Origin of the sequence: Pseudomonas sp. HPB0071 (assembly GCF_000478505.2) — a bacterium.
Lineage (GTDB): Bacteria > Pseudomonadota > Gammaproteobacteria > Pseudomonadales > Pseudomonadaceae > Chryseomonas > Chryseomonas luteola.
The window spans coordinates 760039-845689 of sequence record NZ_KI517367.1; the positions used below are offsets into that span (position 1 = coordinate 760039).

General features: G+C 54.2%; 83 protein-coding genes, 1 tRNA gene, 1 other RNA gene and 1 pseudogene (1 of these 86 cut by a window edge). 33 read left to right on the top strand and 53 right to left on the bottom strand.

All coding sequences use genetic code 11. The annotated features are described in order from the left end of the window. From HMPREF1487_RS03855 to HMPREF1487_RS03870, 4 genes are all read left to right on the top strand, one after another. Positions 1–179, top strand: partial view of an imelysin family protein gene (locus tag HMPREF1487_RS03855; protein WP_010795282.1) — the end only. It extends 1162 nt beyond the left edge of the window; the window shows 179 of its 1341 coding nt (coding positions 1163–1341); its start codon lies beyond the left edge, outside the window; the stop codon is at positions 177–179. Positions 180–281: 102 nt separating this feature from the next. Continuing rightward, positions 282–1700: a di-heme oxidoreductase family protein gene (locus HMPREF1487_RS03860; protein ID WP_010795283.1), complete on the top strand. Its 1419-nt coding sequence runs from the start codon at positions 282–284 to the stop codon at positions 1698–1700. A 10-nt stretch (positions 1701–1710) separates the two neighbouring features. Next, positions 1711–2775: an imelysin family protein gene (locus HMPREF1487_RS03865; protein WP_010795284.1), complete on the top strand. Its 1065-nt coding sequence runs from the start codon at positions 1711–1713 to the stop codon at positions 2773–2775. Positions 2776–2797: 22 nt separating this feature from the next. Further along, positions 2798–3880: a DUF1513 domain-containing protein gene (locus HMPREF1487_RS03870; protein ID WP_010795285.1), complete on the top strand. Its 1083-nt coding sequence runs from the start codon at positions 2798–2800 to the stop codon at positions 3878–3880. Between the two features lie 30 nt (positions 3881–3910). Here HMPREF1487_RS03870 and pncB read toward each other — a convergent pair whose 3' ends face one another. The 6 genes from pncB to HMPREF1487_RS03900 form a co-directional block, all read right to left on the bottom strand. After that, a complete protein-coding gene (gene pncB / locus HMPREF1487_RS03875) occupies positions 3911–5110 on the bottom strand; it encodes a nicotinate phosphoribosyltransferase (protein WP_010795286.1) in 1200 nt (399 codons plus the stop codon). A 94-nt stretch (positions 5111–5204) separates the two neighbouring features. Next, positions 5205–5432, bottom strand: a complete 228-nt coding sequence (locus HMPREF1487_RS03880; RefSeq protein WP_010795287.1) for a hypothetical protein — start codon at positions 5430–5432, stop codon at positions 5205–5207. Further along, entirely contained in the window at positions 5429–6154 is a 726-nt protein-coding gene (locus tag HMPREF1487_RS03885; protein WP_010795288.1) for a lipopolysaccharide kinase InaA family protein, read from the bottom strand. The genes HMPREF1487_RS03880 and HMPREF1487_RS03885 overlap by 4 nt, the downstream gene beginning before the upstream one ends. A 2-nt stretch (positions 6155–6156) precedes the next feature. After that, on the bottom strand, positions 6157–6837 hold the full coding sequence (locus HMPREF1487_RS03890) for a class I SAM-dependent methyltransferase (protein ID WP_010795289.1): 681 nt from the start codon (positions 6835–6837) through the stop codon (positions 6157–6159). A gap of 79 nt (positions 6838–6916) precedes the next feature. Next, on the bottom strand, positions 6917–8212 hold the full coding sequence (locus HMPREF1487_RS03895) for a sensor histidine kinase (RefSeq protein ID WP_010795290.1): 1296 nt from the start codon (positions 8210–8212) through the stop codon (positions 6917–6919). Beyond that, positions 8202–8885, bottom strand: a complete 684-nt coding sequence (locus tag HMPREF1487_RS03900) for a response regulator transcription factor (protein WP_010795291.1) — start codon at positions 8883–8885, stop codon at positions 8202–8204. Before HMPREF1487_RS03900 ends, HMPREF1487_RS03895 begins: the two co-directional genes overlap by 11 nt. Positions 8886–9059: 174 nt before the next feature. On the opposite strand from HMPREF1487_RS03900, the gene HMPREF1487_RS03905 reads away from it, so the two are divergent. Further along, positions 9060–9788 (top strand): phosphatase PAP2 family protein, encoded by a 729-nt coding sequence (locus HMPREF1487_RS03905; RefSeq protein ID WP_010795292.1) that lies wholly within the window; start codon positions 9060–9062, stop codon positions 9786–9788. A 62-nt stretch (positions 9789–9850) separates the two neighbouring features. Here the strand turns inward: HMPREF1487_RS03905 and groL are convergent, their stop codons facing one another. The 4 genes from groL to HMPREF1487_RS03925 form a co-directional block, all read right to left on the bottom strand. Then, complete coding sequence (gene groL / locus HMPREF1487_RS03910) at positions 9851–11491, bottom strand: chaperonin GroEL (protein ID WP_010795293.1); 1641 nt, start codon at positions 11489–11491, stop codon at positions 9851–9853. A gap of 45 nt (positions 11492–11536) precedes the next feature. Beyond that, positions 11537–11830, bottom strand: a complete 294-nt coding sequence (locus HMPREF1487_RS03915) for a co-chaperone GroES (protein WP_010795294.1) — start codon at positions 11828–11830, stop codon at positions 11537–11539. 196 nt (positions 11831–12026) lie between these two features. Further along, positions 12027–12506 (bottom strand): FxsA family protein, encoded by a 480-nt coding sequence (locus tag HMPREF1487_RS03920; RefSeq protein WP_010795295.1) that lies wholly within the window; start codon positions 12504–12506, stop codon positions 12027–12029. 229 nt (positions 12507–12735) lie between these two features. Further along, a complete protein-coding gene (locus tag HMPREF1487_RS03925) occupies positions 12736–13749 on the bottom strand; it encodes a DUF481 domain-containing protein (protein ID WP_010795296.1) in 1014 nt (337 codons plus the stop codon). A 186-nt stretch (positions 13750–13935) separates the two neighbouring features. Between HMPREF1487_RS03925 and HMPREF1487_RS03930 the strand changes: the two genes are divergently transcribed. Together HMPREF1487_RS03930 and HMPREF1487_RS03935 are read left to right on the top strand one after the other, a co-directional pair. Next, the gene (locus HMPREF1487_RS03930) at positions 13936–14289 is read left to right on the top strand and encodes an MGMT family protein (protein WP_010795297.1); all 354 of its coding nucleotides are present in this window, start codon (positions 13936–13938) and stop codon (positions 14287–14289) included. A gap of 29 nt (positions 14290–14318) precedes the next feature. After that, positions 14319–16055, top strand: coding sequence for an AmpG family muropeptide MFS transporter (locus HMPREF1487_RS03935; protein WP_010795298.1), 1737 nt, complete (start codon positions 14319–14321; stop codon positions 16053–16055). Positions 16056–16084: 29 nt separating this feature from the next. Here HMPREF1487_RS03935 and HMPREF1487_RS03940 read toward each other — a convergent pair whose 3' ends face one another. Beyond that, the gene (locus tag HMPREF1487_RS03940; RefSeq protein ID WP_010795299.1) at positions 16085–16930 is read right to left on the bottom strand and encodes a mechanosensitive ion channel family protein; all 846 of its coding nucleotides are present in this window, start codon (positions 16928–16930) and stop codon (positions 16085–16087) included. Between the two features lie 120 nt (positions 16931–17050). After that, complete coding sequence (locus tag HMPREF1487_RS03945; RefSeq protein ID WP_010795300.1) at positions 17051–17530, bottom strand: YajQ family cyclic di-GMP-binding protein; 480 nt, start codon at positions 17528–17530, stop codon at positions 17051–17053. 160 nt (positions 17531–17690) lie between these two features. On the opposite strand from HMPREF1487_RS03945, the gene HMPREF1487_RS03950 reads away from it, so the two are divergent. From HMPREF1487_RS03950 to HMPREF1487_RS03965, 4 genes are read left to right on the top strand one after another with little or no spacing between them, the layout of a single operon-like run. Further along, the gene (locus HMPREF1487_RS03950; RefSeq protein WP_010795301.1) at positions 17691–18605 is read left to right on the top strand and encodes a putative 2-dehydropantoate 2-reductase; all 915 of its coding nucleotides are present in this window, start codon (positions 17691–17693) and stop codon (positions 18603–18605) included. A 42-nt stretch (positions 18606–18647) separates the two neighbouring features. Further along, entirely contained in the window at positions 18648–20669 is a 2022-nt protein-coding gene (locus HMPREF1487_RS03955) for a sensor histidine kinase (RefSeq protein ID WP_010795302.1), read from the top strand. Positions 20670–20686: 17 nt separating this feature from the next. Beyond that, on the top strand, positions 20687–21277 hold the full coding sequence (locus HMPREF1487_RS03960; protein ID WP_010795303.1) for a cob(I)yrinic acid a,c-diamide adenosyltransferase: 591 nt from the start codon (positions 20687–20689) through the stop codon (positions 21275–21277). Further along, the gene (locus HMPREF1487_RS03965) at positions 21267–22322 is read left to right on the top strand and encodes an ion transporter (RefSeq protein ID WP_037029678.1); all 1056 of its coding nucleotides are present in this window, start codon (positions 21267–21269) and stop codon (positions 22320–22322) included. Before HMPREF1487_RS03960 ends, HMPREF1487_RS03965 begins: the two co-directional genes overlap by 11 nt. Before the next feature lie 39 nt (positions 22323–22361). Here HMPREF1487_RS03965 and HMPREF1487_RS03970 read toward each other — a convergent pair whose 3' ends face one another. The 4 genes from HMPREF1487_RS03970 to secA form a co-directional block, all read right to left on the bottom strand. Then, positions 22362–23306, bottom strand: coding sequence for a Nudix family hydrolase (locus HMPREF1487_RS03970; RefSeq protein ID WP_010795305.1), 945 nt, complete (start codon positions 23304–23306; stop codon positions 22362–22364). Further along, the gene (locus tag HMPREF1487_RS03975; RefSeq protein WP_010795306.1) at positions 23303–23941 is read right to left on the bottom strand and encodes a glutathione S-transferase family protein; all 639 of its coding nucleotides are present in this window, start codon (positions 23939–23941) and stop codon (positions 23303–23305) included. The genes HMPREF1487_RS03970 and HMPREF1487_RS03975 overlap by 4 nt, the downstream gene beginning before the upstream one ends. Before the next feature lie 91 nt (positions 23942–24032). After that, a complete protein-coding gene (gene argJ / locus HMPREF1487_RS03980) occupies positions 24033–25250 on the bottom strand; it encodes a bifunctional glutamate N-acetyltransferase/amino-acid acetyltransferase ArgJ (protein WP_010795307.1) in 1218 nt (405 codons plus the stop codon). Between the two features lie 90 nt (positions 25251–25340). Continuing rightward, a complete protein-coding gene (gene secA / locus HMPREF1487_RS03985) occupies positions 25341–28082 on the bottom strand; it encodes a preprotein translocase subunit SecA (protein WP_010795308.1) in 2742 nt (913 codons plus the stop codon). Positions 28083–28287: 205 nt separating this feature from the next. Here secA and HMPREF1487_RS03990 point away from each other — a divergent pair, with 205 nt between their 5' ends. After that, positions 28288–28752: a DciA family protein gene (locus HMPREF1487_RS03990; protein WP_010795309.1), complete on the top strand. Its 465-nt coding sequence runs from the start codon at positions 28288–28290 to the stop codon at positions 28750–28752. A 39-nt stretch (positions 28753–28791) separates the two neighbouring features. On the opposite strand, the gene lpxC is transcribed toward HMPREF1487_RS03990, so the two are convergent. The 18 genes from lpxC to rsmI form a co-directional block, all read right to left on the bottom strand. Further along, on the bottom strand, positions 28792–29703 hold the full coding sequence (gene lpxC, locus HMPREF1487_RS03995) for a UDP-3-O-acyl-N-acetylglucosamine deacetylase (RefSeq protein WP_010795310.1): 912 nt from the start codon (positions 29701–29703) through the stop codon (positions 28792–28794). Between the two features lie 109 nt (positions 29704–29812). Continuing rightward, the gene (gene ftsZ / locus HMPREF1487_RS04000; RefSeq protein ID WP_010795311.1) at positions 29813–30985 is read right to left on the bottom strand and encodes a cell division protein FtsZ; all 1173 of its coding nucleotides are present in this window, start codon (positions 30983–30985) and stop codon (positions 29813–29815) included. A gap of 53 nt (positions 30986–31038) precedes the next feature. After that, positions 31039–32286, bottom strand: coding sequence for a cell division protein FtsA (gene ftsA, locus HMPREF1487_RS04005; protein ID WP_010795312.1), 1248 nt, complete (start codon positions 32284–32286; stop codon positions 31039–31041). A 24-nt stretch (positions 32287–32310) separates the two neighbouring features. Beyond that, a complete protein-coding gene (locus HMPREF1487_RS04010) occupies positions 32311–33171 on the bottom strand; it encodes a cell division protein FtsQ/DivIB (protein WP_010795313.1) in 861 nt (286 codons plus the stop codon). A gap of 1 nt (position 33172) precedes the next feature. Next, positions 33173–34123 carry a D-alanine--D-alanine ligase gene (locus HMPREF1487_RS04015; RefSeq protein WP_010795314.1) on the bottom strand — a complete coding sequence of 317 codons (951 nt, stop codon included), beginning with the start codon at positions 34121–34123 and terminating at the stop codon, positions 33173–33175. Next, complete coding sequence (gene murC / locus HMPREF1487_RS04020; RefSeq protein ID WP_010795315.1) at positions 34120–35574, bottom strand: UDP-N-acetylmuramate--L-alanine ligase; 1455 nt, start codon at positions 35572–35574, stop codon at positions 34120–34122. Before murC ends, HMPREF1487_RS04015 begins: the two co-directional genes overlap by 4 nt. Then, entirely contained in the window at positions 35567–36637 is a 1071-nt protein-coding gene (gene murG / locus HMPREF1487_RS04025) for an undecaprenyldiphospho-muramoylpentapeptide beta-N-acetylglucosaminyltransferase (protein WP_010795316.1), read from the bottom strand. The genes murC and murG overlap by 8 nt, the downstream gene beginning before the upstream one ends. Next, positions 36627–37826 (bottom strand): putative lipid II flippase FtsW, encoded by a 1200-nt coding sequence (ftsW, locus tag HMPREF1487_RS04030; protein WP_010795317.1) that lies wholly within the window; start codon positions 37824–37826, stop codon positions 36627–36629. Before ftsW ends, murG begins: the two co-directional genes overlap by 11 nt. Beyond that, positions 37826–39172 carry a UDP-N-acetylmuramoyl-L-alanine--D-glutamate ligase gene (gene murD, locus HMPREF1487_RS04035; RefSeq protein WP_010795318.1) on the bottom strand — a complete coding sequence of 449 codons (1347 nt, stop codon included), beginning with the start codon at positions 39170–39172 and terminating at the stop codon, positions 37826–37828. The genes ftsW and murD overlap by 1 nt, the downstream gene beginning before the upstream one ends. Positions 39173–39179: 7 nt before the next feature. Next, positions 39180–40262, bottom strand: coding sequence for a phospho-N-acetylmuramoyl-pentapeptide-transferase (gene mraY, locus HMPREF1487_RS04040; protein ID WP_010795319.1), 1083 nt, complete (start codon positions 40260–40262; stop codon positions 39180–39182). Continuing rightward, a complete protein-coding gene (gene murF / locus HMPREF1487_RS04045) occupies positions 40262–41629 on the bottom strand; it encodes a UDP-N-acetylmuramoyl-tripeptide--D-alanyl-D-alanine ligase (protein WP_010795320.1) in 1368 nt (455 codons plus the stop codon). The genes mraY and murF overlap by 1 nt, the downstream gene beginning before the upstream one ends. Next, positions 41622–43085 (bottom strand): UDP-N-acetylmuramoyl-L-alanyl-D-glutamate--2,6-diaminopimelate ligase, encoded by a 1464-nt coding sequence (locus HMPREF1487_RS04050; RefSeq protein WP_037029698.1) that lies wholly within the window; start codon positions 43083–43085, stop codon positions 41622–41624. The genes murF and HMPREF1487_RS04050 overlap by 8 nt, the downstream gene beginning before the upstream one ends. Continuing rightward, the gene (locus HMPREF1487_RS04055) at positions 43082–44830 is read right to left on the bottom strand and encodes a peptidoglycan D,D-transpeptidase FtsI family protein (RefSeq protein ID WP_010795322.1); all 1749 of its coding nucleotides are present in this window, start codon (positions 44828–44830) and stop codon (positions 43082–43084) included. Before HMPREF1487_RS04055 ends, HMPREF1487_RS04050 begins: the two co-directional genes overlap by 4 nt. Then, positions 44827–45120 (bottom strand): cell division protein FtsL, encoded by a 294-nt coding sequence (gene ftsL / locus HMPREF1487_RS04060; protein WP_010795323.1) that lies wholly within the window; start codon positions 45118–45120, stop codon positions 44827–44829. Before ftsL ends, HMPREF1487_RS04055 begins: the two co-directional genes overlap by 4 nt. Then, positions 45117–46055: a 16S rRNA (cytosine(1402)-N(4))-methyltransferase RsmH gene (gene rsmH / locus HMPREF1487_RS04065; protein ID WP_010795324.1), complete on the bottom strand. Its 939-nt coding sequence runs from the start codon at positions 46053–46055 to the stop codon at positions 45117–45119. Before rsmH ends, ftsL begins: the two co-directional genes overlap by 4 nt. Positions 46056–46057: 2 nt before the next feature. Further along, a complete protein-coding gene (gene mraZ / locus HMPREF1487_RS04070; RefSeq protein ID WP_010795325.1) occupies positions 46058–46513 on the bottom strand; it encodes a division/cell wall cluster transcriptional repressor MraZ in 456 nt (151 codons plus the stop codon). 289 nt (positions 46514–46802) lie between these two features. Continuing rightward, positions 46803–47160, bottom strand: an RNA gene (gene rnpB / locus HMPREF1487_RS26380) — RNase P RNA component class A. Positions 47161–47211: 51 nt separating this feature from the next. Continuing rightward, positions 47212–48060: a 16S rRNA (cytidine(1402)-2'-O)-methyltransferase gene (gene rsmI / locus HMPREF1487_RS04075; protein ID WP_010795326.1), complete on the bottom strand. Its 849-nt coding sequence runs from the start codon at positions 48058–48060 to the stop codon at positions 47212–47214. Between the two features lie 122 nt (positions 48061–48182). On the opposite strand from rsmI, the gene HMPREF1487_RS04080 reads away from it, so the two are divergent. From HMPREF1487_RS04080 to HMPREF1487_RS04095, 4 genes are read left to right on the top strand one after another with little or no spacing between them, the layout of a single operon-like run. Next, positions 48183–49937, top strand: coding sequence for a penicillin-binding protein activator (locus tag HMPREF1487_RS04080; protein WP_010795327.1), 1755 nt, complete (start codon positions 48183–48185; stop codon positions 49935–49937). Continuing rightward, positions 49934–50305 carry a YraN family protein gene (locus tag HMPREF1487_RS04085; RefSeq protein WP_010795328.1) on the top strand — a complete coding sequence of 124 codons (372 nt, stop codon included), beginning with the start codon at positions 49934–49936 and terminating at the stop codon, positions 50303–50305. The genes HMPREF1487_RS04080 and HMPREF1487_RS04085 overlap by 4 nt, the downstream gene beginning before the upstream one ends. A 27-nt stretch (positions 50306–50332) precedes the next feature. Continuing rightward, positions 50333–50926: a phosphoheptose isomerase gene (locus HMPREF1487_RS04090; RefSeq protein WP_010795329.1), complete on the top strand. Its 594-nt coding sequence runs from the start codon at positions 50333–50335 to the stop codon at positions 50924–50926. Next, positions 50923–51495 carry a BON domain-containing protein gene (locus tag HMPREF1487_RS04095; RefSeq protein ID WP_010795330.1) on the top strand — a complete coding sequence of 191 codons (573 nt, stop codon included), beginning with the start codon at positions 50923–50925 and terminating at the stop codon, positions 51493–51495. The genes HMPREF1487_RS04090 and HMPREF1487_RS04095 overlap by 4 nt, the downstream gene beginning before the upstream one ends. Positions 51496–51546: 51 nt before the next feature. Here HMPREF1487_RS04095 and HMPREF1487_RS04100 read toward each other — a convergent pair whose 3' ends face one another. The 6 genes from HMPREF1487_RS04100 to queA form a co-directional block, all read right to left on the bottom strand. Next, on the bottom strand, positions 51547–52092 hold the full coding sequence (locus HMPREF1487_RS04100) for a glycine zipper 2TM domain-containing protein (protein ID WP_010795331.1): 546 nt from the start codon (positions 52090–52092) through the stop codon (positions 51547–51549). A 55-nt stretch (positions 52093–52147) separates the two neighbouring features. Next, positions 52148–53056 carry a protein translocase subunit SecF gene (secF, locus tag HMPREF1487_RS04105; RefSeq protein WP_010795332.1) on the bottom strand — a complete coding sequence of 303 codons (909 nt, stop codon included), beginning with the start codon at positions 53054–53056 and terminating at the stop codon, positions 52148–52150. A 9-nt stretch (positions 53057–53065) separates the two neighbouring features. Beyond that, positions 53066–54934: a protein translocase subunit SecD gene (secD, locus tag HMPREF1487_RS04110; RefSeq protein WP_010795333.1), complete on the bottom strand. Its 1869-nt coding sequence runs from the start codon at positions 54932–54934 to the stop codon at positions 53066–53068. 63 nt (positions 54935–54997) lie between these two features. Next, positions 54998–55336, bottom strand: coding sequence for a preprotein translocase subunit YajC (gene yajC, locus HMPREF1487_RS04115; protein WP_010795334.1), 339 nt, complete (start codon positions 55334–55336; stop codon positions 54998–55000). 30 nt (positions 55337–55366) lie between these two features. Continuing rightward, positions 55367–56485 carry a tRNA guanosine(34) transglycosylase Tgt gene (gene tgt, locus HMPREF1487_RS04120; RefSeq protein ID WP_037030442.1) on the bottom strand — a complete coding sequence of 373 codons (1119 nt, stop codon included), beginning with the start codon at positions 56483–56485 and terminating at the stop codon, positions 55367–55369. A 10-nt stretch (positions 56486–56495) separates the two neighbouring features. After that, entirely contained in the window at positions 56496–57539 is a 1044-nt protein-coding gene (queA, locus tag HMPREF1487_RS04125; RefSeq protein ID WP_010795336.1) for a tRNA preQ1(34) S-adenosylmethionine ribosyltransferase-isomerase QueA, read from the bottom strand. 103 nt (positions 57540–57642) lie between these two features. On the opposite strand from queA, the gene HMPREF1487_RS04130 reads away from it, so the two are divergent. The 4 genes from HMPREF1487_RS04130 (at position 57643) to HMPREF1487_RS04150 (ending at position 60275) form a co-directional block, all read left to right on the top strand. Further along, positions 57643–57729 (top strand) — tRNA-Leu (locus HMPREF1487_RS04130). A 767-nt stretch (positions 57730–58496) separates the two neighbouring features. Then, complete coding sequence (locus HMPREF1487_RS04140) at positions 58497–58739, top strand: hypothetical protein (protein WP_010795338.1); 243 nt, start codon at positions 58497–58499, stop codon at positions 58737–58739. 56 nt (positions 58740–58795) lie between these two features. Beyond that, positions 58796–59716 (top strand): bestrophin family protein, encoded by a 921-nt coding sequence (locus HMPREF1487_RS04145; RefSeq protein WP_010795339.1) that lies wholly within the window; start codon positions 58796–58798, stop codon positions 59714–59716. A gap of 79 nt (positions 59717–59795) precedes the next feature. Beyond that, entirely contained in the window at positions 59796–60275 is a 480-nt protein-coding gene (locus HMPREF1487_RS04150; protein ID WP_010795340.1) for an RDD family protein, read from the top strand. A 50-nt stretch (positions 60276–60325) separates the two neighbouring features. Here the strand turns inward: HMPREF1487_RS04150 and lptG are convergent, their stop codons facing one another. Next, entirely contained in the window at positions 60326–61387 is a 1062-nt protein-coding gene (lptG, locus tag HMPREF1487_RS04155; RefSeq protein WP_010795341.1) for an LPS export ABC transporter permease LptG, read from the bottom strand. Then, entirely contained in the window at positions 61380–62492 is a 1113-nt protein-coding gene (gene lptF, locus HMPREF1487_RS04160; protein WP_010795342.1) for an LPS export ABC transporter permease LptF, read from the bottom strand. The genes lptG and lptF overlap by 8 nt, the downstream gene beginning before the upstream one ends. Before the next feature lie 156 nt (positions 62493–62648). Between lptF and HMPREF1487_RS04165 the strand changes: the two genes are divergently transcribed. The 7 genes from HMPREF1487_RS04165 to yejK all read left to right on the top strand — a co-directional run bounded on the left by HMPREF1487_RS04165 (position 62649) and on the right by yejK (position 70415). Next, on the top strand, positions 62649–64148 hold the full coding sequence (locus tag HMPREF1487_RS04165) for a leucyl aminopeptidase (RefSeq protein WP_010795343.1): 1500 nt from the start codon (positions 62649–62651) through the stop codon (positions 64146–64148). Positions 64149–64217: 69 nt separating this feature from the next. Beyond that, positions 64218–64646, top strand: coding sequence for a DNA polymerase III subunit chi (locus HMPREF1487_RS04170; RefSeq protein ID WP_010795344.1), 429 nt, complete (start codon positions 64218–64220; stop codon positions 64644–64646). A 5-nt stretch (positions 64647–64651) separates the two neighbouring features. After that, a complete protein-coding gene (locus tag HMPREF1487_RS04175) occupies positions 64652–65020 on the top strand; it encodes a hypothetical protein (RefSeq protein WP_010795345.1) in 369 nt (122 codons plus the stop codon). A gap of 94 nt (positions 65021–65114) precedes the next feature. Beyond that, positions 65115–67946 (top strand): valine--tRNA ligase, encoded by a 2832-nt coding sequence (locus HMPREF1487_RS04180; protein ID WP_010795346.1) that lies wholly within the window; start codon positions 65115–65117, stop codon positions 67944–67946. A 74-nt stretch (positions 67947–68020) separates the two neighbouring features. Further along, positions 68021–68317 (top strand): winged helix-turn-helix domain-containing protein, encoded by a 297-nt coding sequence (locus HMPREF1487_RS04185; protein WP_010795347.1) that lies wholly within the window; start codon positions 68021–68023, stop codon positions 68315–68317. Positions 68318–68333: 16 nt separating this feature from the next. Next, positions 68334–69323, top strand: a complete 990-nt coding sequence (rlmF, locus tag HMPREF1487_RS04190) for a 23S rRNA (adenine(1618)-N(6))-methyltransferase RlmF (RefSeq protein ID WP_010795348.1) — start codon at positions 68334–68336, stop codon at positions 69321–69323. Positions 69324–69407: 84 nt separating this feature from the next. Beyond that, positions 69408–70415 carry a nucleoid-associated protein YejK gene (yejK, locus tag HMPREF1487_RS04195; RefSeq protein ID WP_010795349.1) on the top strand — a complete coding sequence of 336 codons (1008 nt, stop codon included), beginning with the start codon at positions 69408–69410 and terminating at the stop codon, positions 70413–70415. A gap of 43 nt (positions 70416–70458) precedes the next feature. Here yejK and HMPREF1487_RS04200 read toward each other — a convergent pair whose 3' ends face one another. The 6 genes from HMPREF1487_RS04200 to HMPREF1487_RS04225 form a co-directional block, all read right to left on the bottom strand. Continuing rightward, positions 70459–71394, bottom strand: a complete 936-nt coding sequence (locus HMPREF1487_RS04200) for a glutathione S-transferase family protein (protein ID WP_010795350.1) — start codon at positions 71392–71394, stop codon at positions 70459–70461. A 53-nt stretch (positions 71395–71447) separates the two neighbouring features. After that, a complete protein-coding gene (locus HMPREF1487_RS04205) occupies positions 71448–71714 on the bottom strand; it encodes a GIY-YIG nuclease family protein (RefSeq protein ID WP_010795351.1) in 267 nt (88 codons plus the stop codon). A gap of 132 nt (positions 71715–71846) precedes the next feature. After that, entirely contained in the window at positions 71847–72614 is a 768-nt protein-coding gene (locus HMPREF1487_RS04210) for an amino acid ABC transporter ATP-binding protein (protein ID WP_010795352.1), read from the bottom strand. Between the two features lie 13 nt (positions 72615–72627). Next, positions 72628–73725, bottom strand: coding sequence for an amino acid ABC transporter permease (locus HMPREF1487_RS04215; RefSeq protein ID WP_010795353.1), 1098 nt, complete (start codon positions 73723–73725; stop codon positions 72628–72630). A gap of 9 nt (positions 73726–73734) precedes the next feature. Continuing rightward, entirely contained in the window at positions 73735–74910 is a 1176-nt protein-coding gene (locus HMPREF1487_RS04220) for an amino acid ABC transporter permease (protein ID WP_010795354.1), read from the bottom strand. Between the two features lie 71 nt (positions 74911–74981). Further along, positions 74982–76010 (bottom strand): amino acid ABC transporter substrate-binding protein, encoded by a 1029-nt coding sequence (locus tag HMPREF1487_RS04225; RefSeq protein ID WP_010795355.1) that lies wholly within the window; start codon positions 76008–76010, stop codon positions 74982–74984. Positions 76011–76412: 402 nt separating this feature from the next. Between HMPREF1487_RS04225 and HMPREF1487_RS04230 the strand changes: the two genes are divergently transcribed. From HMPREF1487_RS04230 to rhlB, 3 genes are all read left to right on the top strand, one after another. After that, positions 76413–77072 carry an alpha/beta hydrolase gene (locus tag HMPREF1487_RS04230; protein ID WP_010795356.1) on the top strand — a complete coding sequence of 220 codons (660 nt, stop codon included), beginning with the start codon at positions 76413–76415 and terminating at the stop codon, positions 77070–77072. A gap of 205 nt (positions 77073–77277) precedes the next feature. Beyond that, complete coding sequence (locus HMPREF1487_RS04235) at positions 77278–78216, top strand: GGDEF domain-containing protein (RefSeq protein WP_037030444.1); 939 nt, start codon at positions 77278–77280, stop codon at positions 78214–78216. A 105-nt stretch (positions 78217–78321) separates the two neighbouring features. Beyond that, a complete protein-coding gene (rhlB, locus tag HMPREF1487_RS04240; RefSeq protein ID WP_010795358.1) occupies positions 78322–79773 on the top strand; it encodes an ATP-dependent RNA helicase RhlB in 1452 nt (483 codons plus the stop codon). A 44-nt stretch (positions 79774–79817) separates the two neighbouring features. Here rhlB and HMPREF1487_RS04245 read toward each other — a convergent pair whose 3' ends face one another. The 5 genes from HMPREF1487_RS04245 to HMPREF1487_RS04265 form a co-directional block, all read right to left on the bottom strand. Further along, a complete protein-coding gene (locus tag HMPREF1487_RS04245; protein WP_010795359.1) occupies positions 79818–80207 on the bottom strand; it encodes a DUF3592 domain-containing protein in 390 nt (129 codons plus the stop codon). A 36-nt stretch (positions 80208–80243) separates the two neighbouring features. Next, on the bottom strand, positions 80244–80693 hold the full coding sequence (gene moaE / locus HMPREF1487_RS04250; protein WP_010795360.1) for a molybdopterin synthase catalytic subunit MoaE: 450 nt from the start codon (positions 80691–80693) through the stop codon (positions 80244–80246). Between the two features lie 2 nt (positions 80694–80695). Further along, positions 80696–80947: a MoaD/ThiS family protein gene (locus HMPREF1487_RS04255; RefSeq protein WP_010795361.1), complete on the bottom strand. Its 252-nt coding sequence runs from the start codon at positions 80945–80947 to the stop codon at positions 80696–80698. Further along, complete coding sequence (moaC, locus tag HMPREF1487_RS04260) at positions 80944–81420, bottom strand: cyclic pyranopterin monophosphate synthase MoaC (RefSeq protein ID WP_010795362.1); 477 nt, start codon at positions 81418–81420, stop codon at positions 80944–80946. The genes HMPREF1487_RS04255 and moaC overlap by 4 nt, the downstream gene beginning before the upstream one ends. A gap of 101 nt (positions 81421–81521) precedes the next feature. Next, a complete protein-coding gene (locus tag HMPREF1487_RS04265) occupies positions 81522–82913 on the bottom strand; it encodes a PhoH family protein (protein ID WP_010795363.1) in 1392 nt (463 codons plus the stop codon). A gap of 378 nt (positions 82914–83291) precedes the next feature. On the opposite strand from HMPREF1487_RS04265, the gene yaaA reads away from it, so the two are divergent. From yaaA to HMPREF1487_RS04280, 3 genes and pseudogenes are all read left to right on the top strand, one after another. Continuing rightward, entirely contained in the window at positions 83292–84068 is a 777-nt protein-coding gene (yaaA, locus tag HMPREF1487_RS04270; RefSeq protein ID WP_010795364.1) for a peroxide stress protein YaaA, read from the top strand. 106 nt (positions 84069–84174) lie between these two features. Continuing rightward, on the top strand, positions 84175–84849 hold the full coding sequence (locus HMPREF1487_RS26240; protein ID WP_010795365.1) for a PilZ domain-containing protein: 675 nt from the start codon (positions 84175–84177) through the stop codon (positions 84847–84849). Between the two features lie 497 nt (positions 84850–85346). Further along, positions 85347–85556 (top strand): annotated as a pseudogene (locus tag HMPREF1487_RS04280) (sugar phosphate nucleotidyltransferase); the annotation flags it as partial. Between the last annotated feature and the right edge of the window lie 95 nt (positions 85557–85651).

Below are 85651 nucleotides of genomic sequence, written 5' to 3' on the forward strand. Positions count from 1 at the left end.
GTGCCGAGAAGGACGGTGTTCATTACGACCAGATGATCGCTCCGGACAACACCGCCGACCAGCAAAAGATCCGTGACGCCATTCAGGCCCTGGTCAAGCAGACCGGCGCCATCGAACAGGCCGCGGCCAAGCTGGGCATCCAAGATCTGAAGCCCGATAACGCCGATCACGAATTCTGATCCGCCCCAAGGGCACGGCGTTTTTACGAAGCCACGGCAGGCCCTACCTGCCGTGGCTTCGATACGTTCAGGTCGATCATTTAACGGTACCGTTTGGCTCTGATGACACTAGCTCCCCTTCGTTTGGCCCCCCTGGCGCTTCTCGTCTCGCTTCTCAGTGCCTGTGATGACTCACCGCACTTTACCCACGCAGAACCGGGCGAGGCCTTGTCGGCGGGTACAACCAGCGTCAATGACCAGAGCGCCAATGCCTTTTCGTTTCCCTCCAACAACCTGACGCCCGCTCAGCGTCTGGATTTCAGCGTAGGTAACAGTTTTTTTCGCAATCCCTGGGTCATCGCGCCCTCCTCCACAACAGCGCGAGATGGTCTGGGGCCGTTGTTCAATATCAACGCCTGTCAGAGCTGCCACCTGAGCGACGGACGTGGTCATCCGCCGGGGCCACACGCAACCAATGCCTTCACCATGTTGGTCAGACTATCCATACCCGGCGGACCGCAGGATCAGGAGACTCTGAAAAGACTGGGCGTTGTACCCGAGCCCACCTATGGCGGACAGCTACAGGACAATGCCGTTCCTGGCGTACCGCCAGAGGGCAAGGTCAGGTTCGATTACGCGGACGTAACGGTCACATTCAAGGATGGTACCGTCATCACCCTGCGAAAGCCTACGCTGCGCATAGAAAGTCTCGGGTACGGTCCGTTTCATCCACAAGCCCAGTTCTCCGCGCGTGTAGCGCCACCTATGGTTGGTCTGGGCCTTCTGGAAGCCATATCGGAAAGTGACATCCTCAAGAATGCCGATCCCAACGATGACAACAGGGATGGTATTTCTGGACGAGCCAACTGGGTCTGGAGCTTTGCTGAGCAGAAGACCATGCTGGGCCGCTTCGGCTGGAAGGCAGGCCAGCCCACACTTGACCAACAGAACGCCACGGCGTTTTCCGGCGACATGGGTCTGACGACCAGCCTGATCCCCAATGACGATTGCACAGAGGCTCAGACAACCTGCAAGCAGGCACCCAATGGGGGAGATCCGGAAGTCAGCGACAATATTCGCCGCATGGTGCTCTTTTATACGCGCAACCTTGCGGTCCCCGTCAGACGCGGAGTCGACAAGCCTTCCGTGCTGCAAGGCAAGACTCTGTTTTACGCATCGGGATGTCCTGCCTGTCACATACCCACCTTCAAGACGGCTGCCAACGCTGCGGTCCCTGAACTGGCCAATCAGACCATTCACCCCTACAGCGATCTTTTATTGCATGACATGGGCGAAGGACTCGCCGACAATCGCTCCGAATTTCTGGCCAGTGGTCGTGAGTGGCGTACTCCTCCCTTGTGGGGAATAGGCCTGACACAAAAGGTCAGTGGTCATACACAATTTTTACATGATGGTCGTGCTCGCAACCTGCTTGAAGCCATTCTCTGGCATGGCGGAGAAGCTGAGGCGGCCAAGCAAAACGTATTAGGGCTCAACGCCGAAGAGCGTACTGCCCTGCTTGAATTCCTGAATTCGCTATAAGGAGCGTTGCATGTTCCGCCCTCGGCTTTTGCTAACCGGGCTTGCCCTGGCACTCGGTGCCTGCTCGCCACAGAATCAACAGGCCCAGACCAGCGCCGCCCTGGCCGAGCAGGTCCTGCTACCGGCGTACGCTCGCTGGGTGGAAACCGATCGGGCATTGGCGAGCAGCGCCGTAGCCTTCTGCTCCGGCAAGGAAGAGCTTGGCAAGGCTCGTGAAGCCTTTTTCAACGCACAAAAGGCCTGGGCCGAACTGCAACCGCTGTTGATCGGCCCGCTGGCCGAAAATAATACAGCTTGGCAAGTGCAGTTCTACCCCGACAAGAAAAACCTGGTCGCCCGCCAGGTGGAACAGCTGCTCAAGAGTAATCCTCAGGTTGATAAGGCCACCTTGGACAAAGCCAGCGTTGTCGTCCAGGGACTGACGGCGTATGAATACATTCTGTTCGACAGCAATATCGAACTGGCTAATGCAGAACAGAGGGCACGCTACTGTCCGCTTCTGACAGCCATTGCCGAGCACCAGCAGGAGCTGGCACAGCGTATCCTTACCCGCTGGAAGGAAACGGATGGCATGCTGGCACAGCTCTCCAAGTTTCCGAATCAACGCTATGCCGATGCTCAGGAAGCTATTGCCGACCTTTTGCGGGTACAGGTCACAGCGCTAGACAGCCTGAAGAAAAAGCTGGGCGTTCCGCTGGGTAGACAAAGCAAAGGTATTCCACAGCCGTACCAGGCTGAAGCCTGGCGTAGCGAGTCGTCGCTTCTCAGTATTGCCGCGAGCCTTGCTGGCGCCCAGGCGCTGTGGAATGGCGTAGACGGTAAAGGGCTACGTGCCTTGTTGCCCAAGGAACAAAAACCCTTGGCTGATAAAATCGATACCGCTTATGCCGAGAGCAGCAAACAGCTGGCAGAGCTGCAACAACAGCCGCTGAAGTCCTGGCTCAGTAACGAGGCGGGCGTCGCCAAACTGAACGCCTTTTATGACAGCCTCAATACCGTACATCGTCTGCATGAAGGCGAGCTGGCTAAAGCCCTTGGCATCCAGTTAGGGTTCAACGCCAACGATGGTGATTGAGTAACGACATTGGGTATCCGTCATGTCCACTCTGTTGAGTAGTCTGTTCCATAACCTGCAACGCCTGGGTCGCTGGACGTTTACGTCAGGGTCCCAGGAACCCTTGCTGCTTTCTGCCCGCGACGATGTAGATGGCCGCCACTTTGCCGTGGGCTATCGCCTCAACGGCAAGCCTGTTTTCGTTACCGAGGTTACGCAACGATGCCATGCCATCGTCACGCACCCCAGCGAGCCCTTTGCTGTCTTCGTGGCTCGCCGCCCAGGTACGCAGAGCTATGTAATCGACCTGCGCGATGGAAAACTTGTCCAGACGCTCGACTCGCCTGCAAATCGTCATTTCTATGGGCACGGGGTTTTCCACGCAGAAGGCACGTGGTTCTACGCTACCGAGAACGACACGACGGACCCTGGCCGTGGCCTGCTAAGTGCCTATCGCTTCAGTGATGGAGCTCTGATTCGCTCCCATGAGCTAAGCACCCATGGTCTGGGCCCCCATGAAGTAGCCTGGATGCCGGATGGAGAGACGTTTGTTGTTGCCAACGGGGGAATTCGCACCGAGGCTGAAAGCCGGGTAGAAATGAACCTGGATGCCATGGAACCCAGCCTGGTCTTGATGAGCCGCTCAGGTGAGCTCCTTTCCAAGGAGACGTTGGACCTGCAGATGAACAGCGTTCGCCACTTGGCCATTGCAAAGGACGGCACCATTCTGGCCTGTCAGCAATATATGGGCGCAGCCACCGACGCAGCCGCCATGCTCGGAATCAAGCGTCCCGGAGAAGCCTTCAAAGCCTTTCCGGTGGCAGAGACGCAGCGTCAATCCATGGTCCAATACACGGCAAGCGTAGCAGTACATGACGAATTGAGACTGGTTGCCCTGACAGCCCCTCGAGGCAATCGTTTTTTTATCTGGGACCTGGACAGTGGCATGCTGCGGCTGGACGCACCTCTACCAGATTGTGCAGGCGTAGGCGCAGCGGCAAGCGGGTTTGTCGTGACTTCAGGTCAGGGCCGCTGCCGCCATTATGACTGCAGACAAACACAGATCGTGATGAAGCCACTCGAACTGCCTTCCGGCCTGTGGGATAACCATTTGCTGTTGCATTGATGAGTACTGCGTACCCATCAAGCCTTTAACTCAGGAAGCAACCCGAAAAACGTGCTTCAGGTAATAAACAAAATCCTGATCTTCACTTTGGGTTTTGCCAGGCACATCAGAGATCTTGGCGACGGGCTGACCATTGCAGGATGTCATTTTGAGCACAATATTCATTGGCGCAACGCCCGGCAAATCACACGTGAAGTTGGTGCCTATACCAAAGCTCACCTTGATTCGGCCCTTCAAGGCACGGTAAAGATTCAGCGCCTTTTCTAAGTTTAACGAGTCGGAGAACACTAAGGTCTTGTTCATCGGGTCGATGCCCAGGCTTTCGTAATGCCTGATCGCTTTTTCGGCCCATGTCAGTGGATCACCAGAGTCGTGGCGCAGGCCGTCGAACAGCTTCGCAAAATACAGATCGAAATCGCGAAGGAAGGCATCCATGGTCACAGTGTCGGTCAGGGCAATACCCAAAAGCCCACGATATTCACGCACCCAGCAGTCCAGTGCAGCGATCTGACTGTCGATCAGTCTTGGCCCTAGTTGCTGGTGTGCCATGAACCACTCATGCGCCATGGTACCCAGGGGGGTTACGCCCAGGCTAAGGGCCAGATGCACGTTGCTGGTCCCTACGAAACGCCCGGGAAAATCATCTCGCAGCGCCTTGACCACCATCTCCTGAACCGGAAACGAGAAGCGTCTGCGCGTCCCGAAGTCCGCCATTTTGAAATCGGCCAACTCGGCCGGACTGGCTTCCTGCTTCAGCCACTCAAATTTACGATAGAGCTGCTCACGGGCTTGCTCCAAGGTCTGCTCAGGGTAGCGATTGCGGTTGCGCACCTCGCTTATCAACGCAAGGATCGGCACTTCAAAAAGGATCAGATGCAGCCACGGGCCTCGCAGGCGCAGGCTGAACGCACCGTTCTCAACACCAATATGCACATAGCGCGGATTGAAGCGGAACAGGCGAAGAAAGCGGATAAAGTCGGGCTTGATGAAAGGGATACGCTCGAGGAACGCCAACTGCTCATCACTGATACTGATATCGGCAAGCCGTTCGATCTCGGCGCGAATCTCGGCCTCGTAGGGTCGAAGATCTTCATTGTTTCGGCATTTAAATGCCCACTCGACTTCCGCATTGGGATAGTTATGCAGGACAGCCTGCATCATAGTGAGCTTATAAAAGTCCGTATCCAGAAGGCTTTGAACGCTGCACCGGGAAAAAATACCATCAGCCATAGGTTTCGCTCGAGGTAATCAAATCAAACATCCACAGCATGCCCGAGCTCTGAATGAATAAAAACCCTTTTCCCGTACTTCGCAGCGTTAAATATCAATGAGCGCCTGCCGCGCGCTGGGTCATCCCATACAAGAACAGCATGAGGTTTTCATCGGACGGAACCGCTTTAACCATTCGTGCGTTGGCCGGAGTCTGGCAATAGGAGATTCCTTCATGCCCTTGGACTACCGTTGCACCCGGCTCGTGCCAAGCCGAAAACGCCACTGTTGTAACGCCGAGGGCACCCACTAAAAGCAAAGTTCTTGTGATTGTTAAGTTCATGGCTGCAACCCTTTGATGACCCTGCCAAATACTGCTTGGTAACCGTAGACCAAGGCCTGCCAGTCCGCATGACTGAGCGACGAATGGCGCTTAAGTTGCAGAAGATCCCGCCGAGCGGCACGACGCGCTGAGAAACGACGGCGGCATTTTTCGAGATCCAGTAATGCAACATCGAACTCAACCTCGCCTAGTGTTTCACGGACGCGCAAGAACACATGCTTGTCATACAGGCAACCATGCTGCCAGCGCGCCTTATGCAGCCGAGCCAGCATAGCGCCGAGTTGTTTCAGGAATATATCGCGGGTCGCCTGGTCATACCGCGTCTGGGCACCGCTGGCGTACCAGTCTTCCAGCGAGATATACCCATCGAGTTCGGCACTTACCAGCAGCGCACGCCAGCCTTGCTCATCCCGTCGAGCCTCGCAAAACAAGAGCTCCGGTACGCCCACGCCCAGCGCGGCGATAGAGGTCAAGGCATCTCGCTCACGCAGGGCTGTTGGCCGCCCAAACGGATGACGCAGACTCCGATAGATATGCCCTACCTGACGTTTGGCATAGGCAATGGTACCGTCATTGATCTGGATACGTTGGACGCCGCTTTCTCCACCCCGCCGCTCGTTAGGCGCCTCGACCCACTCTCCCGACATGCCCCACCAGTTTTCAAAGGAACGCTCTGTACCCTTGGACGACGTTGTACCCAATGGGAAAGACATATCGGACATAATCAAACCTTTCTTAAAACATAAACACGCCACATTGAGTAATGCGGCAAGAAATCAAGATGCTTTTCGACTTTGAAACCAGCCTGTACGAATTCGTGCTCGACCTGCTCGGCATTTAGAACAATGCGATTTTGATAACCCGTACTTTTGTTGCGGAGCTGCCGCTTGGCTTCTAGCTGCTTGCGGCGCCATGCCTTGAAGTTACCGTCCACCCATAATGACAGAATGACTGTATCGCGTGTTACACGATTGAATTCCTTAAACATTTCCAAGCGGTCTGCGCTATCAGCAATGTGATGCACCAGGCGCATGCAGAAAATGCTGTCCACTGCGTTATCAGGAAGATCGATAGCAAAAGCGGATGTTTGCAAGGTACGCACACGCTGAACTACTTCTTTGGGCTGGGAGGCACATGCGACGGCCAACATATCCGCTGAGTTATCAGCACCAATAATGACCCGATTCTGTTTTTCCGCGAGTAGCGGCCAGAAACGACCGGCGCCGCATGGTAGATCCAGGACTAAATTGGGCTGTCCCGCCAACCTCAGGGCGCGGCGGGCAAGTTGCTCATCTCGCCAATGAGACAAGCGGCGAGCCATGCCATCCTGGTGTTTCTTGAAGTACTGCTCGGCATGCGCGCGGTCATATTTCTCGGAGAAGGGAAGCTCAATCGTGGATTTCATGGCGGCACTCCATAAGTCAGATGAAGCCACCTTATGGAGCGCACCGTTAAATCAGGGTCAAGGTCATGTGAAAATTACGTCAATCGTTTTTGCCGCTTTCTGGCAATGCCAACTCAACCCGGAAACAGCAGCCGTTTGGCTGACGATTAGTCAATGCAACCTTCCATCCCTGCAACTGGCAGATACGATGGACCAGTGAGAGGCCAAGCCCTAACCCCTCGCCACGTCTTGCACTACCTCGTACAAAGGGCTTGAAGACCTCATCATGTTGAGCTTCAGGAATGCCGCTGCCCGTGTCTTCCACCGTAAAAGCAGCCTCCTCCAACGTCAGGCGAATTTCACCCGCATCCGTGTAATGAAGTGCGTTACGCAGCAGATTACTCATGACAGACCGCAGGAATGGGGCGTTGTAGGTCTGCTGATGTTCATAACCCCCAGGTTCATACCTCAAGGTTAGCCCCTTGGCCTCGATTGCTCCCTGCCACTGCAGCACCAGCTCATCGGCAATCGTTCTGAGCGAACTGCGAGGCGCAATGACCGCCCCGTCGCGCTGTGCCCTGGCCAACTGGAGAAAGGTTTGCACCAGATCCCGCATTTCCTCAGTAGCGCTCACCATTCGCTGTAGCTGCGCCTTACCTCTAGGACCAAGACCTGGATCCTCGGCCAGCAACTCACATGATGTGGCAATTACCATCAGTGGTGTTCGCAACTCATGGCTCACATCACTGGTGAACAACTGCTCTCGGGTAAGCGCATCACGCAACTGACCTAATGCATCGTCAAACGCCGCTGCCAATTCCCCTACTTCATCATTGGCATAATCCGGAGCCAACGGGGGAGCCATCAGCAGCATCTGGTCACGATGCCGAACCTGACGAGCCAGACGACTGACCGGAGCAATGACTCGGCGTGCCAGCAACCAGCCGAGAAGGCCTGACAACGCCACACTGAGCAAAAACCCCTTGAGCACGACCCGGTAAAGAGCCTTTTCCCGTCGCTCAAAATCACTTTGATCCTGCAAAAGGATGTAGTGCCGCCCATCCTGGAACCGAACCCAGGCATAGTAGTACCGACCGCCCTCCTTGACCTCACTGAAGCCCTGCTTGAGCCCCACCAAATCCGGCGGCAATGACTGTGGCTCATTTTCCGGCGCGTAGTAGAGCTTCATGCCTGGATCCAGTACCGGCTGACCACCGTTTCGCATGTCTCGTCGCAACATGCGATTCAGCTCGTTGCTCATGTCTTCGGAGATCAGCTGTTCTTCAACCAGGTGTACGACCTCGACAATACCAAAGGAGAACAGGCCACCCACCACTACGGTCATCAGCACAAATGCAATGATGATCCGGCGTAAAAGGCTCTGCTTATACTCCATTGCTATCATTCGTCAGGCGGTAGCCCACACCATGTACCGTATGGAGCAAGGACGTTTCAAAGGGTTTGTCTATAACTTGGCGGAGCTGGTGAATATGACTGCGCAGACTATCGCTGTCAGGGCAGTCATCTCCCCAAAGCGTCTCTTCCAGGACTTCTCGCCGAATCACATGCGGACTTTTTTGCATGAGCGCCGCAAGCAGCTTGAGACCGATGGGATTTAGCTTGAGCGATTTACCCCCACGGCTAACTTCCAGCGTGTCGAGATCATAAACAAGATCAGCCACCTGGAGCTGCCGCCTGCCTCCTCCACGCGTCCTGCGCATCACCGCTTCGATCCGAGCAGCCAACTCCGACAAGGCGAAAGGCTTGATCAGGTAATCGTCTGCGCCAGAGCGAAACCCCTTGAGGCGGTCATCCAGCTGATCTCGCGCCGTTAGCATGATAACCGGAGTATCGCGCCGGGCATCCTCACGCAAGCGCTGGCATAACGTGTACCCATCGATTCCCGGCAACATGATATCGAGAATCAACAGATCATAATGCTCGGTTGCCGCCAAGTGCAGGCCTGAGAGCCCATCCTGGGCACAGTCGACTGTATATCCCTTGAGACTCAAGTAATCCATCAGATTACTCAAGATATCGCGGTTATCTTCAACCACCAGAATACGCATGAACTCACCTCATAGCCTCGCGCGGTCGCAGCAGGCCTGTTTAACATTTTTTTCACTACCCATTCACTTGGGCATGACAAGGCACAGCGCACTGTACAGGAGCGCCCTGTTTCATCTGCTCAGATAGAAACTGCCTTCCCTGTAAACAATTGCCTCTCTCCTTCTAGGATACCCATGAACGCTTCTGCTTACTCTCGCCCGCTCAACTTTTTCTGGGCTCTGGGTCTGCCTTTGGCAGTAATGATTCTTTTATTGAGTGTTGAGCCCACACGCCTCGACTTTGCACTGGCCGATGCATTCTATGATCCAGGCACAGGGTTTATTGGGCGACACAGTGCCTTTCTTGAGGATGTTCTGCATGATCGGGCCAAACAGCTGGTTATCCTGATCGGTATTATTGCCATTGCAGGCTCGATCCTGAGCTTTTTCTGGACACCTCTGAAACCTTGGCGCAAGTCGTTGGGATACTTGGTGCTTGCAATGGGTACGTGTACAGCGCTTGTCATGCCACTGAAAAAGCTGACCGACGTCCCCTGCCCTTGGAGTCTGGTTCAATATGGCGGTGACCAGGTTTACTCCCCGTTATTGTCAGAGCGCCCTGCGACCAACAAGAACAATCTGTGCTGGCCCGGCGGCCATGCTTCCAGTGGTTTTACCTTGTTTGCATTCTATTTCTTTTTGCGCGATCGCCGTGCACGGCTGGCACGCGGCGCATTAGCTGCGGCCTTCGCGCTGGGCTGCATCTTTTCCATCGGAAGGATGATGCAAGGGGCTCACTTTCTTTCCCATAACATATGGACGGCACTTTTTGATTGGTTGGTGTGTCTGGCTTTTTACCGATTAATGCTTTACCGCCCGACCACTTCACCAGAAAAGACTGCTCCCGCCCCGTCTGCGCTTTAAGTATTGCCCATAAAAAAGCCCGACCATTAGGCCGGGCTTTTTCAGCTAGGTAGCTGGGTGGCTTACATCATGCCGCCCATACCGCCCATGCCGCCCATGTCAGGCATTGCCGGAGCAGCCTTGTCTTCTGGGATATCAGCAACCATGGCTTCGGTAGTTACCATCAGGCCGCCAATAGAGGCAGCAGCCTGCAGGGCGCTACGAGTCACTTTAGCGGGGTCAAGAATACCCATCTCGATCATGTCGCCGTATTCGCCGGTCGCAGCGTTGAAGCCGTAGTTGCCTTCACCGGCCTTGACCTTGTCAACCACGACGCTTGGCTCGCCACCCGCGTTGGCAACGATCTGACGCAGAGGTGCTTCAACAGCACGACGCAGCAGAGCGATACCTACGTTCTGATCTTCGTTGTCGCCTTTCAGACCTTCGATGGCCTGCAGGGAACGAACCAGGGCTACGCCACCGCCAGGCACCACGCCTTCTTCAACGGCTGCACGAGTTGCGTGCAGGGCGTCTTCCACACGCGCCTTCTTCTCTTTCATTTCAACTTCAGTTGCCGCACCTACCTTGATCACGGCAACACCGCCAGCCAGCTTGGCCAGACGCTCTTGCAGTTTTTCACGGTCGTAATCGGAAGAAGTCTCTTCGATCTGAGCACGGATCTGCTTGACGCGAGCTTCGATATCAACCTGAACGCCAGCACCGTCGATAACAGTGGTGTTTTCCTTGTTGATAACAACGCGCTTGGCTTGACCCAGGTGCTCCAGAGTGGTGCTTTCCAGGCTCAGGCCTACTTCTTCAGAGATCACAGTGCCGCCAGTCAGGATGGCAATATCCTGCAGCATGGCTTTGCGGCGATCACCGAAGCCAGGCGCCTTGACAGCAGCAACCTTGACGATGCCACGCATGTTGTTGACGACCAGAGTAGCCAGCGCTTCGCCTTCAACGTCTTCAGCAACGATCAGCAGCGGACGGCCAGCCTTGGCAACGGATTCCAGCACCGGCAGCATTTCGCGAATGTTGGAGATCTTCTTGTCAACCAACAGCAGCAGCGGGTTGTCCAGCTCGGCGGACATGGTGTCCGGCTTGTTGATGAAGTAAGGAGACAGGTAGCCACGGTCAAACTGCATGCCTTCTACGACAGACAGTTCGTTTTCCAGGCCGGAACCTTCTTCAACAGTGATCACGCCTTCCTTGCCTACTTTTTCCATGGCTTCAGCAATGATGCTGCCGATGGATTCGTCGGAGTTGGCGGAAATGGTACCTACCTGAGCGATGGCACGGAAATCGGCGCAAGGCTTGGACAGTTCCTTAAGCTGAGCAACGATCGCGATGGTTGCCTTGTCGATGCCGCGCTTCAGATCCATTGGGTTCATGCCGGCAGCAACAGCCTTCAGGCCTTCGTTCACGATGGACTGAGCCAGAACGGTAGCAGTGGTAGTACCGTCACCAGCTGCATCGTTAGCCTTGGACGCAACGTCCTTGACCAGCTGAGCACCCATGTTTTCGAACTTGTCTTTCAGCTCGATTTCTTTGGCAACGGAAACGCCATCTTTGGTGATGGTCGGAGCGCCAAAGCTCTTGTCCAAAACAACGTTACGACCTTTCGGGCCCAGTGTTGCCTTTACAGCGTCAGCCAGAACGTTTACGCCGACCAGCATTTTCTTGCGGGCGGAGTCGCCGAATTTGACTTCTTTAGCAGCCATGTTCTTTTTCCTCTAAACGAATTCGGTGGAAACAGGGATCGGCAATCAGCCTTCCAGTACAGCCAGGATCTCGGACTCAGCCATGATCAGCAGTTCTTCGCCATCAACCTTGATGGCGTTGCTGCCGGAATAGGGACCAAATACTACTTTGTCGCCAACCTTTACAGCTGGAGCGCGAACTTCGCCGTTATCCAGAACGCGACCGGTTCCTACCGCAACGACTTCACCACGATTCGGCTTTTCGGCAGCCGAGCCCGGCAGCACGATGCCGCCAGCAGTCTTGGTTTCTTCTTCGCTGCGACGGATCACGACGCGATCATGCAGAGGACGAAGCTTCATAGTCGTATCTCCTAATATGTAAGCGTTTCCAATTACCGGTGAAGACCACCGGCTGTTTTGTTTTAACCGGCTTCGCCGGGTGCACCCTGCAATGCAAGGTGCGAATTCAGCCTGCCAATGGCAAGAACCTTACGGTGTCCGCTACATGAGGTTGTAGAAAATCATTTCAAGGGGCAGAGCAAAAAAATTTTCTAATTCAGTGATTAAACGGCTTCTTATCATCTCGCCGTTCGTACTCACCTTCAATCACGCGAGGGGCCTCGGGGCGCTGATGATTTTGATGAAAATCACCCGGTCTGTGCTGATAAGTCTGCCCACCTCCGCGCACATTGATCCGCGCCATTACAGACCCTATCAGTAACTTGCGTGTAATGGGTAACAGCACTAGCAGCGCCAGCACATCACTGATAAAGCCGGGTAGGACAAACAAGGAGCCGCTGACGGCCATCGTCAGTCCCTGCATGATCTCTTTCTCAGGCACTTCACCCATGGCAATACGTATACGAGCCCGCCAAAGCGTCGTGAAGCCGGCCACCCGAAGCATGCCAATACCAATGAGAGTACTCAGGACCAGCAGGATCAACGTCCAGCCGACTCCAATGGAACTGCCAATCTTGATCATGACTGCCAGTTCCAACAGGGGAAACAGTAAAAACAGAAACAGGAATTTGCGCATCGCAGTGTCCTTTGGGGCCTCCAAGGCCGAACCTACCAAAACTCCAAGGTGGCGTTGACCAGGGATTAATTCAACCCTTGCGTGTGGAATCACGCTATCAATAGACACTCAAGGCCAGACGACACGGGCTTCTGCGCAATAGAAAGGAGTGTTACAAGGTATGGATTGATGAGGATTCAGCTGACTACTGGCTGGATAAGGCGCCACAAGGGCGCCCTAGCACAAGCAGTTACCACGTTACGCCAATCCCTGCGCTGTATTGGGTTTCGTTGAGACTTCCCTTGGCCCCGCTGACTAGCTGCTTTGACGCCTTCAGGTTAAGAGACGCCCAATTGGTGACCTTGTAGCGCAGCCCTAAATCCGTATCCAGGCTGAAGTCCGCGGTATTGTCCAGCGGGCGTCCTACGTCACCAGTAGTGAATAGCTGAACCGTCTGTCCGTATACGTAACGGTTGTAGTCCCACTTCATTGACACGGAGTAGAAGCTGTCCTTGTCACCATCGCGGTATTGATAGTCGGCGCGATCCAGCAGCGCTGTCAGGGAGAAGGATCCCAGTTCGTTATCCCAGAACTGATAGCCCGGGCCTGTACCAACGTTACGCTGGCGAGCGATGTCTTCGACTTTGTCCCTGTCATAGGACAGCCGTCCCTGCCAGAAAAACTTTTCATTGAAGAAACGATCCAGCGCGTACTGAAGCGACCAGTTATCCGTGGATACCGCTCCGTCCTTCTTTTCACGGTCGTAACTGCCCTGGGCATTGTGACGCCACATACCGTGCCGAGCCTGGGTCTTGAAGTCGATGTCGTAGTCGTCTGTATCCTTGTCGGCACGCTTGTAATTCAATGCCGCATCGATGTTGCCCTTCCAGGTAAAGTCATGCAGGAGCGGCTTTGGTGGCACAATCTGGCTGATGCTCGCCAGCGGTACGGTCTGCGCGCCCTGCTCTGCCGTTTCGACAATGACCTGACCCTGGCCGGCAGGCTTGAGGCTCTTGACCTCGACATCCTCCTCGTATTCACCACGCTGCACCAGCACGGGCTGATCGCGCTGCAGCGTAGCCACCTTGTCCCAGGACAAGGGAATGGAGCCACCGTAATCGGTCTGCAACAATAGCTTCTTGCTGTCTAAAAGCTTGATCGTCCCGGTCAAGCGGTCACCATTTTTCAGCCATACCGTGTCCGCAAAAGCGGTACTGGAAAGGGCTGAAAAAGCGGCAAGGCAAAAGAGAGTTCGTGACAACATAAAAGACGCCGTTGTAGAGATATGAACCGGTTATGTTTGTCCGGCCCTTGTTAAGAAAGCAGAAATAATCGCGGGTGAGGTTGAGCAACCTTTTCACGCCAAGCGCATATGACTGATTTTCATTAACAAATTCCACTGGCCCAGCATTTCTTTGCTTGTTTTTTGAAATACGTCGAGTTCAGTCCTATGCCTCACTCCCGTTTCCAACATTCAGACACACCCGAGACTCGCCAGGCAGCGCTTTTCGGCGTCATGGCAGAAATACCGCCTGGAAAGGTCGTCAGCTACGGTCAGTTAGCTGAACTGGCTGGCCTGGGCCGCGCGGCTCGATGGGTAGGACGTACACTTTCCCGTCTGCCGGAAGGGACCACCCTTCCCTGGCACCGAGTGATCGGAGCAGATGGTCGGATCAGCTTACCGTCCGACTCCCTTCCGGGTATCGAGCAACGACAGCGATTACGGGCTGAAGGCATCATTTTTCACAATGATCAGGTGGACATGCGTCGGCACAGGTGGAATCCACTTCAGGCTTGCGAGTAGAGTGTGTGTTTTTGTAAATACCGGTTCGCATGATCAGAAACTTCTGGCGAGAAGCCCTCGCCACGTACAAGTCCCCTGCCTGTCTGGCCTTGCTGCTGATGGGGTTTGCCGCAGGCCTTCCGACGATGCTGGTTTTCTCGACCCTGTCCGTCTGGTTGAGGGAGGCTGGCGTCTCGCGTGAAACCATCGGGTATGCCAGCTGGATCGGTCTTGCCTACGCCTTCAAATGGGTATGGTCGCCCATGCTCGATCAGTGGCGCCTGCCGGTCATTGGCAGTCTGGGCCGTCGACGCTCCTGGCTTGTGCTATCACAGGTATTGGTGGGGGTCGGTCTACTGGGCATGGCCTTATGTAATCCTCAATATGACTTGAGCGCCATGATTGCACTGGCAGTAATGGTAGCGTTCGCTTCGGCTACGCAAGATATCGCTGTGGACGCCTATCGGCTGGAGATTGCCGAAGATTCGCATCAGGCTGCGCTGGCCGCCTGTTATATGACGGGTTACCGAATAGCCTCGCTCCTGGCAAGTGCTGGCGCCTTGTTCCTGGCTGAAATATTAGGCTCAAGTGTCCTGAATTATAGTCAGTCCGCCTGGGCGACTACTTATATGCTGTTTGCCTTACTGGTATTACCTGGGCTGCTTACCAGTCTCCTGATTCGAGAACCTCCGCTGGCCGCTCCCATGGGCCTCGCTGATTCTCGATTCGGCTTTAATCACCAGTTACTGTCTGTGACCCTTGTGTTGGTAATGCTGGTTTCCATTCCGGCCATGATCAACGCAATTATTGATTTTGCCTGGCCACGCGCACTGCTCTATGCCCTGTTTATTATTGGTTGCATATCTCCTTGGGGTCGTCGGATCTATGAGCCCATCAAGGATTTACTTGAAAAAGTCCGCCAACCTATGGATCTGCATCAGACCGCCTGTAATGCAGACGAAGTGCCACGCTTTGACTTTGCACACCAAGCAGTCTCGGTCATCGTATTGATCGTGTTATGTATTGCCGTAACGGGTGGCTGCAAATCCTTTTTTGGAGGCTATTGGCCTCGCGGCCTTATGTACCTTCTTATCGCAGCGCTTTGCTTATCCAGTTCGGGACGCAAGCTTATGGGACCTGTTCTGACACCGGTCAGCGAGTTCATACAGCGCTATCGATGGCAGGCCCTAATGCTGCTGGGTCTAATTTCGACCTATCGCCTATCCGATACCGTTATGGGGGTGATGGCGGGTGTATTTTATATTGATGTGGGATACAGCAAAGAGACTATTGCCACCGTCAGCAAGGTATTTGGGGTGGTCATGACCCTGCTTGGCGCAGCGGCGGGTGGCGTATTAACAGCACGGATAAGTATTCTTCCGATTCTTTTTCTGGGCGGTCTTGCTTCAGCGTTGACTAATTTACTGTTTGCCCTGATTGCTACAACAGGCGCTAACACCATGCTGCTAGTGATTGCAATCTGTTGCGATAATTTCAGTGCTGGGTTAGCGTCCTCCGCCTTTATTGCCTATCTGTCGAGCCTGACTAACCTTCGCTTCTCTGCAACTCAATATGCGCTTCTAAGCTCGCTTATGCTCTTGTTGCCACGCCTGCTAGGTGGATACTCTGGAAGCATGGTTGAGCATGTGGGGTATGTTTCATTCTTCATGATCACATCCCTATTAGGAATTCCAACACTGATTCTGATTGCAGTGCTCTGGATAAGGCAGCGAAGCCAGTCCAGTCGGCAAACAAGCACAGGCGAGCCAAGCATTTCTCCGCCGTAATAAAAAGTCCGCCAGTAGGCGGGCTTCGCTTAGGCAGTCTCTTTTTTCTCTGAAACCATATGCAGAACACGTTGGGGAAAAGGAATTCCGATACCAACTTCGCCAAGTCGATCTCGGACCTGTTCGTTCAGCATGAACATCAACGGCCAGTAATCCCCACTGTTAGTCCAGAAGCGCAGAGACAATGTAATTGCACTATCACCCAAGGCAGAAACAACCACCTCTGGTGCTGGATCACGGTGGACACGTGCATCTTCAGCTAACTTGAGCAGAACCTCCCGCCCTTTTTGCAGATCTGCCTCATAGTCCACGCCTACATCAAAAATCACCTTACGCTTGGCCTGGCGTGAGTAGTTAGTAATGATGCCATTGGAAAGTGTTCCGTTCGGGATCGTAACTGTCTTGTTGTCCCCCGTTAACAGAATCGTATGAAAGATTTGCACAGAATCAACCGTTCCCATTACACCCTGGGCCTCAATGAATTCGCCCACGCGGTAAGGGCGGAACATCAAGATCAGCACACCACCTGCAAAATTTGCCAAGCTGCCTTGCAACGCGAGCCCGACAGCCAGACCTGCAGCACCAATCACGGCCACAAAGGAGGTCGTGGCAATGCCAATCATGGAAGCCACACTGACAGCGAGCAGTACTTTGAGAACAATATTAGCCAAGCTGCCTACGAAACCGAGCAGCTCGGCATCAACGCGACGAGCCCTTAATAGGCGGGACATGTTGTCTGTTACCTTATTAATAACCCACCAGCCAATAGCTAGGGTAATGAGAGCCAGTAACAGTTGCCCTATGTACTGCAGTATGACCGGCAGCCAGGCTTCAGAAGCAGCAAGAAGTCGGTCGAACTGCACACTTAGATCCATCGTTGGATTCTCCTTAAATCAATGGAAGATGACCGGCCTATAGCAGTTGGTCACGCTAAGTGCGACGTACCGGTACTAAGAAGGTTCCCGTCACGCGGGACGCCAAGTCATGCAGAAGGGCTAATCACGGAAATTATTGAACTGCAGCGGCATGCCCAATTCCTGGCCGCGCAACATGGCAATGGTTTCCTGAAGCTCATCGCGCTTCTTGCCAGTCACGCGGACCTGCTCGCCCTGGATTGCGGCCTGAACCTTGATCTTGCTGTCCTTGATGGTGGCAACGATTTTTTTGGCAAGCTCTTTATCGATGCCTTCACGCAGTACAACTTCCTGCTTGACACTTTTGCCAGAGGCATAGGCATCCTTAACTTCCAGACACTGCACATCGATCTTGCGCTTGGCTAAATTCATTTTCAGGATCTCCAACATCTGCTCAAGTTGAAAATCCGCTTCCGCCGTTAGCGTGACGGTAAGCTCTTTGAATTCAAAGGAGCCCTTTCCGCGTAGGTCATAGCGGCGATCCAGTTCCTTCATGGCATTTTCAACCGCATTGGTCACTTCATGTTTATCCAGTTCGGACACTACATCAAAAGAAGGCATGTCATATCTCCATGTAGGCCAGGCGCTTGACTTGATGCGACTGGCTTGACGATCAAAAAGGGGCAGCCATTATAACGACTGTGGTCGATTACCCGGAATTCCATCCTGCCCGGACATGAAACATGGGTTCCTTCTATTTTTGCTAACGAGGTATAACGTCATGAGCTGGCACATTCTGGGAGCGGGAAGTCTGGGGGGGTTGTGGGCAGCGCGCTTGTTTCGCGCAGGCATCCCGGTACGCCTGATCTTCAAAGACCGCTTGCGCCTGGCCCAATACCGGGCAGCCGGTGGACTCTCCTTACGTGAGGGTAAGCAGGACAGCCTTTACCCATTGCCTGCCGAAACACCTCAAGAGACCTCCCCCATCCGACGCCTGCTGGTGGCCTGCAAGGCTTACGATGCGGAGGACGCCGTCGCAGCCGTGGCATCCCGCCTCATTCCTGGCGCTGAAGTGGTTCTGCTGCAGAACGGCATTGGCAGCCAGGAACGCGTAGTCGAGCGTATACCGCGGGCTCGCTGCATACTTGCAAGCAGCACGGAAGGCGCCTTCCGTGAGTCCGATTTCAGCATCGTCCAGGCTGGGAAAGGCCACACTTGGCTGGGTGATCCGGCTCATCCCGATCATGTACCGGAGTGGCTGGATGAGCTCAACGAGGCGGACATACCGGTCCAGTGGTCAATAGAAATCATGGGGCAACTCTGGCGCAAGCTTGCCATCAACTGTGCCATCAACCCTTTAACGGTGCTCCATAAATGCCGTAATGGTGAGCTCAACGCCTACGCTGGCGAGATCAAAGCCCTCACCCTTGAACTGGGCGCGTTATTGGAGGCAGTCGGGCACGGAAACCTTGCCCCTGGCCTTCAGGAAGCGGTGCTGGCTGTAATTGATGCGACTGCCGACAACACCTCATCAATGCTTCAGGACGTTACTCATGGGCGTCGTACGGAAATCAGTTTTTTGCTTGGCCATGCACTGCAAGAGGCCCAGCGCCATGGACTCAAGCTGGGAGCCCTTGAGCAACTCCATCGCCACTTGATCGATCATCTGGAGACCCATGGATTGCCGGTAGACTAAGCGCAGGCTACCCTTTCCGATCCTATTGCAGCGATGTAAGCCATGATTCTGCGCGAGCGACTCAGAAATCTTCCGGTTGGCCAGAAGTTGTTGGCTGCGCTTCTTGTACTGTTAAGCGCTGTGTTGCTGGTAGCTAACATTACCTTCATCTCTGCAGCCTACTGGATTTCCCAGGAAAACATGACGCCCCAGGCGTTGCAAACGGTTGGCAGGCTGCTGGCAATCCCCACGCTGAGCCAGGAGGCGCTGAGCTCCAAGGAGCGGGCTGAAGCGCTTCTGCATCGACTCGACAATTACAGCCCGCTCCGCCTGGCCGCCATTTACAACCAGGACGGGCATCTACTTGCCGAAATACAAAATGGCACGTTGCTAAAGCTGCCTACGCATTACACAAGCCTTGAAAACTGGCGCTTGCGTGAGTTTCGTACGAATGTGCTGATCGACCTTCCTCAAGAAGATGGCCGCTCCGGCCATTTGCTGCTGGTCGCCAGCAGCGAGTTACCCGGGGCCTTCTATACCGGAACGCTGACCGCCAGTATCGCCATTCTGGTGTTCAGTCTCCTGCTCTGGTTTGTTGTGGCCAGACAGATTCGTCTGTTGATCACCCGGCCGATCCTTCAGTTGGAAGAGCTGTCTCGCCAGGTTACCCGCGAGGAAAATTACTCGCTGCGCGCTGGCAAGGGTAGTGACGACGAAATAGGTCGGCTGGCAGATGCTTTCAATACGATGCTGACCCGCATCGAGGGCCGCGAGCAACAGCTCAAACGCGCCCGTGATGACGCCCAGTCCGCAGTGCTTCAGGCTCAAACCCTGGCCGAAGAAACACGTCGCTCGAACCGAAAGCTCGAACTGGAAGTTCAGGTACGGGGCAAGATCGAGAAAAAGCTCACCGGCTTTCAAAATTACCTAAACAGCATCATCGACTCGATGCCATCGGCACTGATTGCTGTCGATGAACAGTTCTATGTGACGCAGTGGAACCAGGAGGCAACCAACCTCTCAGGCACCAATCTGGATGAGGCGTTGAATCAACCTATTTTTCTGGCCTTCCCCTCAATCAAACCGTTTCTTCCCCAGCTAAGTCGCGCGGCCGAACATATGCGTGTGGAAAAAGTAGAGCGTGTCACCTGGGCGCTGATTGACGCTCCCCGACATTACACGCTGACCTTTTATCCACTCATGGGCGGTGCCGGACGCGGAGTCGTCATCCGAATCGATGACATCACCCAGCGCCTGAACATGGAAGAGCTGATGGTGCAGTCCGAAAAAATGCTCTCGGTCGGTGGATTGGCTGCGGGCATGGCGCATGAAATTAATAATCCGCTCGGTGCCATCCTGCATAACGTTCAGAATATCCGCCGCCGACTTTCACCAGAGCTTCCCAAGAATATCGATCAGGCAGCAGAGTGCGGCGTGGGACTGGAGGATGTGAACTGCTACCTGGAGGGACGGGAAATCCCCCGTCTTCTTGATGGGATTCATCAGGCAGGAAGCCGTGCCGCCAAAATCGTCAGTCACATGCTGGCTTTCAGTCGTCGAAGCAACCGCAAGATGGTCGCCTGCGACCTGCCCTCCCTGATCGACCAAGCCATCGAAATTGCTGGCAATGATTTTGACCTGGCAGAAGGTTTCGACTTCCGCGCACTCAATATCCAATGTGAATTTGATCCGGATCTGGGCCCCGTACCGGTTATTGCCAATGAACTTGAGCAGGTTCTCCTCAATCTGTTGAAGAACGCGGCCCAGGCCATTCATCAACGGGATGATGAAGAAGAAGGCGAAACGGGCCGTGTGGTGCTGCGTACATACCGCCGAGGCGATTGGGCAGAAATTCAGGTTGAGGACAATGGGATCGGGATTCCGGAATCAATTTGCAAGCGGATCTTCGAACCCTTCTTTACCACCAAGGAAGTGGGACAAGGGACCGGACTGGGTTTGTCCGTGTCTTATTTCATCATTACCAACAACCACAAGGGTCAAATGGAGGTCCATTCCAGATCTGGTGAAGGCACCTGCTTTACCCTGCGCTTGCCGCTCAATCAGCCGGAGGCAGGCAACAACTGATACCAAGGAGCTTGTACATGGGCTATCGCCTGTCAAAAATCTACACCCGAACCGGTGACACAGGCGAAACAGGTCTGGCAGACGGCAGCCGCGTCCGCAAGGACCATCCTCGTATCGAGGCCATTGGTGATGTGGACGAACTCAATAGCATGCTGGGCGTTCTGCTTGCAGAGCTGGAGGATCAGCAGGTTCACATCCCCGAGCTTGCCTCCGTCATTGACGTCCTGGCGCCCTGCCAGCATCGCCTGTTCGATCTGGGTGGTGAATTGGCCATGCCAGATTATCGCGCGCTGGACCACGATGAGATCGAACGACTGGAGCAGGCGATCGATACCTGGAATGAAGAGCTGGGGCCCCTGGAGAACTTCATCCTGCCCGGCGGTTCACGTGCCGTTGCGTTGGCTCATACCGCACGCAGCATCGCTCGACGTGCCGAGCGGCGTTGCCAGACGTTAAACCTAAGCGAGCCGCTCGAAGGTGTAGGGATGGCTTATCTCAACCGCCTTTCGGACTTGCTGTTTGTTGTCGCACGTATCATTGGTAGGCGTCAGGGTATTGCCGAGCACTTGTGGAAGCCGGCTCAGAAAGCGGGACATCATGATGGCTGATCCCACCGCCCTTCCACCGACACGTCGCCGCGAAGGGCTCCATGCCGCCTGGGATGGATTCATTCTCGTATTGGTATGCGCCAATCTGGCATTGATTCTGTTTGATAGCCTTTATTCGATTGGCCCGTTGAATCGTCTGGTTGAGCTGGCCAGCCCCACTGCACATGGCTGGTATGCTCATTATGTGCATGCACACTTCCAGATAATCGATCTTTGCTTTGTTGCATTTTTCATTCTGGATGTACTGCTGGGCTGGGCGATTGCCATTGCAGAGCGTTGTCATGGCAAATGGTGGTACTACCCTTTTATTCACTGGTATGACGTTCTAGGTTGCATTCCCCTGAGTGGTTTCCGCCTCTTGAGAGCCTTGCGCGTCGCCTCCCTGCTTATTCGTCTGCAACGGCTGGGCCTCATCGACATTCGTCATTGGCGCCTCTACGAGTTTCTCAATCACTACTATCAGCTCTTGATGGAGGAAATCTCCGATCGCGTCATGATCAAAATCTTCGGTGAGATACAGGAAGAGCTTCGTACGCAGGACGACTTTTCCAGCCGCGTGATCGACGATGTCATTCGACCACGCAAACAGCAGCTGATAGATGCGGTCGCCTCGCGGTTACAACGCATGATCAATGAAAGCTATGCTCATAACCAGGCTACGCTACATCGCTATGTCAGCGAATTGATCAGCTCGGCAGTAGCCGAAAACGAGGACATCAAATCCCTGAAGCGACTTCCTATGGGCGATCGCCTCGCCAAGTCTCTCGACAATACGCTTGCCGATATCGTCAATCGCCTGATCCGTGAGGCGGTTGTTGGTCTGCAGTCAAGAGACTTTAAGGCGTTGGCCAGCCGTATTGCTGATCGTAGCTTCGATGAAAGTCTACCTCGAGGACAAACGGATCTTGATGAAGTACTGGTCGAAATTCTTGAAGTATTCAAGCAAAAGGTTATTGCTCGCCGGGCTAGCGAGCTGGGTGAACTACTGCTGCCCACCCCGCTGACTGACTCCTCTCAGCTAACGGGGCCAGACAGACCTCGTTAGATAGATTCCGGTGACCGTATCAGCACCGGAACTCAACGTTCACTCCGCAGGCCAAAAAGCGCGGATACCCGCTACCCCCTGGGCACCCGACGCCCAGGCACGGGACAAGTCAGCCGGCCTTAGGCCGCCTAGCAGATATGCAGGATGGTTAAATGCCTTCAAAAGCGCTTCCGCGGCTTCCCATCCCAGCGTCGGCGCTCCTGGGTGAGACTCGGTAGGTTGAACAGGAGAAAGCGTTACGAAGTCCACTCCCATCTGCCTGGCAAGCTCAAGCTCCTCAGCATTATGACAAGACGCTGCCAGCCAACGGTGCTCAGGAAAAGGCCGCCCATTGTCAGCGTAACGGCGCAGCTGCTGGCTGGTTATATGCCATCCGGCAGCCGGAAAGTCACCCAACCATTCCAATGGCCCCTTGAGCATGAGCTGAGCACGGCCAGCACAGAGTCCTTGCGCATCCACTGCGAGGTCACGGTATTGAGGATCGAATGAGGCAGGCGTGCGCAGCTGAACCAGCTCGATACCTGCATCCAATGCTCTGGCAAGCCCATTAAGCAACGCCTTCGGCTCAAGATCCCCTGGCGTGATCAGATAAGTGCGTGGTAGCCGGGCAGCCTTGACGATAGGAATGTTTGCCTCGGGAAATTCATAGTCGGGCAAGTCACGTGGCCGTACCCAAGCCAACGGTTGGCCTTCGAGTCCTTTGGCCTCCCCTGCAAATGAAGTGACCTCCCATACGTCGAGTAGAACCGACTTATCCGTATAGTCATGGCAAACCTGGATCAATGGACGGCAGGCCTCTACCTGAATACCTAACTCTTCGCTCAGCTCACGAGCCAGGGCGACCTGAACATCCTCGCCAGGCTCGACCTTTCCACCTGGAAACTCCCACAAACCACCCTGGTGCTGCTCCTTTGATCGCTTTGCTATCAGGATTTCACCTTGAGGATTGCGAATAACCGCTGCTGCGACGTGAACTCGACTCATGAAATAACCTCTTTCTCTTTCAATGCCTCCTCATACCAGCGTTGGAATGCAGGCCATGCGTAAATGGCATCTACATATCCATCAGCATCGGATGCAAGAGACACAGAATAACTTCTCAGGCGTGTAGCGACAGGGGCATAAAAAGCGTCAGCAATACTGGCACGACCAAACAGGAACGGCCCCTCTGCACCAAAACGCTCACGGCACTCTGCCCATAAGAAACAGATACGCTTGATGTCATTTTCAGCTTCGGCAGGTATCGTCGCGAGCCGTTGGCGGCGCTTCAGGTCCATGGGCAGATGATTACGCAACGCTGAAAAACCGCTGTGCATTTCAGCACACAATGAACGGGCCATTGCCCGCGCGGCAGCGTCAGACGGCCACAGTCCTGCTTGCGAGTAGTTTTCGGCCATATACTCGGCAATTGCCAGAGAATCCCAGATGACGCCTTCCGGGGTCTTCAGAACAGGTACCTTACCGGTAGGAGAGTGCTGTCTAAGCCGCGCACGGCTGTCTGGTGTGTAGAGCGGAATTTGGAGCTCGTCATAGGTAGCACCGGACAGCTCCATGACCAGCCAGGCTCTAAGCGACCAAGACGAGTAATTTTTGTTACCGATAACCAGGGTAAGAGACACGCGCCTCTCCTTATCCACAATCATGCATCTATAGGAGCACAAGAGAGGCGCGTTATGAAACGATTCCTCAATAAATCGGGAATGTTTCGCGTCAGGTGCGGTATTCCGCGTTGATCTTCACGTATTCATGGGACAGATCCGTTGTCCAGATCGTCTCACTGCAATGTCCACGACCCAATTCAATACGAATGCCAATTTCCTCTTTGCTCATGACTTCAGCGCCTTGCGCCTCGGTATAGGTCGCGGCGCGACCGCCTTTTTGAGCAATACAGACATCACCAAGGAAAACATCGATCAGGCTGACATCCAGCTCCGGAACGCCTGCTCGGCCAACTGCCGCCAGAATGCGTCCCCAATTGGGGTCAGAGGCAAACAATGCTGTCTTGATCAGTGGGGAATGTGCCACAGCATAGGCTACGTCTAGGCATTCCTGATGATTCTTGCCGCCGTTGACTTCCACCGTTACAAACTTGGTTGCACCCTCGCCGTCTCGAACGATGGCCTGGGCAAGCTCCATGGACACCTCGAAAATCGCTCGTTTGAGCTGTGCGAACAGTTCGCCCTCGGCTCTATCAATCTCGGGGAGCAATGACTTGCCGGTAGCGATCAGCATGCAGCAGTCATTGGTGGAGGTATCGCCATCAATGGTGATGCGATTGAAGGATTTATTGGAAGCGTCACGCAACAAATCCTGCAGAACGGGTTGAGCCACCTTCGCGTCCGTCGCAATGTAGCCCAGCATGGTAGCCATGTTGGGACGAATCATCCCGGCGCCCTTGCTGATGCCCGTCACGGTGACGGTTTGCCCGTCAAAGGTAAACTGCCGGCTCGCCCCTTTGGGCAGGGTATCAGTCGTCATGATACCGCTGGCCGCTTGGGCCCAATTGTCTGCCTTAAGATCAGCCAGCGCTGCAGGCAGGGCAGCTTCGATCTTCTCGACAGGCAACGGCTCGCCAATCACGCCTGTTGAAAACGGCAGAATGGTTGAGGCTTCCACTCCGGCCAAATCGGCAAGCGCTTGACAGGTACGTTCCGCAGCGGCCATTCCAGGCTCGCCGGTACCTGCATTGGCGTTACCTGTGTTGGTCAGCAGATAACGCACATCACCTGCAAATCGTTTACGCGCCAAAACAACCGGAGCGGCACAAAATGCATTGGTCGTAAAAACCCCAGCGACCCGCGCACCCTCTTCACAACGCATTACAACCACATCCTTGCGTCCAGGACGCTTGATGCCGGCAGATGCAATACCAAGCTCGAATCCTGGAACAGGATGTAACGTAGACAACGGGCCGAGACCAACAGCCATGAGGTTTCTCCTGTAGCTAACAATGAAACGCCGCGAGCGGCTGAGCCGGTCGCGGCGATAGGGTCATAACGTGTGCACGTCAGCCAGGCATTAGTCCAGCTTGCCGTGGCAATGCTTGTACTTTTTACCGGATCCGCACGGGCAAGGCTCGTTACGGCCTATTTTCTGCTCGTTGCGTGCAGGCTCAAGGGGTACGACTGTGTCTTCGCCCTCTTCCGGTACCTGTACCTCAGGCTGCGCAATGGAAGGCGCTTCGGCATGCTGGAATTGCATACGCTTGGCCAGCTCCTCGGCCTCATGACGCATGCGCGCCTCTTCTTCGGCAGCGTCTTCACGACGAACCTGAACGTGAGAGAGCACACGAATCGTGTCACGCTTGACGCTTTCCAGAAGCTCCTGGAACAGGTTGAAGGACTCGCGCTTGTACTCTTGCTTCGGATTCTTTTGCGCATAGCCACGCAGGTGAATACCGTGACGCAGATGATCCATTGTAGTCAGGTGATCTTTCCACAGATCGTCCATGACACGCAGCAGCATCTGCTTCTCGAAGCTGCGCAGAGCCTCGGCACCTGCCATCTCTTCCTTCTCATGATAGGCCGCCACCAGCGTTTCGAGAATTTTCTCGCGAAGTGTTTCCTCGTACAGCTTGTCGTCTTCATCCAGCCACTGCTGAATCGGTAGCTTGAGTCCGAAGTCGTTATAGATCGCTTCTTCAAGCCCTGCCACATCCCACTGCTCAGGCAAGGATTGCGGTGGAATATGGGCGCTGAATGTTTGCGCCAACGCATCACGGCGGAACTCGTTGATCGTCTCACCCACATCCTGCGATTCCAGCAGGGTGTTACGCATGTGATAGATCACCTTACGCTGTTCATTGGCGACATCATCATATTCGAGCAGCTGCTTACGAATATCGAAGTTCCGACCTTCCACTTTGCGCTGAGCTTTCTCGATGGCATTGGTTACCATGCGGTGCTCGATGGCCTCGCCTGCTTCCATGCCCAACGCCTTCATGAAATTCTTCACGCGATCAGACGCGAAGATACGCATCAGGTTATCTTCAAGGGACAGGTAGAAACGGCTGGAGCCCGGGTCACCCTGACGGCCTGCACGACCACGCAGCTGGTTATCGATACGGCGTGATTCGTGGCGTTCAGAGGCAATCACATGCAGGCCACCCGACTCGATGACCTGCTGATGACGCTTCTGCCACTCGGCCTTTATCTGAGCGATCTGTTCTTCAGTAGGATTCTCAAGGGCTGCAACTTCAGCTTCCCAGTTACCCCCCAAGAGGATGTCTGTACCACGGCCAGCCATGTTGGTAGCAATCGTTACCATACCGGGACGCCCCGCCTGAGCAATGATCTCAGCCTCACGATCGTGGTACTTGGCGTTCAGTACCTTGTGCTCGATACCTTCCTTCTGCAGCAGATGGGACAGGTATTCGGAGCTTTCAATCGACGCGGTACCTACCAATACCGGACGACCTGACTCCTGGCATTGCTTGACGTCAACGATAATCGCCGCATATTTCTCTTCCTGGGTCAGATACACCAAGTCGTTGAAATCCTTACGTGCCAGCGGTCTGTGGGTTGGAATCACAATAACGTCCAGACCATAGATCTGACGGAATTCAAACGCCTCGGTGTCCGCCGTACCGGTCATGCCAGCCAGCTTGTTATACAGCCGGAAATAGTTCTGGAAGGTAGTAGAAGCCAATGTCTGGCTTTCAGCCTGGATAGGCAGACCTTCTTTCGCTTCGATCGCCTGATGCAGGCCCTCGGACAGACGACGTCCGGGCATCGTGCGGCCGGTATGCTCATCAATGAGCAGGACCTGATTGTCCTGAACAATATATTCCACGTTACGGTGGAACAGCTTGTGTGCACGAAGCGCTGCGTAGACATGAGTGAGAAGAGAAAGATTATGCGCTGAGTACAGGCTTTCACCTTCAGCCAGCAGGCCCGCCTGGGTAAGCAGTTCCTCAATGAACTGGTGCCCCTGCTCGGTTATTTCCACCTGACGTGTTTTTTCGTCAATGGTGTAATGGCCTTCCTTCTCCTCCTCTCCCTCCACAGCCTCAACGTGCTGCTGAAGACGAGGAATGAGCTTATTGATCTGGATGTACAGCTGTGAGCTGTCTTCCGCCTGACCAGAAATAATCAGTGGCGTACGCGCCTCGTCGATAAGAATGGAGTCTACTTCGTCGACAACGGCAAAATTCAGCTCACGCTGATATTTCTCCTCGATACTGAACGCCATGTTATCGCGCAGATAATCAAAGCCGAATTCATTGTTGGTGCCGTAGGTGATATCCGCTGCGTAAGCCGCACGCTTTTCCTCCGGCGGCTGGAAAGGCATGACAATGCCTACCGTCAGCCCTAAAAATTCATACAGCGGGCGCATCCAGTTCGCGTCACGGCGAGCCAGATAGTCGTTCACGGTGACTACGTGGACGCCTTTACCAGACAAGGCATTCAGATATACCGGCAGCGTTCCTACCAACGTCTTACCTTCACCGGTACGCATCTCGGCAATCTTGCCCTCGTGAAGCGTCATACCGCCGATGAGCTGGACGTCGAAATGGCGCATACCCATTACGCGCTTGCCCGCTTCGCGAGTTACGGCAAAGGCTTCAGGCAGGATATCGTCCAGTGTCTCGCCTTTAGCCAAACGCTCTTTGAACTCGAACGTCTTGGCACGCAATTGCTCGTCAGACAACCCAATAATCTGCTGTTCCAACGCATTAACGGCCTGTACGGCCTTGCTCATGCGCTTTACTTCTCGCTCGTTTTTACTTCCAAAGAGTTTCTTTAACAAAGGCGCAAACATATCGACTTGGGTCTTCCACTCGGAGAAATGGGGGGCGGCGGATCGGTGCCATCGCCCGCGCCGTCAAAAAGACAATGGGGCATTCTACTCGGAAACGCCGACGAGAAAAGGTTGACATCACTCAAAGGTCGGATTTCTGAATAGGTTTATCCGACTCATGAGGTTCATCTGTTAACATGCCAACCCCTGTCTGGAGTGCGCACACATGGTTTTTCGTCCTATTGTTGCCGTAGCGCCTGCCACCTTGCTTCGGCAGGCCAAACCCTTGAAACCACTACTATATCAGGCAGAGCGTCTCGAACGCCTACAACGCCTAGTCGATGCACAGCTACAACCTGCAGCACGCGAGCACTGTAAAGTCGCAACCTGGCAGGACGGGTGTCTTCTGCTCATTATTACGGATGGACATTGGGCTACACGTTTGCGTTACCAGCAGCGCCGCTTGCTTCGACAGCTTCAGCAGTCCTCAGAATTTACAGCTCTTCAAAAGATACTGTTCAAGGTCAAACCCAACCCTGATCCAAATCGAAAGCCAGGCCCGCGACGCGAGCTTTCCAATGTCGCTGCAGAAAGCCTGCTATCCACGGCTGAAGGTATCTCAGACCCTTCACTGCGCGCCGCGCTTGAGCGACTGGCCAGTAGAGCGCAGCCGAAAAAGACAGAAGAATAAAAAAGCCACCTTAAAGGTGGCTTTTTTAACACGCGTTCCTTACACCGCAGCAGCTGGCCGCATGTAAGAAATAGGAGCATCGCTAGAGCCTTCGAACGTTACAACTTCCCACGCATCAGGCTGAGCAATTAATGCACGTAGCAAGCGGTTGTTCATGGCATGCCCGGACTTATAGCCCCGGTACTCGCCAATCAAGCTTTTGCCTAGCAGATAAAGATCGCCAATGGCGTCTAGTATCTTGTGCTTTACAAACTCATCCTCATAACGAAGACCGTCTTCGTTGAGTACACCGTGCTCATCAACAACGATAGCGTTTTCAACGCTTCCGCCCAGAGCCAAGTTATGAGAGCGCAGGAATTCCAGATCCCGCATAAAGCCAAAGGTACGAGCCCGGCTGACTTCCTTGAGGAAGGAGGTGCTGGAAAAATCTACGGAAGCCTTCTGAGTACGACCGCTGACCACTGGATGGTCGAAATCGATCTCAAAGCTGACCTTGAACCCGTCAAACGGTACAAACGTCGCACGCTTATCACCGTCTACGACGCTGACTTCACGCTTGATACGAATGAACTGCTTTGCAGATTCCTGTTCTTCGATGCCAGCGGACTGGATCAAGAACACGAACGGACCGGCGCTTCCATCCATAATTGGAACTTCAGCGGCGGACAGTTCTACATACGCATTGTCGATGCCCAGACCTGCCAGTGCAGACAACAAATGCTCCACAGTGCCGACCTTGACACCACCCTGAATGAGATTGGTCGACATCGTGGTTTCGCCTACATACTCAGCCCAGGCGCGGATTTCCACGACCGGGTCCAGATCAATGCGGCGAAACACGATTCCGGTGTCTACGGGCGCTGGCTTCAGAGTGAGATATACCTTCTCCCCCGAATGCAGGCCAACGCCTGTAGCGCGAATAGTGTTCTTTAATGTGCGTTGTCTAATCATGACAGTTGCCGTTCATCGCTGATCGCGAATAGTTGTCAATAATGGGTCGATCATAACAGAACGACCCATTAATTCCCACCAATCACACAGATTGCATCGATTAATCTATTCAATCAGCCTGACGACGCAGGAACGCCGGAATATCAAGATAATCCAGGTCATCGTTTGGATTCATCTTGGCTGCAGCAGCAGAGCTTGTATGGTTCTGACTACGCATGACGGTCGGGCGATCCAGATCACGATAGTTGACGGCAGCATGCTCCTGACGCGGCGCAACGTTAGCCTGCTGAGTAGAGTTATCGACCACCTTGACCGGCTTTTCAAGACGGGCGCCTAAACCGGTAGCAACCACGGTAACGTGGAGTTCATCGCGCATTTCCGGGTCGATTACTGCACCGACCTTGACGGTTGCATGCTCAGAAGCGAAGTCTTCAATGATTTCGCCCACTGCAGCGTACTCACCCAGGGATAGATCCAGACCTGCAGTAATGTTGACCAGAATACCGCGAGCCCCATGCAGGTTGACGTCTTCCAGAAGTGGATTACGGATAGCGGCCTCAGTCGCTTCACGTGCACGGTTCGGGCCGCTGGCATGACCAGTTCCCATCATGGCCATGCCCATCTCACCCATAACCGTCTTGACGTCAGCAAAGTCAACGTTCATCAAGCCAGGACGCTGCATGATGTCCGAGATACCACGAACTGCGCCAGCCAATACATCGTCAGCCTTGGCGAAAGCGGCTAGCAGACTGGCATCCTTGCCGAGAATGGTCAGCAGTTTCTCATTGGGGATGGTAATGAGAGAGTCGACGCATTCGGAAAGGGAGCGAATACCCTCATCAGCCACCTGCATGCGCTTGCGACCTTCAAAGGGGAACGGGCGAGTTACCACGGCGACGGTGAGGATACCCATCTCCTTGGCAACTTCAGCAATAATCGGGGCGGCACCCGTACCTGTACCACCACCCATACCGGTAGTGATGAAAACCATATCGGCGCCTTCCAGAACTTCCGCGATACGCTCGCGATCTTCCATGGCTGCCTGACGGCCAATCTCAGGGTTCGTACCTGCGCCCAAGCCCTTCGTTACCCCTGGGCCAAGTTGCAGCACTGTACGAGAGCTCACATTTTTTAGCGCCTGGGCATCCGTGTTGGCACAGATGAATTCGACGCCTTCCACGCCGCTCTTCACCATGTGGTTAACGGCGTTACCGCCACCACCACCTACACCGATGACCTTAATGACTGCGCTCTGTGGAATATTGTCTACGAGCTCGAACATAATCCCCTCTCTTCCTCTCGGTTTTCGCCTACTGCTGCCGCGATTGAATTAGATTACAAATTGCCCTGGACCCAGCGCTTTATACGCTCCAGGACTGAATTCTTGGGTTCGTCACTGCTGTATCCGCCGGTGACAACCGGCACATTGTCGGATTGCTTCTGCAACCCATAGAGCAACAGGCCTACACCTGTTGAATAAATTGGGTTACGTACAACATCGGTCAGCCCCTTGACCGTCTGCGGTACGCCAAGACGCACCGGCATATGGAAAATCTCCTCGGCAAGTTCAACTGCCCCTTCCATCTTTGCAGTACCGCCGGTTAATACGATCCCTGCCGGAATCAAGTCTTCATATCCGCTGCGGCGCAACTCTGCCTGAACAAGCGTGAAGAGCTCATCGTAACGCGGCTCTACTACCTCAGCCAATGCCTGACGCGAAAGTTCGCGAGGCGGCCTTTCTCCCACACTGGGCACCTTGATGGTCTCCCCAGCCCCCGCCAGCTTTGCCAGAGCACAAGCATACCGAATCTTGATCTCTTCCGCATATTGTGTAGGCGTTCGCAAAGCCATGGCGATGTCATTTGTGACCTGATCGCCTGCAATGGGAATAACCGCCGTATGACGAATGGCGCCCTCTGTAAAAATGGCTATATCAGTCGTTCCGCCACCAATATCCACCAGGCATACGCCCAGCTCCTTCTCATCATCCGTCAGAACGGAATATGCAGAAGCCAGTTGCTCAAGAATGATGTCGTCGACCTCCAGTCCGCAACGACGAACACATTTCTCGATATTTTGGGCAGCATTAACGGCACAGGTCACTACGTGGACTTTAGCCTCCAGACGAACACCAGACATACCAAGCGGCTCACGTACACCTTCCTGGTTGTCGATGACATAGTCTTGAGCCAAAGTGTGCAAGACCCGTTGATCAGCTGGTATCGCCACAGCTTGAGCTGCGTCAAGAACACGATCGATATCAGCAGGGCTGACCTCCCGATCACGAATAGCCACGATACCGTGGGAATTCAGGCTACGGATATGGTTGCCTGCAATGCCTACAAATGCCGAATGAATACGGCAGCCCGCCATGAGCTGGGCCTCTTCTACTGCGCGCTGAATCGACTGGACCGTGGATTCGATATTGACCACTACGCCTTTTTTCAAACCGCGGGAAGGATGCGTGCCGATGCCCACAATCTCGACCTGACCATCGGAAGACACCTCACCCACCAAGGCCACAACCTTTGAGGTTCCGATGTCCAGTCCGACGATCATCTTGCCGCTCTGCACGTTCGCCATGTTTATTGAATTCTCCTCAATTCTTTATTCGGCACGGGCTGACGCTACAGTTGTGGGAGCTACCGGCTCACGCCACGCTACCGCCAGCCCGTTTGGATAACGCAAGTCGATGCGAGCAATATTGGCCATCTGATCCTTGAGTACTTGGTCATACATCTTGACGAAGCGCCGCATCTTGTCCACGAGGTCATCACGACCAAAAATCAATTCAACGCCCTGACCCGTAGTCAGGAACCAACTCCCCCGATCATGCATTTCCAGCCGCGTAACCGTGAATCCAAGTGGACGCAGCATCTGACTGAACAATTGATACTGCTGCATTACCTGCTGCTGCGCACGTTGCGGCCCATAGAGGCGTGGCAGGTTGTCGTAATGTGCCAGATCCTTAGGTGCAAAGGCCTCGCCCTGGTTATTCAGCAGGGCTTCGTCCCCCCAGCGCGCAACAGGGAGCTGCTCCTCAAGATGGATGGCGACTTCATCCGGCCAAACACGGCGAACCTCTGCATGAGCAATCCAGGGCATCTGCTCAAGTGCCTGACGCATATTGGCCAGATCGATTGAAAAGAATGTCCCGTCAGCATAGGGCGCGATACGTTGCTGAACAGCCTCTCGGCTGATGTAGCTCAGGTCACCTTCGACATTCACCTTCGTGATTGGACGATCCGCATAAGGCAGCAGCTGTTGAGACAGCTCATATGTGCCGAAGCCAAGCCCTACCAGCAGAAGTGGCCAGGCCACACGCTTAAAGAGATTGAAGCTGGGCTTTGGCAGCCGAGCCGAGACAGGCTCCTTTTCCACCAGGCGGCTTGCACCACGCGGCGGCACCTTGCCACGAAGTGGCGTACGACCCAATCCAGGTTGTGTATGACGAAGTGTCGTGACCATGTTAGCCCCTCGACTCCATTGTGCCTGCCAGAACCGTCAGGACAAGTTGTTGATAATCAAGGCCTGCGGCCTTGGCTGCCATGGGAACAAGGCTATGGTCCGTCATGCCGGGGACTGTATTGACTTCCAGCAGCCAGAACCGACCCTCTTTATCCTGTATGACATCAACGCGCGCCCAGCCAGTAGTCCCCACGACCTCACAGGCATGACGAGCCAATACCTTGAGTTCCAACTCACGCTCCTCATCAAGGCCACACGGAACCTGATAGCGAGTGTCGGATGCCAGGTATTTGGCGTCATAGTCATAGAAGTCGTGGGTAGTACCCAGACGAATAGGCGGCAGTACCTGATCGCCCAACAGGGCGACAGTAAACTCAGGACCGCTAATCCATTGTTCGACAAGAACTTGCGAATCGTACGTCGAGGCGGACTGCCAAGCAGTGATCAGCTCATTAACACTGTTCACCTTGGCCATACCAATGCTGGAACCTTCATGGGCGGGTTTGACGATAAGTGGAAACCCGAGTTCCTCAGCAGCCTTCCGACAATCAGACTCACAGCACAAAACGGCGTATTTAGGCGTGGACAGACCCTGGCTCAACCAGAGGTGTTTTGTTTTCAGCTTATCCATGGCCAATGCGGAAGCCAGCACCCCACTTCCTGTATAGGGTATACCCAGGCACTCCAACAGCCCTTGCATGCTACCGTCTTCCCCACCCCGTCCATGCAGGACGATAAAGGCACGGTCTACCTGTTCAGTGTTCAAACGCTGCAGCAGGTCCTGACCAACATCGATACCGAACGCATCAACGCCCGCAGCCTGCAGCGCAGCCAGCACCATTTTCCCTGAATTAAGGGAAACTTCGCGCTCGGCACTCTTGCCACCATACAACACGGCAACACGACCGTAATCGGCTGGCTGGATCGACATTGGATCAAGGATGGCGCTCATAGCGACTTCCTCAGAAAGTCAGAATTGAACAAGGGGCTTTTTATCAATTGCGGAGCCAGAGTGCCGATATCACCAGCACCTTGGCAGAGGAGAATATCCCCAGCCTTCAGGAGAGGCTTGATAAGAGGAGCAAGCTCGGTACCACGCTCGATGTAGATTGGGTCTAGCTGACCACGTTGACGGATACTATGACAGAGACGGCGGCTGTCGGCACCTGGAATCGGCTCTTCACCTGCCGGATAGACTTCCATCAACAACAATACATTGGCATCAGCCAGGACCTGCACGAAATCATCGTACAAATCACGTGTACGGCTATAGCGATGGGGCTGATAAACCATGACCAGGCGGCGCTCAGGCCAACCACCACGAACGGCCTTTATTACCGCAGCCACTTCACGGGGATGATGACCATAATCATCTACCAGCATCACACTGCCATTTTCGACAGGCAGTTCACCGTATACTTGAAAGCGACGACCTACTCCCTGGAATTCAGACAGGCCCGCCACGATGGCGTCATCGCTAAGCCCTTCATCTGTTGCAATGGCGATAGTCGCCAGGGCGTTGAGTACATTGTGTACTCCTGGCATGTTCACAGACACCGCCAAGGGTTCACGACCATTGCGAAGTACGGTGAAATAGGTACGCATGCCTTTTTGACGGATATCGACTGCGCGTACGTCTGCATCCTCGCTGGTGCCGTAAGTCACCGTGGGACGCGCAACCTGAGGAATAATCTCACGCACGACCGGATCGTCAACGCACAATACAGCCAGTCCATAGAAGGGCAGATTATGCAGAAAATCGATAAAGGTTTTCTTCAGCCGACTGAAGTCCCCTTCATACGTATCCATGTGATCGGCGTCGATATTGGTTACTACCGCCACCATAGGCTGAAGATGCAGAAAGCTCGCATCACTTTCATCAGCCTCGGCAACGAGATAACGACTGGTTCCAAGTTGAGCATTAGTCCCCGCTGCATTCAGGCGACCACCGATGACAAAGGTAGGATCGAGGCCTTCGGCCGCCAGCACGGAAGCAATCAGACTTGTAGTTGTGGTTTTCCCATGAGTACCTGCTACTGCAATTCCATGCCGGTACCGCATCAGCTCAGCCAGCATTTCAGCGCGAGGAACCACAGGAATACGGTTTTCCAGGGCGGCTGCCACTTCAGGGTTGGACTTGTTGATAGCGCTGGAAACGACTAGTACGTCCACGCGCTCAAGGTTTTCGGCGCTATGACCTATATAAATCTTGGCACCAAATTGCTGCAAGCGCTCGGTAACAGGAGAAGCCCGGAGGTCGGAGCCGGATACTTCGTACCCCAGATTGAGCAGAACCTCGGCAATTCCACACATGCCTACGCCGCCGATTCCTACAAAATGAATTCGCCGAATGCTACGCATACGACGCACTTCTGCCTGGATTGCGCTCTGGGATTTAACCATTGGCCACCTCCAGGCAGGCATCTACCACGGCTCGGGTTGCATCAGGCTTAGCCAGGGCATGGCTACGAGTGGCCATGGCAGTTAATCGTTCGGGTTGCATCAAAACCTCAGTTAGCTGTGCGGCAATCGCCGTCGCATCAGTCATTTTCTGCGGGAACAAAAGGGCTGCGCCCTCGTTCACCAAAAATTCAGCATTGCGTGTCTGGTGATCATCAATGGCATGAGGCAGTGGGATCAGAAATGCCGGCAAGCCTGCGGCCGTAAGCTCACTTACCGTCAGTGCACCTGCGCGGCAGATCACAAGGTCAGCCCAGGCATAAGCCTGAGCCATATCCGAGATGAATGGCATCACCTCTGCATCAAGATTCGAGGAGCTATAGCGCTGCAGTGTTACTTCAGCATGCTGCCGCCCTGCCTGGTGTTTCACGTTAGGACGCAGGCCGGCGGATACCTGAGCAAGCGCTTCAGGCACAAGTTTATTGATAGGCTCTGCACCAAGGCTGCCACCCAAAATCAGCAGATTGACCCTACGCCCTTCAAAAGAAGGCCGCACGGTTTGCAGGAAAAGCTCCTTGCGAACGGGGTTACCTGTACTTAACCGCTTGGGAGACGCGGCGAACGTGGCAGGAAAACCTTCGCATACTTTTTTTGCGATAGGCGCAAGCAAGCGGTTTGCAGTACCGGCAACTGCATTCTGCTCGTGAATAATAAGAGGAACGCCAGACAGACGAGCCGCCATACCGCCAGGCCCCGTGACGAAGCCACCCATACCCAGCACACAGACAGGCTTGAGAGTACGCATGATGCCGAGCGCCTGCATTAGGGCTCCGCTGAGCTGAAAGGGAGCTTTCAGCAGTGACTGCATACCCTTACCACGTAGTCCGGTAACGGTAATACGGTGTAAGGGAAGACCTGCTTGCGGGACGACATCATTTTCAATACCACGAGGCGTACCCAGCCAATGAACGGTATACCCCCGACCTTCAAACTCCTTGGCGCAGGCCAGCGCGGGAAAAACGTGTCCCCCAGTACCGCCTGCCATGATGAGGACATTACCGGACATCAGCAAAATCCTCTTCCGAAAACTCAACTTCCTCGTCGTTCATGAGTGTCCGTCTTTCCCACTCGATCCTAAGCAACAATGCCATGCTGATGCAGCAGATGATCAGCGAACTTCCGCCATAGCTTAAAAATGGCAGTGTCAGTCCCTTGGTAGGCAATAGCCCGACATTTACGCCGATATTGATCAGGAACTGGCCAATCCAGAGCATGGAAAGTCCATACGCCATATAGGCTGCAAAATACTGTTTGGCCTGCTCTGCCCAATAGCCAATGTAAAGGCCGCGTACGCATACAAAGAGAAACAACCCGACGGTGGCCAAGGCTCCGACAAGCCCCAACTCTTCTGCCAGAACGGCAAATACAAAGTCAGTGTGAGCCTCTGGCAGGTAGAACTGCTTCTGGATGCTGTTACCCAAGCCAAGCCCGAACCAGCCTCCTCGGCCAAAAGCGATTAATGCTTGAGTGAGCTGGTAGCCCGACCCAAATTGATCAGCCCAAGGGTCGGTAAAGGTGATGAGACGCTGCATACGGTACTCCTGGGTCTGAACCAGGATAAACACCGCCAGAACAGCCAGGGCCACCATTAGAATGAAACGGAACAACCCTACGCCACCCAGAAACAGCATGACAGCGGCTGCACCCATCATGACAACCGTTGCCCCGAAGTCTGGCTCACGCAGCAGAAGCATGGCCAGCGGAAGCAACACAATGAAAGGTTTGAAAAAACCGGCCCAGCTACGTCGCACTTCCTGCTCTCGCCGCACCAGATAGCCGGCCAGGTAAATCACAACGAATACCTTGGCTATTTCAGAAGGCTGAACGTTAAATAAACCGAAGCCGATCCAGCGCAGCGATCCATTTACTTCACGGCCAATTCCGGGAATCAACACCATAATCAGCAAGGCGAATGCGGCAATTAGCAGAGTTCCACCAAAACGCTGCCAGGTAGCCATTGGGATCATGAGCGTGGCTCCGCAACCCACGATACCTATAGCCAGATAGATCAGGTGTCGAATCATGTAATAGAGGGGGTTTCCAGCCTGAGCGGCTGCTACTTCCGACGATGCGGAAGTGATCATGACCAAGCCCAAACCGAGCAAGGCCAGACAGCCAGCCAGCAAAGGAAAGTCAAGATCAACACCGTTCCGGCTGATGAGCGGCGAAGGATAAGGGCGCAGCAAGGAAAACATCAATTAAGCGCCTCCACGGCCTGAGCAAACAACCGCCCACGCTCTTCAAAATTACGGAACATGTCCAGGCTTGCGCACGCTGGAGACAAGAGAACAGCATCACCAGGCTCGGCTAACGCTGCGGCTCTCTCGACGGCTTGCTCTAGTGTGGAGACATGAACGATCGTGATATCGGTATTCAAGGATTCAGCCAAGCGTTCAGCGTCCCGTCCAAGCAGAACGACTGCGCGGCAGAAAGCACTTATCGGTTTGCGGAGCGGTTCGAAATCGGCTCCTTTGCCATCGCCGCCAGCCAAAAGCACCAGTTTGCCTGCGATATCGCTTCCCAATCCTTCGATAGCAGCCAACGCAGCACCTACGTTGGTAGCTTTTGAATCATTGTAATAGTGCACACCAGCCTTCTCACCTACCCACTGGCAACGGTGAGCCAAACCTGAAAACTCGCGAAGTGCTTCCAGCATCGGCTCGAAAGGCAATCCGGCAGCATGTCCCAAGGCTAACGCAGCCAAGGCATTGGCCTGATTATGGGCGCCACGAATCTTTAGGTCCTTTACAGGCATGAGCGGATCGAACTGAAAAGCCAGCCACTTCTCACCGTCGTGCTCACGCAGGCCGAAGCCGTTGAAATCCGGCTGACCACAACCAAATGTCCAACATGGGACTTGCTCGGACACCAACGGGCGAGACAAGGGATCATCCCGATTGACGACCACCTGACGTGCGCCTCTGAAGATCCGGTGCTTGGCCAGATGGTAAGCAGCCATACCACTGTAGCGATCCATGTGATCTTCACTGACGTTCAATACCGTGGCCACCTCAGCGTTCAACCGCTCACAGGTTTCCAATTGAAAACTGGACAGCTCAAGCACATAAAGGTCGACATTGTCGTCCAATAGATCCAACGCTGGCGTCCCAAGGTTTCCGCCTACGCCGACGTGTTTGCCCGCCTTGCAAGCCATTTCACCAACCAGGGTCGTTACGGTACTTTTAGCATTAGACCCAGTAATCGCAACGATAGGCGCCTTGGCCAGACGGGCAAACAATTCAATGTCACCGGAAAGCCTGACGCCCTGCTCCGCCGCCCTCTGAATTGCAGGCGTCTGCAATGACAAGCCGGGGCTGACATAAAGCTCACTGGCGCGGCTCAAGAAATCGGCATCCAATTCACCACAGCGCACCTCTACCTGTGGATAATGGGTGCGCAGTGTTTCCAGCTCAGGCGGGTTTTCCCGCGTGTCCACCACAGCGAATGGAACACCTTGGCGCGCTAAATGGCGAACCAGCGACATGCCACTCTTGCCAAGGCCTACAACAATGCGGAACTGGTCGGAAGCGATCAGGCTCATGGTTGTCTTACCTCAGCTTCAACGTAGCCAGGCCGATCAGCACCAGAATTACGGTGATAATCCAGAACCGGACGATAACGCGCGGCTCAGGCCAGCCTTTAAGTTCAAAATGGTGATGTATCGGTGCCATGCGAAAAACACGACGACCGGTGAGTTTGAAGGAGGCAACCTGAATCATTACTGACAGGGTCTCCATCACAAACACCCCACCCATGATGAAGAGCACAATTTCCTGTCTGACAATGACCGCAATGGTGCCCAGTGCCGCACCCAGCGCCAGTGCGCCCACATCCCCCATGAAGACCATGGCGGGATAGGTGTTAAACCATAGAAAGCCCAGTCCGGCTCCGATCAGCGCGCCACAAAAGACGATTAGCTCACCAGAACCTTCTACGTAGGGAATCAGCAAATAATCAGCAAACTTTACGTTACCGGATAGGTAGCAAAAGATACCCAGGGCACCACCTACCATTACGGTCGGCATAATGGCCAGACCGTCCAGGCCATCAGTCAGGTTAACGGCGTTACTGGATCCGACGATCACAAAGTAGGTCAGCACAACGAAGAAAATCCCAAGCGGGATTTCGATGTTTTTCAGCAGCGGGACAATGAATGTCGTCTCGATAGGTGTCTTGGCTGTCATATAAAGGAAGATTGCTGCTCCCAAGCCGAAGACCGATTGCCAGAAATATTTCCACCGGCTGGGTAAGCCTCGAGAATTTTTTTCGATTACCTTGCGATAGTCATCCACCCAGCCAATGGCACCGAACAAGAATGTAACGGCCAGCACGGTCCACACATATCGATTGGAAAGATCAGCCCAAAGTAGCGTGCTGATACCGATCGACGTCAGGATCAGCGCGCCCCCCATCGTAGGTGTACCCGACTTTGAAAGGTGCGACTGCGGCCCATCGTTACGTACTGCCTGACCAATCTGCCGTATCTGCAAGGTACGAATCATCCACGGCCCCAAGGCAAGCGAAAGCACGAGCGCTGTCAACACGCCAAAAATGCCGCGTAGGGTCAGGTACTGAAAGACCGCGAAGCCCTTGTAAAACTGTTGCAGGAACTCCGCCAACAGCAGCAACATCAGTGTTTCTCCTCAACATCTTTATTGCACAGCGCGAAAACGACGTTATCCATCGCCGCACTACGCGAACCTTTGATCAAAAATGTGGATTCAGGAGCCGCCTCGAGAAGCAATGCCTCGATTAACGCAGCCCGATCATCGAAATGCCGTGCATCGGCCCCAAATGCCTCAGCGGCATGCTTCATGAGAGGACCTACGGCGTAGAAAGCGGATACCTTACCTTTCGCATACTCGCCGACTTCGCGGTGAGCAGATTCGGCCCATTCTCCCAATTCACCCATATCGCCCAAGACAAGAACGGTACGGCCAGAAAACCCTGTCAGTACATCGACAGCAGCTTTCATGGAGCCGGGGTTGGCGTTATAGCTGTCATCGATAACACGTGAATCGTTGATACCCAGCTTGCTTACCGTCCGCCCCTTGACCGGCTGCAACGCCTCAAGCCCCTGGACAATATGCGCAAGCTCCACTCCCAGGACATGGGCAGCCGCGGCCGCGGCCAGTGCATTGACAACATTGTGCTCGCCCAGCAGATTTAGCTGAATGTCAGCAGAACCCGCCGGGCTGAGCAGCGTGAAGGAAGGGCAGCCACGAGCATCACGAACAATATTCGCAGCCCGGAACATAGCCATGTCATTCAGGCCAAAGCTGATAACGTTGCGCCCCTTGGCACGCTTTCTCCATATTTCGAAGGCCTGATCGTCTCGATTCAATATGGCAGTGCCGTTTGCTGCCAACCCCTCCAGGATTTCACCCTTGGCTTCGATAATCTTTTCGACGCCACCAAACTCTCCTACATGGGCTCGTCCTGCATTGGTAATGATCGAGACGTGGGGATGGGTCAGTCCTACGGTATAGGCGATCTCGCCTAGGCGTGAGGCTCCCAGCTCGATAACGGCATACTGATGGCTCTGCTCCAGCCTCAATAGCGTCAGCGGAGCACCCAGGTCGTTGTTCAGATTGCCTTGGGTTGCCAGTGTCGAGCCCAGCGTATTCAAAATGGCAGCCAGCATTTCCTTGACTGTGGTCTTGCCGCTTGACCCCGTCACGGCAACCACAGGGCCAGAAAACGAGAGCCGGTTAAGCTCACCCAACTGCCCCAGGGCGACACGGGTGTCTTTGACGATCAGCTGAGGAATGTTCAGGTCAGGCTGCGCTTTTTCTACCAATGCAGCGACAGCGCCTTTCGCCGCTACGCTGGATAGATACGCGTGACCATCGAACCGAGGCCCTGTAAGCGCAACAAAGAGCTGTCCAGCCTCAAGTGTACGACTGTCCGTAGAGACCGCTGTAAAACTTACATTTCCACCTTTCAGGGAAGCTGAAAGCGGCTCGGTCAAATCCTGGAGAAACATTGGTTTAAGCATGGCTTTCATCCCTTGCAACCAGTTCGCGAGCGGCCTGCTCCAGATCAGAGAAAGGCATCCTGACCCCGTTGACCTCCTGATAGTCCTCATGCCCTTTTCCAGCAATGAGCACTACGTCGTCACGGGAAGCCTCTCCAATGGCATACGCAATGGCTTCGTCGCGAGCGGGTATAAATGTGGCACGCGCCGGTTCATTAAAGCCGGCACGAATATCGTCGATAATTCGAGCGCTGGACTCGGTACGAGGATTGTCATCGGTAACGATAACGGCATCGGCCAGCCGCTCAGCAATGCGAGCCATCAGCGGGCGCTTGCCACTGTCTCGATCGCCGCCACAGCCAAACACGCAAATCAATCGCCCCTTGGCATGAGGGCGTAAGGCAACCAGAACCTGCTCAAGCGCGTCAGGAGTATGGGCATAATCGACAACGACCAGGGGTTGCGTACCGCCTCCCAGGCGCTGCATTCGCCCGACGGGTCCCTGAAGCTCAGGCATTACACGCTGGATATGGCTCAAAGTGAATCCCATACCCAGCAGAGCCCCTATCGCTGCGAGCAAATTGCTGAGATTGAAGCGACCAATCAATGGGCTGACCAGCCTGGCCTCTCCCTCTGGCGTTACAAGACTCGCCTCGATACCCGCATCGCTAAAAGCGATGTGTTTGCAATACAGCGTAGCGGCGGGATTTTCCAGGCTGAACGTAATAAGCCGAGAGGCATGCTCGACTTCAGCCAGACGACAGCCCTGCTCATCATCCAAATTGATTACACGTGCCCGTAAAGACGGCCACTGGAAAAGCTTGGCCTTTGCGGCGGCGTAAGCCTCCATCGTGCCATGATAATCAAGATGATCTCGAGACAGGTTGGTGAACACGGCCACATCAAACTGCACAGCCGCCACACGGCCCTGCTCCAGACCATGAGAAGAAACCTCCATTGCAACAGCTTGAGCACCCTGCTCCTTGAGTGCAGCCAACGCTGCCTGAACCGCAAAGGGATCCGGCGTGGTATGTCGACCGGCCTCAAGTGCTCCCCAAAACCCTGTCCCCAACGTGCCTACGATGCCGCAGCGTTGCCCTAGGCGATCACAGGCTTGGGCGATTAGCTGCGTCACGCTGGTCTTACCATTAGTACCGGTAACGCCTATCAGCGTAAGAGCAGCGCTGGGCTCGCCATAAAAACGCCCTGCAATGGCTGAAAGCTCGGCGCCCAGCTCTTTGACTGGCACAAGAGGTACCGAAGCGGGAGGCAAATCGGGGGCTTGATCTGCCTCATAGACGATTGCCGAGGCACCATTGGCAATCGCTTCGGCAATATGTAAACGCCCATCACGCACTCCGCCAGGTACTGCAAAAAAAACGGATCCTGGCTGGATACGTCGACTGTCCAGGCAAAGTGCTTTTACAGAAACATCACTACTGGCCTGCGGTATCAACCGGGTGAGAGACATCATCAGCCACGCCCTCCACTGGATACTTCAGTAGCGCTGGCTTGCTCCTGCTCTGGCAACGGAGCGACATTGTCGGGGGAAACATTCATGAGTCGCAAAGCACCCGCCATGACTCGGCTGAAAACAGGCGCAGAGACCACGCCGCCGTAATATCCGCCCTTGCTGGGCTCATCAATGACGACCACCATGGCAATACGCGGATTGCTGGTCGGCCCGAAGCCGGCAAAAAGGGAACGGTAGGAATTCTGTGTATATCCTTTGGCACCCACTGCGGCCTTACGGGCGGTACCACTTTTGCCAGCCACGTGATATCCCGGCACCTGAGCACGGAACACACCGGTAGGCGCTTCAACTACCTGCTGCAGCATTCCCTGAAGGGTTTTGGCTACCTGTTGAGGAACCACCTGGGAGCCTTGAGGGGAACGTTCAACACGTGTCAGGGACAACGGGATAAAACTTCCATCATTGGCTAGCGTGGCGTAGGCATGCGCCAGCTGGATAGCGGTGATGGAAAGACCATAGCCATATGACAATGTGGCTGTTTCTGCTGGATGCCACTTACGGTAGTTGGGTAGATTGCCTACACGCTCACCGGGAAAGCCCAGACCAGTGTCCTGCCCAAGGCCAAACTGGCGCATGGTGTTGTAAATGGTTTCGCCGCCGATATCGAAAGCAATCTTGCTCATGCCCACGTTACTGGACTTGATCAGAATACCTGTTAGATCCAGGGGGCCCTGGCTGCGAGCCACGTCCTTGATCGTGTAACGGCCGATCTGCAGATAACCAGGATAAACATTCACCGTGTCCGATGGCTTCCAGCGTCCACTTTCAAGAGCAGCGCTCATCGAAAGCGGCTTCATGGTGGATCCTGGCTCGAACACATCGATCATGGCCCGGTTGCGCATGCTGGCCGGGTTCAGATTGCGACGGTTGTTCGGATTGTAGGTAGGCTGGTTAACCATAGCGAGGATCTCGCCAGTCTTGACGTCAACCATCGTCAGGCTACCGGACACTGCGCCAAACTGCGCGAGTGCGTTGCGCAATTCGCGATTTGCAAGGTACTGAAGGCGCAGGTCAATGGACAAGGCAATCGAATTGCCCGGCTTAGCGTTTTTTGCAACCTGAACGTCCTTGATGACCCGACCTCGCCGGTCTTTCAGAACCTGCCGTTTGCCTGGGACACCAGCCAGCCAGTCATTGAACGCCAGCTCAACGCCTTCACGGCCGCGATCATCAATGTCGGTAAACCCCACGACATGTGCAGCCACTTCACCCGCCGGATAAAAACGGCGAAATTCCTCGATGTCATAAACACCAGGAATCTTGTGCTGCTTGACCGTAGCCATGACGGCTTCGCCCTGCTCCGGTGTTATTCCCCGAACCAGGTAAAGAAACTCTCGATTGGAATTCTGCTCCAGACGCTTTGCCAAATCGCCGTAAGGCTGACCTACAGACTCCGCCAGAATCGACCATTTTTCCTTGGCGCCGGCCAGCTCCTTGGGGTTTATCCAGATTGTGCTGACAGGCGTACTGACAGCCAGCGGCTCACCATTACGATCCGTGATCAGGCCGCGGTGGGCAGCAATAGGAATAGTTCTGACGCTTCGGGCATCTCCCTGCCCCTTGAGGAAGGCACGATCAATGACATGCAGGTCAACGACACGCCAGCCAATAGCGGCGACCATACCTGCCAAGCCAATGACAACCAGGCGAAATCGCCATGGATGTTGAATGCCCCCCAGCTTCATCATGGCGCCACCATCTTGATCTCTTCAGGATCAGGAATGCGCATCTTGAGTTGATCGCTGGCTAATGCCTCGATGCGGCTGTGAGCCGTCCAGGTGCTTTGCTCAAGCAACAGACGCCCCCATTCCGCCTGGGCCTTGTCTCGAACGCTCAACTCGGAATACAGGGTATTAAGCAACTGCCGGTTCCAGTGGGCGCTGTAAGCGACAGCAACAGCGGACAGCAGGACGGCTATGAATAGAACCAACATGGTCGTACTGCCCTTGGGCAGACGCTTTACAAAGAGACTACTCATCGCAGCTTCTCCGCAATACGCATGACTGCACTTCGGGACCGAGGGTTGACGGACAGTTCAGCCTCGGAGGCATACACAGGCTTGCCTACCAGCAAGGCGCGGGGCTCAAAAGCCTGCGTACGAATAGGAAGATTTCGTGGAAGTTTATCGGCCTCACCCTTAGCCAGGCGACGCATGAAGAGCTTGACGATTCTGTCTTCCAGAGAGTGAAAACTGATCACCACGAGCCGGCCGCCTATGGCCAGGCTTTCAAAGGCCGCTTCCAGACCTCTTTCCAGATCGCCCAACTCGTTATTGATGAAAATCCGGATACCCTGAAACGCTCGCGTGGCAGGATGCTTGCCTTTTTCCCAAGCAGGATTCGCGTCAGTCAGTACCTGGGCCAGATCAGCCGTACGCGTAAAGGGTGTGACGTCCCTGCGCTGTACCACAGCCCTGGCCATCCGCTTGGCGAATCGCTCTTCACCGTACTCTTTGAATACGCGACTGATTTCATCTTCCGGTGCGGTTGCAATCCACTCGGCGGCGCTTATACCGCGAGAGGGATCCATACGCATATCCAGAGGACCATCATGCATGAAGCTGAACCCGCGCTCGGGATCATCCAGTTGAGGAGAGGACACGCCCAAATCGAGAAGCACGCCATCCGTACGTCCCATCCAGGCGCGCTGCAACAGTTCTTCGCCTATGTCGGCAAAGCTTCGCTGCACAATGACAAAGCGGCCATCTTCGGCCGCCAGTGCTTGTCCCGACTGGATCGCCTGGGGATCCTTGTCGAAACCAAGCAGGCTTCCGCTTTTAAGTCGTGCAAGAATTGCACGGCTATGCCCTCCGCGGCCAAATGTGCCATCGACATAGAGGCCTTCGGGACGCACAGCCAGGGCTTCGACGGCTTCGTCGAGCAAGACAGTGACATGGCTGAACGTAGTGGTCATATTCACAGGATTAAATCGCGCAGTTCTTCCGGCAAACCGCCGGGTTCCTTGATTGCCTTGAGGTCGCTTTCACACAGACCATTCCAGGCATCCTCATCCCACAGCTGAAACTTGTTCAGCTGCCCTACCAGTACAGCGCGCTTATCCAGACGAGCATAATCCCTCAAGCGGGGCGGCACTAAAAAACGCCCGTTCCCATCCAGCTCAAGGTCTACCGCATTACCGATTAGCAAACGCTGCAAACGACGTGTTTCTTCTCTTAAAGACGGAAGTTCACGGAGTTTGCTTTCGATGATTTCCCATTCGGGAAGGGGATAAACGCAAAGGCAAGTATCAATGGCATCAATCGTTACGATGAGCTGGCCGGCACAGCGCTCTAGAAGCTCATCACGATACCGGCTCGGCATCGTAAGGCGCCCCTTGGCGTCAAGGCTGATGGCATTCGCTCCACGGAACAAGTTGCTTCTTCCTTTGGCTGGCTTTCCCTACCATTAAATCCCACTTTTAACCACTTCGTACCACCAGGCACACTATATTGACGCGCTCCCCCCACCGTCAAGGCGAGGCCATGGCACAAAAAGGCTTGCAGACTAAGGAGTTACAGAAATTATGGGGCTTTTAGCGAAACGGTGACGAACATACTTTTCCGACAAACGGAAATTAACTCAACTAATTGCCTCGACTAGTTAAAGTAATTTCTCAGATAGGGTTATCAGTAAGGATGTGAAGCAGGAGAAGGGAGAGTGAGTGGAGAGTCGATCTGTAAGCCGGGTTCTGTCGAGAACAGTCATTCCTCTAGGACAGCCATCACTGACTGCCTCAAGCAACCTACCCGAATCCAGCGCGGGCCACGCCTATGGATTCCTATTTGGTCTTGCTCCAGGTGGGGTTTACCTAGCCACGAACTGTTGCCAGCCGTGCGGTGCGCTCTTACCGCACCTTTTCACCCTTACCGGCGCTTGCGAGCTTAGGCGGTTATTTTCTGTGGCACTTTCCGTAGGCTCACGCCTCCCAGGCGTTACCTGGCACCTTGCCCTATGGAGCCCGGACTTTCCTCCCCTCCTGCTGCTTGCGCAGCGGGAGCAGCGACTGTCCGATCGACTCTCCGGGCGCAAGGGTACCTAGATGCCAGGCGTATAACAACCTTGATCTTTTCCTAATGCTTGTTCTGTTGCTCCAAAGCAAATTGGTACAGCATGTTCTTACGCTCTCCTGTGATTTCAGCGGCCAACGCAGCCGCGCGTTTGAGAGGCATTTCAGCGAGCAATATATTTAAAATTCGCACCGCCTCGGGCGTCAGGGAATCCTTTTCAGGCGACTCATAACCCGAGATCAATAAAACGCACTCACCCCGCTGCTGATTGGAATCGGATCGGATCCAGTCGACCAGCTCACCAAGCGGTGCGTCCTTGATGGTTTCAAACGTCTTGGTCAGTTCACGGGCTAATACAGCAACGCGCTCGCCTCCCATGATTGCAGCAAGATCTTCAACACTTTCCAGCAACCGATGGGGCGCCTCGTAGAAAATCAAGGTCCGTTCTTCCTGCTTCAAGGCATCCAGGCGGCTTCGTCGCGCCGTGGCCTTTGCAGGCAGAAAGCCCTCGAAAATAAATCGGTCAGATGGGAGCCCGGCCGCTGATAGTGCCGCGATGACAGCACTGGCTCCCGGAACCGGCACAACAGGGATTTGCGCAGCACGCGCCTGTCGCACCAGATGGAAACCCGGATCGGAAATCAGGGGTGTTCCTGCATCGGAGACCAGAGCAACACTTCCCCCTTCGAGCAAACGGTTGATGAATCGCCCACCCTGCTCGCGCTCATTATGATCATGGCAAGCGGCCAGAGGGGTATTGATCCCGAAATGCTGCAACAAGCGCGAAGAATGGCGCGTATCTTCAGCGGCAATCAACGACACTTCTTTCAGAATGCGAAGCGCCCGAGCACTGATGTCCTCCAGATTACCTATGGGGGTCGCGACGATATAAAGCGTGCCGGGAGTGCTCATAATGAAACTCTTGTATCAATAAAGGCCTCCATTGTACGCGTTTCGAGGCATCGCTATTCGCGCCGCTCACCAGCACTCGCTACAATCCAGCCAATTAATTGTTTTGCGCCAGGAATTACGCCATGACTGTTCGCCTGCGTACGCTAGTTAGCGTTCCACTTATTAGCCTACTTGCCGCCTGTGCAAGCTCGCCTTCCAACACATTGGGTGAGCTGCCTCGTATCCCCCAGGCCAACATACAGCAATTGCTTGAGCAGGCAGGTAGTGATACATCAGAGAAGGCCAACATGCTGCGCCTCTCCGCTGCCGAGATTGCCTACAAGCAGCAAAACTTCACGCAGGCCAAGCAGATACTGGGCAGCATTCAACTGCAGCAATTGAAGCCTATACCGCAGGTATACGCCGGCACCCTGAGAGGCGAAATTGCTTTAGCGGAAAATCAGCCAAAGGAGGCTCTGAAAGCACTCCAACAGCCTGGCTTCGAACACCTGAGCGAGCTGCCTGTCGAGCAGCAGATCAGTGTATCCATGGTAAAGGCACGCGCCCTGCAGGCAGACAACCAGACCCTGGCGGCAGCCAAGGAGCGCATTTTCATTGCCCCGCTTCTCAAAAGTGATCAGGCCAGCGCCAACCACGAAGCCATCTGGAGTCTGATTTCGGCTCTTCCTGCCGACCAACTCCAACCTGTGGCAGGCAACAATGAGCTTAATGGCTGGCTGGCACTGGCCGCTATCACTCATTCAAACGGCTCACTGGATGATCAGCTCGCCGCCATTGATGACTGGCGCAAGCAGAATCCAAATCATCCAGCCGCCTCGCATCTTCCGCAAGCGCTTGAAAAGCTGCGCAACCTGGAGCAGCAGCCGCTGACACATATCGCCTTGCTGCTACCGCAACAGGGACAACTTGCCAATGTATCCCGCGCCTTACAGGACGGCTTCATGGCTTCGCTTTACGAGAGTCAGCAAAACGGCCAGACACCTCCTGCCGTATCCTTTTACGACAGCACACAGGTCCGCTCCATTGACGACTTTTATCGTCAGGCCAAAGCCGACGGCGCCCAGCTGGTGGTTGGTCCGTTAGAGAAAAGCCTGGTCAAGCAACTCAGCGATCATCAACAGCTACCTTTGCCTACTCTTGCGCTCAACTACAGCGACAGTCAAGGCGTAGGTCCAAAGCAGCTCTATCAGTTCGGTCTGGCGGCAGAGGATGAGGCACGCGAAGCGGCCGACCGCGCAGCAGAAGAAGGCAAGCACACTGCGGTAGCGATGGTTCCACGCGGCGATTGGGGCGACCGTGTACTGGCAGCCTTTGACCAGGAGTGGCGGGCAAAAGGCGGCATGCTGCTTGGAGCCGAGCGAATCGATCAGCCGGTAGAGCTGGCACGCCAGATTACGCGTCTGCTGCAAAACCGTCAGGGCGGGCAAAGCATCGACTTTATCTTCCTTGCAGCAACACCCCAACAGGCTCGCCAGATCAAGCCTACGCTGGCGTATCAATATGCTGGAGATATACCCGTCTACGCCACTTCACACCTGTATTCCGGCAGCAGCAACCCTGCTCAGGATCAGGACCTGAACGGAATTCAGTTCTGCGAAACACCGTGGCTGCTTAATACCAACGATCCTGTTCGCCGCAAGGTCGTCACCCAGTGGCCCCAAGCGTCCAGCAGCCTGGGTCGCCTATATGCCATGGGAGCAGATGCCTACTTGCTTTCTACTCGTCTGCCACAGCTCAAGGCGCTCCCCAATACGCAAATAAATGGCCTGTCAGGTGACCTGACGCTAAGCCCAACGCAGCGCGTGGTGCGCAGACTACCTTGGGCCCAGTTCGTCAATGGGCAGGTTCAGCCCGTTTCACAATCCGGTACGCTGTGAAAACCACGACGCGAGAAAGTGGGCAGGCCGCCGAAGATCAAGCGCTTGCCTACCTGCAGAAACAAGGGCTCAAACTTGTAGTCCGCAACTGGTCGCGGCGTAGCGGCGAGCTTGATCTGGTCATGCTCGACAGGGATACAGTAGTATTTGTGGAAGTACGCTCCAGGCGTCATATTGCCTGGGGCGGAGCCGTTGAAAGCATTGACGCCAGAAAGCGTCAACGTCTGATTGCAACCGCACAGCTTTTTCTTCAAAGCGAGTCTCGTTGGGCTAAATCCCCTTGCCGCTTTGATGTTGTTGCGCTCAGCCCTGCTGTCGGCAGTACCTCTTCGCATCTCGAATGGATAAAGAACGCATTCGATTCCTGAGTAGTTTTACAAGGTCAAGCAAACCCGATGGACACGCAAGCCCGCATTACCAAACTCTTCCTGGACAGCATTGAGACCAAGCGTCAGGCCATGGATGTGCTTGTTCCTCACATCGAGCATGCCAGCCAGGTAATGGTCAATGCACTATTGAATGAAGGAAAAATCCTGTCCTGCGGAAACGGTGGCTCCGCAGGAGATGCCCAGCATTTTTCATCAGAGCTTCTCAATCGTTTTGAGCGTGAGCGCCCAAGCCTGCCCGCCCTCGCCTTGACAACCGACAGCTCGACCCTGACCTCAATTGCGAACGACTATAGCTACAACGAAGTCTTCTCAAAGCAAATTCGGGCGTTGGGCCAGCCTGGCGATGTACTGCTTGCCATTTCCACCAGCGGAAACTCAGCCAATATAATCCAGGCCATACAAGCCGCTCATGACCGCGAGATGACGGTTGTAGCGCTTACCGGGCGAGACGGGGGCGGCATGGCCTCGCTGCTTCTGCCAGAAGATATCGAGATTCGCGTCCCAGCCAAAGTAACAGCACGCATTCAGGAAGTGCATCTGCTAGTCATCCACTGCCTGTGCGACCAGATAGATCAGCAACTGTTCGGGAGTGAAGAATGAAAAAATGCTTGGCACTGTCCTGCCTCGCCCTCACCGTCGTACTCAGCGGCTGCAGCGGCTTTCTAAGCGCAACCCGTGACGACCCCATCGCGGACAACCGCGGCACGCGGACCATCGGTAGTAAGATTGATGATTCACTGATCGAGACCAAGGCAAAAGTGAATATATCCAAGGCCAACCCTGACCTGGATAAGTCGCACATTGTCGTTGTCAGCTATAACGGAGTAGTTCTACTGGCCGGCCAGACTCCGCGTCCAGAACTCAAGGCACAGGCCGAGCAGGTTGCGCGCAATGTACAACGTGTAAAGCTGGTTCATAACGAACTTCAGGTACTTGAGCCCTCATCTTTGCTAGCTCGTAACAACGACACCTGGATTACCACCAAGATCAAAAGCAAGATGCTTACTGATAACAGTGTGCCTGCCTCTCGCATCAAGATAGTCACGGAAAACGGCATTGTTTACATGCTTGGCCTGGTGACGCATCAAGAAGCCAATCTGGCCACAAACGTTGCTCAGAGCGTCTCTGGTGTTCAAAGGATCGTGAAACTCTTCGAGTACATCGACTGATTCGAGCATAAAAAAACCCGCCATATGGCGGGTTCTTTGTGGTCACTTTTCTTACTGTACGGAAGCAGTCTGCTCGGCCAATACCAGCTGACCACCCTGTACGGGGATCTGCTTACCGGGATCACGATCCATGCGGACCTGCCCTACTTTACCATCCAGCAGATACTTGACGTCGTAAGCCACCACTTTTTCGCTCGCGTCTGTAACCGTGCTGCAGCGCTTTTGCGTAGTGGTATAGGTATCGGAGTTCTGCATGTGCTCCTGGGTTTTGTTACCTACGTAACCTCCACCCACAGCCCCGGCGACAGTAGCAAGCTTCTTGCCATTACCCCCACCGACCTGATTACCCAGCAGACCACCGACTACAGCACCGATGGCAGTTCCGGCAATCTGATGCTGATCCTGTACAGGCCTGCGATGTGTAACCGCTACATCCTTACAGACTTCACGGGGCGTTTTGATCGTTTCCTTGACCGGTTGGACGGCTACGACCTCAGCGAACTTTGGACCTCGATCTGAAACACCATAGGCAACAGCACCTCCAGCCGTAACCAGAACTGCGCCCAATACCGTTCCAACGAGCATCGATTTATTCACGTCAATCTCTCCTGATTTACCAACAAGGCATCCACCTTATTCCAAGCCTCGGACATCAAGGCCTGTCATCAAGTTCCTTTGCTGCTGGTGGTATCAGGTCTTCCGAGTTCAAATTCAGCCAGATCAACACAACGTTTGCGATATAGATTGAAGAATAAGTCCCTGCGAGCACACCAATAAACAAGGCAACCGAGAAACCAAAGAGGTTATCGCCTCCAAAAACCAGCAATGCTGTAATTGCCAACAACGTGGAAATGGATGTCGCCAAGGTTCTGAGAAGTGTCTGCGTAGTAGAGATGTTGATGTTATCGATCAGGCTTGCTTTGCGTAAAACACGGAAGTTTTCACGTACCCGGTCAAACACCACGATGGTGTCGTTCAATGAATAGCCAATGATAGCCAGTACTGCAGCCAGAACGGTCAAATCGAACGTAACCTGGAAGAACGACAGCACACCAAGCGTAACAATAACGTCGTGCACGAGAGACAGGATCGCGCCCAACGCAAACTTCCATTGGAAACGAAAGCCGACGTAAAGCAATACCCCGCCCAGCGCCAGAAGCATTCCGAGTCCACCCTGGTCCCGCAGCTCTTCCCCTACCTGGGGACCTACGAACTCGACACGCGTAACAGAAGCCGGATTATCGTTACTGGCCTGCTGCAGCGCAGCCGCAACCTTCTGACCTAGCTGCGCATCATCGCCAGGCATACGTACCAGCACATCGGTAGTCGCACCAAAGCTCTGAACAACAGCATCCTTGAAGCCCGAACGCTCCAGTTGAGTACGAATGCTTCCCAAATCCGCTGCTTTCTCATAACGCAGCTCAATCAGGGTTCCGCCTGTGAAATCCAGGCCGAAATTGAGTCCCTTGATAGCCAGGCTACCAATGGCAATCAATGTAAGCACCAGTGTCAGGGCGAACGCAACATTGCGTACGCCCATGAAATTAATGGTTCGTTTCATCGCAGCTCCTCAAATCCACAGCTTCTTGATGTTACGGCCGCCAAAGCTCAGGTTGACCATTGCGCGAGTCACCATGATGGCTGTGAACATGGAGGTGAAAATACCGAGCGACATTGTGACAGCGAAGCCCTTGACCGGGCCGGTGCCCATTGCAAACAGGATCGCGCCGACGAGAAGCGTAGTCAGGTTGGCATCGACAATCGCACTGAACGCCCTGCTGAAACCTTCATGAATGGCTCGCTGTACGTGCATACCATTCGCCAGTTCTTCACGGATACGCGAGAAGATCAATACGTTGGCATCAACCGCCATACCCATTGTCAGAACGATACCGGCAATACCTGGCAGCGTAAGCGTTGCATTAAGGACAGACATCAACCCGATCAAAAGAACCATGTTGAAGCCCAACGCCACTGTCGCGATCACACCAAAGACGCGGTAGATCACGATAATAAACAGGGAGACAAAAGCCATTCCCCAGAGCGCAGCATCAAGGCCCTTGGCAATATTATCTGCACCAAGGCTTGGGCCCAGCGTTCGCTCCTCAGCGAAATACATGGGCGCGGCAAGACCACCAGCACGCAACAGCAGCGCAAGCTCGGAGGCTTCACCAGAACCATTCAGCCCTGTAATACGGAAACTGTTGCCCAGCGCTGACTGGATGGTAGCCAGACTGATAATACGGCGATCTTCCTGGAAGCTTGGTACGGCGACATCCTTTTCAACACCATTAACGGTCTGACGCTCGTAGCGAGTCACCGGCTTCTGCTCAATGAACACAACGGCCATGCTGCGTCCAATGTTCCCACGCGTAGCACGACTCATCAGATCACCACCGTGACCATCCAGTTTGATGTTCACTTGCGGGCGACCATTTTCATCAAAGCTTGCAGAAGCGTCTGTAACCTGATCACCCGTAATGATTACACTGCGTTCCAGCGGAACGGATTGACGACCGGCATCACGGAACTCAAAGCTTTCTGTAGCACTGCGCGGAGTGTCTTGCGTTGCTGCCAGACGGAACTCCAGGTTCGCCGTCTTGCCGAGAATACGCTTCGCTTCTGCAGTGTCCTGTACGCCAGGCAACTCTACTACAATACGGTTGGCGCCTTGACGCTGAACAAGCGGCTCGGCCACACCCAGCTCGTTCACACGGTTACGAACAGTAGTAAGGTTCTGTTTGATGGAATATTCACGAATCTCCGTCAGCTTCGCCTGAGACAGTTCAAGGCGTAGCACCTGAAGATTGTCACGCGCTTCATTTGTCAGAACGAAGTCGTTGTAATTCTTTCGGATCAGATCGGACGCTTGTTCTAGCGCTTGCGCATCAGCAAAGCCTAGCTGAATGACATTGCCCTGCTGGGGAAGACTGCGGTAGCGGACTCTCTCGCGACGAAGCAGTGTCTTCACTTCGCTGTCGTACACTTTCATACGCGCATCGACAGCCTTATCCATGTCAACGGATAGCAGGAAATGCACACCACCCGACAGGTCAAGACCCAACTTCATTGGACTTGCGCCAAGCTTGCGCAGCCATTCGGGCGTAGTCGGGGCTAAGTTAAGCGCAACAACATAGTCATCACCCAAGGTCTTGCGCACTACGTCCTGAGCCGGCAATTGATCATCTGCCTTACTCAACCGAATGAGCCCGCGCTTACCGTCACTGGCAAGATCGACAGCCTTTACGCTGATATTGGCGTCGGCCAGCGCCTTGGTAATGTTATCCAATTCCGCCTGACTCACCGTCAGTTCCGTGCTTGAGCTGCTGATTTGAATAGCAGGATCATCGGGGTAGAGATTGGGCGCGGAATAAATGAAGCCGACCACCAGCACTGCCAGGATCAGCAGGTATTTCCATAAGGGATATTTATTGAGCATGACACCGCCCGGATTAAGAAACGAGGCGCCTTGCGCGCCCCGTGCATATACCTAGAGGTAGGATTAGATTGCTTTCAACGTGCCCTTGGGCAACGTAGCGGCAATCGCACCTTTCTGGAACTTGAGTTCGACAGTATCGGATACTTCGATAACCACGAAATCATCCGTCACCTTTACTACACGTCCAGCGATACCACCGGACGTTACCACTTCGTCACCCTTCTGTAGATTGCCCAGCAGGTTCTTGTGCTCCTTGGCACGCTTGGCCTGTGGACGCCAGATCAGAAAGTAAAAAATGACCACGAAACCGATCAGGAAAATGAATTGAATATATTCACCACCTGGTGCGGCAGCCGCCGGAGCAGTCTCCTGGGCATAGGCAGCGGGGATCAGAAAGCTCATTGCAATAACTCCTGTTGCAAAGTCTGGAAATCAATCTGCCAACGGCGGGGTAGGCAAGCCGCGGCGCGCATAGAAGGAATCGACGAAGTCGGCCAATTTACCCTGTTGAATAGCATCACGTAAACCAGACATCAGCCGTTGATAGTGACGCAGGTTATGGATTGTATTCAGCATGCTGCCTAGCATTTCGCCGCATTTATCCAAGTGATGCAGATAAGCACGGGAAAAGTTGCGGCAGGTATAGCAGTCGCAGGTCGGATCCAAGGGTGAATCGTCATGCCGGTGGACAGCATTACGAATCTTGAGAACGCCGGTATCAATGAATAAGTGCCCATTACGTGCGTTACGTGTAGGCATTACACAATCAAACATGTCGACGCCACGCCGCACACCTTCGACCAGATCTTCCGGCTTTCCAACACCCATGAGGTAACGAGGTTTGTCAGCAGGCAGATGCGGCGGAAGAAAGTCCAGAACCCTGATCATTTCTTCCTTCGGCTCTCCCACTGAAAGCCCGCCGATGGCGTAACCATCGAAACCGATGTTTTCCAGCCCCTCCAGCGAACGCAGACGTAGCTCCTCATGCATTCCGCCCTGGACAATGCCAAATAACGCCGAAGGGCTATCACCATGGGCAATACGTGAACGCTTGGCCCAGCGCAGCGACAGCTCCATGGAGCGCTTGGCTGTATCGAAGTCGGCAGGATACGGCGTGCACTCATCAAAGATCATGACGATGTCCGATCCCAGCGCTCGCTGAACGGCCATGGACTCTTCCGGCCCCATGAAGACCTTGGCACCATCGACTGGCGACGCAAAGTACACGCCCTCTTCCTTGATCTTGCGCAGCGCCCCCAGGCTGAATACCTGAAAGCCGCCAGAATCCGTAAGGATAGGGCCCTTCCATTGCATGAAGTCATGCAGATCACCGTGACGACCAATGACTTCGACCCCAGGCCTCAGCCACAGGTGGAATGTATTCCCCAGGATGATATGTGCCCCAATTGCCTCAATGTCCCGTGGCAACATGCCTTTGACGGTGCCGTATGTGCCAACCGGCATGAACGCAGGGGTTTCGACTACGCCGCGAGGAAAGCTCAGTCGGCCTCGACGGGCCCGGCCTTCGGTCGCCAGCAACTCAAACTTCATGAAACTCATTTCAGGACTCTGGCCCTTTGGCGTTTGGGTTACGGGTAATGAACATGGCATCACCATAACTAAAGAAACGGTAGTTTTGCTCAACGGCAGCGGCGTAGGCAGCCATTGTCTCGGGATAACCTGCAAAAGCCGAAACCAGCATCAGCAACGTCGACTCGGGCAAGTGAAAGTTGGTCACCAGCGCATCGACAACGTGAAAAGGTTTGCCAGGATAGAGGAAGATATCCGTATCGCCACTAAAAGCCTTGAGTTGACCGTCACGTGCAGCGCTTTCCAAGGAGCGGACACTGGTCGTGCCCACTGCAATGACGCGCCCGCCACGGCCCTTGCAGCGCTCGACGGCATCGACGACCGCCTGACTGACCTGCAACCACTCTCGATGCATATGATGATCTTCGATGCGATCGACCCGAACGGGCTGGAACGTACCGGCCCCCACATGCAACGTCACGAATTCGGTTTCGATACCCTTTTCGCGAATGGCTTGCAGCATGGCTTCGTCAAAATGAAGCCCTGCCGTCGGCGCAGCCACAGCCCCTGCATTGCGAGCATAAACAGTCTGATAACGCTCCCGGTCCTCTTCTTCATCCGGGCGATCAATGTAGGGCGGCAGCGGCATGTGCCCTATCCGCTCCAGAAGCCCTAGCACAGGCTCTGCAAAGCGCAGCTCGAACAGCGCATCATGTCGCGCCAGCATTTCCGCCTCACCGCCACCCTCGATATGGATGACTGCACCCGGCTTGGGAGACTTGCTGGAACGCACATGAGCCAAGACCCTGAATTCATCCAGGACACGCTCGACAAGTATTTCAAGCTTTCCGCCACTGGCTTTTTGCCCAAACAATCGCGCAGGAATAACCCGCGTATCGTTGAAGATCATGAGATCCTCTGGACGCAGATAGTCCAGCAGGTCGGAAAACTGCTGATGATTGATCGCTCCAGAAGGTCCGTCCAGCACCAGCAGCCGGCTTGCGCGGCGCTCGGATAGCGGATGACGTGCTATGAGCGATTCAGGTAGTTCAAAATAAAAATCGGAAACTTGCATGCAGGCTCATCTCGAAAGGTCGCACAGCTTACCGGAAGAGATGAAATAAGACCATTTAAAGCGTTGACTCGAAACAATCTCATCCCTATACTGCGCCGCCATTGCCTCGGTGGCGGAATCGGTAGACGCGGCGGATTCAAAATCCGTTTCTGGCGACAGAGTGAGAGTTCGAGTCTCTCCCGAGGCACCATACAAAGTTTTCAGGACTTCCCACCAAGTCCCGAAACATCAGAAGAACCGGCCTTAGAGCCGGTTTTTTTGTGTCTCTCTATCCTGCCCTCTTCTGGCTCTCCCAAGTAATAACTACTTCCTTGGTATAAAGCGCCTCAGGCGTGCCTTGGAGTAGATCATTACAAGCCAACGCGAAAGATTCATCCCCCCGATCTCTCTATGCATCGTTCTGCACCGTTTAACGCAGGCTTGAGCGGTCTTCCTGCCTCACCGCTTTACCCAACCTTTACCTGCCTTGACGTCACGCGACAGCCGTACGGTGCTTTATAGCAGCGAGGCAAAAGCTCTTGCTGAAGGAGGTACGTATGCCAGGTCGAATATTGAAGGTAACCTTACTCATCGGCTGCCTTATCAGTGCAGGTGAAGCCGCGGCTTTTGAGCGTGAGCGGATTTATGGGCCGCCGCCTCACCATGAGAATTACAAAGCCCCTATTACTTACCGTCAGCTTCAAAGGCTGCACTACCATAGGCTCCACGCAAGACACTATTACGCTCCGCCGCCACGTCATCGTGCCCATTATCACAAGCCTGCGCCGACGTATTACAGGCCCGCTTTCCAATGGTGATTAAAAGCCAGTTGACGCTTTGTCTTAAAGCCTCGTCTTGCACGAGGCTTTTTAATAGTGCATGAACGCCAGGCACACTCCTCCAAGCCTCTTCCGCCAAACGGCGAGAACTCAGGGACCGGAAGTCATGTCATTCTGATACATCTGAGGGGATATGGATATGAAGAACCTGCTGGCCGCATTAGTCAGTCAACTCGCTTGCGAAGGCAAGGTGGAATGCCTGGAAAGAGATGAGAATTTCGCCAGAGTCATTGTCACGACACCCCACGGCATCATTGTCGAGAGGGATCTACACGCCACCCAGCTTCATCATGCCGTTCTGCTCAAGGCTGTCGCCGATGAGATAAAAGAAGAAATTCAGGAACGAACCCTGCGTCTTTATGGTGATATTTCCGAATGCTAGCGGCACTCGGCTGACGCCCACTTCCCACCGTTTGGTATTTGAGCATAAGGGTTAGCATGATCGTACGCCCTCAGACCCCATCGCTATGGGCGCTGCTGTTTTCTCTGAAAGGCTCCATTATTCCCGCCATCTGGAAGCGAGTGCTCTACACGGTGCTGCTAAGCTCCTTTGTCGTAGCCACGCATGGCACCCTCTACCACTACAAGGTTATTTTGACAGCTACGCCTTTTACACTTTGGGGACTGACGCTGGCGATATTCTTGGGCTTTCGTAATAGCGTGGCCTACCAGCGCTTTTGGGAAGCGCGGAACCTGTGGGGAGAACTGCTCATCGTCTCTCGCAACCTAGTGCGGCAAACGTTGAGTTTTTTTCCTGGAATGACTGTTGAAGAGCGACGCTCCATAGCCCTTCAACTGACCGCATTCAGCCATGCGCTTCGCGACCACTTGAGAAACGATGACCCAACGCCCGACCTGAAGCGCCTTCTGACACAGAACGACTGCGCCCGGGCGCTGGCAGCCGCCAATCGGCCTAATGTGATACTGGGTCTTATTGGACAGAACATCAGTCAGTTGATGCGGCAACACAACTCCAGCGAAATTCTTCTTAGCTCTGTAGATCAACAGATCAGTCGCCTCTCCTATGTGCTGGGAGGCTGTGAACGCATCAGAAATACACCTATCCCCTATCCCTATATTCTGATGCTGCATCGCACCGTACACATTTACTGTTTTCTACTACCGTTCTGCCTGGTGGATAGCATTGGCTGGTTTACTCCACTTGCTGTTTGCGTACTGGCGTATACCTTTTTTGGACTGGATGCCCTGGGAGATCAGATAGCGGACCCTTTCGATAAGATGCCAAACGACCTGCCACTCAATGCCATGTGCAGAGGTCTGGAAATCTCCCTGCTTGAACTGCTGGATGAACGAGACCTCCCGCCCCCTCTACACCCTCAGGACGGTTTATTGCTGTAAGCCTTTCGAGGAAAGACAGGCTTGCCATGCTAACTACAAGGTGTTGCAGTAGAACGCTTATTACGAACAGCAACGCCTCATGCCACGAACCCTATCCCTGCCTACCAGAAAATACCCACCCGCCGGTCTTGCCAGGCGACTAGCTGCAAGCCTCTATGACAGCATTCTGCTTGTTGCCTTGGTAATGGTGGCTATATTGGGTTATTTCGGCGGGTTGGCGGCCTGGATGGGAGGTTCCCGCCTCAAGGCAATGGCCGAACAAGGGGAGCTGATAGGCGACCCTATATTGAGCATCCTGATTGTATTGGTCAGCTTTGCTTACTTTGCGGGCTACTGGATACATAACGGCCAAACGCTCGGCATGCAGGCCTGGAAGATCCGAATACAAAATACCGACGGCACAAGGATTAGTCTGCCTCAAGCCGCCCTGCGCTTCGCCGCCGCTCTTTTCTCGTATCTCTGCCTAGGGGTAGGCCTTTTATGGATACTCGTCGATACACGCAGGCGAAGCTGGTCTGATCTGGCTTCCAAGAGCCAAACCATACATATCTTGGAGTAGGACACAAAAAAGGCCGAACAGATGAATGTTCAGCCTTTTTCGTGAGGACATCAGCCCGCTTTACGCAATAACCATATGCCTGCCAATGCACAGACTCCTGCAGGCACCAGGACCGCCAATATGGGTGAGAATCCAAATACCAGACTGGAGGGCCCCAACAGGTCCTGAGCAATACGGAATACGAATCCTACTACCACACCGGTAAAAATACGCTGACCCAATGTTACCGAGCGCAGCGGGCCGAAGATGAATGAAATGGCCATTAATACAAGTGCTGCTGTCACCAGCGGCTGGAATACCTTGCCCCAGAACGCCAGCCAGTAAGAGGCATTATTAAGCCCCTGATCCGCCAGGTAATGGATGTACCACCACAAACCAGAAATGGACAAAGCATCGGGCTCCATCACAACGGTGTCGAGTATTTGTGGTGTCAGTTCGATGTCCCAATTTTCTGTTGGAGCTGTTATGACCTCGGTGTGACGATCACGGAAGTGGGTCGTGGAGATCGTTTGCAGCTCCCAATGGTCGCCTCGGTACTCGGCACGCTTGGCAAAACTTGCCGACAGCAAATGGCGCTGCTCATCAAACTGATAACGTGTAATACCAAACAGAACACCGTTGGGCTGCACCGCATTGATATGAACGTACTCACGTCCCTGACGATGCCACAGGCCATGCTTGGAACTCTGGGCATCACCGCCGCCCTGCGCCATTGCACGGTTGCTCTGAGCAATGTTTTCCGACCAGGGAGCGACATATTCACCAATAAGCACGCCTGCAAGCATGATCAGCAGCATAGGCTTCATGACAGCCCAGACAATTCGAGCCAGCGAGACACCAGCGGCTCGCATGATGATCAGCTCGCTGCTACTGGCCAGCGAGCCCAGGCCAATCAGACAGCCTATCAGCGCTGCCATGGGCAGGAGCTCATAAGCCCGCCGCGGGCCAGTCAACAGTACATACGTAAGCGCCTGCAGGGCGCCGTAGTTATCATCGAAATCCCCTAGCTGATCGATATAGGCAAACAGCAAGGCCAATCCAAGAATAACGCCAAGAACAGCCAGAATACTGACTAGAACCGAGCGACCTATATAACGATCGAGTTTACTCATGACCTCTCTCCGTAGCACGGCGGCGCATGGACAGGCGCAACGGCTCCCAGAAGGCCAGCAGCAAACCTAACGCAAGAAACAACAGATGAACCGGCCAAAGACCGATGGCAGGCGGAAGCTTGCCCTTATCGAGCGAGCCACGGGCGGCAATCAGCAGGGAAAGGTAGGCCATATAAAGCAGGATGGCGGGCAGTAGTTTAAGGAAGCGTCCCTGACGTGGATTGACACGCGATAACGGCACGGCAATCAGCGTCACGATGAAAACCAGCACCGGAATGGAAAGACGCCACTGCAGCTCGGCCTTCTGACGGATGTCATCACTGGACATCAGGGCACGTGTCGGAATCGCTTCGCGTGCACCTACATCCGTACTGACTTCAGGTTTAGGAAGCAACACTCCGTAGGTATCGTATTGAACCGCACGATAGTCCGCCTGGCCTGGGGTACCGTCATACCGGAAACCATTTTCCAGAATCAGGTAACGACTGCCATCGGAATGGATTTCCTGGTGGCCCTTATCGGCGATCAGCACACCAATGCCCCGATCAGACCCGGCCTTGGCTTCATTCTTTTCAGAAATAAAGACGCCCGAGAGCTGGGTACGATCATTGCTGAGCGCTTCGGTATAGGTCACCCGCGAGCCATCACGCAGCGACTGGAAGCGACCGGGCGCCAGGGTGTCGAACTCGGTCAGCGCATCCTGCTGATTCAGGATCTCACCCACACGCTGAACGCCCATAGGGGTCAGCGACAGACTCAACCAGGCAACAACAAGCGCAATGAGTGTTGCCGGTGCCATCGTATAGGCCAGGAGGCGTTGCTGACTCATTCCGGTAGCGGAAAGGACCGTCATCTCACTTTCCAGGTACAGACGGCCATAGGAGAGCAGAATCCCCAAAAATAGACCAAGCGGCAGAATCAGCTCTAGGAAACCGGGAATCCGGTATCCCATGATCATCATCAAGGCGCCAGGATCCAGGATACCCTGCGCAGCTTGAGCCAGATATTTAATGAAGCGACCACTCATGATGATCACCAGCAAAACGGCGCTTACCGCGCCCATGGTGGTGAGAACTTCACGTGCTAGATAACGAAAGACGATCAAACAAGGCTCTCCAGGGTTGTCAGGCTCAGGCGCGTACGCTCAAACTAGCCGCCGTTGCTAAACCGACCCGCGCAAGGCAGCCCGCAGGGCGGCCCCGGCGAAAATAGCTGGCATTATCCTGCAAACCTACTCGTTTGTCTTGGGGAGCTTCTCGTAATGGAATTTCTCGTTAAAAGTGCAAGTCCGGAAACACTGAAAACAGCCACACTGGTTCTTGCTGTTGGTGAACATGGTTATATGGACGCCTCGGCGGCCGCGATCGATACCGCTACCGGTGGCGCCCTGAGCGCTGCAGTCAAGCGCGGTGATCTGGCAGGCAAACCGGGGCAGACGCTGCTGCTGACCGGCCTTACCGGTTTGAAAGCCGAGCGCGTTTTGCTGGTGGGCACTGGAAATACTGAAGAAGGCCTGGGCGATCGCGCATATCGCAAAGTGGTCAGCGCAGCATTAGGCGTACTCAAAGGTTTGGGCGGTACTGATGCCGCCTTCTTCCTCGGCGATGTAAACGTCAAGCAGCGTGACAGCTATGCGAAGGCTCGCCTGCTGGCTGAAACGCTGGCGGATGGCCTGTATGTTTTCGATCGTTTCAAGAGCAAGAAAGCCGAGCCTCGTGCTCTGAAGAAAATCATTCTGGCAGGCAGCAAGGCCGCTCAAGTTGATATGGAGCGAGGCCTTGCCCACGCCCAGGCCATTGCTGCAGGCGTTGCCTATGCCAAGGATTTTGGCAACCTGCCGCCAAACATCTGTAACCCCGCCTACATTGAGGACGAAGCCAAAGCACTTGGCAAGCAGTACAAGGAAACCGGCCTCAAAGTCGATGTACTGGACGAAAAGAAGATGCGCGAGCTGGGCATGGGTTCGTTTCTCGCCGTGGCACAAGGCAGCGAGCAACCGCCCCGCCTGGTAGTGCTTCAATACAAGGGTGCTGCAAAAGACACAGCCCCCCATGTTCTGGTCGGCAAAGGCATTACGTTCGATACCGGCGGCATCAGCATCAAGCCCAGCCAGGGCATGGATGAGATGAAATACGACATGTGTGGTGCTGCCAGCGTACTGGGTACATTCCGTGCCGCGCTCGAGCTCAAGCTCCCAATCAACCTGGTAGGCCTGTTGGCTTGCGCCGAAAACATGCCTAGTGGAACGGCGACCCGCCCTGGCGACATCGTCACAACCATGAGCGGTCAGACGGTGGAAATCCTCAATACAGACGCTGAAGGCCGTCTGGTGCTGTGCGATACATTAACCTATGCCGAGCGCTTCAAGCCCCAGTCCGTGATCGATATCGCTACACTGACCGGCGCCTGCGTCACAGCCCTGGGGTCGGTTGTCTCTGGCCTGCTAGGTAACGATGACAACCTGATCCAGCAGATCAAAGCCGCCGGCGATGCGGCTGATGACCGCGTATGGCAGTTGCCTCTGCATGATGAGTATCAAGAGCAACTCGACAGTCCCTTCGCTGATATCGCAAACATTGGTGGCCCTAAAGCAGGCACCATTACGGCAGCGTGCTTCCTGTCGCGCTTTGCCAAGAACTACAAATGGGCTCACCTGGATATCGCTGGCACCGCCTGGATCAGTGGTGGCAAGGACAAGGCCTCTACCGGCCGCCCCGTCCCATTGCTTATGCAGTATCTGCTAGACCGCAGCCAAGGCTGAATCGGTGCAGCGCGATAGGGTTCGCTTCCCTATCGCGCCGCTGCTGCCAGCCATACTCCGGAGCCAGACATGACCCGTGTCGACTTCTATGTTCTTCCCAGCGACGACCCTGACGCTCGACTGACGTTTGCATGCCGCCTCGCCGAAAAAGCGTGGAGACAGCAGATGCAGACGTATATCCATTGCGCTGACGAAGCCCAACGCAGTCAGCTGGACGAACGGCTTTGGGACTTCCGTCCCGACAGCTTCCTGCCTCACGATTTTGCCGAGGACAAGCCGGATAGCCCAGTCCTGCTGGGTATTGACACCCAACAGGAGCGAACCGGCGAACTGTTGATCAACCTGGATACTCGTATTCCTGCTTTTTTTGCCGGCTTCAGCAGAATTGCCGAACTGGTCATCGAAGAGGCTTCAATACGCAAAGCGGCTCGTGAGAATTTCCGCTTTTACCGAGAGCGCGGCTATGCTTTACAAGACCATCGTCTGCCGCGAGTCTGACAATCATGGACAAAGACCTCCCGCCTCGCCCGGCACATCTCATGAATGATCTGGAATCGATCCGCCAGCTACTGGATAAACACGACCTTCCCATGCTTACCGACCGGCTGGACCAGGATGGTATTCCTGTACTGTCCGATGTAGTCGTACCCTCTATTGAACGGCTAAGCGCTATTCCTCCGCTGCTTGATCAGATCGAGCCGGAGCGCGTTTCTCGACAGGATGAGGAATCCCTGGAGGAGCTACTTCGCCAGGAAGCGCGCCTCATACTCCAGGAGGTCATTGCCGAATTCGCACCTAAAGTTGAAGCCGAACTGCAAAAACGCCTGGATGCCCGCCTCGATGAACTGATCAGGCAGCGCGAGCAGGTCTGATTACAAGACGGTCAGTGTTGCGATCAATCGCACCTGACCGTTATCCCCGTTATACTCAAAGGCTTTCCCTCTTCAGACGCCTTTGCCAACGTACATGGACAAGACTTACCAGCCACACGACATCGAAACCTCTTGGTACCAGACCTGGGAATCCAAGGGATACTTCGCGCCTCAGGGCTCCGGCGAGCCCTATACCATTATGATTCCGCCGCCCAACGTCACCGGCAGCCTGCACATGGGCCATGGCTTTAACAATGCCATCATGGACGCCCTGATCCGCTTCCGCCGCATGCAGGGCCGCAATACCCTGTGGCAGCCCGGTACGGACCACGCAGGCATTGCCACCCAGATGGTGGTGGAGCGCCAATTGAGTGCGCAGGGCGTCAGCCGTCATGATCTGGGTCGCGAGAAGTTTCTAGAGAAAGTCTGGGAATGGAAAAACGAGTCTGGCGGCAACATCACTCGCCAGATTCGTCGCCTGGGCTCTTCCGTAGACTGGTCACGCGAACGCTTCACCATGGATGACGGTCTGTCTGAAGCAGTCAAGGAAGCCTTTGTCCGTCTGCACGAGGACGGCCTGATTTATCGCGGCAAGCGCTTGGTCAACTGGGATACCAAGCTGCATACGGCTATCTCCGATCTGGAAGTCGAGAACCATGATGAGAAAGGCTCATTGTGGAACCTGCGCTATCCCCTGACTGATGGTGCCAAGACGGCAGAGGGCAAGGATTACCTGATCGTTGCCACGACCCGCCCGGAAACCATGTTGGGCGACTCCGCCGTAGCGGTACATCCTGAAGATGAGCGCTACAAGGCACTGATCGGCAAATTCATCGAGCTGCCGCTGGTAGGCCGTCGCATCCCGATCGTGGGCGACGATTATTGTGATCCAGAATTTGGCACAGGTTGCGTCAAAATCACCCCTGCTCACGACTTCAATGACTATGAGGTCGGCAAGCGCCATAACCTGCCCCTGATCAATATTTTCGATAAAAACGCAGCGGTACTCGCCACCGCACAAGTATTCAACCTGGATGGCAGCGTAAACACTGAAGTCGACGCAGGGATTCCGTCCGCATACGCGGGCCTGGATCGTTTCGAAGCCCGCAAGCAGATCGTAGCGGCCTTTGACTCTGCCGGTCTTCTAGAGAAAATTGAAGACCATGCGCTGAAAGTACCCAAGGGCGATCGCTCCGGCACTGTTATTGAGCCTTGGCTGACCGATCAATGGTACGTCTCCACCAAGCCTCTGGCTGAAAAAGCCATTGAGGTTGTGGAAAACGGCTCTATTCAGTTCGTACCCAAACAGTACGAGAACATGTACTTTTCCTGGATGCGTGATATTCAGGATTGGTGCATCAGCCGTCAGCTCTGGTGGGGCCACCGTATTCCGGCGTGGTATGACGAGGCTGGCAACGTCTATGTTGGTCGCGATGAAGCGGAAGTCCGCAGCAAGCACAATTTGGGCGAGATCGCGCTGCGCCAGGACGACGACGTACTCGACACCTGGTTCAGCTCGGGTCTGTGGACATTCTCTACCCTCGGCTGGCCGGAACAGACCGAATTTTTAAAGACGTTCCACCCCACCGACGTTCTGGTAACCGGCTTTGACATCATCTTCTTCTGGGTCGCCCGGATGATCATGCTGTCTACTCACCTGACTGGGCAGATTCCGTTCAAAACCGTCTACGTTCACGGTCTTGTACGCGACGGTCAGGGCCAGAAGATGTCCAAATCCAAGGGCAACGTGCTTGACCCGCTGGATATCGTCGATGGCATTGATCTGGAGAGCCTGCTGCAGAAGCGCACCAGCGGCATGATGCAGCCCAAGCTGGCGGAAAAGATTGCCAAGCAGACCCGTGCTGAATTCCCGGAAGGCATTGCCAGCTACGGTACTGATGCCCTGCGTTTCACATTCTGCTCCCTGGCCTCCACCGGCCGCGATATCAAATTCGATATGGGCCGTGTCGAGGGCTTCCGCAATTTCTGCAACAAGATCTGGAATGCGGCCAACTTCGTGCTGGAAAACACCGAAGGCAAGGACTGTGGCGTCAATGACGAACCGGTCGAATTGTCTTCTGTGGATCGCTGGATCATCTCTCAACTGCAGCGTACAGAAGCTGAAGTGACTCGCCAGCTGGAACAGTTCCGCTTCGACCTGGCTACTCAGGCACTCTATGAATTCATCTGGGATGAATACTGCGCCTGGTATCTGGAGCTAGTGAAGCCGGTATTGTGGGATGAAAACGCCTCTATCGAACGTCAGCGCGGCACACGCCGTACCTTGGTACGTGTGCTGGAGGTTGCACTGCGTCTGGCGCACCCGTTCATGCCTTTCATCACGGAAGAAATCTGGCATCGCATCGCACCGCTGGCCGGCCAACAGGGCGAAACCCTCATGCTGCAGACTTGGCCCATTGCCAATGAGGCCCGTATCGATAGCGCGGCTGAGGGTGATATCGAGTGGATCAAGGCGCTGATGCTAGGAGTGCGTCAGATTCGTGGTGAGATGAACATCTCCATGGCTAAGCGCATCGACATTCTGCTCAAGCATGCCAGCGCTGAAGATCAGCGACGCATGAGCGAAAACGAGCCCCTACTCAAGAAGCTGGCCAAGTTCGAGTCGATCCGCATTCTGGCTGCCGATGAAGAGGCACCGCTTTCTGCTACAGCGCTTGTTGGCGAGATGGAGGTGTTGGTACCGATGGCAGGTCTGATCGACAAGGCTGCTGAACTGGGTCGTCTGGATAAGGAAATCCAGCGTCTGGAAGGCGAGGTAAAGCGCGTAGGAGGCAAGCTGAACAACGCCGGCTTCGTGGACAAGGCGCCAGCCGAGGTGATTGCCAAAGAACGCGCCAAGCTGGCCGAAGCCGAGCAGGCGCTCGCCAAGCTGGCCGAACAGCGTGGACGAATCGCCAGCCTGTAACGGTTGAATGCCACCATAGGCCCGCTTAGGCGGGCCTTTTGATTTGTTATCGATGGATGCTCAAGGATTGGACAATGGACGTAAGCAAAACCAAGACAAGCTTCTACCGCCGCCTGTACGTCGCCTGGCTGGTCGACTCTGGAGTCGCAACGAGTGTACCGGCCCTGATGGAAGCGACAGGCATGCCCAGACGTACTGCACAGGACACCCTTTCGGCGTTGAGCGATCTGGATATCGACTGTGCATTTGAGCAGACCGAAGGCGCTCGCAACCATGCAGGACATTATGTCATCCGTGATTGGGGCGCTATCGATAAGCGCTGGATCCGCTCCAACCTCCCCACCATAAAAGCCCTGCTGGGCTACCCCTAATCGTTCGAGCCTTTTCATGACTCAGCCACCCAAGCGCCCCGCTGCCCCCAACCTGAATAAAGGGGTTCTGCATCCCCGCAACCGTCACCAGGGGCGCTATGATTTTGCCAAGATGATCAAGGCCTGCCCTGAACTGGCGCCCTTCGTCATCATCAACCCCTACGGCAAGCAAAGCATCGACTTTGCCAATCCTGCCGCTGTCAAAGTCTTCAATCGCGCCCTGCTCCGGCAATATTATGGAATTGCCCACTGGGACATCCCGGAAGGCTATTTATGCCCCCCTATTCCAGGCCGCGCAGATTATGTTCATTCCTTGGCAGACCTGCTGACTGAACGTAATGAGGGTATTGTTCCTCGTGGCGCTATGATCAAGGCGCTGGATATAGGGGTTGGCGCCAACTGCATCTATCCGCTGATTGGCCATCACGAGTACGGCTGGCATTTCGTTGGGGCCGATATCGACGCAACGGCGCTGGCCTCCGCCAAGACCATCCTGCAAGGCAATCAGCTGACCAAGGCCATATCGTTACGGCAGCAGACCGAGCAGAACCGCACGTTTCGAAACATCATCGCCCCAGATGATCGTTTCGATATAACCCTCTGCAATCCGCCCTTTCACACCTCTCTGGAAGAAGCGCGCAGCGGCAGTCAGCGCAAGTGGAAAAACCTTGGCAAACTGGACCCGAAGCGCAAATTGCCCGTACTCAACTTCGGGGGTCAGGGCGCTGAGCTATGGTGCAAGGGCGGTGAAGCCCGCTTTGTACGCACCTTGGCAGAAGACAGTGCCTGCTATGGTCCGCAGGTGTTCTGGTTTAGTACTCTGGTGTCCAAGGTTTCTAATGTCGACAGTCTGGTGGCTGCTCTAAAGCAGGTCCATGCGGTAGATATCCGTACGATCGACATGTCCCAAGGTCAGAAACGCAGCCGGCTGGTGGCCTGGACTTTTCTTTCACCGGATGCTCAAGACCAATGGCGCCGCACACGCTGGATCAAGAATGCCGATTAAGCCCGTCGCACGGGTGCGGTACACTATCAGGCCACATCTGATTTTCGCGGCAATGTCGCCTGCGCTTCATTGATAGAGAGTCCCATGCCCATTCGCCACGCTATCGTTCACCTGATCGACAAGAAACCCGACGGTCAGCCCGCTACGCTGCATGCCCGTGAAGCCGAGCTCGAGGCATCCCAGGCCATCGAAAACCTGATGGCCGATCTCAACGAAAGCTATAACGCCAAACCCAACAAGGCCTGGGGCCTGTTCCACAAGGAGTCCGGTGCCTATCCCTTCAGTGGCTGGCTCAATGAGTATCTGGACGGCGGCAAGAACTTTGTTGCATTCAGCCAGCAGGCCGTCGAGCACCTCAAGCAGCTTATGGAAGGCTCAAACCTTTCAACAGGCGGCCATGTTCTCTTTGCCCATTATCAGCAAGGCATGACGGATTACCTTGCCATTGCCCTGCTGCATCATAGTGAAGGCGTAACCGTAACCGACACCCTGGACGTAGCTCCCGCCAAACACCTGGACCTCGGGCAGCTTCATTTGGCGGCACGCATTAATATTTCTGAGTGGCGTAATAACAAGCAGTCCAAGCAATACATCTCCTTTATCAAGGGCAAGGGCGGCAAGAAAGTCTCGGATTATTTTCGTGACTTCATTGGCTGCCAGGAAGGTGTCGATGCGCCCAGCGAGACGCGCACCCTGCTCAAGGCCTTTAGCGACTATGTAGAAAGCGAAGACCTGCCTGAGGAGAAAGCCAAGGAAAAAACCGACACCCTGGTCGACTATGCCAGCACCCAGGCCCGTATTGGTGAGCCCATTGCCCTGGATGAACTGTCGGAGCTGATGAGTGAAGAGCAGCCCAAGGCCTTCTATGATTACATCCGCAACAAGGACTACGGACTTGCGCCTGAAATCCCTGCAGACAAGCGCACCCTCAACCAATTTCGCCGCTTTACAGGGCGCGCCGAGGGCCTGTCCATCAGCTTCGAGGCTCACCTGCTTGGCTCCAAGGTAGAGTACGACGAGTCTCAGGACGTATTGATCATCCGACAGATCCCTACCCAGCTAAAAGATCAGATCAAGCGCCGCAAGGACTGACCGCCAGGCAGAGCGACACCCTTGATCGCTCTGCCTGTCAGCCTCATCGCGTTTCGATATTGAATCCTATCCTGGGAAAGTGAACATGGACAATGCCGGCACGCTCGTCCTCACGTCTTAGAATTACTTCCTCTGTCCCGGCATAGAGCAATTCACCTTCTACCTCCTCCAGTCCATAATCCTGAGCTGAAACCGCTACACGATCGCCTTGAGCAAGGCCCGCCGGCAAGAACATTCCCCCTTCTGGAATAGGGGCAGGATCGGAATCATACGCAATGCGTATGGCCTCCTCTGCGCTCAGGTCGGAATAAGTGCCATGACCGAACCCCTGCACGCGGCCTAGCCAGGCGGATACTTCAGGATAAGTGTCCACCAGAGGCGCAGTCTGACGGGCCGACTGCAAAAACCAGAGGCAATGCGCCAGCGAGAAATCTGCGATAGAGGGAGCATTGAAGAGGTATTCGCCACTGCTGCGCGCCAATTGCTCCTCAAGTCGTGCCATTAGGGTGGGCCAATGTTGGGCCGCCTGCCTTGCCGTAACCCGAGGTGCATTTCCCTTTTCAAAAAGCGCCTTACGGTCCGCCATGAACGCTTGAGCCTGCTCAGGCGGAACATTGGCCATGCGCTCGGCGATGACGTCGGGCTGGAAAATCAGTGCCACGGCGTGCTGGAACACTACACTATCGGCCCAGGCTGCAAAGGCGCGACAGACAAACTCCTGGCCCTCTGGAAAGAGCGTAGGAGTGGCCTTAGCCTGCTCCAGGCGCTGCGCGATCAGCGCCGTATCACAATAGATATCTGCCCCAACCTGAAGCTCAGGCGTCTTACGATAGCCGCCGGTCAATGCGGTGAGATCCGGCTTTGGCATGACACGGGGAATGATGACGGAGCGCCAGGACAGCTGCTTGAAACCCATCAGCAGATGAACTTTTTCGGCAAACGGAGAGGTCCAGTAGTGATGCAGGATGAGATCGGTCATGCGCACGCCCTCTTATTGGAGAAGCGCAGAGTAACCGCCCTACCCTTTGAAGACTATCCTCCCTGAGCCACTATCATGGCTTCCTTGATGTTCTTTTTGAGTTTTTTAATGGCGCGTTCACGGCGAAGCGCTGCAGATTTGTCTACACACGGCTCCGTATAGACCAGTGCCTTGGCAGGACTTGAATGAAAAAAACGAGCCCCCTTGCCTTGTTGGTGAGCCTTGAAACGGCGCTGAGGGTCATTGCTGATGCCGCAGTAGAGTGAGCCATTTTCAGCTCTGACCAGATAGACGAACCATGGCCGCAGCGGATGAGTCATGGTCAAGGATAAGGGTAAGGCGTCCACGTACAGCAAGCCATTCAACCAGAGAGCGTAGCTGTATTCTCTCGCTTGGCCCGGTAAAAGGACAGCCTAATAAGAAAGGCGCCCTGAGGCGCCTTTCTTGATGGATCAGTGAAGGATCTGACCCAGGAAGAGCTTGGTACGCTCGTTTTGAGGATTATCGAAGAACTGATCCGGCGGAGCCTGCTCCACGATTTCACCCTTGTCCATGAAAATCACACGGTTTGCTACCGTTCGGGCAAAACCCATTTCGTGAGTCACGCACAGCATGGTCATGCCATCCTGAGCAAGACCGATCATGGTATCGAGCACCTCCTTTACCATTTCCGGGTCAAGCGCTGAGGTAGGCTCGTCAAACAGCATGATCTTGGGCTTCATACACAACGCACGGGCAATGGCCACACGCTGTTGCTGACCACCGGAGAGCTGTCCTGGATACTTGTGAGCCTGATCTGGAATGCGTACGCGCTTCAGATAATGCATCGCGACTTCTTCGGCTTCCTTCTTGGGTAGCTTACGTACCCAGATAGGGGCCAGCGTACAGTTTTCCAGTACCGTCAGATGAGGGAACAGATTGAAATGCTGGAAGACCATCCCGACTTCACGGCGAATGGCCTCGATGTTTTTCAGGTCCCCATTGAGCTCTACATCATCAACGACAATATTGCCCTTCTGATGCTCTTCCAGGCGATTGATGCAGCGGATCGTGGTCGACTTGCCTGACCCTGACGGGCCGCAGAGCACGATACGCTCGCCCTGTCGGACCGTCAGGTTGATGTCCTTAAGCACGTGGAACTGACCGTACCATTTGTTCACGTCTTGCATCTGGATCATGATCTTGTCACCGATGCCCAGAGTCTTGGCATTTTCACTCATGCTGATTCGCTCCTTAGCGGCGATGGCCGGTGTCGAGACGGCGTTCCAGACGCTGACTGTACTGCGACATACCGAAACAGAAAGCCCAATAAATCAATGCGCCAAAGACATAGCCTTCGGTCGACATACCCAGCCAGGCTGGATCAACGGTAGCCTGGTGCAGGCTGTTCAAGAGATCGAACAGACCAATGATGATCACCAGACTGGTATCCTTGAACAGCGCGATAAACGTGTTCACGATTCCCGGGATCACCAGCTTCAATGCCTGAGGCAGTATGACCAGCCCCATGGCGCGCCAGTAGCCCAGCCCCATGGCTGACGCCGCTTCGTACTGCCCTTTCGGGATCGCCTGCAAACCACCACGCACGACTTCGGCAATGTAAGCTGACTGGAACAGGATGACGCCAATCAGTGCCCGCAAGAGTTTGTCGAAGCTCATACCTTCAGGCAGGAACAACGGCAGCATGACGGATGACATGAATAACACCGTGATCAACGGAATACCCCGCCAGAACTCGATAAAGGTCACGCACAACACGCGTACGGCCGGCATTTCCGAACGACGTCCCAATGCCAGGAATATACCCAGCGGCAGCGCACCGGCAATACCTACAGAGGCAATGACCAGTGTCAGCGTCAGGCCACCCCAACGGCTGGTGGGCACCGCGTCGAGACCCAGCACGCCGCCATGCAGCAACACCCAGGCAACAACGGGATAAACGATCAGAAAAACGATGCCATAAACTACCTTTCGGGGCATCGCTTTGATGAACAGCGGTGCAGCACCCAGAACCGCAAGCACCAGCGCTACATCCACACGCCAGCGCAGCTCCGGCGGGTAAAACCCGTACATGAACTGACCAAAGCGCATCTTGATGAATACCCAGCATGCGCCTCCCGGCGTACAGTCGGAACGCTCGGTCCCGCTGAACGTTGCATCCAGGAAAGCCCATTTGATCATGGACGGAACCAACAGCCAGACCAGATACAGAGCAAGTAACGTAAGCAGCGTGTTGTAAACGCTGGAAAAGAGATTGGCCCGCATCCAGGCCCACGCACCGACCGAGCGATTCGGCGGCGGCAGATCAGGTTTGAACGTATGTGTAGTCATGATCGCCTCTTATCGCTCACGCAAAGCCATTCGCTTGTTGTACACGTTCATTAACAGCGAAATGCTCAGGCTGATAACCAGATAGACTGACATCGTGATAGCAATGGTCTCGATCGCCTGCCCGGTCTGGTTCAGTACCGTACCGGCAAACAGCGACACCATGTCTGGATAGCCAATACCGGCAGCCAATGATGAGTTCTTAGTCAGGTTAAGGTATTGGCTGGTCAGTGGCGGGATGATGACCCGCATGGACTGGGGAATGATGACCAGGCGTAGCGTCCGACTAGGCTTCAGCCCCAGGGAATTGGCTGCTTCGGTCTGCCCATGGCTCACCGACTGGATACCCGAACGTACCGTTTCAGCAATGAATGCTGCGGTATAAACGGAGAGTGCCACCAGCAAGGCGAACAGCTCAGGAATCACCACCCAGCCGCCCTGAAAGTTGAAGCCCTTGAGCTGCGGAACGGTCCAATGGAACGGCGCACCAAATATCAGGGCTGCCAAACCTGGCAGAACGATCAGCAAAGCGATAATCGAGATCAGCAGCGGAAAGCCTCTTCCGGTCCTGTCACGCCGAACCTTTACCCAGCGCGCCAGGGCAATACTGGCCACAACAGCTAGCGCAATCGCCACCAGGAACGGTACGACACCTTCTGCCGACACGGGTGCTGGAACGTACAGTCCTCGGTTGTTCAGAAACAACGTGTCGAAGAAGCTGAGGCTCTGTCGGGGCCCGGGCACCAGACGCAACACAGCGAAATACCAGAAGAATATCTGGAGCAGTGGCGGAATGTTGCGAAAGGTCTCGATATAGATCGCGGCGAGTTTACGTACCAGCCAGTTCGGCGAAAGACGAGCAATACCGATGATAAAGCCCAGCACAGTGGCCAGGATGATACCCAGGATGGATACCAGAAGCGTATTCGCCAGGCCGACCAGAAAGAGTCGGCCATAAGAATCCGATTCCTTGTAGTCGATCAGACTCTGGCTAACGCCAAAGCCTGCGCTATGCTCAAGAAAAGCAAAACCGGAGGTAATCCCCCGGTGTTCCAGGTTGGTTTGTGTGTTGTTGAATAAGTACCAGCCAAGTGCAGCGACCGCCACAATAGCCAGTATCTGAAACGCCCAGGCGCGAGCGCGCGGATCGTTGATCAACGACCCAGACGTGCCTATTGATTTAGACATGATGTTTTCCGAGATGCGATGAAACAAAACGCCGCGACCTGGCTATTAACCAGGCCGCGGCGATAGGCAAATCAGCGCACGGGAGGTGCGTACAGGATGCCGCCTTTGTTCCATTGAGCATTCAGGCCGCGCTTGATCTTGAGCGCGCTGCCCATGCCGACGTTACGCTCGAAGACCTCGCCATAGTTACCAACCTGCTTGACGATCTGAACCGCCCAATCTTTGGGCAGCTTCAGGTCGTTACCAAAGTTGCCTTCGGCACCCAGCATACGAGCCACATCAGGATTCTTGGCGTTCTTGGCCATGTCTTCCACGCTGGCAGAGGTAATACCCAGTTCCTCAGCGCCGATCATGGCAAATAGTGACCATTTTGCAATGGCAAACCATTCATCATCGCCCCGACGTACAGCAGGACCGAGAGGCTCCTTGGAGATCACTTCCGGCAGGACCACGTAATCGTCCGGGTTCGCCAGCTTGATGCGCTGGGCATAGAGTTGAGACTGGTCGGACGTCAGTACGTCACAACGTCCGGCTTCGAGGGACTTGGCGCTTTCGTCAGAACGATCATAAGTGATCGGGGTGTACTTCATGCCATTGGCACGGAAGTAGTCAGACACGTTCAGTTCGGTCGTGGTACCCGCCTGAATGCAGATCGTTGCACCATCGAGTTCTTTAGCGCTGGACACACCTAGCTTCTTATTGACCAAAAAACCAACGCCGTCGTAGTACGTTACGCCCGTGAAATTCATACCCATGCCAGCGTCCCGTGAACTGGTCCAGGTAGTATTACGGGAGAGAATATCGATTTCGCCAGACTGCAACGCCGTGAAACGCTCCTTGGCAGTCAATGGTGAATAGCGGACTTTCTCGGCGTCACCGAATACGGCAGCAGCCACTGCCCGGCATACATCAACATCAAGACCTGCATACTTGCCACCCGCCTCTGCATAGGAGAAGCCAGGCAGACCATCACTGATACCGCACTGCACGAAGCCCTTTTTCTTCACGGCATCCAAGGTCGCACCTGCATGGGCGAAGCCACTGACACCCAATACAGCCGCAGTGGTCAGAATCGCCAGGGTGGATTTCACCATTTTCATCGATAACCTCCAGTTGTTATAAAAGTCAGCATCCGGTCCCGCTTGCCCTTTAGGGCTTGTACGCAGCCATGAGAGCAACGTATACATCGCAAGAACCATCGAGGAATTGAGAGGTTCAACCCCTTCGCTCTCGGCTCGCTGCTGGAAATATTTGTTTTTATTTGCTTGACCGAGTGGCCTTTAATACACCAGACAACATGACAACGTTGTGTTACCTGTCGGTGCATCAAAAAGCACACATTGCAGATACAGCAAAAGGCGGACCACTTATAGCGACATGGCAGAATCGAAGCGGCTTAGTAAACTTCACTGAGACTGCAAAAGAATTTATATAAATGCGACATCCTCTTAACGCACCATTTGTTACCGCTGCCGATCAGAACGCACTTTTATGGAGCACACATGCCTGAAATAACTCCGCTGATCATCGAATCCCCCCAACCCGCAAACTCATGCGTGATCTGGCTACACGGCCTGGGCGCAGACCGTTACGATTTTCAGCCGGTGGCCGAAATAGTGCAGCGCGTGCTCACGACGACCCGTTTTGTACTGCCTCAGGCCCCTTCACGCCCAGTTAGTATCAACGGCGGCTGGGCCATGCCGTCCTGGTACGACATCCTGGCCATGTCACCTGCACGCGCCATTGATCACTCACAACTGGATGAGTCGGCCCGCTATGTCGATGAGTTGATCACGCAGCAGATGGACATAGGCATTGATGCCCGACGCATTGTGCTAGCAGGCTTTTCACAAGGCGGAGCAGTCGTGTTTCATACTGCTTTCGCCATTGCCCACAAACCTCTAGGTGGCGTACTGGCTCTTTCGACCTATGCACCCGGCTTCCAGGAAACGCTTGCCAGTGAGGCTCAGCGAGACATTCCGGTGCTATGCATTCATGGCACGCTCGATGATGTTGTACCGCTGGGGTTGGGACGTGAAGCCTATGATTTTCTCGCCAAGGAGCAGGTGCCTGTTCAATGGCAGGACTATCCCATGGGCCATGAAGTAACACAGGAAGAAATCGCCCTGATCGCTCAGTGGTTACAGGACCGTTTGGCTTGAGAGTGACGGCTTAACGGCTGTTGTCGTTGAGCCTTTGTACCAGTTCATATACAAAACAAGATAACGCTCACAGTACTGAACAATGGATCAAGAACTTTCTTTACTTATCTCAGTCAAGAAGTGATCTCTATACGTCCGCTTTCTGTAGTTTTGGAGCGACCATGCCTTCTGGCACCGTTTTCACTCTTGTAATGCCATGCTGATGATGGCTATTCCTCAGTGGCAGGAAAACCTTCAGCATATACGCCATCTACGGTTGTTCCGGGATGTTGATCTGTCGCACCTTGAAAAACTGGCCCGCACGCTGACCAAGCGTGTTCTGAACCCAGGCGAGATGCTTCTGTCGCCCAGCGAACATAATCACTACCTTTATATGATTGTCCAGGGCCGCTTCAGGGTTCATCTGGAGTCGCTGGATAATCAACCTGTATCCGTTCTGAGTGAGGGCGACTGTGCAGGTGAGGTCAGCTTTCTCGACAATCACAAGCCAACGGCGTACGTGATCGCCGATGAAGTCTGCGAAGTCATAGGCCTGCACCGCAAGGACCTGTTCCAACTGATGGAGCATTCTCCTAAAACCACTCAGAACCTGCTTGAAATCCTGTGTGAGCGTGTCCGCCAGAACAATCGAATCATTCTGGATACCGAGCGCAACGCGAATGTCGACACGCTTACCGGCCTGTTCAATCGCAGGCGCCTTGAACAACTCTATGAGCGAGAAAGTACCCGCTGCGCATTCAACCAGCAGCCGCTTTGCCTGTTGATGCTCGATGTGGATCATTTCAAACGCTATAACGATACGTATGGGCATCTGGCAGGCGACTACGCACTTTGCATGGTAGCCAATACCCTACGTTCCCAGTTAAGGCCTAAGGACAGCATGTCGCGCTACGGTGGAGAAGAATTTGTCATTCTGCTTCCCGAGCTGGATAAGCCTGAAGCTCGGATGATTGGCGAGCGTTTGCGGGAAAGCCTTGCCAGTATCGCCGACTTTTACTCTCCTGCCGGCAAATTACCAGGCGTTACCATTTCAATCGGCTTGGCTGAAATGCATAAACAGGATACGCTCGAGACTCACATAGAGCGTGCAGATAAAGCGCTTTATGAAGCCAAGCGCAACGGAAGAAATTGCCTGTTTGGCTAAAACAGGCAACACTCCCCTCCCTCCTCTCGATCAAGCCTCATTTGCCAGGCCCGTAACTTGCTTTACACTCCTGGCTTAATTCCTATTCAAATTACGAGATAAACCGTGCTCAAGGCACTAAAAAAACTATTTGGCAAAGGAGATGCGCAAGCACCTCAGCCCACCCCTGAAAAGGTTGCGCCCCTTCAGCGCGACGAAACCCCGTCACAGCCTGAACAGGCACAACCCACGACTCAGGCGAAAGCCGAGCGTCAGCCCAGGCCACCGAAGAAAGAAAGCGGGAAACCTGCAGCGACCAGATCACCAAAGCCACGACGCGAGCGCAAGGCGCCTGTCAGCAACTGGACGCTTAATGACTTTGCAGTAGAGCCTCAGGAAGGCAAGGTCCGCTTCCACGACTTCAACCTTGCACCCAGCCTGATGCATGCCATCCATGACCTGGGTTTTCCTTATTGCACGCCCATCCAGGCACAAGTTCTGGGATTTACACTGAAAGGCCAAGATGCCATAGGTCGAGCTCAAACCGGGACGGGCAAGACAGCCGCGTTTTTGATTTCGACCATTACCCAGCTGCTTACCACCCCGCCGCCTGAAGAGCGCTACATGGGTGAGCCACGTGCACTTATTATTGCGCCGACTCGAGAGCTGGTCGTACAGATTGCCAAGGATGCAGAAAATCTGACCAAGTACACGGGCCTCAATGTGATGACCTTTGTAGGCGGAATGGATTTCGACAAACAGCTCAAGCAACTGGAGTCGCGGTTCTGCGATATCCTTGTCGCAACACCAGGGCGTTTGCTGGACTTCAACCAGCGTGGCGAGGTTCATCTGGATATGGTGGAGGTCTTGGTTCTGGACGAGGCGGATCGCATGCTCGACATGGGCTTTATCCCCCAGGTCCGCCAGATTATTCGCCAGACTCCCCACAAGAACGAACGTCAGACCTTGCTGTTCTCGGCCACCTTTACCGAGGACGTCATGAACCTTGCCAAGCAGTGGACAGTCGATCCAGCCATTGTGGAAATCGAGCCTGAAAACGTAGCCAGCGAGACCGTTGACCAACGCGTATACGCAGTGTCTTCAGATGACAAGTATCGTTTGCTATACAACCTTATCAGCCAGAACAACTGGGAACGCGTGATGGTTTTCGCCAACCGCAAGGATGAGGTACGTCGTATTGAGGAACGTCTGACTAAAGACGGCATCAGTGCAGCGCAGATGTCGGGCGATGTTCCACAGCATAAGCGGATCCGAACGCTGGAAGGCTTCCGCGAGGGCAAGATCCGTGTCCTGGTCGCTACAGATGTCGCGGGTCGTGGCATTCATATCGACGGCATTAGCCACGTTATCAATTTCACGCTACCGGAAGATCCAGATGACTATGTACACCGGATAGGACGTACAGGTCGTGCAGGTACCAGCGGAATATCAATCAGTTTTGCAGGCGAGGACGACGCATTTGCCCTACCGCCAATCGAGACATTGCTAGGCCGCAAAATCGCATGTGATATGCCTCCGGCAGAGCTACTCAAGCCAGTCCCACGCAAGCATTCCTGACGACTCGGGGGCGGAGTCGAACACTCTGCTCCCCTTTGCGCGCCTCAAAAGCCAAAAGGTGCCAGCGGTGCCAACAGGTTCAACAACCAGACCTTAACGATACTCCTGTGTGTTGGTTTAAAGCCCACACAACAGAACGAAGGGTCGCTGGTGCAATAGTAAACCTTGATCCTATCGCCTACTGCTACCTGCTCCGCCAAGGCTTTTAGACTGGAAGACGAATACCCCATTAGCGTATCCAGGAAGTTCAGGCTGTAGCGCTGCTCTTGGACCTGATAGCTGAATGTCAGCCGATAGAGTGGGGCCTTTTCCAGAGAAACGATATACCCGTCTGTCAATGCGCTGTCTGTCAGCTTCAGCCATTGCCACAGCTGACAGAGGCTTATGACAAGTACCAGCCCAAGAATGGCTCCCATCGCACACAGCCAAACCATACCTGCCCTCCGGTTTTACGCTGTCAGAGCATGGGCCTACTTCCAGCGCTGGGCAGCGCTGATATCGCTGCTCTTGCCTTCAACCCAGCGTGGGCCTTGGGGAGTGTCTTCCTTCTTCCAGAAAGGCGCCCTTGTTTTCAAATAGTCCATGATAAATGCACAGGCTTCGAACGCCGCCTGACGATGTGCGCTTGCCGTACCTACGAAAACGATGGGCTCACCAGGCTCCAGACGCCCTACCCGATGGATGATATCCACCTTGAGTAGCGGCCAACGAGAGTTTGCCTCCTGAGCGATCTTCGCCAGCGACTTTTCAGTCATGCCAGGAAAATGCTCCAAATAAAGACCGGATACATCCAGTCCATCATTAAAGTCGCGCACATAGCCTATGAAGGTTACGACGGCACCCACGCCTACATTGGCCGCATGCATTGCGCTGGTTTCGACGCCAGGATCGAACGCCTCGGCCTGCACTCGTATGGTCATGTCTAACCTCCCGTTACAGTCGGGAAGAAAGCCACTTGATCACCGTCAACCAACGGCTCACCCAATGTGCACAGCTCTTCGTTACGTGCACACATCAGGTTCCGCTCGCCTAACACTTCAGCCCACACCCCACCTCTAGCGATCAGGTGAGCACGAAGATCGTTTAGCTGAGTAAATTCATCCTGCCATTGAATGCGCTCGTGCTCGCATTGCAATGCTTCACGGTACCGTGCGAAATAATGCACTTCGATCATGCGTCGTGCTCCACTTTGAAATGGCCGCTCTTTCCGCCCTTTTTTTCCAGCAGACGAACCGCTTCGATACTCATGCCTCGATCCACAGCCTTACACATGTCATAGATCGTCAAGGCCGCCACGCTGGCAGCAGTCAAGGCTTCCATTTCCACACCCGTCTGGCCTGACAATTTGCACGTTGCCTGAATATGAACGCTATCGGGCTCGCAGGCAGTGAGTTCAACTTTCACGCCTGTCAGCAGAAGCGGATGACACAAGGGGATCAATTCATGGGTTTTCTTGGCCGCCTGAATACCGGCTATACGCGCCACTGCAAAGACGTCACCTTTCGGGTGGCCGCCCTGCTGAATCATTTGTAGTGTTTCAGGGAGCATGCGCACTTGCGCTTCAGCAACAGCTTCACGAAACGTTACCTGCTTGTCGGTAACGTCCACCATGTTGGCGCGCCCCTGGGAATCAAGATGGGTCAGCATGTTTGGCCTTCCGTTATACAGAGGCCCTTGATTCTACTATGGACGAACAGGATAAGCAGGAAACTGGCAATATCCTTTGCCGGTTTCCTGCCAGGAGGTCATTACATATGCGCTTCGGCGTACTCGGCCAGCACCGAGCGAGGCACGCCTTGCAACGTAATATGCACCCCGTGGGGGAAGCCCTTGAAACGCTCGCTCAGATACGTCAATCCTGAACTGGTTGCTGACAGATACGGCGTATCGATCTGCGCCAGGTTACCCAGACAGATGACTTTTGAGCCGGCACCGGCGCGGGTAATAATGGTTTTCATCTGATGCGGCGTAAGGTTTTGGCACTCATCAATAAGGATCAGACTCTGCTGGAAACTACGCCCACGAATGTAATTCAAGGATTTGAACTGAAGCGGCACCTTACTCAGGATGTAGTCGACGCTGCTATGAGGACTTTCATCATCCATATGCAGCGCTTCCAAGTTGTCGGTAATGGCACCTAGCCATGGCTCCATCTTTTCCGCCTCGGTGCCGGGTAGGAAGCCAATATCCTCATCCAGTCCCTGAACGCTACGCGTCGCGATGATTCGACGATAACGCTTGGTAACCATGGTTTGTTCAATGGCTGCGGCCAGGGCAAGAATGGTTTTCCCCGACCCGGCGGCCCCGGTCAGGTTTACCAGGTGGATGTCAGGATCCAACAGAGCGAACAACGCTAGGCCCTGGTAGATGTCTCGAGGCCGAAGGCCCCAGGCCTCTTGATGCAGCAGAGGCTCCTGATGCATATCGAGAATGATGAGTTCATCATCTCGAACAGCCTTGACCCAACCAACGAACCCCTGCTCGTCGACAATGAAGTCATTGAGGTGCATTGGCGGCAAACTCTCGGACAGCTGTATCCGATGCCAGACGCGTCCTACATCCTGCCGTGAATCGACCTTGCTGACGCGATCCCAGAAAGAACCTTCAAGGGTGTGATAGCCACGCGACAACAGTGCAATATCATCTACCAGCTGATCGGTATGGTAATCCTCCGCATCAATCCCGCATCCCCGCGCCTTTAAACGCATGTTGATGTCTTTGGTTACCAGCACTACGCGCTCACCGGAATGGTGAGTACACAATTCAACCAGCTGATTGATGATGCGATTATCGTTGTGATTATCAGGCAGCCAGGTAACAGGGGCCGCCCGCTTGTTCATCAGAATGGAGAGATACCCTTTCGTCTCCCCTTTGCCGCGCGGTATGGGCACACCTTTTTCGGCATCCTGAGGAGAGGCCTCAGCAAGAACGGTATCAATCAGCCGAATCGCCTGACGGCACTCGGCAGCCACGCTATGTTTCCCGGTTTTTAACTTATCGAGCTCCTCCAACACCGTCATCGGAATAGCAACGTGATGTTCTTCGAAGTTCAGCAGTGCATTAGGATCGTGAATCAGTACGTTGGTGTCGAGCACATAGAGGGTGGGCTGGGTGGGGCGGGAGCGTCCATGATCATCCATACTCGTTCACCTCATCGAGAATCCCAACGGGACTCTTGTGGCCAGTCGACGGAGGCCAATACGGCGCTCCGCAGCGAAAGGTGCCACCACACCTCGGGGCTTCAGGGCCAAGCCTGCAACTCAAGGGCAACCCCGTTCGTGCAGCGGACATCTTGGTAATACCCTAATCTTTGAGCAGGCAAAACCCCTTTTTTCTAACTGGACACCATTTTTTTCTTATTGGCTAATACCACTGGCAACGTTGCCGATGTGGTACTAAAGTTTTTACCCGCTGTTTACAGAGCCTCCTACCTTCATATGCCATATAGCTTTTTCCAACTGGAGCTACGTTTTGTGCACGGCCTACAATGAGCCGTTAATCGAAAGGAGCTCTATACCATGCTGATGGTGATTTCACCCGCCAAAACCCTTGACTACGAAACACCGCCAGCCACTCGGCGCTATACACAGCCTGAATGCCTCGACGACGCTCAAGCGTTGATCAATCAGCTCGTTACGCTTTCGCCTGCCGATATCGCAAAACTCATGGGAGTTTCAGACAAGATCGCCGGCCTTAACGCTGCACGCTTTGCCAGCTGGTCTCCAGACTTTACGCCTGAAAACGCCAAACAGGCTCTACTGGCCTTCAAGGGTGACGTCTATACCGGCTTAGCGGCTGAGGATTTCGACGATGCTGACTTTGACTTTGCCCAGACACACTTGCGCATGCTGTCCGGCCTTTATGGCATCTTGCGTCCTCTGGACCTTATGCAGCCCTACCGGCTGGAGATGGGAACCAAGTTGGTCAACTCACGCGGCAAGGACCTTTACGCCTTCTGGGACACGCACATCACACAGCGATTAAATGATGCGTTGGAAAATCAGGGCGACGACATTCTCATCAACCTGGCCTCGAACGAATATTTCGGCTCCGTCAAACGTGCACAACTCAAGGGCCGCGTTATCGATATCGAGTTTCGGGATCTTAAAGGCGGTCAATACAAGATCATCAGCTTCTATGCAAAAAAAGCCCGTGGACTCATGACGCGTTACATTATAAAAAACCGGTTACGAGACCTTGCCGATTTAAAGTCATTTGATGTTGAAGGGTATGTTTTTAGTGAACAATCTTCTACTCAGGAAAAATTGATCTTCCTGCGAGACAATATTGTTTAAATGAACAGATAATTTCTTCATATAAGCCTTCCCTATTAATCATGCTTAGTTTCGCCTGCCTGCTTTTGTTAAAGCAGATGAAAATTTTACAATGGAGATAGATCCAATGAGCGCACCCGACACCAGCTCTACACAAAGGCAACACCTACGCGTTCAGCTACCAGCCAGGATCCGGTATCAAGGCGCCCACCGTGAAGGCATGGAGCATCAATTGCTTGAGCTTTCCATAGGCGGATTTAGCTTTATCTCAAAATCGATTACCGCCCGTACTGGCGATAACCTCAAGGGCAAACTGCTTTTTTCAATCAACTCCCTTAGTCTTGCTATTGACGTAACATTTGAAATCAAATCAGTTGACCGGGATACAGGTCGGGTGGGTTGCGCCTTTTATAACCTCGCCCCCAAAGAACTTTCTGCGCTTCAATATCTGATTGAGGCTTATCGCTTTAATGATGACGTTACCGTCAGTCATATGATCGACTCGGCATTTGCCCAGAAACGGCTAAGCAGAGGAGCCGCCGGGCTTATAAAAGAAAGCGGAACAGTACCACTCATCGAAGGGCGGTTTGAATTCGATGAGTATCACCTTGTTCTGCCAGGCTCGTCAGTCGACTTTTATCTGTTCGATGAGCAACAGCCAAGGTCAGGGATCATTACCTCCTTAACGCTTGAGGCAGCTGGCGCCACTTACGTAGTCATTGCGACCATTGAGCCTGGAACACAAATTCCCGTGGCCTATACAGGTACCCCTGTAAAGATCTTCGCTGCCTCTCACGCCTAGCCGTACCTCCTCTCTTGCAGCTCTAAACAAGGGCTGCTTTTCTCCTTCGTGGCTTGACCCAGATCACAAAAAGAAAAGAAGCCACTTTTTTCGGTGAACGATTCACAGAAAAGAAGTCTCAGAGGAACTAGCGTTACTACAGTTGATTCCTGCCCTGGCATTTTGGAGTGCTTAGGCTTTAATGAACTTTTTTAAGAGCACTATGTCAATGAAGACCTTGATGGCACAAAGGAATCATTCGAGCCATCTTCCTAAATTATCATTCTAATCAGCGGTAACGATCATCGTTTGGGTGGAGCAATTCAATGCTTATTAGCCTGGGGATGATGTACTGCCTATAAGCTGTAATTAATTTGTAATTAAAAAAGCTAACTAATTAGCCTGGCTTTTATTTTTTATTTCATAACCCTGCTCAAGCAGGAACTAGAAGCACGGACGCTTCGTCCCGCCCGAAGGGACTGCGACCTACAACTCAGCAAGCGCTGAAGGAGAATGCCATGATTCCAGTGATTCTTTCCGGGGGAAGCGGTTCACGACTCTGGCCGCTATCTCGAAAAATGTATCCAAAGCAGTTCCTGGCTTTGGCAAGCGAAAAGACCCTGTTCCAGGAAACCATATCAAGACTGGCCTGCGAAGAACGCATGCAGCAGCCCTTGATTGTTTGCAATATCGAGCACCGCTATATTGTTGAGGAGCAGCTCAAGGCTGTTAAGGAAGGTCTGAAGTAGCCCTGTATTTCCGGTCGACTTCAGCCCTCGCTGCTTTTGAAAGCGGGCCGTCGATCAAAATCGACCAGGTAACC

Excerpts from the sequence above, each read along its gene's own strand:
- HMPREF1487_RS03860 (WP_010795283.1), top strand. The coding sequence starts at position 282 with ATGACACTAGCTCCCCTTCGTTTGGCCCCCCTGGCGCTTCTCGTCTCG.
- HMPREF1487_RS03865 (WP_010795284.1), top strand. The coding sequence starts at position 1,711 with ATGTTCCGCCCTCGGCTTTTGCTAACCGGGCTTGCCCTGGCACTCGGT.
- HMPREF1487_RS03870 (WP_010795285.1), top strand. The coding sequence starts at position 2,798 with ATGTCCACTCTGTTGAGTAGTCTGTTCCATAACCTGCAACGCCTGGGT.
- pncB (WP_010795286.1), bottom strand. The coding sequence starts at position 5,110 with ATGGCTGATGGTATTTTTTCCCGGTGCAGCGTTCAAAGCCTTCTGGAT.
- HMPREF1487_RS03880 (WP_010795287.1), bottom strand. The coding sequence starts at position 5,432 with ATGAACTTAACAATCACAAGAACTTTGCTTTTAGTGGGTGCCCTCGGC.
- HMPREF1487_RS03885 (WP_010795288.1), bottom strand. The coding sequence starts at position 6,154 with ATGTCCGATATGTCTTTCCCATTGGGTACAACGTCGTCCAAGGGTACA.
- HMPREF1487_RS03890 (WP_010795289.1), bottom strand. The coding sequence starts at position 6,837 with ATGAAATCCACGATTGAGCTTCCCTTCTCCGAGAAATATGACCGCGCG.
- HMPREF1487_RS03895 (WP_010795290.1), bottom strand. The coding sequence starts at position 8,212 with ATGGAGTATAAGCAGAGCCTTTTACGCCGGATCATCATTGCATTTGTG.
- HMPREF1487_RS03900 (WP_010795291.1), bottom strand. The coding sequence starts at position 8,885 with ATGCGTATTCTGGTGGTTGAAGATAACCGCGATATCTTGAGTAATCTG.
- HMPREF1487_RS03905 (WP_010795292.1), top strand. The coding sequence starts at position 9,060 with ATGAACGCTTCTGCTTACTCTCGCCCGCTCAACTTTTTCTGGGCTCTG.
- groL (WP_010795293.1), bottom strand. The coding sequence starts at position 11,491 with ATGGCTGCTAAAGAAGTCAAATTCGGCGACTCCGCCCGCAAGAAAATG.
- HMPREF1487_RS03915 (WP_010795294.1), bottom strand. The coding sequence starts at position 11,830 with ATGAAGCTTCGTCCTCTGCATGATCGCGTCGTGATCCGTCGCAGCGAA.
- HMPREF1487_RS03920 (WP_010795295.1), bottom strand. The coding sequence starts at position 12,506 with ATGCGCAAATTCCTGTTTCTGTTTTTACTGTTTCCCCTGTTGGAACTG.
- HMPREF1487_RS03925 (WP_010795296.1), bottom strand. The coding sequence starts at position 13,749 with ATGTTGTCACGAACTCTCTTTTGCCTTGCCGCTTTTTCAGCCCTTTCC.
- HMPREF1487_RS03930 (WP_010795297.1), top strand. The coding sequence starts at position 13,936 with ATGCCTCACTCCCGTTTCCAACATTCAGACACACCCGAGACTCGCCAG.
- HMPREF1487_RS03935 (WP_010795298.1), top strand. The coding sequence starts at position 14,319 with ATGATCAGAAACTTCTGGCGAGAAGCCCTCGCCACGTACAAGTCCCCT.
- HMPREF1487_RS03940 (WP_010795299.1), bottom strand. The coding sequence starts at position 16,930 with ATGGATCTAAGTGTGCAGTTCGACCGACTTCTTGCTGCTTCTGAAGCC.
- HMPREF1487_RS03945 (WP_010795300.1), bottom strand. The coding sequence starts at position 17,530 with ATGCCTTCTTTTGATGTAGTGTCCGAACTGGATAAACATGAAGTGACC.
- HMPREF1487_RS03950 (WP_010795301.1), top strand. The coding sequence starts at position 17,691 with ATGAGCTGGCACATTCTGGGAGCGGGAAGTCTGGGGGGGTTGTGGGCA.
- HMPREF1487_RS03955 (WP_010795302.1), top strand. The coding sequence starts at position 18,648 with ATGATTCTGCGCGAGCGACTCAGAAATCTTCCGGTTGGCCAGAAGTTG.
- HMPREF1487_RS03960 (WP_010795303.1), top strand. The coding sequence starts at position 20,687 with ATGGGCTATCGCCTGTCAAAAATCTACACCCGAACCGGTGACACAGGC.
- HMPREF1487_RS03965 (WP_037029678.1), top strand. The coding sequence starts at position 21,267 with ATGATGGCTGATCCCACCGCCCTTCCACCGACACGTCGCCGCGAAGGG.
- HMPREF1487_RS03970 (WP_010795305.1), bottom strand. The coding sequence starts at position 23,306 with ATGAGTCGAGTTCACGTCGCAGCAGCGGTTATTCGCAATCCTCAAGGT.
- argJ (WP_010795307.1), bottom strand. The coding sequence starts at position 25,250 with ATGGCTGTTGGTCTCGGCCCGTTGTCTACGTTACATCCTGTTCCAGGA.
- secA (WP_010795308.1), bottom strand. The coding sequence starts at position 28,082 with ATGTTTGCGCCTTTGTTAAAGAAACTCTTTGGAAGTAAAAACGAGCGA.
- HMPREF1487_RS03990 (WP_010795309.1), top strand. The coding sequence starts at position 28,288 with ATGGTTTTTCGTCCTATTGTTGCCGTAGCGCCTGCCACCTTGCTTCGG.
- lpxC (WP_010795310.1), bottom strand. The coding sequence starts at position 29,703 with ATGATTAGACAACGCACATTAAAGAACACTATTCGCGCTACAGGCGTT.
- ftsZ (WP_010795311.1), bottom strand. The coding sequence starts at position 30,985 with ATGTTCGAGCTCGTAGACAATATTCCACAGAGCGCAGTCATTAAGGTC.
- ftsA (WP_010795312.1), bottom strand. The coding sequence starts at position 32,286 with ATGGCGAACGTGCAGAGCGGCAAGATGATCGTCGGACTGGACATCGGA.
- HMPREF1487_RS04010 (WP_010795313.1), bottom strand. The coding sequence starts at position 33,171 with ATGGTCACGACACTTCGTCATACACAACCTGGATTGGGTCGTACGCCA.
- HMPREF1487_RS04015 (WP_010795314.1), bottom strand. The coding sequence starts at position 34,123 with ATGAGCGCCATCCTTGATCCAATGTCGATCCAGCCAGCCGATTACGGT.
- murC (WP_010795315.1), bottom strand. The coding sequence starts at position 35,574 with ATGGTTAAATCCCAGAGCGCAATCCAGGCAGAAGTGCGTCGTATGCGT.
- murG (WP_010795316.1), bottom strand. The coding sequence starts at position 36,637 with ATGTCCGGTAATGTCCTCATCATGGCAGGCGGTACTGGGGGACACGTT.
- ftsW (WP_010795317.1), bottom strand. The coding sequence starts at position 37,826 with ATGTTTTCCTTGCTGCGCCCTTATCCTTCGCCGCTCATCAGCCGGAAC.
- murD (WP_010795318.1), bottom strand. The coding sequence starts at position 39,172 with ATGAGCCTGATCGCTTCCGACCAGTTCCGCATTGTTGTAGGCCTTGGC.
- mraY (WP_010795319.1), bottom strand. The coding sequence starts at position 40,262 with ATGTTGCTGCTGTTGGCGGAGTTCCTGCAACAGTTTTACAAGGGCTTC.
- murF (WP_010795320.1), bottom strand. The coding sequence starts at position 41,629 with ATGCTTAAACCAATGTTTCTCCAGGATTTGACCGAGCCGCTTTCAGCT.
- HMPREF1487_RS04055 (WP_010795322.1), bottom strand. The coding sequence starts at position 44,830 with ATGATGAAGCTGGGGGGCATTCAACATCCATGGCGATTTCGCCTGGTT.
- ftsL (WP_010795323.1), bottom strand. The coding sequence starts at position 45,120 with ATGAGTAGTCTCTTTGTAAAGCGTCTGCCCAAGGGCAGTACGACCATG.
- rsmH (WP_010795324.1), bottom strand. The coding sequence starts at position 46,055 with ATGACCACTACGTTCAGCCATGTCACTGTCTTGCTCGACGAAGCCGTC.
- rsmI (WP_010795326.1), bottom strand. The coding sequence starts at position 48,060 with ATGAGCACTCCCGGCACGCTTTATATCGTCGCGACCCCCATAGGTAAT.
- HMPREF1487_RS04080 (WP_010795327.1), top strand. The coding sequence starts at position 48,183 with ATGACTGTTCGCCTGCGTACGCTAGTTAGCGTTCCACTTATTAGCCTA.
- HMPREF1487_RS04090 (WP_010795329.1), top strand. The coding sequence starts at position 50,333 with ATGGACACGCAAGCCCGCATTACCAAACTCTTCCTGGACAGCATTGAG.
- HMPREF1487_RS04095 (WP_010795330.1), top strand. The coding sequence starts at position 50,923 with ATGAAAAAATGCTTGGCACTGTCCTGCCTCGCCCTCACCGTCGTACTC.
- secF (WP_010795332.1), bottom strand. The coding sequence starts at position 53,056 with ATGAAACGAACCATTAATTTCATGGGCGTACGCAATGTTGCGTTCGCC.
- secD (WP_010795333.1), bottom strand. The coding sequence starts at position 54,934 with ATGCTCAATAAATATCCCTTATGGAAATACCTGCTGATCCTGGCAGTG.
- yajC (WP_010795334.1), bottom strand. The coding sequence starts at position 55,336 with ATGAGCTTTCTGATCCCCGCTGCCTATGCCCAGGAGACTGCTCCGGCG.
- tgt (WP_037030442.1), bottom strand. The coding sequence starts at position 56,485 with ATGAAGTTTGAGTTGCTGGCGACCGAAGGCCGGGCCCGTCGAGGCCGA.
- queA (WP_010795336.1), bottom strand. The coding sequence starts at position 57,539 with ATGCAAGTTTCCGATTTTTATTTTGAACTACCTGAATCGCTCATAGCA.
- HMPREF1487_RS04140 (WP_010795338.1), top strand. The coding sequence starts at position 58,497 with ATGAAGAACCTGCTGGCCGCATTAGTCAGTCAACTCGCTTGCGAAGGC.
- HMPREF1487_RS04145 (WP_010795339.1), top strand. The coding sequence starts at position 58,796 with ATGATCGTACGCCCTCAGACCCCATCGCTATGGGCGCTGCTGTTTTCT.
- HMPREF1487_RS04150 (WP_010795340.1), top strand. The coding sequence starts at position 59,796 with ATGCCACGAACCCTATCCCTGCCTACCAGAAAATACCCACCCGCCGGT.
- lptG (WP_010795341.1), bottom strand. The coding sequence starts at position 61,387 with ATGAGTAAACTCGATCGTTATATAGGTCGCTCGGTTCTAGTCAGTATT.
- HMPREF1487_RS04165 (WP_010795343.1), top strand. The coding sequence starts at position 62,649 with ATGGAATTTCTCGTTAAAAGTGCAAGTCCGGAAACACTGAAAACAGCC.
- HMPREF1487_RS04170 (WP_010795344.1), top strand. The coding sequence starts at position 64,218 with ATGACCCGTGTCGACTTCTATGTTCTTCCCAGCGACGACCCTGACGCT.
- HMPREF1487_RS04175 (WP_010795345.1), top strand. The coding sequence starts at position 64,652 with ATGGACAAAGACCTCCCGCCTCGCCCGGCACATCTCATGAATGATCTG.
- HMPREF1487_RS04180 (WP_010795346.1), top strand. The coding sequence starts at position 65,115 with ATGGACAAGACTTACCAGCCACACGACATCGAAACCTCTTGGTACCAG.
- HMPREF1487_RS04185 (WP_010795347.1), top strand. The coding sequence starts at position 68,021 with ATGGACGTAAGCAAAACCAAGACAAGCTTCTACCGCCGCCTGTACGTC.
- rlmF (WP_010795348.1), top strand. The coding sequence starts at position 68,334 with ATGACTCAGCCACCCAAGCGCCCCGCTGCCCCCAACCTGAATAAAGGG.
- yejK (WP_010795349.1), top strand. The coding sequence starts at position 69,408 with ATGCCCATTCGCCACGCTATCGTTCACCTGATCGACAAGAAACCCGAC.
- HMPREF1487_RS04200 (WP_010795350.1), bottom strand. The coding sequence starts at position 71,394 with ATGACCGATCTCATCCTGCATCACTACTGGACCTCTCCGTTTGCCGAA.
- HMPREF1487_RS04205 (WP_010795351.1), bottom strand. The coding sequence starts at position 71,714 with ATGACTCATCCGCTGCGGCCATGGTTCGTCTATCTGGTCAGAGCTGAA.
- HMPREF1487_RS04210 (WP_010795352.1), bottom strand. The coding sequence starts at position 72,614 with ATGAGTGAAAATGCCAAGACTCTGGGCATCGGTGACAAGATCATGATC.
- HMPREF1487_RS04215 (WP_010795353.1), bottom strand. The coding sequence starts at position 73,725 with ATGACTACACATACGTTCAAACCTGATCTGCCGCCGCCGAATCGCTCG.
- HMPREF1487_RS04220 (WP_010795354.1), bottom strand. The coding sequence starts at position 74,910 with ATGTCTAAATCAATAGGCACGTCTGGGTCGTTGATCAACGATCCGCGC.
- HMPREF1487_RS04225 (WP_010795355.1), bottom strand. The coding sequence starts at position 76,010 with ATGAAAATGGTGAAATCCACCCTGGCGATTCTGACCACTGCGGCTGTA.
- HMPREF1487_RS04230 (WP_010795356.1), top strand. The coding sequence starts at position 76,413 with ATGCCTGAAATAACTCCGCTGATCATCGAATCCCCCCAACCCGCAAAC.
- HMPREF1487_RS04235 (WP_037030444.1), top strand. The coding sequence starts at position 77,278 with ATGGCTATTCCTCAGTGGCAGGAAAACCTTCAGCATATACGCCATCTA.
- HMPREF1487_RS04245 (WP_010795359.1), bottom strand. The coding sequence starts at position 80,207 with ATGGTTTGGCTGTGTGCGATGGGAGCCATTCTTGGGCTGGTACTTGTC.
- moaE (WP_010795360.1), bottom strand. The coding sequence starts at position 80,693 with ATGACCATACGAGTGCAGGCCGAGGCGTTCGATCCTGGCGTCGAAACC.
- HMPREF1487_RS04255 (WP_010795361.1), bottom strand. The coding sequence starts at position 80,947 with ATGATCGAAGTGCATTATTTCGCACGGTACCGTGAAGCATTGCAATGC.
- moaC (WP_010795362.1), bottom strand. The coding sequence starts at position 81,420 with ATGCTGACCCATCTTGATTCCCAGGGGCGCGCCAACATGGTGGACGTT.
- HMPREF1487_RS04265 (WP_010795363.1), bottom strand. The coding sequence starts at position 82,913 with ATGGATGATCATGGACGCTCCCGCCCCACCCAGCCCACCCTCTATGTG.
- yaaA (WP_010795364.1), top strand. The coding sequence starts at position 83,292 with ATGCTGATGGTGATTTCACCCGCCAAAACCCTTGACTACGAAACACCG.
- HMPREF1487_RS26240 (WP_010795365.1), top strand. The coding sequence starts at position 84,175 with ATGAGCGCACCCGACACCAGCTCTACACAAAGGCAACACCTACGCGTT.